Consider the following 115,343-nt stretch of genomic DNA (forward strand, 5'->3'; position numbering starts at 1 on the left):
TGGCGATTTTTAAACGATGAACCCACCCTCAACGTGAGCGTTTGGCCACCTATCGGATAATCTTGCCATTTATCGGTCAATGCCGGCTATCTGCTTGCGAGACAATATGTATTCATTGATAATTCAGCAAAAATTACTTCTGTAAAGTAACCAGATGGTAACGAGGTTTTGAGCAGCTAATATATAAAAAACCATGTGTTTGCTGGCAATACTGCTATTGCTGATTGATACGTTAAAAAAAGGTGCAAAACAGTTGTACGTCTGGCGATATTTTGGTGACCTAATCAGCGCTGCAGTTTACCAAAATAACTCAGCACGAAAAAGTTTGGCTGTATTGTTAAAAAGGAGTGAGCTTTGAGATTCTCTTGTGCACTAGAAACCGCCTCGGAACGCATCCGTTTGGTCAATGTGATTTCACCATTGATCAAAGCTGGCTATCAGCTTGTCTCACAAAGACAAGAGCCGTCAAGCAATGGCGGCAACATCATACAGGTGGTGGCCAAAAGCCAAGGCGCGAAGACGCAAGCGGATTTGATCGCTGACTTGTCTGCCATCGATGGGTGTACGCTGCTTAAGCTGGAAATTGAGGAAGACGAGGCGCCGCCGCCGGTTGCGGTTCCGATACCATCGGCACCTACTGCGCCCGCAATAGACGAAAAAAGCGTACTGGCCGCTATCGGTGCGCGGTATCCAGACATAGCCGAGGTGGTCACTCAGTACAAAGCCAGTCTGCCGGCCGAAAGACGCGTCAGTGCCATGCATGAGCTGGGCCGCAAGGTTGGCGGCGGTATCTATCAGCGTGACTATGCGCTTGGTAGTCCGCTCAAGATGTCTGCTGCCATCAGCCGCGAGTTGGTGCCTGCACTCAAAGTGTTTTCTAAAATCAAGGCCCGTGACCATGTCATTACTTTGGTGAAATGTCCGTTTTGTCAGTCATCCGAGCATTCGCATTCAGGTTGTCATTTTGTGGTGGGGTATATAGAAGGCTTTTTGGCAAGCAATCCCGCGGTGGGCAGAGTGGGCGCAGAAGAAACCAGCTGCGGTGCGGGCAGTACCCATGTTTGCGAGTTTACTATAGTCGATACACTCTAAAAATGTCATAGCGCTACTGGGATGAATTTTGCGCAGCCTCTGGGAACGCAGCACGCAAGTAAAATTTATACCAGTAGCGCGTTTAAATCTATAACAGTTTTACATTCAGCTAACTATATCTGGTAAAAATCACTCATGGGTCAAATAACACCTATGACAAAAAAGTAATGAGCGTCTCAAGTACGGCGACTCGTACAAATCTTAAATGGCTTAAATGGCTTAAATGGCTTGGGCTCACTGTTTATAAAAATGTAAAGGGCGAAAAAATGATAGAAGTTGAATATAACCTGATGTTGGTGCTTGTCTCGTATGCCATCGCTGTGTTTGGCTCGTATGTTGGTCTAAACTTGGCCATCCGAGTTCCGTCTGCTAAGGCTGGCAATGACTTGTACTTTTGGGTAGCGCTGTCTTCGCTCGCCATCGGTGGTGCGATTTGGTCGATGCACTATATCGGTATGATGGCCCTGGATATGAAGATGCCAGTGACCTATGACTTGGGCTTGACGATTGTGTCGATGCTGCTGGCGGTACTGTTTGTGGCGGTTGGTGTGGTCATCGTTGGCCGCGGTGTGCCAAGTGTGGCAAAACTGCTCGGCGGCGGAATATTGACAGGTCTTGGCGTGGCCGCCATGCACTATACGGGCATGGCATCCATGCAGATGGAAGCAACCATGTCCTATAACACCCCGCTTTTGCTCACCTCGATTGCGATTGCGATTGCCGCGTCGATCGCTGCGCTATGGTTGGCCTTTAATCTGCGCGGCAATTTACAACGTTTTGGCAGTGCTTTTATCATGGGTGTTGCGGTGTGCGGGATGCACTACACAGGTATGGCCGCGATGGAGATGCAAATGGCTCATACGGGTGAGATGATGTCTATGGCGCATAGCAGCTCAGATGCCTTTATGTCATCGATGCTTATCTTTATTGGCTCGGCCATCGTCCTAAGCTTGCTGTGGGTCATTGGCTCTAAAAATGCGCCGCAAAAGGCAGCATTGGTATTTGGTGAGTGATATCTCATATTGCAGCCTGATGAGATTAGGCTGTGTCGTCAGCTCAATCAATATCTGAATCAATTCAATTGAAGGCATGCTTTCAGCAAAAAGGTTTTTAGAGTACGCTCTAAAAACCTTTTTTGATGCCGCCGCTTTCTTGATGTTAACTATCGGATATGGCTTATTTTGCAAGCAGCGTTTTTAAATCAGCGTCTTTGTAGTAGGGCGTGTTGAACATTCGACCATGGCACTGACAGCGACTATTTTTTAGGCGATTCGATGTTAAAAATAATAAGTTTAGTCATTCTAAGCGCTTATTTTTAACGATGAAGCGGCAAAAAAGAGTCCTGTCCCTGCGGGCTGATGCTAAAATTGCCCCATACTGCGTTACAAATCTCGCTAAGGCATCTGCATTATCGTCGCTTTGTGCCTTGTCTGGAACAATTTTAGCGATCAGCAGTGCCTATTTGCGAATGTTCAACACGCCCTAATTGTCTTTAAAATAAGGGTCTGCATCAAGGGTAATAAACAGCAGTTCTATTTAATTTTGACACTGGTCATCAAAGAGCGCACCTGACAGGGAGTGATTTGCCCAATGACGTCAGCCAGTTTGGGCTTGTCGCTCAGGCCCAACCAATAACCAAAACCAATTTGAGTCAAGTCGACAGCGCTGTGCGCCGTATAGCCGATACCACCTGAGGGGCGGCTGTTAATCTCAAGGACACGGTGCTGGCCGTCGCTATCGGCCTTGGTCTGGACGCTAACGATACCATCGCAGCCAAAGGCGCTAATCAATGGAATCACCACTGCCATCACCTCCTGATCGTAGCCGACATGCTGGATTTTTCCTGTCTTATGGCGTGTAACGGCCGCCAGCACCTCACCGTATTCACACACCACGTCGATAGAGTATTCTTGGCCTGATAGATAGGGCATCAGTAGCATAGGGATAGGACGCTCATGCACCATCTGGCTATGGCTATATGCCTGCAAAAACTGCTCGGTGCTGATTTTTTTCTCTTCGGTAAAGTACAGATGCTCAAAGCTGTCATAAAGGTCAGCTGCTGCCTTTCCGGTATCAAGCCGCCAAAACCCTTGGGCAAAAATACCTGTGACCGGCTTGACACACAGTGGCTGATCGCCGTATTTATCCAGCAATGCTTCAAGCTCGGCTAGGGTATCAAACCGCCACGCCTCGGCTACAGGAATGTCATGCGCCTGACAGTGCTGCATAAAGGCAAACTTATCATCGATGGACGCTAGGGCGTCGATACTGGTGGCCCCTGTCAGTAGGCGGATGCCAGCCGCCGCAAACGCGTCGCGCTTTGCTTCGTAGTCTATGCTGTTGCGCCCTGTCAAAAGGACTTTGACCTGCTGCTGCTGGGCTTGTTCGAGCACAAACTGCCAGCGCGGCATATCAAGAGAGGGCATTTGCTTAGGAACATCACTTGTGGACGCTAAAGGCTCACGATAGACCGTATCGGCCAGCGAAAAGATTTCAGGTCTATCATGGCGATGTGAAGCAATGATATGCAGTGGCGCGCTCGTTTTGGTTTTTAGAGCTTGCAGGCTAGCGAGCATATCGCGCTGGCTGGATTGACCTTCAGCCAACCAGACGGCTAGGGGCGATGAGTGATGAGTAGCGTTTACAGGGTTGTTCATGGGTCTCTCAGATGCTAAGGGTTAGGGGGTAGTATCGTGATCCGATCGTCACTGTTTCTCAAGCACTTTATTATCAGAGCTCTATTTATCAGAGCTTTATGGCATAGGGATAGTGAGCGCACTTTAATATCAGTAGCACTGGGCTTATTTTCAACTGACTGCTACTATAGAGCAATGTGTAGGCCATGTCTTCGATTCACGCGATAGCTATCTGAATGGGCTAAAAATGGCCAAATCTTGGCAAGCATCGTTAAACGTCGTCAAATAGCAGGTCAATATCCCGATATTAACGGCGCTATTTTCCTTGTTTGATCGCAATTTATCTCATTTTTATCACTATTTTTGAAATGCAGACACAGCCTAGTATGATCTATTAAGCAATAAAAAATAAGCATTATTACTTATAAGAAGGACAAAATATGAGCCAAAACCAACCGCAACAATTGGTGGCGGGTGCCAACGCGCCATTACCCAATGACCATATCAGTATTCGTATCATAAGCCAAAACGCGGTAGATTGCGCCGCTTATCGCTTAACTAGCGATGGCAAGGTACGCGGTGATGGCGACATGATATTTTATGGTCAGACCCGCAGCGACGACGGTAATGTCAGCTTTCGCGGCCATGACAGCGATGGTTTTTTTGATATCAATTTGCCCGCGCAGCCTGCCAATATCGACAAGATTGCTTTGGCATTCTCTAGCGAGCAAACGCTGGCGCAAATCGGTGATGTGGATATTCAGGTATTGCAGGGCAGCCAAGTATTATTGACCTGCCAGCTAAATGGTACTGGCCGCTCCGAAAAAGCCATTATCTTGGCCGAATGCTACCGCCGGCAGGGCAGTTGGAAGTTTCGTTTTATCGCGCAAGGGTTTAATGGTGGTCTCAAGCCATTATCTGAGCATTTCGGGGTCGAGATTGCTGATGAAGCGCCAGCACCAAGCCAAGCAGCACCTCAAGCACAGACGATCAATACACAAAAAACTAATCGACCTGCTCAGGCCACCCCGCCGCCGATACCCGCCAGTCCTACGGTAAATTTAAACAAAATCACCTTAACCAAAAATCAGTCCAGCATCAATCTAAAAAAACGCGACAATTTTGGCAAAATCGCGGTCAATCTCAACTGGAACCAGCGGCCAAATGCCGATCAAAAAACGCCCAAAAAAGGGCTATTAGGCGATTTATTTAAGCAGCACAAATCTGGCGGCATCGATTTGGATGTCGGTGCGATGATTCATCTAAAAAATGGCGAAAAAACCCTGATTCAAGCACTGGGCAATCGCTTTGGTAGCTTGCAGTCGGCGCCTTATGTGTGCTTGCGCGCTGATGATAGAACCGGGCAGGTGAGTGGCGGTGAATGGCTCGATATCAATGGCCAACAGTGGTCGCAGATTGAGGAGGTGTTTATTTTTGCCTTTATTTATGAGGGTGTGCCAAACTGGGCCCAGACTGATGGGGTGGTGACCATTCACGTGCCAGAGCAGCCACCGATTGAGACTCGTCTGACAGAAGGCACCGGCAACCTGCCTATGTGTGCCATCGCGCGGCTGGTCAATCAGCAAGGCAGCATCAATGTCGAGCGTATCAATCAATACTTTAAAGGTCACCAAGAAATGGATAAGGCCTTTCATTGGGGCTTTAGCTGGAAGCGTGGACGTAAGTAAGACCTAATCCCAATCTTCAAGTATCAGTATTGAAGCATCAGTATTCAAATATCAATCAGCCCGTCTATGATAAATAGACGGGCTGATTTTTTGTAAACAAAAACAGTTATAGTAAATACAAGTAGCACCTATTAAGCATGCGGGGTAATCGCAGGCATCAAGTCATGAAAGGTACGACCAGAGGCAGTCTCTCCGATGGCGTGCATCTTCCACTCGCCGTTATGACGATAGACCTTGGCCATAATCATCGCAGTATGGCCGCCTTGTGCGGATAAATTATAGCGCGCCACCTCAGCGTTGTTGCTGGCGTTGACGATACGGCAAAACGCATTTTCGACGGTCTCAAACGTCTGACCGGTAAAGCTATTGACCGTAAATACCAGTGACGTCACATTGCTTGGGACGCGCGCGAGATCGACGTTGATGACTTCATCGTCGCCGTCACCATCGCCAGTACGATTGTCGCCTGTATGGACGATGCTGCCATCTTTTGATTTTAGCTGGCTAAACCAAATCGCATCGACGGCTTGTTTGCTGCTATCGAACATGATGCAAGAGGCATCAAGATCGATAGAGTCGCCGCCGCTACCACCGCCAAACAATTTACCCAAAAACCCGCCTTTTTGTGCTTGAGGCCCTTGAGCCACATCCCAGCCTAGGCCCAGTTTGACTTGTGTCAGCTCGCCGCCAGCTTCTTTGCTTAAAGAGATTTTTTGCCCTTTTTGTAGATTAACTGCCATGAGATTGTCCTTATAATAATTGTGAGTAAAAACGAACAGCGCCGCGCTATAAGATATTGTCTAAAAAGCCACCGCCGCCGCCGCGACCGCCTGAGCTGGTGCCTAGGATGCTTTGTAGCCAGCCTTGGTAGCTGTCACGGTTGCGTGAGCAGATGATGACTTTGCCGCTACCTGAGAAGTTTAGCACCATACCTTCGCCACTGGTGACAGAGTTGATGATATTGCTCATGATGCCTTTTTTCTTACTGGTCGACACCGACAGTTTATAGTCCAAGTTTGAGTCCCAGCAGACCACGTGACCATTATCAATGATGACGTCTTTGTCTGGTGTCACCTCAATCTCAAACAGCGAGCCAAAACCTGATACCACCACTTGACCTTGGCCTTGGGTCTGCATCACCATAAAGCCGCCGGTATCGCCAAATACTGCGCCGCCAAGGTTGCGCTGAATATTGGCTCTGATATCGACGCCTGTTTGCGCGGCGACAAAAGCTCCATCACTGAGTGTGTATTGCTGCTTGCCGACCTCGATGATTTGCATGTCGCCATCTAGCGTTGGTGCAAGCAGGCAGTCTCCTTCGCCGCCCGTCGCTTCTATCTGCTGCTGAAATAGGGATTCGTCATTGGCAAAGCGGCGCATCAACGACTGCATCAGCCCGCCTTGTAGCTTGCCTTTTAACTCAAGATTGGACTCCATCATGACCATGGCGTTGGCTTCACAATAAATAGAGTCACCCTTTTTTAGATTGCAGTGCAAAAAAGGCTCAATGGTACCGATTAAGCTAAATGTCGCGGCCATAGGGGGCAAATCCTTCTTTTAATCTTTTTGATAGAGACGATGTCACAGGGGCTGATTTATAAAGCTTTATGCTGCGTAATAAACATAAAGCCATCAAATGTGAAAAATGAGCACACTTGATGGCTTATTTGCTGCCGCAGTCCTATATAGATGGTGACTGCGACGATGGAGGGTTTAACCCTTGATAGATTTAAACCATGATAAGTCTAGATCTTGATAAGGTTAAACGATGGCGTTATACATTTACGCCATAAGAAGCCGCTAATGGGCCAAGACCGCCATTAAAGCCTTGTCCAACCGCGCGGAATTTCCAATCGCCGTTGTGACGATATAGCTCACCGAAGATCATAGCCGTCTCGGTGCTACCGTCTTCTGATAGGTCGTAGCGAGCGATTTCAGCTTGTCCATTATCATTGACTACGCGGATATAAGCGTCGCCCACTTGGCCGAAGTTTTGGTTACGAGCTTGGCCTTCATAGATGATGGCACAGATGGCGACTTTGCTGACATCCGCTGGGACATTGGCTAGGTTGATTTTGATTTTTTCATCATCGCCGTCGCCTTCGCCAGTACGGTTGTCACCGGTGTGCTCGACCGCGCCGTTGTCTGACTTTAGGTTGTTAAAGAAGATAAAGTCTTGATCGTTACGGACTTTACCCGCTTCATTCAACAAAAAGCCGATGGCGTCTAAGTCAAAATCTTGACCGTCGGTCGCCCGCGGATCCCAGCCAAGACCGACTGTGATGTTGGTCAAGCCTGGCGCTTCTTTTGATAAGTTTACGTTGCCGCCTTTTGTTAAGCTAATAGCCATATAAATATCCTATGAATTAATAATTAAAAGTTTTTGGTGTTATAAGTCAAAAATAGGGCAATCATGACTATCTGAGCACAAAAGCTCAATAAATCGACCTGTACGCCATATCCTGCCTATCGTTACGTCTAACTATACTAAGCGATTGCTGAGTAAGCAAGGCGTATTTTGTGTGACTATACAACATATATCTTTCTGTCTACAAAAAAGTAAGATTATGACCATATCCATCGTCGTTTCGCTATTTATCTGATTATCATTTATAATAGCGCGCTCAGGTTCCCTCTACCCTGCTGTAAAAAAAGGCCGCTTTATGAGTATTAGTACTGTTTTGACAACCCCGATCGAACCCATTCGCTATCGCCGCGCGCTATTTTGGCTGGTCAGCCTGCATATCTTTATCATCGCCAGTAGCAACTACTTAGTGCAGATACCTGTCGAGCTGTTTGGCTTTATCACCACATGGGGCGCTGTTACTTTTCCCTTTATATTCTTGATTACTGACTTGACCGTGCGTATCTTTGGTCAGCATTTAGCCAGACGTATTATCTTTTTTGCGATGATGCCTGCGCTGATGATTTCTTATTATTTTTCTGTGGTGTTTTCAAATGGTCAGTTTATTGGTCATGAGCATCTGCTGGATTTTAACTTATTTGTCTTTCGCATTGTACTGGCCAGTTTTAGCGCTTATGTGGTCGGACAGCTGCTGGATATCCAAGTATTCAATAAACTGCGCCGTTTGAGTATTTGGTGGGTTGCACCGCTCGCATCGACGTTTATTGGCAATTTGGTCGATAGCTTTTGCTTTTTTGCCATCGCTTTTTATAAAAGCCCAGATCCTTTTATGGCGTCGCACTGGATTGAGATTGGTACGATGGACTATTTGTTTAAGATAGTGATGGGCGTGTGTGTTTTTTTACCGCTCTATGGCGTGGTGTTGGCAAAACTTCAGAAGATGCTGGCAGGGAAGTAAACACCAGCAAAGATAGTGAGCACCTTAATGCCAGTAGGACGGTACTGATTTTAAAATAGATTAACGATATCACGCTAGATAATGAGCGAAGTCTGCAAGCGCACATAAAAAAACAGGTTATACCAATTGCTTGATATAACCTGTCATTTGATCACTTAATGAAATCGAATGCTGACACTAAACACAGCTGCGTTATTCAAGTGCTTGGCGTTTACGGTAGTTGAGTGATGCTACAAAGGCCCAACCAATAAAGGCGATACCGATAAGACCAGTGATCAGCTCTGGCACGTGGAATTTCACCGACAATAGCATGATGATGGCCAAAGCACCGATGGCATAATGCGCGCCGTGCTCTAGATAGACAAACTCATCGAGCGTGCCTTTATCGACTAAGAAAATAGTCATCGAACGGACAAACATCGCACCGATGGCAAGACCTAGCATGATGACAATTACGTCATTGGTAATGGCAAAGGCACCAATCACACCATCAAAACTAAACGACGCATCAAGGACTTCTAGGTATAAGAAACCGATGATACCGCCTTTCATGATGGCGCTGGTGGCCTCAGATCCTGAGGTGCCGCCTTCGTGCTCTAGCTCTTCTTCCAAATCGCCCTCGAGCATACCTGATACCACTTGGACACCAAGATAGACAAGAATACCCCAGACGCCTGCGATTAATACCGCCGCTGATTGCTCAGCGCTGGCCCACGATACCGCAACCATCAAAACGATCAGCGCCACAAACACGCTCATGGCATCGACTTTGCCCAGCTTTACCAAACGGCTCTCTAACCATTCAAACCAATGCACTTCTTTATCATCAAAGATAAAGTTTAAGAACACCAGCAATAAGAAAATACCACCAAAGGCAGAGATCTCTGCATGGTGTGCCATGAGTCTGGCAGAGTATTCTTCTGGGTTATACAACGCCAGATTGATCACTTCCATCATACCAAGGTCAGCAGTGACGGCAACGATGACGATTGGGAATACCAAACGCATACCAAATACGGCGATTAAAATACCAACCGTTAAAAAGATTTTTTTCCAAAACTCGTCCCAGCCTTTGAGGACGGAAGCGTTGACCACCGCATTATCAAATGATAATGAAATCTCCATGACGGCCAAAATAGCAGTAATAGATAGGGTGGTTATCATACCGCCCATACCGCCGTGTGAATATCCCCACCATGCCGCGATTGCAAGGGCAATAATGGTAAAGATAAAGTCTAAATAAAAATGTCTCATGACACATCCTGTCTGGTTGCGTAAAGCTAAGGTCGGCCTATTATAGGCACAAACTGCAAAAAAGTGGTTATCGCTAACCACTTTTTATGGATAATTTTAAACGAAACCTAAAGTATTGCTAGTCGTTTGCCGATGAAAAATTGTGACTGTTTTGCAACCAAAATTTGTGCGTATCATCGTGTCTGACAGTGCGCTATGACTGTCTGATCGCTAGGGTAGAGGGTTATACTCAAAATTAGATATCGACGCCATATTGATGACACATCGCCTGCAAGCCGCCTGAGTAGCCCTGACCGACAGCGCGGAATTTCCATTCGCCATTATGACGATATACCTCGCCAAATACCATGGCGGTCTCGACCGAGTAGTCTTCTGCTAAGTCAAAGCGAACGACTTCTGTACCTGTTTCTTCATTAACCACACGGATAAAGGCGTTGGCCACTTGACCAAAGTTTTGATTGCGCGCTGCCGCATCATGAATGGTGACTGTGACCACGACTTTGTCGATATCGGCTGGGACTTGTGTGAGGTTTACTTTGATGACTTCATCATCGCCATCGCCTTCGCCTGTACGGTTGTCGCCAGTATGCTCCACTGCGCCATTGTCAGATCTGAGCTGATTGTAGAAAATAAAATCATGGTCACCGCGTACTTTGCCCGCGGTATTTAATAAAAACACACTGGCGTCCAGATCAAACTCAGCACCAGAGGTAGCGCGCTCGTCCCAGCCAAGACCGATGAGCAGTTTGGTTAGGTTTGGGTCGGTTTTGGTAAGCGATAAGTTACCGCCTTTGTTCAGTGATAAAGCCATGGGATTGTCCTTATTATTAGGGGAGGGAGGCGCAGGATAAAAGCACGGGCCATGTCATGGTACATTTGAGTAGATTAAGCCGAGCAAAACCTATGATGGGATTGGTATTTGGACAGCCTGCGATTTTTAGCCGCGTAGTAGTGCTCTATCATAACAACAAAAAATGGCCCAATCAAAGCCGATTGGGCCATTGTGATATTTGTTACAAAACACGACGAAAGCTGGGCAAGCAAGGCGGGTATAGGCCTTTTTTATGCCTTAACGATGACGAATCTCAAAGCTTTGGTGGATGGGTTTTTTGATATTAAAATCGAAGCCGATGGTCTTTGGCGTGATATTGACAATATCGTAGCGCTCGCTTAGCTGCTCATCCAACTCAAAACGGGTGAAGTTATTAGAAAAATACAACACGCCATCAGAGGTTAAGCGGTTCATGGCGCGATTGATAAGGGCAGCATGGTCGCGCTGCACATCAAAGGTGCCTTGGAATTTTTTTGAGTTGGAAAAAGTCGGCGGATCGATAAAGATAATATCAAACTGCTCAGTATTGTCCTTGATCCACTCAAAAATATCGGCAGCGACGAACTGATACTTGCTCCCACTGACATCCAGACCATTTAAGGCAAAGTTTTGCTTGCCCCAGTCGAGATAGTTTTGTGACAGATCCACGCTAGTGACTTTTTTGGCGCCAGCGAGTGCTGCGTGTACACTGGCCGTACAGGTATAAGCAAATAAGTTAAGTACTGACTTGCCGCGACTGTTGGCTTTGATACGGGCGCGCATGTTGCGATGGTCGATAAACAGGCCGGTATCGAGATAGTCGGTAAAGTTGACATAAAAGTAAGCGCCATCTTCGCGTGCGATATAAAACTTACCGCGCTTTTCGCTACTGCCTTGTTTGCTGTATTGCTCATTACCTGATTGACGGGCGCGGGTTTTGATAAAGACCTGCTCGCGGTTGATATCAAACACCTCACGGATACCCATCAGGGCGAGGTTGAAGCGTTTTTTTGCGGTCTCAGGCGGGATGGTTTTGGGCGGTGCGTATTCTTGCACGTGCGCATAATCACCATATAGGTCGATGGCCACTTTAAAATCGGGCAAATCAGCGTCATAGACACGAATATTGCTGACATTGTCTTTTTTGGCGAGTTTTTTAAGCTTGGCGAGGTTTTTTTGTAGACGGTTGATAAAGTCTTGCCCGCCCTCTACCGTGATGTCACGCTTCTCAAAACGACTGACCAGATGGCCTATTTGCCCAGCGATAAGGGTTCCATAACGAAAATAAACCGTAATGGCACCGTTGTGACAGCGCAGGGTTTTTGGTTCTTTGATTGGTAAGATATCTACTTGTTCGACACGAGCGGCCAAGATGCCAAGCATTGGATTAATGCCACTACCTGCAAAGCTGTCTTGCAAAATAAGCCCGATTGACTGGTATAAAGGCTTGATAATGTCTTCATCGCCCAAACGCTCGCCATAAGGTGGGTTGGTAATGACAAGCGGATTGCTCAAGCGGCCGTCATCGACCAGCGGCTTTAGCACACCGCCTAGTTGATTGAGCGCGCGCGTCTCGATATCAAGCAGCGGCAACAGTTCTTGCAACCCTGCGGCGATCAGGTTTTTTTCTGTGGCGAGTATCGCACCGCTATCAGCATCAAAACCCAAAATCAGCGGCAAGGTGTCTGGCTGCTCTTGAGCAATGGCGAGCGCCTCACGAAAACGGTTTTGGGCATCCTCAATCATCTGCTGCCAGAGCGCATCATCATGATGTTGCCATTCATAAAATCCGAATTGATTGGCTGCTTTATCGATACCGACAGCATAATCACAATGCATCAAGAGCGCTTCGATAATAAACGTACCTGATCCGCACATAGGATCGATAAGAGCGTTATAAAAAGGTGCGTTGCTTGCGTCGTTTTTCTTATGCCAACCTGCGCTATAGAGTAGCGCTGCGGCTAGGTTTTCTTTTAAAGGCGCATCGGTCATGGCCACACGATAGCCGCGGCGATGCAAGCTGGTACCAGATAAGTCTAGATACAGCTCGGCTTGCTTGTCATTGACAGTAGCAAACACAGAAAAATCTGGGTTTTTGCTGTCGACGTTGGGGCGGCTGTCATATACTTCATTGAAGGTGTCGGCGATGGCGTCTTTGATACGCAGCATCGCAAACTGCTGACTGACCGCCACGCGCTTATCGACAGACAGACGGATGGCAAAGGTTTGCTCTAAGTCAAACTGCTCAGTCCAGTTGACAGACTTTGCCAAACCATAGAGCTGCTCGGCCACATCATATTCGGTATTGATGTTTTTGCGTTTGATTGGCAGCAGTACCCGTGAGGCCACGCGTGACCAAAGACAGATGGTATACAGATCACGCAAGCCGCCAGTGACGGCCAGACGACCGGTGCTTTTGATATCGCTTTGAATACCAAAGCTGGTCAGCTCAGTCTGTAGCGGCGCTTCGAGCCCATCGGCACAGGTAACGATAAGCTCAAGCGACAACGCTGGCGAAGATGCTGTGGAAGATGCTGGCGAAGTGGTTTCGGTCATACGGATACCTGTGGTCTAAAAGGGTAAATGAGGCACATCAGCAAGGGCGATGTTTAACCCGTGATTTTATCATATTTCCAGATAGGATGGTTTAAAGTGGTGGGTATTGAGCAAGATAGTCGCGTCTTTACTGCTCATTTTTTGTCAGGGGTAGCGGCTCTGATGACTGTGATACTACCTGCGTGGTGGTGGCAAAGGGCTTGGTGGCGATAGGATAATCGACGTCCTTTGGCATAAGTAAACGCATATGCGGATAAGGGGTAGAGATGTTGGCAGCATCGAACGCGCGTTTGATGTCCTCTTTGAGACCTTCTTTGATTTTTGGCATACGGGCAACGGCAGCAGGTTTTACCCAAAAACGCACGATAAAGAAAACCCCGTATTCACCAATTTCATCGACTGTGGCTGAGGGCTCTGGACGGCTGAGCACCACATCGGTGTCACTGAGGACTTGTAGGATCTCTTTGCGAGCGGTATCGATATCGTCTTCAAAGGCGATACGCACACGAATATCAAACCGTATGAAGTTTTTGGAGGTTAAATTGGTCACCTCAGAAGAGGCAACATTGGAGTTTGGAATAATGACGGTGATATTGTCCCGCGTCAAGATATGCGTGGTACGCAGGGCGATGAGTACCACTCGGCCCTCATTTTCATTGATATGAATCCAGTCACCTACTTGAAACGATTGCTCAAGCAAGATGGTGATGCCAGCGATAAAGTTGGCAAGGGTGGACTGAGCGGCAAAGCCTACCGCCAGACCGACGATACCGAGACCGGCGACCAGCGAGACGATATCAAAGCCAAACTGCGCCATGACACTGGCCAGACCCAGCACCAGTAGCAGCACAGACAAGATGTTTTTTAGCAGCTGCTCTATCGAGGCATTCAGACCATAATGCTGCAAGACTTTGTGAATGATCTGCCCAGATGAGGTCCAAAGCACATAATAAATACCTGCCCATGTGCTGGCCTTGGCAGTGGCTTTGATGGTTTCAGGCTCAAAGTATATCTGACTCATAATAGCAATCAAACTTGCCACAATCCAGATATAGCGCAGTACCGAGCGGACAATCTTGGTGCGCCGCTCATTCAAGTGTAGCTTTGTTTTGCTTTGCTTGAGAATATAAATCGCCAACCAATAAAAAAACCCAAGTACCGCAAGTAAGATCAGGATTTTGATGGCAGTACTGGCCAAATAGACCACCTGTGAGGACCAGTCGATTGACTCTTCATCAGCAGAGCCGCCAAGCGCCAGATAAAGGCTAGTATGCAGATCACGAATGATCTCTTGAAAAAAATCGGTAATACTAGCGATTGGCATTTTTTGGTCCATGCAGTGATGAGTACATGTAAAGGTATTAAGTTACCTGAAATTAGGGAGGCAAGCAAACACAAGATACGCCCTGATCGCCTGCAATGCTACCTTTTTTATCAGGGTTTTTTATAAGGGCGTGTCCTTCCTGTAAAACAGTCCAAATCCTTAAAAATTGTCTTCTTGCGTATCGTGGTACTGATAAGGGATTTTCATCTTGTGCTGTACATCGCGTAATGCTGTCCGTAGTCCTTCTAATATCGTGGGATGATAAAATGGCGTGTCGAGCATGTCTTTGATATTTAAGTCATTGGTAATGGCTGTCGCCAAGATATGACCGATATACTCAGCATCAGGGCCAATCATGCTGGCGCCCAGTATTCTGTCGGTTTTTTTGCAGCCGTAGATATGGAGCAAGCCACAGTTGACTCCCATCACTCGACTACGACCTTGATTGTCAAAACTGACACGGCCGACGACGTACTCTAACTCTGGGTCTTGTTGAATCTCAGGAAGCGACATGCCGACGTTGACGATCTGCGGTGAGCAAAACACGATAGAAAAAGGCAGGGCAGGCGGACGTATATAGGCGTCTTTTTCATTGCCGCAGATCATGTTTCCTGCGCTGTAGCCTTCATCACTAGCAACGTGTAACAAAGGTATGTGTGCATTGGCATCACCCACGATATAGACGTTTAAATCGCCAATTTGGCCGGTTTTTATACTGAGGTTTTTTGGTCGGTTTTTATCATCAAGCTCGACGCCCAAGTTTTCAATGCCCAGCTGCTTGATGGTATTGCGTCGACCGGTGGCGACCAGTACGTATTCGCCTTGCCACTGGCGCGCTTCGCCGGCACTGTCTTCATAATTGATAAATGCGGTTTGTTCTGGATGGTCTTGCGTATCGGTATGTCGTGTACCGACGTCTTTGATATCGCTACCTAGGTGCATGGTCAGCTCATGACTCAAGCAATCAATGGCTTTATTGTTGATGTCGTCGTCTTTGAGACCGGCCACGCGCTTGACACGATTAAATAGTGTGACCTCGACGCCCAACCGAGTAAAGGCTTGCGCAAGCTCAAGACCGATGGCACCTGCGCCGACGACGGCCAATGATTTGGGTAAATCATTGAGCTCAAAGACGGTATCAGAGGTAAGCAAGGTTGCACCTAGCTTATCTGCCCAGCCGTCTGGGATAAACGTCGAGCTGCCAGTGGCGACGATGATGTTTTTGGCGTCGATTAGCTCGTTATTGACTTTGATCAGGCCTTGCTGGTTGATATAAGCGCGACCATCGATTTTTTTGTCCTCAGGCCAGCTCTCGACTTGTTTTTTGATATAGCTGGCAAAGTGGCTACGCTCCTCACGGACGCGTTCCATGACCCGTTTGCCATCGATTTGAGCGGTGGCATGCACCCCAAAGTCTGCAGAGTGATTGGCCTCATGGGCGCGGTCTGCAGCAGCAATCAATAGCTTGCTTGGCATACAGCCGACTTGGATACAGGTGGTGGTCCAAAACCCTTCATTGATAATGACGATGTCATCACGGGTTTTGCTGGCTTGCCGAAAGGCATTTTGACCAGCTGTGCCCGCGCCAATCACAGCCACCGATACGGTACGAGTGATTTTTTGCTCGGCACTATCGGCATTAGACGGTTGATTCATAGTACTCTCAAGTGTTAAGAAATGATTATTTAACCTAGATATCACAGATGATGTCAGTGATTATTATCTTGTCAGCTGGTTAAGGCGTTAATGTTGCTAGCAGACGATCGGTATAGCCTTTGGCACGCAGGTTACGCTGTGCATGGGTCAGGGTGCCATTTTTGTCAAACACAAAGGCAGAGCGTACCAGCCCCAAGGTGATTTTGCCGTACATGTTTTTTTCTTTGATTACATCAAAATACTGGCAAAGCTTTTCGTCAGTATCGCTAATGAGCGGGATGTGTAAGTCATGCTTGGTGATGAATTTTTGATGAGAGTCGATACTATCGCGTGAGACGCCAACGATATCGTAGCCTAAGTCATCAAACTCGTGGAGGCGCGCGGTAAACTCGGTCGCTTGTGTGGTGCAGCCAGGCGTGTTGTCTTTTGGATAAAAGTATAAAATTAGGCCTTTGTCGGTATGGGCGACCATCTCTTTTAGGCTGATGTCATCATGGATGAAGTGGCCGTCTAGCGCTCTGACGATGGTAACAGGAAAATCAGGTAACTCGATGCTCTCTGTGGTGGGTTTTGCCATGCTAATGTCCTTATGGTGTTATGTTATATAGTTAGCTGAATGTAGGGTGTGTCCCTATTTTAAAAATGGTAATAAAAATGAGATAAATCGCAGGCAAACAAGGAAAATAGCGCAGGTAATATCAAGATATTGGCCAGCTATTTGACACCGTTTGCCAAAGATTTAGCCATTTTTAGCCCATTTAGTCATAAACGCTTGAATTAGGGACACGCCCTAAAACTGTTATGGATTTAAACGCGCTACTGGTATAAGTTTTACTTGCGTGCTGCGTTCCCAGAGGCTGCACAACCTACATTTAAAAACAGCATCCCAGTAGCGCTATGACATTTTTAGAGTGTATCGACTATAGATGGTTTGTATAGTATACATCGCAAGTATAGCGAGCTTTATCAGCGTTATCGTATCCTTATTATAAGCAGATTAGCAAAAATGAATAATCAGTTTTACACTTTGTCTATTTATCCTCAACAAAAAAGACTGGCAATGGCCAGTCTTTTGTACATCGTGCACCCGTTATCTTAAGCAGGTTTTTGTGGCTGCTTGAGGTCTAGACCGACTGTGCATTGCTGTAAGTCTTTTTGCATTTTTTTGACATATGGCAGATTGGAAGGGTCTTTTTTATTCTGTGCGTAGCTTTCAATTTCCCACATTTGACCGATGGTCATGTTGCTACGGACGTCGATGGTGCAATTGCACAGTTTGGTGGCAGTACTTTTGTCAGCGACTTTATATTTGACCGCGCCATTGACACAGGTATTGATATTGTCTTGCTTGATATCAGCCGCGTTTGCTTGGGGCAACGCAAAGATGGCAGCTAGGGCTAGGGGTAATACTGGTAACAACTTCATAAATATCCTCTTACAGATGGTGTCTGTTTTATAAATTTGGTGTGCGTCGCTGTTATCAAGGTACAGCGATACGCGGATGATATCGTCACTTAGGTTTTGTAATTAATGTCTTGCAATCAATGCAATCGCACATACCATAGCAAGGATAGGGCGCAAAATACAATGATGACATGCTGTGTTAATGCAAGCGAATGTTTCGCAAATGTTGATTGTTGGGCTGCGCGCCTACAAAAACTGCGCTATCTGCGCTTAGGGCTGATAGCGGGTAGGGTCGACGACGCCTGCTTGAGCAAACCCTTGACGACGCAGCGCGCAGCTATCACACGTACCGCAAGCCAAGCCATTGGCATCTGCGCGGTAGCAAGAAATCGTCTGAGCATAATCGACACCCAATGATAGACCAAGCTCGATGGTTTTGGCTTTAGACAGCTGCTGCAGCGGTGTCTGAATCGACAAATGATGACCGGTTACGCCCGCTTTGGTCGCGAGGTTGGCCATGTGTTCAAAGGCCGCGATATACTCAGGGCGACAATCTGGATACCCTGAGTAATCGACGGAGCTGACGCCAATGACGATATGATTGGCATCGGTCACCTCGGCCACGGCCAGCGCATAGGATAAAAAAATCGTATTGCGTGCGGGCACATAAGTATTGGGAATGGCGTCATTATCGACCTCATCGTGCTGCTGATTGGGAAATGTGTCGGTAGCGCCATCAGGAATCGTCATACTGTGGTCGGTCAAAGACGAGCCACCCAACTGCGCGATATCGATATCAATGATACGGTGGCTGACCTTGGCAGTTTTGGCGATGGCTTTTGCAGCGACAAGCTCACTGTTGTGGCGTTGTCCGTAGTTAAAGCTGACCGCTGTCACCGAGGTGTAGCGCGCCTTGGCCCAATACAAGCAGGTTACCGAATCAAGTCCGCCTGATAGTAGTACGACGGCGTTTTGCTGATGCAAATCTGTGACCGGCTCGTCAGTAGCTTGAGAAGAGAAGGCGAGCGGCAAGGTAGCGTAAGTCATAGAGGCGTCTGTTATTGGTTGAGAAATAGTGAGTAGCTTATCAATGGTGATGAGCAAAAGTAAAGACTAACACCATAGTGATGGAGGCTATCTGGCTATTTTAGCAAAAACACCTGCCTGACAGAACCTTCAAGCGTCTTGTTAATGATGCGTGCCTAAAGCTAGCCACCGCTCGCGCCTGTGACAAGTTGCGCGGATAAATTAACGTCATCTTTTCAATCTGTTAGCAAACTTTGATATAATCGCAGCCGTCAGGGCACCTAGGGCATCCAAAGTATCCAAAGTTTCCAAGATATCTATGTCAGCGCAGGCTTTAACGAATTGCCGATGAATAGATTGCCCTTCATGATAGCCATATAATTTTAGTAAAGATATTGAGTAACTTATGACTGCAGCGACCATATTCACGCCAAACGCCATGCCAGAGCTTGTTGATACAGCGGCCGATGCAGGCTTGGGCAATGATAATTTGTACCCTGAGCACGATAGCATAGAAGATGCTGCTGACAATAGCGCGGATGATGACGGTAGCACGTTGGAGCCTACGCAAACAGCGGCGTTTCGCAAACTACAAAAAAAGCTGCGCCGCCAAGTGTCGTGGGCGATTCGTGACTTTAATATGATCGAAGATGGCGATGTGGTGATGGTATGTGTCTCAGGCGGTAAAGACAGCTACACCCTGCTAGACATCTTGCTGCTACTCAAGCGTATCGCGCCGATTCACTTTGACATCGTGGCGGTCAATCTGGACCAAAAGCAGCCAGGCTATCCTGAGGATGTTTTGCCCGCTTATCTGAACGAGCAGGGCATCGCTCATTATATCTTAGAAAAGGATACCTATAGTATCGTCAAAAGCGTGGTACCAGAAGGCAAGACTTATTGTTCGGCTTGTTCGCGCTTACGTCGCGGCTCGCTATATGGTTTTGCCAAGCAAATAGGCGCGACCAAAATCGCATTAGGCCATCATCGCGACGATATGCTTGCGACGTTCTTTTTAAACCTGTTTCATGGCGGCGCGCTAAAATCAATGCCACCAAAACTGCTGAGTGATGACAAGCAAAACTTGCTCATTCGTCCACTGGCCTATGTCGAAGAAAAAGACATCATCGAGTATGCCAAACTCAAAGCGTTTCCGATCATTCCTTGTAACTTATGCGGCAGTCAAACCAATCTACAGCGTGCCATCATCAATGACATGCTACGTGAGTGGGACGATGCCCATCCGCAGCGTTTGGCATCTATTTTTAAGGCCATACAAAACGTCGCACCATCGCAGCTCGCCGACCGTGAGTTGTTTGACTTTGAGACCTTGAGCCTCGATCGTGATAATGAGGAGCGTCTGTTTGAGGGGAATAATGTCCAAGCAGGGCAGACTCAGAGCTTGGCCGATATTGGTCTGCCTACCGCACCTGAAACCCAAACGTTTAATCCTAAGTTTGCCAGCAAACCGCCAGCAGAGAAACCCACAGACAGCCGCTCTACCGCACAGAAGATTCCAACGATTAATCCTGTGATTTAAAGAGAGCCGATTCACTCACACCCGTGTCAGAAAAAAACCAGCGCATTATTGATTAATGGCTGGTTTTTTTGGTTTTGGCGCCAGTTAAGAGCCAACCCTGTGGTTAGCTTTCTGAAAAGACGGGTAGCGGCTCAAAGCTTACTTCGGAGCGCGGTAGCCGTGCCACATCCTGCATACGCCAGTCATCCTTACCATCATTACTCACTTGTAGATAGTATTTGGCTTTTACAGGATCGATATCGACATGAGCACGGTATTTATTGCCTTCTTCGTGCTGGAGCACCACATCGCGATCTTTTTTGATATCGGTGGCATGAGAGATAGACAGCGCCAGCGTCTCAGGATAGGTGAGAGGTGTGCCGTTTAGGAGCTTGCCCGTCTGTAAGCTTTGCTCAGGATAGTTTAAATAAAACACAATATCGCCATTATCGGCAAACTGCATTTCGCCATGCAAGTCCAAATCATGCGTGAGCTTATCACGAGAGATATCATGGTAGAGGGTCTTGCCATCCATATACCAGTCGTCACGTACCACACTGTCACGGATTTGGTAGGAGTAATACACAAACCAGAGGCATGCGATCACGACCAGCGCTGGCATGCCAATCACAAAGATGACGACCATGTAGTTTTTATACCATGGCTGCGTATCTTGATGCTTAAAGTTTGGTGCTGGAGTAGACATAAAATACCTATTAATCAGATAACGGTTTAGCAGATATCATATCACTAGATACCGTAAACGCTATCACTGGATAATCTAATGGCACACTGCTGCCAAGTGACAAATGACTCATCCGCCAATCGCTAACCAAACCAATTGTGAGCGACTAACGGATAAGCGTTATAAAAACAACCTCACCAAGCACGTCGTCTTGGTACTTTTGAGCACCGAGCCTTGACTCTCAGTGCTTTGCAGCATAAAAGCTTTTGAACCTAAACACTTTTAAATGTCAGTGCTTTGAAAAATCAAAGCCTTTAAAGCTCTTGCTTACTGACCTTGAGTGGTAAAGATGTTTTGTTTGCTTACCTGATATTTGCCATCTTCGCTGGTCACGGTCAGCGTCACTGGTGTTTGACCAAATTCGATCACATCTGGATCGCCATAGATGCTCAGTGGCATATCAAAGCTTTCGCCTGCTTCTAAAGGCACATCGTTAAATCGTAGCGCTAAGCTCAATCCTTCTTGTGGCACCAAGGCGATCTTATAAGTATGCGGCTCTTGGGTCTTATTGGTCAGTTTGATGATATAGCTGTTTTCGATCATACCTTGACTATTGATAGAGGACAGCTGGTTGCGGTCACGGCGAATATCAAGCTCTAATGGCACGCGGCCTGTGAGCGCATATACCACACCGCCGCACAGTATCGTCAGCAATGCCAGATAAGCAAATAGGCGCGGGCGCAGTACACGGCTCGGCTCTTTTTCGGCCAATTGACGCTCGGTCGTATAGCGAATCAAGCCACGTGGGTAGCCCACTTTGTCCATGATCTCATTACAGGCATCGATACAAGCGGCGCACTGAATACAAGCGACTTGTAAACCATCGCGAATATCGATACCGGTTGGGCACACCTGCACACACATTTGACACTCAATACAGTCGCCCAAGTCATCAGGGTGTGTGCCTTTTTTGCGAGGGCCACGCGGCTCACCGCGCTCATAATCGTAGGAAACAATGAGCGTGTCTTTATCAAACATCACACTCTGAAAGCGGCCATAAGGACAAATATGTACACACATCTGCTCACGCATATAACCGGCATTGGCATAAGTGGCAAAGGTAAAGATAAACATCGAAATCCATACCCACGTTGGCCAATCAGGCACAGGGACAATCCCTATCATCTGCCAGCTTTGATACAGATAGTCAGTGCCCGCGACATAACTGACAAAGGTCGCTGCTGTAATCACAGAAAACACAAACCAAATAAAATAGACCAACGCTCGCTTAAATGCTTTTTTTGCGCTCATCGGTTCTTTGTCAAACTTAATACGTTTATTACGATCGCCGATTACCCATTTTTCGACATACTGATAAAGATGTGTCCAAATCGTTTGCGGGCAGGCATAACCACACCAGACGCGGCCCGCATAGACGGTCACCATAAAGAGGGTAAAGGCGGCAATGATAGCGAATGCTGCCAAAAAATAAAAATCTTGGGTCAAAAACGTCATGCCAAAGATATAATAGTGCTGTGAGGGGACATCAAACCATATCGCCTGCCTACCGTTGTATCGCAGCCATGGCAATAACAAAAACGCCGCCAGTAGTGCATACATCGTGATGACACGAATATTTTGGTAAAAACCTGTGACAAACCTAGGGTGGACGCGATGCTTGGTGGCGTCGAGGTCTACTTGTTGTACAGGGATCTTATTGGGTTGTTGTGCTGACATAAACGTGCCTCTTTAAAAAAAGAATCAGTCTGCTGGCATGATGAACAAACACCTTGAATAATAAGATGCATGAGTGTGCGATGTTATCAATGTCAGTGGGTAGAGGGCAAGCCATCAATATATCTGCCTATCAAGTATATATTTTAGCATTCTCCCTACTATAAATGGGGTGATAATCCTAAAAAGCAATCTACTGATACCTTATATAGGTGCCTGTATATAAAATATATAAAAGGGAGAACTGCAATGACAGTTCTCCCTTTCTGGTAAATCCATTAAACGATATCAGCAATTGGCTGATTAATAACGATTATAATCAGTTAGCAGTAGCTTCTACTGGCGCTTCAGTCGTCGCAGCGGTCGCAGTTGCTGTAGCAGCTTTGGCTGATTTAACAGGCTTGTCTGATAAAGAGTAGACATACGCGGCAAGCAGCATGATACGCTCATTACCCAATTTTGTCTGCCACTCAGGCATCACACCAGCACGGCCATAACGTAAGGTCTCGCGGATGCTTTCGCGATCGCCGCCATAGAGCCAGATATCGTCTGTCAGGTTTGGCGCACCAGTAGAAATCATACCTTTAGCGTCGTCACCATGACAAAGCACACAGTTAGTCGGCTCGTTAAAGATGACCTCACCTTGTGCAACTTTAGTCTGATCCAGATCATAACCTGGTTGGTTACCAGAGATTGACAAGACATATTCAGCCGCTGCACGCACACCATCTTCACCAAGTTGGTCACGCCAAGCTGCCATACCACCAACACGACCATTATGTAGCGTCGTTAGAATATGTGAAGCTTCACCGCCATATAACCAGTCATTGTCGGTCAAGTTAGGATAGCCTAGCGCACCTTTCGCATTAGAGCCGTGACAGACAGCACAGTTCTGTAAAAACAAACGGCTACCCACTTTTAATGCATTTGGGTTTTCAGACAGCTTTTCGACATAGGGCGCCAGCTCTGCAACTTTTTGGTCGATCTGAGTTTGCAGGTCAGCTGGCGGGTTGTCGCTACGACGCATGGTCGCTTGCATATCAGCCAATGTTGCTAGCGTCGCTGTTGCACCGCTGGCATCTGCTTTTGCCAAGATGTTTTTTTCAAAGTTGTCTGTAAATACTTTGTTGTTGCTCTCAAGCTCACTATATAGCTCGTTTTTAGAGGTCCAAGGCACAGTTTCGCCATCGACTTCTACCGTGGCAAGACCATTCCATTTCGATGGGAAAATCGCTGGAAAAAATATCCAATAAGCAATTGCCCACACGATTGAACCAAAGAATATGACCAACCACCATTTAGGTAAGGGCTTGTCGTATTCTTTAATACCATCATATGCGTGGCCTGTCGTACCATCGTCTTCTAGTTCTGGCTTGTACTTCAATACCATTAGCAAGACACCGAGGATAGCAGCCCAACACATGATACTTAGTATGGTAATCCAAGAACTCCAAAAAAATGTCATCGTTTATCCTTATTGCGCTGCTCTTCAGACAGAGACTTTACATCCTCGTCATCAAGCGCAAGTTGTGCATCTTCTTCGAAGCGTTTTTTGTTTTTTGGCGAATACGCCCACCATGCAACACCTACGAAGGCAACAAAGGCAGAAACGGTCGCAATTGTTTGTAATTCACCAATACCCATTAGCGCTGTCCTTCCATCGCGGTGCCTAGTTGTTGTAAATAGGCAACCAAAGCATCAAGCTCAGTGGCACCAAGAACAGCATCTGGCGCGCCTTCGATGTCTTCTTCAGTGTAAGGCACACCAAAGCGATCGCGGAATAAACGCATTTTAGCTTGAACATTTGCACCGTTTACTTCATTGGTTGCAAGCCATGGGAAACCAGGCATGACTGACTCTGGTACCAATGAACGCGGTGCGATTAAGTGCTGTTTTTGCCAGTCTTCAGAGTAGCGTCCACCAACACGTGCCAAATCAGGTCCAGTACGTTTTGAACCCCATAAGAATGGGTGATCCCACGTTGACTCAGCAGCGCGTGAATACGGTCCATAACGCTCAACCTCGGCACGTAGTGGGCGCACCATTTGGGTATGACAGACGTGACAGCCTTCACGGATATAGATATCGCGACCTTCAAACTCTAGTGCCGTCCACGGCTCCATAGCAGGAAGGGGAGCGTTGACCCCACCTTCCTCAGGGCTTTTGTTATCATAAATCAGTGGTACGATTTCAACTAGCGTTGCAAAGCTAATAGCAATAACGATACCGATGACCAATAAGCCTGTATTTTTTTCGATAATTTCATGCGGTGTACCAGCCATGATCGCTCCTTATACGTTAGCTGTCGATGGTTTTTCGACACTAGGTTCATGATCCGTTGGATCCGCGACATCTACAGGCTTACCTTCTGGCATCTTGAGTGTTTTATAGCAGTTATATGCCATAACAAACATACCCGATACATATAAGAAGCCACCAAAAGCACGACCGATATACGGGAAGTGTGAGAACTCAACCGTATCAACGAAACTATATACCAAAGTACCGTCAGGGTTGGTCGCAAGCCACATCATGCCTTGGCCAATACCTGAGATCCACATAGATACGATGTAGAAAACTGTTCCAGCAGTCGCCAGCCAAAAGTGCGTGGTGATTAAGCTGATAGAGTACATTTTTGGTTTGTTATAGATACGTGGTAACAGTACATATAGCGAACCAATGGTAATCATACCAACCCAGCCAAGCGCGCCTGAGTGTACGTGGCCGACTGTCCAGTCAGTGTTGTGTGATAGTGCGTTCACCGTCTTGATAGACATCATTGGGCCTTCGAACGTCGACATCGCATAGAACGACAATGCCACAATCATAAAGCGAATGATCGGATCGGTACGCAGCTTATCCCAACTACCTGATAGCGTTAACACACCGTTAATCATACCACCCCAAGATGGTGCAAATAGGATGATAGAGAACACCATTGCTAACGACTGCGTCCAATCTGGAAGCGCTGAATAATGCAAATGGTGACCACCAGCCCACATGTATGATGCAATCAATGCCCAAAAGTGAACGATAGACAAACGGTAAGAGTAAATAGGACGACCAATCTGTACTGGAACGAAGTAATACATCATCCCAAGGAAAGCGGCCGTTAAATAGAAACCTACCGCATTATGTCCGTACCACCACTGCACCATCGCATCAGTTGCACCGCCAAATAACGAATAAGATTTAAACGCACTAACAGGGATAGCCATACTGTTTACGATATGCAGTAGAGCAATCGTAATAATAAAAGCGCCAAAGAACCAGTTAGCCACATAAATATGTGAGGTTTTGCGTTTGATTAGCGTACCGAAGAAAACGATGGCATAAGATATCCATACCAAGGCAATCAAAATATCGATTGGCCACTCAAGCTCAGCGTATTCTTTAGTCGACGTCAGACCTAAAGGAAGCGTAATAACTGCCGATACGATAACCGCTTGCCAACCCCAAAAGGTAAACCAAGCCAAGTAAGGTGCAAATAGTCTCGTCTTACAGGTACGCTGGACCACATAATAAGAGGTCGCGAACAGGGCAGATCCACCGAATGCAAAAATAACCGCGTTGGTGTGAAGCGGTCTTAAACGACTAAATGTCAACCATGGAATGTCAAAGTTTAGTGCTGGCCATGCTAACTGTGAAGCAATGAACACACCAATACTCATGCCGACGATGCCCCATATCACGGCCATTATCGTAAAGAATCTTACGATAGTAATTTCGTACTCACGGTCCACTGGGGCGACTGCTGTGTTTTGTAAACTCATTGGATGATTCCTTTACAGCCCGAATTATCAACAGAATTAACTAATTCTGCGCAGCTTCTATATTATAAAGTTATAAAAAATTATAAGCAGAAAATGGCTGCGCTACATGCTGTTTTTTGACTGAGCTTATCATTGATAACTTATCAATTATCAAGGTTACTTTATTAACTATCAAGCTAGGGCTATGCTAATTAACAGCTGTCGCTGATAAGTAGAGGACGGCGATACAAACGCACTGCGCTCACAGCTAGTCGATAGTAGGATTGTTAATAAAGGGTCAGATTTGATAAGACAAAGTGCCTTCTTTGAGCATCAAACATCTATTGAGGCTGAGTATGTATCTTAATTATTACTAAAAGCAGTATGAACGAAGATAGATACTGATATTCAACTGGTGACAAAAAGCTTATGCACCATAAATGTATGCTAGCGGCGGCTGACAAAAAACATATTTACGTAATGTTTAGTTAAAACTCCCGACTCTGTTTAAGGGTATTGTAACGCAAACCTAATCAAATATCATCAGAACTATGCGCCAAAATACAAACTCTTTGGTAAAAATAGTTATGAACGATATAATCTTTCAGCGTTATACACCTATTTTATACCCAATTTCCCTACTATTCTAGGGGTGAAAAAAGATAGTGCTTTTTGGCGCAAAAAATACAATTAAGCGGTGGTTTTGTAACAATAGCAGCATTTGCGCTATAAATAAGTTTTACTTATCATCGAATCGCACCTTATAATGACGCCTTGTAGTATCGCTAACCAAGTGCTTTATACTGATATTAACGAATATTTTGAACTTTTAAATAGTGGTTAGGCTTAGCCGTATGCTGGCACAAGCCTACCTTCATAAATAACCTCATAAATAATAGGTATTAAGGATAATAATATGGCAGTTTTTTTGACAGACGAATGGTTTGAGCAAGTAGAGCAAATGAGCAATGACGCGGGTGAGTTAAACCTGCCGCCTGCCTTGGCAAATATGGTGGTCAATCTAAAAGTGTCTGATGCTGAGCAAGATATCGAGGCCAATTTTGCCAATGGCCTACTGCACCGCGGTCTAAATGAATCGGCGACAACGACCTTGCTGTTGGATCGTGATATTTTACAATCTATCATCACCGATTTTAATACCAATGAAATCATGGGGGCGTTTATGGCAGGCAAGATTCGTGTCGAAGGCGATATGTCACAATTGATGGCAGTACAAACCGCGCGTCCAAGTGCTGAGCAAAAAGAGCTATATACTCGTATCAAGTCTATGACGACGATGGCGTAGATCTTATATTGAGTGGTTTGTACTCAAGCCATTGATATACAGTTCACTCAGATATACAAAAGCCCCTATTTATTTAGGGGCTTTTTATTTGCTCAAACATTCAACTGTCAAAACAGCGGGACAATCATCTGTTTATCGGACTACTGTCTTGTTTCATTAGATTGTATCAATTTAATTTTATCAGCTGGCTTTAGACTGCGCCGACGCTTGCTGGTTTTCTTTATAGATGGCGGCTTGGAGCCAAACGTTTGCTTGCACATAGTCGTGAACAGCAATCGCGGCAGTTTCAGGGGTATTGAGGGCAGCGATACGCACGACGAATGGGTCGGTATCTTGCTCACGCAGGATCACTACATCAAACAACAAAATGGATTTGTCATTAAAAGTCGTTTCTTGCTTACCGAGCACTTGACCTTGGCACCATGCCTCGTCCTCTTGGCCTAAGGTGTCGCCAAATAAATACGCGCACATATGACCAAGATTGATTTCGACAGGTGCCATCTGCTCTTTGGTCTCAGGTTGCCAGTTGCTGATTTGCTCTTGTAGGTCATCTGGGATTTGGCCGTCATTGGCAGCGACGATGTCATTAAAAGCACGGTGATAACGAATCGATTCTTGATCCTCTACCATCACCACTTCGTTTTGTTCGCTTAGCTGGATTTCGTGCGCCCATGCGCTAAAATTGACAAAATAACTGGTGTCTTGCTGATATAAATGGCGATTGGTGGTATAAAGTTGGTCAAAGGCATAAATGATACTACCATCAGCCGTGCGTAAGCGCAAAACGGCGTCGTGCGAGCGATCGTTGGCAATGATACGCTCGATTTTACAATGCAGCCCGTACGGGCTATCGACGCAGGGGTAGGCATTGATAAAGCATTCAGGCTTGCCATCTTTCATGGCCAGTACTTGATTGATGTGGCAAGGCTGGTCTTCTGAGAGCAGCAGACAGCTGTCTTTGGCACTGATGTTGTTGTTTAGACCTTTGGGCATCGCCGCATGTTCGATCATCTTCTGTAGCCACTCTGGGACGTCGTTACTCATATCGTCTGTCAGAATACGCCAATGATCAGCATGGCCGGCTGATTGCTCGTCGCTCAAGGCGACTTTGGTGGGGGACTGGATGTTTTTATATTGGTAGTTGATGGTCATGAGATACTCAAAATTAAGTCAGCGTGGGGTTTGGACCTAAAGTGACGGGCTTATATACCAATATATCATATCAAAATTGGGTGATGATAAGCTGCGACATTTTAGCGAGAGGTCAACAAACCGCAATGAATTAGGGGTTAATGACAATTGTCTTTGGCATATAATATATAGGTATTGCCGCAAGCAATAGCAAGCCCCTCATAAAAAATAATAACAAAAGTGAGTTTTTTCGCAAAAAAAAATGGGCAGTTTATGCGAATGACTGGCACATATAAGACAAATTGTGTCAAACTAGCTCCCTTTTGACGGCTGCGTTTGGCTCGTCTGAAACCCTATTTTTGTGTTTGATTTATATGTGGGTATGGTCAGTGTTCTTAGAAAATAGAGCGCGGTACCACCACTTGTTTTTATAACATATATAGAGTCGCACGTAGATAAGATAAAGAGTTTGAATATGTTTCGTCCTTTAGCGTTATTTATCGGCTTACGTTACACCCGCGCAGAGCGTAGTAATCGCTTCATCTCCTTTATATCGCTGATATCCATGATTGGTTTGACGCTTGGCGTTGCGGTATTGATCACAGTGCTTTCGGTGATGAATGGCTTTGATCGTGAGCTCAAGACCCGTATTTTGGGCATGGTGCCGCAAGCCACGGTGGTGTCATCAGAGATTATGAGTGACTGGCAGGATCTGGCTTCTCAGATCAAAGAAGATCCTGAGGTCGCAGCAGTTGCGCCATTTATCCAGCTACAGGGGATGCTGACTTCAAACGGCCAAGTCGCGGGTATCATGGTCACAGGTGTCGAGCCTGAATACGAAAAAAACGTCTCTATCATCAATGAGCATATGGTCGAAGGCAGTATTGACACCCTACAAAGCGGCGAGTTTAATATCGTGTTGGGTGAGGAGATGGTGCAATCGCTCGGGCTGCAGCTGGGTGATAAAGTCACGCTGGTCTTGCCAGAAGCCTCTCCGTCGCCTGCTGGCGTGATTCCGCGGTTTAAGCGCTTTACCTTGACGGGGATATTTACCATCAGTCCAGAGGTCGACAGCCTGATGGCGTTTATTCCCATGGGCGATGGCGCCAAACTGCTGCGTCTGCCAGAGGGCGCTCAGGGCGTGCGCATGAAGCTCGATGACATCTTTGCTGCCCCAATGGCAGCAGAAAAAGCGGCGGCCATCGCTCCTGAAAGGCTCTATCCCAGTGACTGGACACAGACGCATGGCAATTTGTTTGGTGCCATCCAGATGGAAAAAGCCATGGTCGGTTTGCTGCTGTTTTTGATCATCTTGGTCGCCGCGTTTAATATCGTCTCAAGCCTTGTGATGCTCGTCACTGACAAAAAAGCCGACATCGCGATTTTAAAGACTTTTGGCGCGTCACCACGTCTGATTACGCAGGTCTTTATGGTACAAGGTGTGGTGATCGGCTTTATCGGTACCATTGCTGGGACGGTATTGGGTATTATATTTGCCCTGACGGTCAGTGATATCTTGGGCTTTATCAATCAAAGCTTTGGGCTAAATCTATTTGATGCCTACTTTATCAATTATTTACCATCGCAGCTGCGTTTGACAGATGTGCTATTGATTACTACGGCCTCGTTTGTACTGAGCTTTTTGGCCACTATTTATCCAGCACGCCGTGCCGCTAAGATACAACCAGCGCAAACGCTGCGTTATGAGTGATAAACTTACCCAACTGTGCACGATATAAAATCAATAGCGATAGCAATAAAATAAAGGAAATACCATGTCTGCCATCTTAGAGGCAAAAAACATCAATAAAATATATGATGAAGGGGCGGTCAGTACGCAGGTATTGACCGGTCTGGATTTGACCGTCAATGCAGGCGAGCGTATCGCCATCGTTGGCACCAGTGGCTCAGGAAAAAGCACGTTGCTTCACTTACTGGGCGGTCTTGATACACCAACCAGTGGTGAGGTTTGGCTACATGGCAAGTTACTCAATAGCATGAATGAGACTGAGCGCGGGGCGATGCGTAATGAGTACTTGGGATTTATTTACCAGTTTCATCACTTGTTGGCAGAGTTTACCGCGGTCGAAAACGTCGCTATGCCGCTGCTGATGCGCCCAAAAGTATCGACGACTGATGCTCGAGATCAAGCCATTGCGATACTAAAGAGTGTCGGTTTGGAGCACCGTTTGACGCACAGACCAGGTGAGCTATCGGGCGGTGAGCGTCAGCGAGTGGCGATTGCGCGTGCGCTGGTCACCAAGCCCTCACTGATCTTAGCCGATGAGCCAACGGGTAACTTGGATTATGACAACGCCCAGAGTATATTTGGGTTGTTATCAGAGTTACAAAGCACCATGCAAACGGCGCTACTGATGGTGACTCATGATCGCAGCCTAGCGGCACTGGCAGATCGTCAACTGCTACTGCGTAACGGTCATTGGGAAGCCTACTAACGCCCAAGTAAAGGCACACCCAAGCCAATAATAGACTAGAAGAGCTGATATAAAATTCCAATCACAAGCTGATCACTGACAGCGTTGCTTATAGTTAAAAAGGTGACTATGATGAATAAAGATGACGACCCAATCGCTGCGTTTGGTAGTGCCGAAGAAGGCAATGAGCCGTTGCAGCCGTATATCGATCCGGCGCTGTTTGACACCTTAGATAGACAAGCGCAAATAGAGATACTCACACCAATCTTTGATGCGATCACCATCGCAGGCGTGGACTACGACCTAAAGGTACAAGACAGTGCGACAGGCAAGCGCTATGTACTGCTCAATGATGACAAAGTGATTGAGGTCTTTGTCATGGACAGTAATCTGACCGACAAGGTCAAAAACGCCATCGATGCGCACAAAGCGCGTAAAGGCGAGCTATAGCGCGAAGGGCTGGCATGGGACGGCGAATTAGCAGTATTAGCAATAATAGAAGGGCGGTATGACAGAGGCCGTATTAGGGTTTGTCATAAGGCGGTTGGTCTGAGGCGTCTTGTTGCCGCTTTTGCCAACTAACGACGGTTTTGTAGCGCCAAATAGCCTTGAACGCCAGACCGCAAATAAGACTACTAACCACAGCCAATATCGTCAGGCCAAGACAAAAAGCGGTCAGTGATACCGTGCCTTTATAAGTGATAAAGGGGTTGGCACCGTCTGATAATGCCCATAAACTAAAATCAGCAATCATCCGACCGATCAATCGCAGGCTGATCATGGGTACATCGATGATTTTGGCACCGATATAATAGCCTGCATAAAATATCGGTAGGCTGGTCACAGGGTTGGTAATCCAAGTCAGGCCAAGCGCCATAGGGACGTTGGCACGAAAAATAAGCGAGCCGAGTAAGGCCAGCAGCATTTGCCCTGGCAAAGGAAAAAATGCACTGAGTACACCGATATAGACCGCCTTGTTTAAGCTATGGCGGTTAAAATGCCATAGACGTGCGTCAGCCAGCTGCGGGGCAAACAGTTTTAAGGTACGGCTTTCTAGGATTTTTTCTGGTGTAGGGAGCAGGTCTTTGAGACGTTTTTGGGGCACAGGATCGCCTTTCATCGTTAACGACAGTCCGCTCAAGCGCATTGATGGACTGAGATAAAGTAGTATTAATAATAAAAATCAGGCTAAAAGTTTTATTAGAATATAAAGGCTAACAATGCGAGATCATCCTTAGCGCAATATAGGCAATTAGTATAGGGTAATAGTCGTGTAAATGCTATTGCATGACGTGTCAGTCGTGATGGGTTTATGATCAAATCCTCGAGCAAGGAGTGCTGGTGTATTGGTTGGTAGGTGGTTTGATTATCGTCGTGATGATGGGAGTGCTGGCCGTTGCAGATAGCATGCCAAGCGTCTCATCACTGGTTGATACCATTAATCCTTCAGTATTAGCCCTCATACTAGTGATGATGAGCTTTGTGCTTATTATGCTCTCTCGCCTTTATACACCTGCCACTCCAGCCGCGCAATCAACGCCATTTTCTTCTCAGACCTCCTCACAGTCACCTGTTATTGAGTTATCCATTAGCAAACGCCTTTTGCTCCTTGCCCGTCATATAGTGGTCGTGATACTGGCAGCGGGGCTAATAGGGGTTAGCGCGTTACAAGCACTGGTCAGTCACCAGCAAGCGGAGTCGAGCAAAATCACTGCGCCACTACGCGTGCAAGCATTGGTGACAATCGAAGGTATCAGCGATAGTGTTTTGGATGCAGCTGCAGACACTGGCTATCGGCAGGTGGCAGTCATCACCCACCTCTCGCCTTTGGTCTCTGAGCTGACACCGCAAGATTTGGATAATATCACCGCCAGCCACTTAGCAGATGTACAATCACATACCAATAAAAATAGCCTAAGTATTAAAAGCAATTCAATCAATCTTGATACGCTGCACACTGATAGGCATCGCATATTGCTCAGTGCTTATCCTCAATCTTCGCGTCGGCCAGAGACGGCCAAGCAGTTTGCCAGTCTCTCTCAGCTAAAACCAGGGGAGACGCGGTGGATGAGCTTGGCGCTGTCTCCATTGGCGATGGCCGAGCAGGCAACCAGTAGCCCCTCTGGCTTTGACAGCTATCGCTGGTTGCGCGGTCGCCATATCGATGGAGTGGCGCATGTATTGGTGACAGCGACGCAGCCTGTCAGTACTGCTGATACAGATCTGCTTGTAGCATCATCTTCTCTTTCTCATCTGTCGCGCGTGCGTACGTATATCGATCGCGGACGCTGGCAGCTGCGCCAGCATTTTTATCAAGGCTGGCATGTGCTTACTGGCGATGAGCAACAAGCAAAGGCGGTTACGCTCAGCTTGCTGACAGGAGATAGGAGCCTTATCAGTCACGAGACCAAAGAGCTATACCAGCTGGCGGGCATCTCGCATTTACTGGCGATATCAGGCACCCACGTTTTGTTTTTGGCCATTGTGTTGGCAGGTGCAGCGGTGATGATAGTCAATCAGTTATATCCCGCCTTGTATCGTTACGTACCGCGCTGGCAAGTGCGCTGGTGGGTGATGATTGGCGCGGCTTTTGTTTATGCGCTATTTACCGGATTTGATGTGCCTGCTGCTCGTACCGCCTGGATGCTATTTGCTATAGGACTGATGCGCTTGAGCTTACTGCCTGTTAGTACCATGCGGGTATTACTGGCGCTGGCTGTTCTTATGGCGTGGTGCGATCCTTATGTATTATGGCAGGCAGGCTATTGGTTGTCCTTTGTCGCAGTGGCACTATTACTTAAGTATGAAGACAGATCACATCACCCTCATACATTGGCCAGCACGCAGACAAACACATCATCGTCGCATCAGAATGAGGCTGGCGGCAGGCTATGGCTGCGGCAGGGATGGGGCGTAGCCAAACGTGTCTTCAAGTTACAGTTTTGGTTGTTTATTGCTTTATTGCCCATCACATTGCTACTCTTTGGCAAGGCCTCATTATGGGGTCTTATCATCAATATGTTTGCCATCGGTTTATTCGGCTGGGTCATTGTACCGCTGAATTTATTGGCAGGCTTGATTTATCTGCTATCGCCGACGCTGGCAGATGGTCTATGGTCGTTTGTCACCGCCATTATCCTGAGTTTGCATCAGCTAATCGATTGGTTGACGACATTGCCTGCATTGTCTGCCGCGTGGTTGTACACACCCATCAACATGGCTATCGTGCTAATGATGGTATTGGTGATATTGCCTTGGCTGTTGCCACGAGGGTTCATCAGTCGCGGGTTAGCACTGCCGCCTTTGGTGCTGCTCATGATGACGGTTTATGCCAATCAGCAATCATTGATGGCTGTACCGACGCTTTACTTATTGCCGACTGGCGATCAGTATATAAGCGCCAGTGTGCTGCAATACCCCGTGACGAATGACAGTGGGGAGAGTGGTGAAGATGAAGATGAAGTCAGTTGGTTGTTTTTGGCAGATCACAGACCAAGTGATGCACCGACCATGCCAAGTAGGCTTACCGCAGAGGCATTGTCTGCCACTGTGGCGCAGCAGCTGGGTAGCTTATCAATAAAGCGCTTGCACGGTGTCGTTGTACAAAGTAGCAGCGCCACTTTGAGTCAAAGACAAATCAATGATGATCCGCCAAATTCCTTGCAGGCTTCTACCTCTGAGTTGTTGCCTCTGACAGTGCTGCAGCTATCGCAGCATTTACCGACTTATCAGTACTGGCAAGCAGGGCGCATCGATCGATGGCCAGCCTTGCAAGCCGCTTATCAAGTCACTCATCCCGCCGCGGCAAAGTCTTCTATCAGTGCGCAGCGCTGTGAGGAGGGCAAAACATGGCAATCGGCCAATAACAAGTTGTCCATCACCGCGATGACAGGTTGGCGTCAGATAGAGGACGCTAGCGTGTGGGACTGTACGATAGCGATCGATCTTAGCGGTATAAAGGGTAGCCGTATGCCGATACAAGTGCTTAGGTATAACGCCGCTGCACCGCTCAAATCTTCTGCTGCTAGCGTCCAAGTACTTCTTGATCGCTTAGCGACTCAGCCGTCTGACTCATCATCGCCGCAGCGCCATACGCCGCCTGAACGCATCATCTTAAATGCCGATAGCCATGCACGAGTCTGGCAGTTATGGTCGCTGATGTGTACAGATGAGCGCGCAACGTCGGCACAGAGTAGGTGGCTCGGTCACAGCACGTCGTCTGTCACCGCTGATGTACTAGAGCGCCAGCGTGTCGGGGTAGTTATCACGCATGATGATAAAATATTGCCAGCCGCACTGCCCTTAGAGACAAGAGATACAAGTATGGCGTCACCCTAATAAAGATGCTGCCATAAAAACAAGGTTTGGCCGATCAGTGTTACAATATGGTGATATTTCACCGTTATACTATATTTTACCGTTATGCTATATTTCACCGTTATGCTATTGAACCATGCTAAAAATAGCACCATACTTAGCAGCACTATTCACAGTTGATATCAATGGATAAAGGCATCATGGGCAAGGTATCGCGGCCCATGTGTGCTTATATGCTGTTTTTTATCGTTTTAGATTGTTTCTGACTTAGGAAGTTATATGCCCAATTGGCCACCAGACCCTAACAAACGTCCTGATAATACCCCAAATCAGCCAACGCCAATACAGCAGCCAAGCCAACCAAGCGGGCAAGAATGGCGACTACTAGAAAATACCTTGTTGGCCAGTGTGGTTGAGCAGCGCCGCGCCCGTCGTTGGGGGATTTTCTTTAAGCTATTAACCTTTGGCTATATTTTACTGATATTTTTGACCTTGGGCCGTGGTTGCAGCAGCAAAGCGCCAACGGGGCTCGAAGGTGTCGATACCAGTAAGCCGCATCTGGCTGTGGTCGAGCTACAAGGGGTCATTAGCAGTGGCGATGTGGCCAACGCGTATGACGTCAATGAAGCCCTGACCCGCGCCTTTGAAAACAGCAATGCCAAAGCGGTCGCCTTAGACATCAACTCGCCTGGCGGCTCGCCCGTACAGTCTGATGAGATTTGGCAGACGATGATGGACTTGCGTCAAGAATATCCAGACAAAAAACTCTATGCCGTTATCGGTGATGTCGGTGCCTCAGGCGCTTACTATATCGCGTCTGCTGCTGATGAGATTTATGTCAATCCGTCAAGCCTCGTCGGCTCTATCGGGGTGATTATGCCAAGCTATAATATCGAAGGCTTGATGGATAAGTTTGGTGTCGAAGACCGTACCATCACCGCAGGCGAGTACAAAGATATTTTAAGCTTGTCACGCCCACTGACCGACTATGAAGAAAATCATGTCGAAAAAGTACTGGCCAACACTCATAAGCACTTTATCAACGCTGTAAAAGAAGGCCGCGGTGACCGTCTAAAAAACCCTGAACAAAACAAGCTATTTTCAGGCCTTTTTTGGACAGGTGAACAGTCCATAGAGCTGGGTTTGGCAGATAAAAAAGGCAGCATCGCCAGCTTAGAGAAGCAGCTAGAGCTAGACAATGTCGTCAACTATAGCCCAACCGATCCGTTCCAGCTCTTTATGGACCGCTTTGCTGTTAAGTTGGGCGCTGGCGTGGGTTCGAGCATCGGCCTTGATGTGTTGCCACAATCAGAGGGTAACGCGCAGATGCGCTAAGTACTGTATGTTTTCATACGATTGTGTATGATGGTTGAGGCTGGGCGTATGCTCAGCCTCATTGGTATGTCACCTTCATTATCTGCCATACCAATGACAAATAACGTAAACCATATAAATCATATAAACCACCATATAAACCACATTGTCACATTTGATCAGGATCTGATGAGAGCTTGTTATGAATGATGAAGTCGAATTGCAGGCCTTTAGCGCCGCACTGCCCATCTCAAAAATAACCCAGAAGCCTGTGCTGCATTTTGCCCATGCCAATGGTATGCCAAGTGCGGTCTATCAGCCGTTTTTTGAACATTTATCTGAGTTTTTTACCATTGAGTATATCGCCAGACTGGGCGATACTCCTGGCTATCCGGTGGATAATCATTGGCGCAGCATGACGCAGCAGGTTATTGATAGCGTAAAAAACGCGTGTGACAAGCATGGCGTGACTCAAGTGGTGGCAGTGGGTCACTCGCTTGGCGCGATGTGTACCTTGCAGGCACTGTACCGCGCGCCTGAGCACTTTGCCCAAGCGGTGCTGATGGATCCGCCATGGATTTATAGCAAAACCAGTCTACTTTGGCATATGGCCAAAATAATAGACAGACTGCCGCTTATGAATAACCGCCTAATGGACGCATTGTCGCCCTCTGGGATATCGAAACGTCGCCGTGATGTTTGGGACAGCCGAGAGGCAGCCTACGAAAAAATGCGTCATAAAGGTTTTTTTAAGAATTTTGATGAGCGTAGCTTTCAGGGCTATATCGAGCATGGCTTGCACGAGCGCGCCGATGGCAAGGTGACACTGGCCATCCCCAAAGCCAGTGAGGTGGCGGTGTTTCGTACCAATCCTTCTTGGTATTGGCTGACGCCCAATCGTGGCCCTAAGGTACCTGTGACGCTGATTATCGGCGAGGATAGCTTGTTTTTAAAGCGCCGCTTCCCGCAGCAGGTTCAATCGCGGCTAGGCATTGCGTACCAGACCCATGCAGGCGGTCATATGTTCCCACTTGAGTACCCAGAGTCAGTCGCGCAGCACGTACTATCATTGATTGAGCAGCAACTAAAGCCTAGCGGCGAAAACCAACCACCTACACCGCGACAGATACAGGCTATAGTCGATTCTCAATAAAACAGATACATTATAGGTCAACATGGCACTGGTATAAATTTTCCTTGCGAGCTGTGCCTGCGCTGCTCGATGCTGCATAAAATTTATCCCAGTCCCACTGTATCATTTTTATACTGAACTCACCATATAGGCTCTAAACAGCTAGGCAGTGTGCTACTTTAAGTGACGATTTATGCAAAAAAACACGATCATCGCCCATCAATCCTCTATCACAAAACAACCGCCGCTGTTTTCGCGTTTGGGCGCGTTTGTGCTGACGGTGGGGGTGGTGATGGCGTTTTTTATCAGTCAGCTATTAGGGGTTTATATCGCTGGCAAGTTGGTATTGCCCACTGGTAAAAGCGCCAGCATGGCTGATATTTTTTATTTTGGCAGTAATGATGGCACGGTCGTCAGCCTCTCTATCCTCATAGGCTGTGTTTTGTTAGCCGCTATGAGCGGTTTGCTGATTGGTATCAGGGGCGGCAACGTACGGCACTATCTGGCACTAACGCCGTTTTCACTCGCAGTCGGCATAGGTATGCTTGGAGTGTTATTGCTGTTTATGATTGGCAGTCAGGCCTTGACGTATGTGTTAGGTGAGACGCCGCTGGTGTTTGTCGATCCGCTGTATCAGTCTGTCAGCTCGGTGTGGCTATTGGTGTTTGCAATGGTGATCGTCGCGCCTGTTTATGAGGAGCTGATATTTCGCGGGCTCCTGTGGTCGGCAATCGCTGAGCAGTTTATAGATACAGATAATTTATCACATTTATCGCCGCGCGGGGCAGTTGTTGCAAGCGTCGTGACCAGTTTGATATTTGCGGTCATTCATGTGCAGTACGGCGTCTATGAAATCAGTACCATTGTGGTACTGGCATTGATATTTTGTTATGCGCGTTTTAAGTCAGGCTCGCTGCTGCTGCCGATACTACTACATATCATCAATAATGGCGCTGCTATGTGGCAGTATCTGGCGCAAGTGCCTTAAGTAGTAATTATTAATTGCTAATTAATGCGCGAAACAGCACATTACTTAAGTTCATGTGGTGTCAATCCATGTGGTCTTAATCAGTACGGTTATACATCAGGATTGAGCGCCAACACCTCATCAGCTGCCTGCTTGACATCGTCGAGCGTTAGCTGTGGTTTGCCGCTTAAGGCTTGTCGCCATTTACGCGCGCCCATCAGTCCTTGAAACAAACCCAGATAGTGCCGCGTCATCGTAGGCAGCGCTTCGCCTTTAGCGATTTGTGTTTCTAGATAGGGGAGGAGCTGCGCCAAAATCTCTGAGCGCTTGGGCGTAGGCGCACCCCACAGACCATTGGCCTCTGCCAGCAGGTAAGGGTTGTGATAAAACGCCCGCCCAATCATCACCCCATCGACGTGCTGCAAATGCGCCTCGATATCTTTGATGGTGTCGATACCACCATTGATCTCGATATCGAGCGTAGGGAAGTCTTGTTTGAGGCGGTACACATCGTCATAGCGCAGGGGCGGTATTTCACGGTTTTGTTTGGGGCTCAAGCCTTGTAGCCAAGCGGTACGCGCATGGACAATAAAGCGTGTACAACCAGCCGCTGCTACTGTCTCGACAAAGTCCACCATAAACTCATAACTGTCAAAATCATCAATGCCGATACGGTGCTTGACGGTCACAGGAATATCGACCGCAGCCTGCATATGCTTGACCAAGTCAGCAACCGTCTCAGGCTCCGCCATCAGACAAGCGCCTATTTTATTGTGCTGCACACGGTCAGATGGGCAGCCCACATTGATATTGACCTCATCATAGCCATACTGCTGGGCAAACTCAGCACACTGCGTCATCTCGCTATTGTCGGCGCCGCCCAGTTGCAACACCAATGGATGCTCAAGCGCATCAAAGCGCAGATGCCGATCGCGATTGCCATGGATGAGTGCACCCGTGCTGATCATCTCAGTATAAAGATAAACATGCGGATTAAACAACCGCGCAAAGTAACGATAATCTGTCGTTGTCCAATCAATCATAGGGGCAACAGAGAGTCGTTTATTGCTCATATCAACCATAGGGGTGGGGCCTTAATAAAGAGTCGTTAAATGTGTAGTAGTGGCTAAATGTATAAGCGTGGTTTGGTCTATGGGGTCTTAAGCGCATAAAAAAAGCGTCATGCAGCTACCATGACACCTTATGTATCATCCATGATCCATCATTCATCATCTATAAAGCTAAGACACGACCGAGGCTGCGACCCGTTAGGTCGCGATTAGATTACATGCTCAATCTTCTTAAACTCGGGTAAGTTGTAAAAATAAAGGCCCATGATGATACCGATAAAACCGATAAATGCAACGTAGAGAGCCGGAGAGAAACTCACTAGAGTCGTGGCATAGCCGAGTCCAAAAGGAATCAAGATACCGACGATGCCGTACGTGACATTATAACAAAGTGCCATGCCAGTTAGACGTACATTTGTCGGAAACAGCTGTACCAAGATAGCTGGCATCATGCCAATAATACCTGAGCAAAAGCCTAAGAGGGCGTACATGATCAAGATATAATCGCCACCAGCGTCTAAATGATAAAAGAAAGCAAAAATCATGGCGATAAGTAGCGCGGAGCCTGCGGCAAGAATTTTACCAAAGTTTTGGTAGTTCGATAAAATCCCATAAAAAACACAGCCAAAAATCATAAACACAATGCCCAGACTGTGTGAAAACCCAAACAAATCCGCATCTAGGTTAAAGCGCAGCTTGATCAAGTCGGGCAGCAAAATGACAACGACGGTGGTGATGCTGGAGATGATTAAGGTCAAAATCATCCCAATAAAGACAGAGTGCTTGCAGTGCTTAGACAGCAGCGTCAAGGGTTTGGCGACATAGTTTGGTGGTTTTGATGCTAGCATGGCCGTAAAAAAAGGCGTTTCACGGACCAAGCGCCAGGCCAATAGCGGCAAAAAGCTCAGTATGGCTGCCACAAAAAACGGCAGTCGCCAGCCATAGTCGACCAATTGCTCAGTGGTCATAACGTTCGACAACCACATAAAAAACGCATTTGAAAACAACACACCCACAAAAAAACTGGCCGTGACATAACTACAAGCAACCGACAAATACTGACGGGGCATGTGCTCGGCCACAAATACCCAAGCCAAGGGCACATACAGGCCAAATGCCATTCCTTGTATGAGCCGCAGCAGGATAAACAAAGCAGGCGATATCAGTCCCCACTGTGCATAGGTCGGCAAACAAGCCATGACTAGCAAACTGATGGCACTGACGAGCATACTGACGAGTAAAATAAACTTACGCCCTTTGATATCTCCATAGCGCCCCAGCAAAACACCGCCGAATGGACGAGCAAGATAACCGACGGCAAACAGTCCTAACCCTTGTAGCCGAGCAACATTGGGATTGCTATTGACGGGGAACAGCGCCGATGCCACGATATCTGAGATATATAAATAAATCAAAAAATCAAAAAACGCGACGGCGCTACTAAAGCAAATAAACAATACCATGTTTCTATCTTTCGTAGACATCAGGGCATATTGAGAACGATTAGGCATAGTAAATCACGCATCCACACCACAAGCTAATGTGGTCGTTAAGCCGATTATCCTCTAGATAATCCGCATGATAAAAACTGACACCTCCCGATAAAAAAGGGAAGCGTCAAGACAGTAATATTCAGAGTGTTTCGCTATTTTTAGCCCATTGAAATAGGGCGTGTTGAAAATTCGACCGTGGCACTGACAGCGACTATTTTTTAGGCGATTCGATGTTAAAAATAATAAGTTTAGTCATTCTAAGCGCTTATTTTTAACGATGAAGCGGCAAAAAAGAGTCCTGTCCCCTGCTTTTTATCGTTGGGGCTGATGCTAAAATTGCCCCATACTGCGTTACAAATCTCGCTAAGGCATCTGCATTATCGTCGCTTTGTGCCTTGTCTGGAACAATTTTAGCGATCAGCAGTGCCTATTTGCGAATGTTCAACACGCCCTAATTATCGAGTGAATAAAAGCCCCGCCTGAGTACTACAATAACCAATCAATCGGCAACCAAGACATGATGGTCAGCCAGACATGGTCACTCATGTCGACTCGCGGCTCTGAGTCGTATACTACCTTTTCGCCGTTTTCCATGGTGTGCCACTGCAGGCGACCGTTATCTAGCAGCTTTACCTCATAAGCTTGATTGAGCAAGTCATCACTGAGCGCGCCATGCAGCTGTCTTGCCAGCTCGTCGTCGTTGATGATCACGCCCATCTCGGTATTGATATTGGCAGAGCGTGGGTCGACGTTATATGAGCCGATAAACACTTGATAGTCATCAACGGCAAAGGTTTTGGCATGGAGACTGGTTGAGGATTGACTGCGGGCTTTCCATAGCTTGTTTTCACGCTTTTCTTCACCAGCGGTGGATTTGAGCTCATAGATTTTTACGCCTGAGCGCAGCAGCGCTGGCCGCCACTGGCTGTAGCCTGAGTGCACAGCGGTGACATCCGTTGCGTCAAAAGAGTTGGTCAAGATTTTGATATCGATACCAGCATTGGCCAGCTGTACTAAGGTGTTGACGCCGTCTTTGGTCGGGACAAAATAAGATGAGATGATGGTCAGTTTTTTGGTCGGGCTGCCAAGCAGGGTACGCAGTTGATGCACCAAGTTGGTATCGGCAGGGACGGCCTTGCTCAGCTTGCCGACATCATCGCTCAAAAACTGCATGTCTGTCCAACGAAACGGCACCCGCTTGCTCACTAAGTCCTCATCTATGGTCGACTCTTCAATCGCTGCTTTATAGACGGTCAAGCTGCTATTGGCATGGTGTTTTTCATCTTGACCAATCTTGTCTAGCGCTGCCAAAAAATCAGTGGTTGCGCCATCGCCAAGGGTCGCGAGCGTCTCGATGTCAAACGACAGCGGCGACGACCAATAGCTGGCAAAACTATTATCAATATCGGCCACGACTTTGCCGATGAGCAAGACGTCCAGATCAGCAAACTGGCTATTTTGATCGTTACTTAGGTATTCATTGCCGATATTACGTCCACCGATGATGGTAATCTGCTTGTCAAAGGTCATACTCTTATTGTGCATGCGCCGATTGATTCTAGGCAGGCCTGTGACGTAGTTTAGGGTTTGAAACTTACGGTGCATCAAGGGGTTGATGATGCGTACCGCGATATTTGGATGACTGGCAAAGCGCAATAAATGCTGATCAAGCTCAGCATTATTATTAAAATCATCGAGTAGCAAGCGCACGATTACCCCGCGCTCAGCCGCTTCCCACAAGTCTTTGAGCATTAGCTGGCCGGCCTGGTCATTGTGCCAGATATAATACTGGGCATCGATGTTGCGGGTGGCCATACCCGTCAAGATGCTGCGAGAGGCAAAGGCATTGGCTCCAGTGACAATCGGGTGATAGCCTGATAAGTCTGGGTGGATATCGTTTTGTTCGCTGATGGCGGCGACCAAATCTGTTTGCTCAGAGGGTTTGCTGTTTTTTGCTTGATACAGTGCATGGATGCGTGCAGACAGCGCTTGACTCTCGGGCAGGTGCGGCTGCTTGGGTAGGCTCTGACAGGCGCTCAGTCCCAATGTCAGTCCGAGGGTTAGGCTCAGTGAGAGGTTGGCTGGATCTATACTAAACATCGACATGACGGATTTACCTTAATGAGCCTGTATTTACGGATTAAGTCGTTTGCTGGGTGTGTCGGACAGCGACCTTATCGTTACGCTGTCTATGACCACAAAAAATAGAGGTTTTGAAATAATAGCATTGATTAGCAAATCGATAATAGTACTGCGTCAGGTAAAATCTGAGACTAACTCGAAATCGACGCTAAGCTTAGCAGTTGTTGCTATATCTGCCTATTATAAATACGTTATTTTTGTTAAATGGCTCAGCGTATTGCAGCGTCTCTCCCAAAGTAATAGGGGGTCTGGTACGCGCTCGTGTGCCGCTGGGCTGAGTATGCAAAAATACGATTTAGCTGGCCTTTGAAACCAGATGTTTGGAATAAGTTGACATGCTATGATAAGGCGGATGGGTAAGATCGACAAAGATATGCCGTCATTTTACCAATCACCCTCTATCAATTTAAGGCGTGCCCTCATCAGCCCGTGTAGATGATAATCGACTGAGTGGAGGGCACGCCCCAGTACTCCCCAAGGCAATGGAAGATATATGAGTCAGTCGCACACGCAGAATGATAAAAACTTAAATACACTGGATCCAAACTGGCGCAGCGATGCGCTCGATTTAGGCCTTGATTATGGTATGCAAACCATCGCGGTACGAGCTGGGCACCATCGCACCGATGAAGGCGAGCATTCAGAGGCTATTTTTACCACCAGCTCTTATGTTTATGCGTCGGCCGCCGATGCTGCTGCGCACTTTAACGGTAGCAAAACAGGTAACGTGTACTCACGTCATACCAATCCTAGCGTACGTACTTTTGAGCGGCGTTTGGCTGCGCTTGAGAATGGCGAGCGCGCGGTAGCCACCGCTTCAGGCATGGGCGCGATTTTGACCATGTGTTTGGCCTACCTAAAAGCAGGCGACCATCTGCTGGCGGCCAATCAGCTATTTGGCTCATCGATTGGGCTGTTTAATAATTACATGACAAAGTTTGGGGTCGAGGTCAGCTATGTCGATTGCTTCGATAATGACGCGTGGGCAAAAGCGGTGCAGCCAAACACCAAAGTGATATATTGCGAAAGCCCAAGTAATCCACTCGCGCAAATTTGTGATATTGGCTATCTAAGCGAGCTGTGCAAAGCCAATGGTATATTACTTGTCGTTGATAATTGCTTTGCGACGCCGGCGCTGCAGCGGCCATTAGATTTGGGCGCGGATGTGGTGATTCACTCGGCGACCAAATATCTAGACGGTCAGGGCCGCGTGTTGGGCGGCGCGCTGGTCGGTAGTGATAAGCTGATGCAAGATGCCTTTACCGTGGTGCGCTCAGGCGGTATCAGTATGAGCCCGTTTAACGCGTGGGTCTTTACCAAAGGGCTTGAGACACTAAAGCTGCGTATGCAGGCGCACTGCCAAAACGCCAATCAAGTGGCAGAGTTTTTGGCTCATCATCCCAATGTCAGTACCGTGCATTTTTCAGGCTTAAGCGATCATCCCGCCCACGCGCTTGCCACGCAGCAACATCATATGCAAGGTGGCTACGGCGCTATCATGGGGTTTGAGGTGAAGCCGCAAGCCCGCTCTGATGGTGGTATCAACGATGCAAAAGCAGCTGCTTGGCATGTGATAGACGCCACTCAAATGCTCTCTATCACCAATAATCTGGGCGATGCCAAAACCACCATCACTCATCCTGCTACCACCACCCATTTTCGCCTGAGCGCTGAGGCGCGCGCAGAAGCGGGTGTCAAAGACAGTCTCATTCGTTTGTCGGTTGGGTTGGAGGACGTGGCAGATATCATCAAAGATTTGGCGCGCGGCTTAGACAGTTTGTAAAGATAACGGTATAATCACCGTCAACGCATAAACGTGACGTGATGAAAACCGACGCATTACGTTACGTATTTCCATAAAATACCAAGAGGCGATTATGAATATTCAAGCATTGATGCAACAAGCACAAACGATGCAAAAGAAAGTCGAAGCAAACGTTGAAAACGCCAAAAAAGAGCTGGCTAACAAAGAAGTACAAGCAGAAGCGGGCAGTGGTCTGGTCAAAGTCACCATGACTGGTCGTCACGTGGTCAAGCGTTTGACCATCGATCCTAGCTTATTAGAAGACGAGCCAGATATGATCGAAGACCTCATCGCTGCTGCGATCAATGATGCAGTACGTCAAGCCGACGAGCTATATGAGCAAACCATGGCGAGCGCGACCTCAGGCATGGGTCTGCCACCAGGTATGCAAGGCTTGTTTTAAACAGATCAAGGGCAGTCTAAGCAAAGCAAGTATCTGGCATGGTTTTAAAAAAACATGTGGAATATAAAGCCTTTAGACGCCAAAAACAGCACGCTGAACACAAAAATGGGGTTGTTATCGACACGATACGACCCCATTTTTATAGCTACGATTTATACATGAAGTTAAAAAAGGAAGACACTTTGCTGACAGCCAAATTTGATCAGCTGGTCAAACAGCTGCGTATCTTGCCAGGCGTGGGACAAAAAAGCGCCCAGCGTATGGCGCTCCATTTGCTGACCAAAAAACGCCCGCAAGGCATGGCGCTCGCGCAAGCGCTGGATGAGGCAATGCGAGATATCGTTGAGTGCCAGCGCTGCCATAGCTTCAGTGATGAGGCGATTTGTCCATTATGCCAAGATCCGAGGCGTGATGATGGGCTGTTATGTGTGGTCGAAACCGCCGCTGATGTGATGGCGATAGAGCAAACGGCAGGTTACCGTGGTCGTTATTTCGTCTTAGGTGGTCATCTGTCACCACTAGATGGCATCAGTGCTGATGACTTAAACATCGATCAGCTGGTGTGGCGAGTCAAACAGGAGCCAGTGGCGGAGCTGATACTGGCGACAGGTACCACGGTCGAAGGCCAGACTACCGCCCACTTTATCAGTGAAGCGGTCAATCGTCATGTCAGTAAAATCACCCGTTTGGCGCAAGGCGTACCGATGGGCGGCGAGCTTGAGTACCTCGATAGTATGACCCTCGGGCAAGCCATGCAAAACCGCTCGTTTTTATAGTATTTTCTATATCAATTTCATAAATTCTCTATAAAAGCCAAGTCTTGTCCATTTTATTTTGTGATATTGTTATAATGGTTTTGATATTCACTTTTATTAAGGCGCGGTTTAGCGTTTTATTTTCTTCTATTTCTGCAGGTATCTGCCCGTGTCCAACCATATCTCAACCGCTGTTACTCCATCCAATCATTCAGAGCCTGCGGCCACCGCTGACGAGCCGGCGACGCCAGTCAATACCGGCGCAGAGTCAGTAGACCTGCCGCCTGAGCCTGACATTAATGCTTTATTAGATATCGCTGAAGACGCCGATGTGACATGGGTACGTGAGCAAGAGGGTTTGGCTGACGTGATAGAGGCGTTGGCGACGTGCGGGCGCGTGGCGTTAGATACCGAGTTTATCAAGCGTGATACCTACTATCCGCGTTTGGCTTTGGTGCAGCTCAACACAGGCGATCATATCTATCTATTAGACGCACCGCGACTACAATTGGACGATTTTTGGCAAGCCTTGACAGAGGTAGATGTAGCGATTTGGCATGCTTGCGGCGAAGATTTGGGTATTTTTTATCTGTTATCTGGCTGTCCGCCTCTCACCAATATCTTTGATACGCAAATTGCACTGTCTTATTTGACGGGTCAATTACAAATGGGTTATCAGCAAGCGCTTGATGACCAGTTAGACATGCATATCGATAAAGAACAAAGCCAGTCTGACTGGCTACAGCGTCCGCTATCAGATGAGCAAGAGCAGTATGCGATTGATGACGTGCGGTTTTTGCCTGCGCTTTATTTAAGTCTTGAATACGAGCTAAAAAAGCAAGGTCTCTTTGACTATGTGTGGGAGGATTGTCAGCTATATGCCCGTGATCTCTATGACACGCAGCACATGGCCGACGATGAGATGTATCTTACGATGGCGGATTATCGTTATACCTCTGAGCAGATGGCGATACTGCAAGCAGTGGCAACATGGCGTGAGGAGCTAGCACGGGCGACCAATCAGCCGCGCACCTTTGTCATAAAAAAACAAGCGGTACGTGAAATTGTCACCGAAAAACCCAGCAACATGCGCGAGCTTGCGCACAAAACCACCATGCACCGCAGCATGCTACGCCTCTATGGTGAGGAGTTGCTCAAAGTGATTAAGGAAGCCAAAAACCTGCATCCTGCTGAGCATCCTGCCTGCTTGCTACCACCATATCGTTCCAAAAATAAAGTCCTATCAAAAGCGGTGCAGCAAGCGATCGAGGCGCACGCAGAAAAAATCGGTGTGCCTGCCAATGTCTTGATGCGCAAAAAATGGCTGGCGCAGCTCTATGAAATCATTGCCTTTGATAAAGACCTCACCGAGCTGCCAGAAGGGCTGCAAGGCTGGCGTCATAAATGGGTGATACAAACCTTGATACCGGTGATTAAAGGGTATAAAACCGAGCTACAGCAGGGGATGGGTATAAAAGCTTAAGACAATCTCATCTATGAGGTTTGGTTGGGCTTAGTGTTTTTAATGTCGAGCATTTTTAGCGTTTAAACTGTCCATGTCGTAAAAAATATTGGGTCTGCTCGGCGACCGCTTTGTCGACCAGCATTCCTGTGTGCGAGACGGGAAGGATGATGTGATCCGCCGCCGCATCGATTTTGGTCTCTGAGACATATACCGTGCCATCGTGTAGTAGATGTTCTGCTGATGGCATGTTACCTGCCTGCCGCAGTTTGCGATTATGATACTGTAAAAACAACTGCCCTAAGCCATAAGGACGATTACCGGCAATCACGCCTAAGGTAATATGCTCCGGTAAGGGCGCGACCGTGCCATCTAGCGCATCGACGTACGAGCGCCCCACCACCGCTGGGGTCAAGCGCCAAATATAGTCAGCACAAACACTACCCACATGCGGCGTGCCAAGCGTTACGCAGCGTCCAATTTGCCACTTGGGATACTGAGTGACGAAATCACGAATAATCAAACCGCCTAGACTGTGACCGACCAGATCGATTGGCTGGTCAGGATGGTGGTTTTCTTCTAGCCAGCGATTGAGCCGTGCGCTATTGGTTTTGATGCCATCACGCAGACTACGATAGCCAAATTGATAAGTATCAAATCCTGCGGCTTGCAAGCGTTTGGCCAATGGCCGCATGATCCAAGCGGTTTGATGCAGACCATGGATGAGAATGACGCGGTTTTTTTGGTGCATGCTGACTTCCATTAAAAATAATATCCATTAAAAACGTACGGTTAACAACTTGATGATATGAATAGTATAGCGCTAAATGTCTCAAGCCAAATAAAAACCTCCAAATCAGCTACTGACTTGGAGGTTTGTTTTTATGTTAATTGTTTATACTTAGTTGAAAACTACATATAGTTTTCGATGCTTGGGCAAGAGCACATAAGGTTCTTATCGCCATAAGCGTCATCGACACGTGCCACACTTGGCCAGAACTTATGAGCGCGGATGTACGGCAGTGGGAATGCAGCGGTATCACGGCTATATGAATGCGACCATTCTTCACTGGTAATCATCGCCGCGGTGTGCGGCGCATTGACCAATGGATTGTCTTCTAATGTCCAACCATCTTCGCCAGCTTTGGCCTTCATAGCCTCAGCTTTGATAGATTTAAGTGCACTGATAAAACGATCTAACTCTTCTTTTGACTCAGACTCAGTTGGCTCAATCATCAACGTACCCGCAACTGGGAAACTCATGGTTGGTGAATGGAAACCATAATCCATCAAGCGCTTGGCGATATCGCTCTCAGTGATGCCAGTTTCTTCCTTCAATGGACGAATATCGATGATACACTCGTGCGCAACGCGGCCGTTTTTGCCCGTATAAAGAACAGGGTAGTGGTCTTGTAGTTGAGTGGCGACATAGTTGGCATTTAAGAGCGCAAGCTCCGTGGTTTTTAGCAGACCATCGCGGCCCATCATGGTGATATACATCCAAGAGATGGGTAAGATACTCGCTGAGCCATAAGGCGCTGCCGATACCGCTGAGCAGTCTTTTTGCGCGTTGTGTACAGGGCTTAGCGTATGGTTGGCCATAAAGGGGGCTAAGTGCGCCTTCATGCCGATAGGGCCCATGCCAGGACCGCCGCCGCCATGCGGGATACAGAAGGTTTTATGCAAGTTCATATGCAGTACGTCAGCACCGACATCAGCAGGCTGCATCATGCCGACCTGTGCGTTCATGTTGGCGCCATCCATATAGACCTGACCGCCATGCTTATGAATCAAGTCACAGATATGACGAATGCCTTCTTCAAACACCCCGTGCGTCGATGGATAAGTAATCATCAACGCACCTAGGCTTGAGCTATGCTCTTCACATTTTGCCGTCAAGTCCTCAATGTCTACGTTACCGTTTTCGTCAGTTTTGACGACGACGACTTTCATGCCCATCATCATGGCCGTTGCAGGGTTGGTGCCGTGCGCCGACTGCGGGATCAGACACACATCACGCTCTGTTTCGCCCAATGATTCATGATAGCGGCGAATGGCAAGTAGGCCTGCGTATTCACCAGAAGCGCCTGAGTTTGGTTGCATCGATACATCGTCAAAGCCGGTGATGGCTTTTAGCTGATCTTGTAAGCTATCGATCATGGCGATATAGCCGGTGACTTGGCTGCGCGGTGCAAAGGGGTGCACGTTGGCAAATTCAGGCCAAGTAATCGGTAGCATCTCACTGGTGGCATTTAGCTTCATGGTGCAGCTACCAAGTGAAATCATACTGCGGTTCATCGCCAAATCTTTGTCTTCTAGCGACTTTAGGTAGCGCAGCATTTCGTGCTCGGTGTGGTGTGAGTTAAACACCGGATGGGTCAGGATGTCATCGGTACGCAAGTGCGCGCTATCGAGTGATACGCGAGCTTCTGCTGGCAAGTCATGCGCTTTACTGACAAACAACTGCGTTAGCGCCTTAAAGTCTTGCGCGTCGCTGGTTTCACTAAAGGCCACGCTCAGCTTGGTCGTACCTAGACGCCATAAATTGTAGCCAATGTTTTCTGCGTTTTCAAAGATTTGGGTGGCCAGCTTTTCTGAGCCACAATCGATGACCACGGTGTCAAAAAACTGCTCATGTACCACGGTAAGATTGCTGTCAGCCGCGGATTTGATCACATCAGCAAAGGCAGTTGCAAATGCATGGATGCGAGTGGCGATACGTTTGACGCCGCCTGGACCATGATAAACCGCGTACATACCTGCAAGGTTGGCTAGCAATACTTGTGAGGTACAGATGTTTGAGTTGGCTTTTTCGCGGCGGATATGCTGCTCACGTGTCTGCAGTGCCATACGTAGCGCGGTATTGCCTTGCGAGTCTTTTGACACACCAATGATACGGCCAGGTGCTGAGCGCTTGGCTTTGTCAGAGAAAGCAAAATAGGCGGCGTGTGGACCACCAAAGCCCATTGGAATACCAAAGCGCTGGGTACTACCAAGTGCCACATCTGCGCCCATATCGGCTGGTGACTTTAACAACACCAAGCTCATGATGTCGCTGACGACGCTGACGTAGGTTTTGTTTTTCTTGACCGCAGCGATGACGTCGGTTAAGTCTTTTACATCGCCTTCAACACCGACGTATTGGAAAATCGCGCCAAAGTAGTCGCCTGATTTGGCGGTTTCAAAATCACCGACGACGACCTCCCAACCGAAGTACTTGGCACGAGTGTTGATGACATCTAGGGTCTGCGGATAGATGCGCTCATCCACAAAAAACTGGTTTGATTTGCTTTTGCTCACGCGCTTTGACATCGCCATCGCTTCTGCCGCAGCCGTTGCTTCATCAAGTAGTGACGCGCCTGCCATCTCCAACCCTGTCAAGTCGATACATACTTGTTGGAAGTTAAGCAGTGCTTCTAGCCGACCTTGAGCGATTTCTGCTTGATAAGGCGTGTAAGCGGTGTACCAGCCTGGGTTTTCTAGCACGTTACGCTGAATGACTGCAGGCATACGTACTGGCGAGTAGCCTTGACCGATGTAGCTTTTGTTTACCGTGATGTCGTCTGCCATGGTGCGCAGCTTGGCAAGTGCAGCATGCTCACTCATCGCGACTGGTAGATCAAGCGCTTTGTGCAAGCGCACAGGCTCAGGCACGGTATCGTTGATAAAGCTTGCCATATCTTGATAACCAACGGCGCTGAGCAAGTCAGCTTGTTTGGCATCGTTTGAGCCTAAATGACGATAGACAAATTCAGCTTCGTTAAATAATCCTTGGAAGGTATCAAACGTTGGGTTTTGAGAGATAGTCATGACATTCCTTGGTTAAGGGAGTGGTAAAGGAGATGGCTAAAATAACTAATATTAATAACTAATGACGGGTTTAGACGTAATGAACAAATTGAGCTTGATCAAAGCGAAACTGGGTGTTGTAAATACCATTGTCAGCGCGCTCGCCTGCGCCAATCATCATGACGACATGGTGGTCGTCGCTTAAACCTAATAGTCGCTTCATCGCAGGCTCATCAAAGCCGCCCATCGGACAGCTGTCAAAGCCATGTGCACGTAGTGCCAGCATCAGGTTTTGGGCGGCAAGCGCGGTATTGTTGGTGGCCCAGTTTTTGGTGTCTTCAAATGTATAGTAAGGCGACTTAATCGGTCCTTTGAGGCGTCTTGCGACCTGAGTTGCACCCCATTTGGCTGCAGAGACGATGTTGGCAGGGCCGCGCAAAAAGTCTAAAGTGACGATTTTGTTGTAGTAGTCTTTTACCTTTTTTGGGACAGGTTTATCAGGGTATTCACGCAATATCTGCTGGGCGTGGTCTTGCCACACGTCAGTACGCGCCACCACTGCAATGAGACGCGCTGAGGTTTTTGCCGCGTTTTGGTTCATGCAGTTTTTTATCGCACGTTTGCGTGTGTCTGCATCATCGATGACATAAAACTCCCACGGCTGCAGATTGCTTGAGTTGGGCGCCAGCATGGCCAGACGCAGACAGTCTGCCAGTACGGCATCTGGTATCGGTGTGTCAGTGAAACGGCGCACCGAACGACGAGACTCCACGACGTCACAAAACGCCTGTAGCGTCGCTGTGCGATCGAGTGTGGCAGTGCTAGTTTTTTTGTCATTGTCAGGGGTCATAAGAGAGTCCATGCTGAGGATTGAGTGACCCACTTGCGCATCATCAAAGTGGGGCTGGGGCTATAATCGCGAATCGCGTCCGCATCTAACAAGTAAGTCATCGTGATAAATCAGATTATTACCAATCAGAACCAATCAGGTTGTTTAGGGCGTTGTCCTCAATTCAATCGATAGCCATCTAAATGGGCTAAAAATGGCTAAATCTGGCCAAACGGTGTCAAATAGCTGATTAATATCTCGATATTATCTGCGTTATTTTCCTTGTTTGACGGTGATTTATCTCATTTTTATCGCCATTTTTAACATGAGGACACACCCTAGCAGTCGTGTTTTTGCCGCTGTGTTTTTCAAAGCGGCTAAAAACGGCCTAACAGTAGGATAAACAGATACCAGCTGCCGCCAGTATCCGCCGTGTTGCTTATATAAATTTAAACAAAGACTGAGTAGATTACAGCTCGTTTTCATACTCTTCAGCGGTCATCAATGCTTCGTAATCGGCGATGTTGTCTGGTTTGATTTTAAAGAACCAGCCTTCGCCGTACGGGTCAGAGTTGATGATTTCTGGATCATCTTCTAGTGCTTCGTTGATCGCAACCACTTCACCTGAGATAGGCGCATAGACGTCAGAGGCTGCTTTTACAGACTCGACCACAGAGATTTCGTCGTCGACGGCGAGGATATCGCCAACGTCTGGCAATTCGACAAATACCACGTCGCCGAGTAGGTCTTGAGCATGGTCAGTGATACCAACAGTGATCGTACCGTCTTCTTCTAGACGCAGCCACTCGTGACTGGCGATGTATTTTAGTTCTGCTGGGATGTTGCTCATGGGGGCTCTCCTAAGTGAGGATGGTGAATAAAATAATGGACGTTAATGATAAAATTTATCAGGGATATCAGTCAAACTGCTGTTTGCCGTTACGGACAAAAGGGAGTTTTACGACGCGCACATCGACGAACTTGCCTTTGCCGCGCAGGTCGACCTGTACGCTATCTTCATCTGATATGCTGGCAGGCACGCGTGCAATTGCGATCGAGTTTTTTAGGCTAGGGGAGAAGGTACCGCTGGTGATGATACCGGTTTGCTCATTGTCTGTGCCTTGGTTGATGGTCACGGTCATGCCCTCACGCAAGACACCGCGGGTGGTCAGTAGTAAGCCGACTTGTTTCATGGCGGTGTTGTCGTCTTTTGACTGCTTGCGCTTGCTGACTAAGGCATCACGACCGATAAAGTCGCGCTCGTCTTTTAGCGCTAGCGTCCAGCCCATGTTGCACTCATACGGGCTAATGGTCTCGTCCATGTCATGACCATAAAGGTTCATACCTGCTTCCATACGTAGTGTATCGCGAGCGCCGAGGCCAGCAGGCTTAATACCATTATCTTTTAATAAGTCAAAGAACGCTGGCGCATCATCGCCATGCATGATGACTTCGACGCCATCCTCGCCTGTATAACCGGTACGAGCGACAAACCAATCTGTGCCTTCGATATTGGTCAAATCAGCACCGACAAAAGGCTTAAGACCTGATAGTGTCTCTGACCAGCTTGGCTTGGCTTTGGCTAGTTTTTCAACCGCTTTTGGACCTTGTACCGCAATCATGGCAAGCTCTGGGCGCTCGGTGATGCTGATGTCAAAGCCTTCAGCGACTTTATTAAACTGTGCTAAGTCTTTGTCACGAGTGGCGGCGTTAGAGACGATGCGGTACTCAGTTTCGGCCTCATTCATTAGATAGACGATTAGGTCATCGATGATGCCGCCTTGCTCATTGAGCATGCCTGAATACAGCGCTTTACCCGCGGTTTTTAGTTTGGCGACATCATTGGCCAGTAGCTTTTGTAGCCATGCTTTGGCATCTGTGCCTTTGATGTCGACGACGACCATATGCGAGACGTCAAACATACCGGCATCGGTACGCACCGCTTCGTGTTCTTCGATTTGTGAGCCATAATGGATGGGCAGCTCCCAACCAGAAAAATCCACCAGCTTGCCATCGCTATCGACGTGAGACTGATAAAGGGGCGTGCGTTTGGGGGCTGCGGTGTTTGTGCTTGGAGTGCTGGTATTGTGAGTATCGGTCATAACAAATCCTTATGGAACATCAGCCGCATTTGATAATCAGTCATAACTGATCAAAGTAGCAGGGCAGAGGTGCATTATCATAGTGAGTAGCGATATTGCAGGGCGCAAGTATCGCAACCAAGGGTGGTACAAAAAATAGAGCAATCAGCCAAACAGACGCCAAACGTCGGTTTAAGCAAAAGCCCTATCTGTCCTGTCACCTGAGATTTTCAATACGGCACATCGTCGTGGTCTCTAAAGCCTTTGATTTACTCTTGCCATCACGATGCTGTCGCATTTTCTCCCCTTCGGTGGGTAAGGCGTCGTCCGTCCTTACCGCTCTCCAGATTTGTTATGCCTTATGTTTGTAGGCCACGCGTTAGGTGTCGCCGCAAAACAATCATGACATGTGTTTTTCAGTCCTTTTACCTGAGCGATTGGCAGGGTGGATGCGCCTTCGGTGGTCTGTGGATAATGCTCAATAGGACATTACCACGATGGGCTGATACGTATCGTTGCCGGTCTTTTATTTCAATGACCTGATAGCAGATAGGCACGCCTACAGACTCTCTCCTGAAAAACGTTTTTATTATGAAAGGTTCACCGCGCTTTTACAAGCCATCTGCGCCATTAAAGTCGATAATTTTGGTAAAAAGTCTTTTTTGTCCCAGCGATTGTCAGTAGTAAGGCATGGTGGCAGCGTTATATTGGTGTTTGTCCTCTTGAGTGCGTTGTTAGTTTCTAGTCGGTTTACCATAGCAGAACGTAAAGCGACTACTGATGTTTGCCCGAAATATGCTAACCTATGGCGATAGATTTTGATAGGTTGTTTTTATGCATTGCGATATTTATAAGTTTCCCAAACATGATGATATGTACATCTACATTGCGCGTCCTGATTATCCAGATGATACCGATGAGATTAAAGACTGGCTGGGGGTGTTGCCCAAAGAGTTTCGTGCGGGGCTAGGGCGTAGTCAGTTTGTTATGCATCTGGATTTGGCCGCCACTTCGAAGCTGGCTCGCGTCGATAAGGGAGAGGTGCTGGCAAAGCTCCAAGCACAAGGGTACTTTGTGCAATTGCCGCCGCAAGATGTCATGCGCCGCCAAGCAGAGCTACGCGCCCGCGAAGCACAAGATAGTATTTATGACTGATGGCATTCAAAGCTAATGGCACTTAAGGCTAAAGGCATGCAAGACTCAGACGCGTGTCTTTGCCTTTATCGTGTCGATTGAGGACACATCCTAGGAAGTCGTGATAAACTGATCTTCTGTTAAGTGCAGATGTCTATTATATATTTTGTCATATTGAGGACACGCCCTAGTACGGCAAAATTTACCCACTACCAATAGACGCTGCTGGCGCTACTGGTGATAAACGCAGGTAATAAAACACGCATGGACTGGTTAAAAAACATATTGCATCGCTTACCGCTTGAGAGTATCAGTGATATCTTAGGAGAGATTGCTATTTGGTGGGGACAACTGGTAAAAGATGTCCCACCCGCCGATCTGCCCATGTATGCCTATCTTGGGGGAACGGTGATCGTACTGATATTATGGCTGCTGGTGGCGCGCATGTTGCCGCGTCCACTCGGCGGTATGAGCTGGATGGTATTGTTTGCCGTATTGCTCGCGCCCGGTACCGCGCTCGATGACCCTAGCGAGATTGCCCCTGCCAGTATCAGTGTGGTGTATGCGGTTATGATGAAAGACTACACAAGTGCCATTGCCAATATGTTGCCCATTATGGTGGTGCTGGTGGTGGGCTTGTTTGTTGGGTTTGTCTGGCAGCTGATACGCGGTGCTTTTGAGTCGAGCCTAGACAAAGCGCGGAGCCGCACCGCCGCAGATACGCAGGCGACCATGCAGCTGACCACAGGCAATTATCTGGCCGAAAACACTGATATAACTGAGCATGCGAAGGTTCATGATCACGCACCAGTAGCTGAGACTGACGAAACGCTGGATCTCAAAAAGCGAGGTGCCAAAAATGAGGGCATACTGTCTAAACAGGCCAATCCCAACGATACGATAGACAAAGGGTGAGGAGCTGGGCGTCAATAGCGGCATGGTTTAATTTGCTCAATGACTATATAGTCGATACACTCTAAAAATATCATAGCGCTACTGGGATGAATTTTGCGCAGCCTCTGGGAACGCAGCATGCAAGTAAAATTTATACCAGTAGCGCGCTTAAATCCATAACAGTTTTATATTCAGCTAACTATAAAGTGACTATAAAAAAGACACCATGTGTGTCTTTTTTTATGGCTAATAATTATGCACCATATTTAGGGCGTAAGAAGCGCTGATCGGAAGGATGACGAACGCATGAGTATTTTGGCAATCCACCAGCCTATGCTACTCTAATTTGTGAGTGCTATTTTATAAAATACTTTATTGATAACGATAACTGAGACTTTACTATGACGACCAAGATGGACAAGACCAACCATACCTTTACCGGCACGCAAAGCTATATCGCCACCGATGATTTACAACTGGCAGTCAATGCAGCGATGACACTACAAAAACCGCTACTGATCAAAGGTGAGCCTGGCACTGGTAAAACACTGCTGGCCGAAGAGGTGGCGCAGAGTTTGGGGATGCCGCTGATTACTTGGCATATCAAGTCAACCACCAAAGCTGAGCAAGGGCTGTATGAGTATGATGCGGTCTCACGCTTGCGCGACTCGCAGCTCGGTGACGACAAGGTGTATGAGATTGGCAATTATATCAAACCCGGTAAGCTTTGGGAGGCTTTTACCAGTCAAGAGCGCAGTGTCCTATTGATTGATGAGATCGACAAAGCCGATATCGAGTTCCCCAATGACTTACTGCATGAGCTTGATAAAATGTCGTTTTACGTTTATGAGACAGGTGAGACCATCACCGCCGAGCAGCGCCCAGTGGTGATCATCACCTCAAACAACGAAAAAGAGCTGCCCGACGCATTTTTGCGCCGCTGCTTTTTTCACTACATCGATTTCCCTGATGAGCACACCATGCGTCAAATCATTGAGGTGCATTTCCCCAATATCCAAGAAAAACTGGTCAATGATGCGCTGGATATCTTTTATAAGCTGCGCGATATTCAAGGGCTTAAAAAACCACCATCAACGTCGGAATTGGTCGATTGGTTAACGTTATTGCTTGCCGATGATATGGCGCAACAAGAGCTAGAAGAAAACTTGCGCGGTGAAAAATCGATCCCGCCGCTATACGGCGCGCTACTCAAAAACGAAGCGGATGTGAGCTTGTTGCAGCGTTTTGCCAACATGATGCGTCGTTAGGCGTATCGACTGACAGCGTTGTCTGGTGTCATATCGCTGTCAGTATGATGGTGCCAATCAAACCTTATCAGCCAATAAGTGATGCGTATTTTATGTTTATCAAATTATTCTACACCCTGCGGACTTACGGCGTGCCAGTCAGCACGCGCGAGCTGCTCGATCTAAACGCTGCGCTCGAGCAGGGGCTGATGATGCAGCCACATCCTGAAAACCCAGCGCTGTCTACCTTTGCCAGTCGCGAGGATATGTACCGACTGATTCGCCTCTGTATGGTCAAAGATGAGCGTCATTTTGATAAATTTGACCGCGCCATGGCCGATTATTTTGAAGGTATCGACAGCTTAGATATCGATGAGCTGATGAACAAGCTGACAGATATCCCAAAAGAGTGGCTCGATCTCAAGCTAGATCCCAAAAATTTGACCGAAGCGCAGCGGCGTTTGCTCAAAAAATACGGCTCGCTTGAGGAGTTGATGAAGGCACTTGAAGAGCGTCTAAAGGAGCAAAAAGAGCGTCATCAGGGCGGAAGCAAATGGGTCGGTACTGGCGGCACCTCACCGTTTGGCGCTTATGGTGATCATCCTGAAGGGGTGCGCGTCGGCGGTGAGTCGCGTAAACGCAGTGCGGTCAAAGTCTGGGAGCAGCGCAAATATCGTAACCTCGATGATGACAATCAGCTGGGCACGCGCCAGATTCAGATGGCGCTACGCAACTTGCGCCAGTTTGCCCGTACTGGCAGCGCCGACGAGCTCGATATCCATGAGACCATCAAGCGCACGGCCAAAAAAGGCGTGCTCGATATTCATATGCAAGCTGAGCGCCGCAATCGCGTTAAAGTGTTGATGCTGTTCGATGTCGGCGGTAGTATGGATATCCACGTCGAGGCGCTAGAAAAACTGTTTTCGGCGGCAAAAAACGAATTTAAGACCTTAGAGTTTTTTTATTTTCATAACTGTCTGTATGACTACGTCTGGAAGGATAATAACCGTCGGCACAGTGCCCTGATGCCGACTTTTGAGCTGCTTAATACCTATGGCCGTGAGTATCGCGTCATCTTTGTCGGCGATGCGTCGATGTCGCCCTATGAGCTGTTTTCGGTGGGTGGTAGCGTCGAGTATATGAATAACGAAGCGGGTATAGTGTGGCTAAAACGTGTACTTGAACACTTTGATAAAGTGGCGTGGCTCAACCCAGAAAACCCCGCGTACTGGCAATATACTCAGACCATCGGTGAAATCAAAAAGCTATTTGATCATAAAATGTATCCGATGACGCTACATGGGATTGAAGAAATGACCCAGTACATGGCGCGGTAGTATTCATCTATATTTGGACGAGTAATATGAAAAAAGCACTTAAGACGATGTGATCGTTTTAAGTGCTTTTTTATTCGATATCGTGTCAATTTTTAGAAAGCATAGTAGCGATAAACGTCATGGTAAGGATGCATACTAGTCCTTGTTCTCAACCAGTCCAATCATCACGCCCATCTGTTTTTTATCGTGCCGATCGATGCTGGGCGCGTATAGGGCCGAGGCCACGCCGCCATCCAAAAACAAGGCATTCGGGCAGCCCAAGTATTCCTTAAACAAAGTCGCAAATTGATAAAAGGTCACAGGCTCGTCGCTATGGACAAACCGAATGCGACCATCACGACAAACGCCAGCCCCGTTTCTGATTTTAGCGGATTGGCTTTCGCGGTTAAACTTTGGGTGTATTTGATCTTGAATCACCAGCATCGGCCCTGATTGAGTGGCATACCATGGCTGCACTTGCCCGCCGTTTAGCTGCTCGCTGAATGCTTGAGATTCTGTGATCTGCACCTTGCCGTCACGCTCCCACCACAGTACACCATTGGGCAATAAATGAAAATTGCCACCGCCTGACCTTAGGTTTAAGGCGCGCTTTTCTACCCCTTTGATGACAGTATAGCCAATAGGGGCAAAGCGCTCATTATACATGCCAGCATTCATGGCAAAGCTGAGAGTCTGGCCGGCTGGTAGCGCCGCCAACAACTCATCAAAGCTGAGTAAAGGCTGCGTACTATCAGGCTGTTGCCAAAATAGCTGTAGCACATGCCGCTTATCACCCAGCGCTGATGCCTCAATCGCACAGGCGCTATAAGCAAATGGCGCCTGCTGTATCTGACAGGCCCACTGCGATGAGTCGCTAGCAGCGTCAGTGACAGCAGGGGAGCAGGCGCTGAGGCTCAGCGCGAGTAGAGCCACGCCTGCTAGCGTGGCGAGTGAGGTGGTGCTTGGCATCAGTCAGTGGCCTTTATTTGTGAGTACAGGACACCGCCGGTCAGCGGTGATACGCGGCTAGTCATGATCAGGCGGTAAGTCGCGAAAGGTATTGTTGACGTTACCGATGAGCATGCCACCGTCGATGATGTCCTCGACGATAGCCGTGGTTTTTTCAGTTGGCGCATTGGTCTCTTTGCCTTTATCACGCGAGTCTTTGTTATAAGCGATAAGGGCGTCGTTGTTGGCCAAGAAGCTATCAGGATTGGCCATCACCCACATCTGATTAAAGACATCGGCACGCGCATTTTGTTCTAGCAACGCGCCTTGGTCAGCAAAGTAAAAGAACTTTGAGAGAAGTTTGATTTGACCATCATCGAGGCGGCGCGCGATATGATACGGCTGCAATTGGCTTGGGTGCTGCAGACCGACTGCGCCGACGATACTTGCTAGGGACTTGAGGGTGTTTTTATGGAAGCTTGCCACACGCTCAGCTTTGCTCGGTACATCCAGCGCTTTTTGACGATAAGGGTCTTGCGTTGCCACGCCGACAGGGCAAGTGTTGGTATGGCATGAGCGTGACTGAATACAGCCAACTGCAAACATAAAGCCACGGGCAGAGTTACACCAGTCAGCACCAAGGGCAATCATACGGGCAATATCAAATCCTGAGACAATCTTACCACTGACACCGAGCTTGATTTTGTCACGGATGCCTGCACCGACCAAGGTATTATGGACCAACAAAAACCCTTCGACCATGGGCATACCGACGTTGTCCATAAACTCAACAGGTGCGGCGCCTGTCCCGCCTTCTGCGCCATCGATGACAATAAAATCAGGGTAGTTGTCGGTTTCGATCATGGCTTTGACAATCGCCATAAACTGCCAAGGCTGACCCACGCAGAGCTTAAAACCAACTGGCTTGCCGCCCGATAGCTCACGCAGCTGCTGCCAAAATGCGACCAGCTCACGCGGCGTGCTAAACGCGCTATGTGATGAAGGCGATACGCAGTCTTGACCCATGGGTACTTGGCGGGTTTGGGCAATCTCTGCGGTGATTTTTTCGCTTGGCAAGACGCCGCCTTTACCCGGCTTGGCACCTTGTGAGAGTTTAATTTCGATCATTTTTACTTGGGGATCGACGGCTTTTTCGGCAAAAGACTGTGGGTCAAAGTTGCCATGGTCATCACGGCAGCCAAAATACCCCGTGCCAATCTCCCAAATCAAGTCGCCGCCAAACTTACGGTGATAAGGGCTGATGGCACCTTCTCCCGTATCATGGGTAAACCCGCCCATCTTGGCACCTTGGTTAAGTGCCATGGTGGCGTTGGCAGACAAGCTACCAAAACTCATCGCCGAGATATTAAATACCGACATATCGTGTGGCTGCTGACAGCGCTCGCCGCCCACGATGATACGGAAGTCTTTGTTTTCTAAAGGTTGGCTGACCGCTGATTGCAAAAACCACTCTTTGCCTTGCGTATATAGATTGTCCAAAGTACCAAAAGCATTGGTATCGCTGACGTTTTTGGCGCGTTGATACACAAGGGCGCGCTGCTGACGCGAAAACGGCACTTGTTCTTTGTCGTTTTCTAACAAATACTGGCGAATCTCAGGACGAAAATCCTCTAGCACATAGCGAATGTGACCTGCCACAGGGTAGTTGCTCAAGATAGAGTGCTTGGACTGAATCAAATCATAAACGCCAAGTGCCACGCCAAAACCACCAAAAAATATGAGCCACCAGTTGACTAGTAATAGCCCCGCCAAAAAAATCAAAATGGCAGCGCCAAAGGTGCTATAGCGCAGCAGCAAGCCCATCAAATAAGGTGAGCTGGTCTTGGGTTCTGGGTTCAAATTGGTACGAGATTGGGGCATAACGACACTCAACAGTAATACATAGATATTAAAAAAAGCGATAACAATTCACAGAGATGGCCGACAAAAAACCACTCTGTTATTATCATCGCTATTAGATGTAGATAAAGCGCTCAAACTGTTCGCTTATATTATGCGCCTATGATATCACTGCTGGGTGTTAATTGGGTAACAGAGTGCTAATCACTGGCAGCTTAATGCGTATCTTTTTTTGGGTGCGCATGTGAACTAATCCTTTGCGTCTCACTCGCCGCGGCCGATCTTGAGTGCCAGTGCTTGTAGTTTTGGTACGATCATCTTTGCATACTCATCAGCATCCCAGTTGGCTCTGGGCACGCTAGCATTTAGCGAATAAGCGTATCGCCCAGTAGCGACGTCAAATACCCCAACCGCGACCGCCAATATATCGGTAGAAAACTCTCCGTCAGACAATGTATAGCCGTGCGCATCATAATGTGCCACAGCGGCATCCAACGCCGTTTGTGCGTGCTGATAGCCTGTGTCAGACAAATGCGCGTGTAGGTTGTCTTTGATGACAGCTTGCCGAGCTTTGGTGCTGACGGCATAAAACGCGCGTCCAATCGCCGTACGAGCCACAGGCACGGCAGAGCCGACTTGTAGATTGACAGACAGGCGGGCAGGGCTACGACAGCAAGCATGATAGCGCATCTCTCCTTCGACTTCGGTGGCCAGATTCACCGATACTTCATTGCTACTGGCAAACTGCCGTAGCAGCGGCTCGGCGGTCGCCACCATATCGTGACGACTCCATGCCGTTGCACTCAGGCGCACGGCACTACTGCCTAGCTCATACTGTCCGTGCTCTGTCGTGCGCAAAAACCCAAGGGTGAGAAGCGTATGAATCAGGCGAGTCACCGTGGCTTTTGGTAGATGAGTCATCTGACAAAGCTGCTGATGGCTCAGCTGCTCGTGCTGCTCAAATGCGGCCAGTAGTATCAGCCCGCGGCCAAGCGCGGTGACAAATTGACGGTCATTGTCGTCTTTGCTTTGGGTGAGAGCGTTACTCATACGCGTCAGTAAAGAGGGGGCGGCTGTTAAAGAAGTAGACATTTTTGCCTCATTTTTTTGATAAAGGTTTACAGTGTGACAAAATTTTGCTTAAATAGTTTATATTATGAAACTAAGTTTCGCACAGCGGAATTGAAAAGTCAATAATTGGTTGAGTCCGGTTATCAGCGTTATTACCATCCATTTATTATTACTCATCGATCAGGACGATCGATATCAAGGAGACCCATATGGCAACATCTACGCGTCCAAGTTTTGATTGGCAAGATCCGTTTTTATTGCGTGACCAGCTCACTGACGAAGAACGTATGGTGACAGACAGTGCGCGTCAGTTTTTTCAAAAAGAGCTGATGCCAAATATCATCGACGCCAACCGCAATGAGCATTTTGACCGCAACATCATGCGCCAGATGGGCGAGATGGGGCTGCTGGGTGTCACCATCGAAGGCTATGGCTGTGCAGGTCTGTCGAGCGTCGCTTATGGTTTGATTGCCAAGGAAGTAGAGGCGGTGGACTCAGGCTACCGCTCGGCGATGAGCGTACAGTCAAGCCTTGTCATGCATCCTATCCATGCCTATGGCACAGAGGAGCAAAGAGAGAAGTATCTACCAAAACTGGCAACGGGCGAGTATGTCGGCTGCTTTGGTTTGACCGAGCCGGATTCAGGCTCAGACCCTGCGTCTATGTCGACGCGAGCGCGTGCGGTTGAGGGCGGCTATGAGCTGACAGGCAATAAAATGTGGATCACCAGCAGTCCCATTGCCGATGTGTTTGTCGTTTGGGCAAAAGACGATGCAGGCGACATTCGTGGCTTTATCTTAGACAAAGGCATGAAAGGCTTATCAGCACCAAAGATCGAAGGCAAGTTCTCACTACGTGCTTCAGTGACAGGCGAGATTGTCATGGATAAGGTGTTTGTCCCTGAAGCCAATGCTTTCCCAGATATCCGCGGACTCAAAGGGCCTTTCGGCTGCTTAAACAAAGCCCGTTATGGTATCGCGTGGGGCTCGATGGGCGCAGCTAAGTTTTGCTGGCAAGCGGCGCGTCAGTATACGCTAGATCGTAAGCAGTTTGGCCGTCCACTGGCCGCAACGCAGTTGGTGCAGCTCAAACTTGCCAATATGCAAACAGAGATCGCCCTTGGTTTGCAAGCGGCACTGCGCGTTGGCCGTTTGATGGATGAAGACAACGCTGCCCCTGAGATGATTTCACTGATCAAGCGCAATAACTGCGGTAAAGCGCTAGACATCGCTCGTGTGGCACGTGACATGCATGGCGGCAATGGTATCTCTGATGAGTTCCATATCATTCGCCACGTCATGAACCTAGAGGCGGTCAACACCTACGAAGGCACGCACGATATCCATGCCTTAATCTTGGGGCGTGCGCAAACAGGCTTGCAAGCGTTTTATTAATCAGCACCGCTGATCTTATGTATGTTACTGCTTGGCCTAGTGCTTGCTGAGCAGTGACGTACATTTTTTAGTTGCGATGCGTCATTTTTTTATCTGGAGCGATAGGTCATGAGATGACGCATCACAATTGTATGTATATAAAAAATAGCGTATACGCGCACACCAAATGATAAGGGATGATTATGACTGAGATGGCAAAAGGGGCATTGCACGGTATCAAGGTGCTCGATTTATCAAGAGTATTGGCAGGTCCTTCTTGTACGCAGGTACTTGCGGATTTGGGTGCTGAGGTCATCAAGGTCGAGCGTCCCAATGTCGGTGATGAGACACGGCACTGGGCACCGCCTAAGTTCAGCGACGGCACATCAGCCTACTACGCCACCATCAATCGTAATAAAAAATCCCTAACCGTGGATATCACCACCGCTGCTGGTCAAACCATCATCAAGCAGTTGGCTGCTGACAGCGATATCGTCGTCGAAAACTTTAAGGTAGGCGGTCTAAAAAAGTACGGCTTAGATTATGACAGTCTCAAGCAGGGCAATCCGCGCTTGATTTATGCATCCTTGACAGGATTTGGGCAGACAGGGCCTGATGCCAAGCGTCCGGGTTATGACTATATCATTCAAGGGCTATCAGGGCTGATGAGCATCACAGGGCCAAGTGATGGCGAGCCGCACAAAGTCGGGGTAGCGGTGGTGGATCTGTTTGCAGGACTGCAGCTGACCATTGGTATCCAAGCGGCGCTACTGGCGCGTCAGCGTACTGGTCTTGGTCAGCATGTCGATGTGGCCCTGTTAGACAGTGCCTTAGCCATGCTGGCAAACGTCGGCATGAATCATTTGGCGTCGAACCAAATACCACCAAGGCTCGGCAACCAGCACCCCAATATCGTCCCCTATCAGGTGTTTGCGGGGGCAGGCGATGCGCACTTTATCTTGGCATGTGGTAACGACAGTCAGTTTGCCAAGCTCTGCGCGCTACTCGGTGTGGATTGGCATACAGATAGCCGCTATATGACCAACCCTGCCCGTGTGACGCACCGTGACGAGCTATGTGAGGCGCTGGCCGAGAAGTTTGCACAGCAGCCGCGCGCATATTGGTTGGCGGCTTTGGAGCAGGCAGGTATTCCTTGCGGGGCGATCCATAATATCAGCGAAGCCCTAGCCATGCCGCAAGCACTGGCTCGCGAGATGGTGGTCGATTTTAGTGAGAAAGGCAGTCCGGTGCGCGCGCTTGGTAGCCCGATCAAGCTGTCGGCGTCGCCGGTCAGTTATCGTACGCCGCCGCCGCGCCTGAGCGAACATACCGATAGTACGCTTGCAGAGTTGGGCTATGACAGCGAGATGATCGCCAAACTAAAAGCTGATGGCATTGTTTAAGCTAGTCCCTTCTCTTAATTAAGAATAGAAGCAAGTAATTATGGAAGCAACCAAGTAGCTACTATGCTGAATGCTTCGCTATAAAGCCCAAACGCTGCTCAATCTGTTCGGCCAGCTCAATCAACACGGTACTGACGTCAGCGCGCTTGGACTCGTACTCTGCTTGCAAAAAACTAACCGCCATGCCAGCGATAGCATGGCCTGAGGCGTTACGGATATAGGTGCCAAGACAATACATGCCCTCACGCAGTTGCCCATCATCAAGTGAGATACGGCTGTCTTTGATGGCGGACAGCTCGGTCGACAAATCAGTAAAGTTATCGACGCCATGCGGTGTGATAGGTTTAGGAAAGCCGCTAGCATAGATGGATTGAATGCTGTCCATCGACAAGGTTGAAAGCATGGCTTTGCCTGTGGCCGAAAACACTGCAGGCACGCGAACACCCGCGCGAAAAGTAAAACCAAGTGGGGCAGGCGCTTCATGACAAGCTAGAAATACCACTTCTCCCAAATCAAGCTTAGATAACGTCACGGTATGCTGGAGCAAGATAGGGTAATGTACGATAAGGTCTTTGAATAACTGAATAACGCCTTGCTGCTGCTCGTATTTACCCGCCCAGTACATTAGATATGAGCCTAAATGAAAGCGGTTGTCGCTGTCTTTATAGATGACGTGCTTGGCCAGCAAGCTTTGCAGGATATTGTGAGTGGAGCTGCGCGGTAGATCCAGCGCCTTAGCAATATGAGCGGCCGTCAGTGGTTGGCTGCTATCGGTGATCAAATCTAGTATTTGAAAGGTTTTGTCCAAGGCAGGGACGGCGGCTGTGCTCATAAGTAACCTATAAAAGTCAGTAAAATGAAGGTGGTAAAAAAATAACGCCATAAATTATCACGAAAATGATAATAGGGGTTGCAAATGGTTGGGCATCGTTCTTATAATGATGTCTCATATATAGAATGATTGTTCAGTATATTGAACAATAAAACAGTTATCAATCATTATTTATATAGACTCTTTTTATATAGATTATATAAACCCTGTTATCGACCGTTATTTATGTACCGCGATAGAGTCGTAGTGTTTTCTACACTCTATCACTGACAAGGAGCGTCACAATGTCACAACAGCCACATACGTTACCACTCTCCAATCCAGATTTGCTCAAACAGCAGTGCTTGATTAAAGACGGCTGGCATGTCGCAAGCAGCGAAGAGACGCTGGATGTGAGCAATCCGTTTAATGGCGAGCTTATCGGTACGGTACCAAGCTTGACCACTGAAGATGTCAACGATGCCGTGGCCGCCTCTCACGACGCCCAAATCGCTTGGGCTGCCAAAACTGCACAAGAGCGTGCCATCTTATTGCAAAAGTGGGCTGACCTGATCGATGCCAATAAAGAAGATTTGGCCATCATCATGACCGCAGAGCAAGGCAAGCCCTTGACTGAGTCACGCGGCGAGGTGGGTTATGCCAACAGCTTTATCCGCTGGTTTGCCGAAGAAGGCAAACGCGTCTACGGCGATGTCATTCCTGCCAACCAAGCAAAGTTGCGCCATGTTATTTTGAAGCAGCCCGTCGGCGTCTGCGCCGCCATCACCCCTTGGAACTTTCCAGCGGCGATGATTACCCGAAAAGCGGCACCGGCACTCGCAGCAGGCTGCACCATGATCATCAAGCCTGCAACCGAAACGCCATTTTCGGCGCTAGCCCTTGGCACATTGGCCGAGCAAGCAGGTATCCCAACAGGCGTTATCCAAGTGGTGACGGGCAAATCTTCCACCATCGGCGATATTCTCACCGGTGATGCACGCATTCATAAGCTGTCGTTTACTGGCTCTACGGAAGTGGGTCGTACCTTGATGGCACAGTGCGCGCCAACCATCAAAAAACTATCACTTGAGCTGGGTGGTAATGCCCCATTTATCGTTTTTGATGATGCTGATTTAGAAGCCGCCGCTGATGGCTTAATCGCCTCTAAATATCGCAACGCCGGTCAAACCTGTGTCTGTGCCAACCGCGTCTATGTACAAGAGAGCATCAAAGACAAGTTTCTTGACGTGTTTGTCAAAAAAGTCGCTGAGCTCAACGTCGGCAACGGTATGGACGAAGGCGTGGATATCGGCCCGTTGATCAACAAAAAAGCTTTGGAGAAAGTGCAAGCGCTGCTAAAAGACGCTTTAGACAAAGGCGCGACGCTTATCACTGGCGGCAGCACCAACGGTGCTTCAGAGCTGACTTACAACCCAACCGTCATCACTGATATCAGTGCTGAGATGGATATCGCCTCTGAAGAGATTTTTGGCCCCATCGCTACCATCTTTACCTTTGATGACGAAGCAGATGTCATCCGTCAAGCAAATGACACCATCTACGGCTTGGCCGCTTATTTTTATAGTGGCAGCTATGCGCGCTCATGGCGTGTCACAGAAGGGCTGGATTACGGCATCATCGGTCATAATACCGGCCTTATCTCCACGGAAGTTGCCCCATTTGGCGGTGTCAAACAATCAGGTTTTGGCCGCGAAGGCTCAAAATACGGCATCGAAGAGTATGTAGTGACCAAGTACTGGTGCTCTGATGTCAGTGCCTAATCGCACCTAGCATACGCTGCTTTTTATTTAACCATTTCATTTTAATGCGGCATCATCGCAGCTTAAGGGACTCAGGCGCTCGTCAGAGTGATGCGTCCCATCTATTGTTTGTACTGATCCCATAAACCGCCATGACGCAACTGGCACCTACGCAAAAAAGAAAGAAAAAGGACATTCTTATGACAATCACCAATCAATCATTACTCGAGCGCCGTAAAGCTATTCTACCAACTGGACTTGGTGTGGCCTTTCCTGTCTTTGCAGAAAAAGCCAAAAACTCAGAAGTTTGGGATGTAGAAGGCAATCGCTATATCGACTTTATCGGCGGTATCTCTGTACTTAACACCGGCCACAGCCACCCCAAAATCACCCAGCGTGTCCATGAGCAGCTAGACAAGTTTACCCATACCGCCGCGCAAATCATGAACTACGAGTGCTATGTCGATCTGGCCGAAAAGCTCTGCGAAAAAGCGCCCATCAGCGGTGACAAAAAAGCCTTGTTTTTGACCACTGGCGCAGAGGCGGTCGAAAACTGCGTCAAGATTGCTCGTGCCAAAACTGGGCGTCCAGGTATTATCTCTTTTGTCGGTGGCTGGCATGGCCGCACCTCCATGTGCATGAGCTTGACAGGTAAAGTATTGCCATACAAAAAGAACTTCGGTCCGATGCCAGGCCCTGTGTTTCATGCTTTATTTCCAGCAGAAGAGCTGAACGTCACCGAAGCCCAAGCCCTGCATAGCCTTGAGATGATTTTTCAAGCAGACATCGACCCTAGCGAAGTGGCCGCGATGATCATCGAGCCGGTACAAGGCGAGGGCGGTTTTCACCAAGTGACGCCGTCATTTGCCAAAGCGCTGCGCGAGATTTGTGATGAGCATGGCATCGTTCTTATCTTTGATGAAGTGCAGTGCGGTTTTGCTCGTACAGGCACCTTGTTTGCTGGTGAGCAATTGGGCGTTGAGCCAGATCTTATGACCAGTGCCAAGAGTTTGGCAGGTGGTTATCCTATCTCTGCGGTCATCGGCCGTGCTGATATCATGGATGCGCCGCAAGTTGGCGGTTTGGGCGGCACATACTCTGGCAACCCGCTTGCCTGTGTGGCCGCTTTGGCCGTGATGGAAGTTATCGAAGAAGAAAACCTACTGGCGCGTAGTGTGGAGATTGGCGATAAAATCGCAACTTTCTTAAAAGGCCTAAACTTAAGTACTATCGGTCATATCCGCTACAAAGGCGCGATGTTGGCATTTGAATTGATCGATAGTGATGGCAAGCCGGATGCCGCAGCAACTGCTGATCTAAAAGCCAAAGCCTTTGAGCAAGGCTTGCTGCTTGCCTCTTGCGGTATGTACGGCAATGCCATCCGTGTGATGGTGCCGCTGACAGTCGAAGATGAAGTACTCCAAGAAGGCCTAGATATCATCAAAAATATCTTAACCGCCTAGTTTATGTTTTTAACTCAATCGGTGGTCATCTACCTTGGCTTACGATTGAATCCTGTATGGTGTGATGTACCCTTGTCAATCAAGCGGTGTTCTTGGTTGGCAGGGTTAGGTTTATACAGCAAGATTGCCCATGATGGCACTCGCTTTGAGTACATTTTTTCTAACGGCGCCTTGCAAGTCAAGACGCCGTTGCTATTTTTGTCGTTTGCCTATTAAGCAAGATGCAAACGACGGCATGGACAAAAAGGGATATATGATAATTATGAAGGGAACTATCCCGCTAAACAAAAAATAGTGTAACCATCAAAGGTTCACACGGATGACATACAGACAAGGAGTAGGTTATGTCTGAATTGAAAAAATCGTTAGGGACGCTAGATATTATTGCCTTAGCATTCGGTGCTATGGTTGGCTGGGGCTGGGTAGTCTTGGCTGGCGGTTGGATTTTGTCTGCAGGAACGTGGGGCGCAATGCTGGCGTTTTTGATAGGCGGTTTGGCCGTGATACTAATCGGTGTGACGTATGCTGAGCTGGCCGCTTCTATGCCGATTACAGGCGGCGAGCATACTTATACGCATCGAGCACTGGGGGTAAATGTCTCCTTTATCTGCTCATGGAGCATTTTATTTGGGTATTTTTCGGTGGTGGCGTTTGAAGCGGTCGCCCTGCCAACGGTGGTCGAGTATTTTATTCCCAATTACAACCAAGGCTATCTTTGGACCATCGCCGGCTGGGATGTCTATGCCACCTGGGTAGGCGTTGGGATGCTGGGTTCTATTATTGTCACTTGGCTAAATATTCGTGGTATGGAAGTCAGTGCATGGTTCCAAAAAACAGCGGTACTGGGTATTTTATTTGTCGGTACGCTACTGTTTATCGGTGCGGTACTGTTTAATCCTGAAAATACAAACTCTGTACAAGCCCCCGCCTTTATCGCTGGTATCGGCGGTATTATGGCCGTCATCGTGATGGTGCCCTTTATGTTTGTCGGGTTTGATGTCATCCCGCAGGCAGCAGAAGAGATTGACCTGACGCGTCCCAATATTGGTAAGTTTTTGATTGTCTCTATCATTGTGGCGGTGTTGTGGTATGTGGGTATTGCGTGGAGTGTGGGCACCACTTTACCGCTGATACAAGCAGAGAATTCAACGCTTGCGACCGCAGATGCGATGACCAATGCTTGGCAGGGCAAGTGGGCTGGTATCTTATTGGTTATCGGCGGTGTACTGGGTATTTTATCCAGCTGGAATGCCTTTTTGATTGGTGGCAGCCGTCTACTTTATGCCATGTCAAAAGCACATATGTTGCCAGCGTTTTTGGGCAAGCTGCATCCTAAATATAACACACCCGCCAATGCGATCTTATTAATCGGAGGTCTTGCGACGCTTGCGCCATTATTTGGTCGCAAGATGCTGGTATGGATCGTCGATGCAGGCGGTTTTGGGATTGTCATCGCTTATAGCTGTGTGGCGATCTCCTTTTTGGTGCTGCGTTACCGCGAGCCTGATATGGTACGTCCATTTAAGATACCGGCAGGTAAGCTGGTCGGTATGGTGACGATTGCGCTGAGCATTGGTCTGTTGATGCTATATATGCCAGGCATGCCATCAGCACTGACCGCAGTTGAGTGGTGGATCTTCCTTGGCTGGACGGTGCTGGGCATTGTGTTATATAGCTATGCACGTATCAAATACCCTGGTATCAGTGAGTCGATCATGGCAGAAGAGTTGCGTCAATTAAAGATCGTCAACCAACTGTGGCTCAAGGACAATCCGCCTAAATGCTAAGATCGGTAAAGAGAGCCGCTCTGAAAATAGAAAGAAAGCTTAAAACCGCGGGCTTCTCATCGCCCAAAACAGCAGCCTGACAGTTCATGTTAGGCTGCTGTTTTGTCATTGGGCGTGGCCAAGGTGCATTAAGACTTGTCACGAATCAGCTTATGGTTTAAAAACTCAGTGATACCCAGCGTGCCAAGCTCGCGGCCAAACCCTGAGCGTTTGACCCCGCCAAATGGCGTATTTGCCTCGCTACCAGAAGGGGCGTTGATGGTCACCATACCGACGTCTAGCTTGTCGGCGATATCAGCAGCCAAGTCAGCATCTTGCGTCTGAATAGAAGCGCCAAGACCAAATGGCACGTCATTGGCGATCTGGATAGCATGCTCGATATCACGCGCCTTATAGACGACGGCCACAGGACCAAACAACTCCTCACGGTAGACATCCATCGACTCATCGACATCAGTCAGAACGGCAGGCGCAAACCACGCGCCGGGTTTGTCTTTGATCATCCCGCCCTCGACCAGTACCGTGGCACCGGCTTTGATGGCGCTGTCTAACTGTGCTTGTAAGTTGGTTGCGGCGGCTTTTGAGGACATTGGGCCGATAAAGGTGCGCTCATCAAGGGGGTCTGCCAGTGTCATGTCGCGGACGGCATTGGTAAAGCCCTCAACGAACTTGTCATAGACCGACTCGATGATGATCAGGCGCTTGGCTGCATTACAGGCTTGTCCGGTATTGCCAAACCGCCCTGAGATTGCCCCTTTGACGGCTTGCTCGATTTAAAGGCACACGTCACCCTGATTGGCGCGAGGTAGAAGGGTTTTATGAGCCGCACTTAGAAGACAGCAGTCAGCCGCTCGAAGTGCAGTATCAGCCCGTCCATGACGTCATCATCGAGCCTGCAGGTAGGCTGGCGGCGTTTGGCAAAAAATGGCATGTGAACTCCTTGCACAAACAAGCCATCAATAAAGTCGGTGAGCGCTTGTTGGTAGAGGCGCTGGCACCTGATGGCCTAGTCGAGGCGATAAGCTTATCTGAGCATCCATTTATGATTAGTGTGCAGTGGCATCCTGAGTTAAACTATGAAAAAGACAACTTGTCCAAGTTTCTATTCACGGAATTTATTCACTATGCCAGCAAACAACGCACTGAATAACGAAGAAGATCATAGAGATACCAACCCCCCCCTGATGCCAGCTGTGACGCCAGTACCGATACCGATAATGAGGCGAATAACGATGCCGATGCCATTAAAGGAATCGATAATGAAGGCGATGATAAGGGGGCCGATGACGACAGTGTTTGCAGCGATGATGACGCAGGAGACGATAGTCTGCCAAGCGCCGCGCCCGCCGAGACAGAGGCATCTGTTGAAGAAGATATCGGCAAAAAAATCAACCAATTACGCTTGGCCAAAGGCTACTCACAGCGCAAGCTGGCCAAGCTGGCAGGGCTGACCAATACCTCTATCAGCTCTATAGAGCGCAACAAAGTTAGCCCAGCGGTCAACACGCTAAAGGCGATTTTGACTGTGCTTGGCTCTGATCTGACCACGTTTTTTAGTGATGAGTGGAAAGAGCCAAAAGCCCGTGTGGTGGTCACACCAAAAGACTTGCTAGAGCTGAGTGAGGCGGGTAGTCGGGTGTCGCTAAAACAAGTGTATAACTGCAGCACCACAAAAAACTTGGGGTTTTTGATTGAGACTTATCAGCCTAATAGTTCGACAGAAGAAAAAATCGCCCACGAGGGCGAGGAGATCGGCACGGTTATTGAAGGCAAGATTTTGATCCGTGTCGAAGAGACCACCTATCTGCTCAATCAAGGCGACAGCTATGTGATTGATACAATGAAGCCGCATACTTTTATTAACCCAAGCGATAGTATCACCCGTATCGTCAGTGCGCACACGCCGACGACTTACTAAGTCACGCTGTTGTCATGGTGGGTTGTTGTTTGATACTGTGTCGTCTGCTGCCTTAGCGCTTGAAGCGTCTGAACGTAAAGTGTCTGAGTCTAAAGTGGTCGGCTCTGATTCTGGCTGTGACGGTGTTTCTGGTTTCGGCTTGGGTTTTTCTTTACTCAGCTTAATTTTTGTATGGCTATCGATTGGGTCGATTTTTACATAAGTAGACTCAGGAATGGATTTTGCTACTCGCTTAAGGCTTTTATTGATTCGTTTGACCGCTGCGGCGTCCTGTGCCGCTTGCTCCTCAGCCAGTGATGCGTCATACAGTGATTGATAAACCTCAAGAGTCGCCTCAATCATCTCACGCATGGTAAATTTGGAGGTCATCTCAGGGCGCGTGACACTCTCTAGCTGATTGCGAACCGCTTTACAAAGTGCCTTGGCGTTGTACTCTTTGACCAGCCCTTGCGGATATAACGGCTGTAATATCTCACTGAATGCCGCTTGATCCCAGCCAATGACGGGGGTGCCTAGGTGAATCGCTTGTAGGGCGTTGATACCAATAGACTCAGGCTCATTGGCGAGCGCCATGACGATATTGGCCGCTGATAGCCACTCGCGCATGTCATTGCGCTTGCTACCCACGTAGGTGATGCGCTCGGCCAGCCCAAGTGTATTGGTACGCTGCCGAAAGTCCTCGTGTACCACGTCACCATCTCTATAATCATCGTCCATGATGATGACATGAATATTGGGAAATTGCTCCTGCAAATTGCCCAAAATATCAATCAGCCACTCTTGACCATATTCATTACCAATGACGGTGGGAAATACCAGCCATTTTTTGTGCTCAAGCTCAGGATACTCGGCAAAGGTGTGCCGTAGCCAATAGACAGATGGATTGTGCCGATAAGGGTAACGGCGGGTATCGACGCCGCGGTAAATACGTTTGATGACCTTGGGTCCTGCGTCTTCTCGGCGCAGGCCTTTTTTTAGGTAGTTGGTGACACTATCGGAGACAGTAATCATGACGTCGACATCGAGCAGCGCTTGGGAGTATTTATTGATCGGATAAAAGCCGTACATGGTCGACACCAGCTTGGGCATGCGCTTTAGGCGCGCGCGGCGCAAGGCCAGATGTAGTATCCATGCAGGCGTACGCGAGTGCAAATGTATCACATCGGGGTCGTATTTTTCGATCAGATGGCGTAGGGCGTTGACGCGCAGCAACGACAGCCACGATTTTTTATTCATGTGCAGCTGATGATAATGGTTGCCATCACGCTTGAGACGTTTGACCAGATCGTTTTCTTCATCGGCGCTTGAGACGATGATAGAGGTGTGACCGTTTTTGACCAAGGCGCGGCCAAGATGAAAAATACCGCGCTCGGATTCATCATGCTTTAAAGACGATAATAAGCGCATCACTTTCATAGCAGCAAGGGTCACCAAATCAAATATGAAGTTGCTATTGTCAGTTAAAAGTGGCAAAAACTCAACCACGAAGATAAAGGATGGGAACGAAAAAACATTAGCGCCGCTTTTGGATATGCTCGGCATTGGGTAGTATTTGTTTTTCGCTCAAGTATTTCCAGTAGCGCTGCGGTAAGTATTGCCGATGCAGGCGTGGGTTTTTGCGCTCAGTTATATTGACGTTGGTAAAGTAGCCTTGCCAAAACTGCTGATAGCGCCGCTCATCTGCGCTATGAATGCTGGCAGGGCGGCGCAGGACGGCATCATCTAGATCAGTGATGGTCTGCAAGGCGGCAGGGCGCGTGGCTGTACTGTTACTTTTGTCATAATAAATGCCGTAGCCGCGCGTTATATCATAAATCGCCCAATGCTGGTCTTGATAGCGCTGCCGAAAATGCTCACCTATGAGTGGCAGCACATTAAAGTCCGGCTCCACGCGGGCGAAGTAAATATCATCGGTGGTGTGCTCAAAGCGCACAAAGGCTTCCATGCGGTGTTTTTCACGGCCGACAGATTTGACCGTTTGCACCAGCTCGAGCACATGCAAATTGCCGACATCCTGCATGATATGGCGATTGGGATAATCGATGGCGTATTTGACCACCCAAAATAACGTTGTGCCGATGTGCTCTTTTTCTGATAAAAACCCCCATAGCAAGTTGCGCATACCTGAGCGGCCGAGCAGCTGGTTTAGCTTGACTAGCACGCGCTCAGCATGTTCCTCATTAGCCACAACGCTGGTTGCTTGAGCAATCAATGAGGGTACATAACAGTCTTGGGCAATTAATTGTAGTGCTTCATCGTCATGTAATTTATTAGCATAAACATAGAAGACAGCACTTAACCACCCTTCAAAACTTGGCTCATAAAGCACAATACTGGGTGTCAATTGACCAACAGGGTACGCGGTGTGTGGGGCCATCTCTAGCATATATGCTCCTTTTTAAAACAGTGCTAATTGCCCACTACGCTGATCCTTATATTTGGTCTGTGTTTGCGCCAGCACATATTGGCGGAAGTTCTCACGGGTCAGATGGGCGAGATGCTCGTTTTTACCAGTGGTGGCGATGAAATATTTGGCACGATTGACCGCCGCGCCCATTTTTTTGAGATGATAAAGGGTCAACTGATTAAACTTACGCGCTGTCACAATCTTTTTGGCGGTTTTGGTACCGATACCTGGGATGCGTACAATCATCTCATAGCTTGCTGTTTGGATATTGACAGGGAAATGCTCGCGATGACGGATAGCCCAAGCGAGCTTTGGATCACAGTCTAAATCGAGAAATGGTGACTCAGGCTCTACGATTTCATGCGCGCCAAAACCATAAAAACGCATTAGCCAATCCGCTTGATAAAGGCGGTTTTCGCGCACCATGGGCACCGGCGTGCCTATCGCTGGCAAGCGATTGTCAGAGAGCATCGGCACGTACCCTGAGTAGTAGACGCGTTTGAGATCATAAGTTTGATAAAAATGACTCGATAGCTGAATCACTTGTAAGTCTGTCTCGTTACTAGCCCCAACTATCATTTGACTGGTTTGACCAGCTGGCGTGAACTTTGGCGCTTTTTTATGGGTTTTACGGCTTTCACGAATTGTGACGATTTCTTCTTTTACCGTCTGCATCGGCGCTTTTAGCTCGTCGTGAGATTTTTCTGGAGCGAGCAACGCCAGCCCTGATTTGGTAGGAATCTCGATATTGACGCTCAAGCGGTCTGCATAAAGCCCCGCTTCTAACAATAGCTCTTTTGACGCGCCGGGGATGGTTTTTAGATGAATGTAGCCGTTAAAGCGCTCACGAGTACGCAGTATCTTGGCGACCTCGACCAGTCGCTCCATGGTGTAGTCGCCATTTTTAAAAATACCTGAGCTGAGAAACAGCCCCTCGATATAGTTACGGCGATAAAACTGCATGGTCAAATCCACCACTTCTTCCACTGTAAAGGCGGCGCGCGGGGTGTCATTGCTTTTACGTGACGTACAATAAGCACAGTCGTATATACAGTGATTAGTTAAGAGGATTTTGAGCAAGCTGACGCAGCGACCGTCTTCGGTATAGCTGTGGCAAATGCCTGTCTTTGAAGCATCACCGAGGCCACCGCCTTGATTTTTGCGCGTGCCAGCGGAGGAGGAACAAGACAAATCGTATTTTGCCGCATCTGCCAAAATATTGAGCTTGCCTTGCAATCGTTCATAATTGATGGTTGCCATAAGCGTGATCTACCAAATCATTTATAGATATGTATTTTAGCAAAATCAGGCTTAAGTCGTTGTATTTATAGGATAATATACAAAACTACACGTCAGGTAGTGTCGCAAGATACGTCATAAAAAGGTCTTGCTGACTATAAAACGAACCGGCAAGACCTTTTGTTATTTTCAGAGTGATTAAATAACCAGACTCTAAAATATAGTCTTTACTGAACCTTTGCTCGTATGACAACGGTCTGAGCAGCATTTGGACTTAGGTCAGCCAAATTCCACTTAAGACCAGAATAGTTCTCTTTGATGACCACGGTATTGCCAACTTGCTGGATGGTCTGATAGCTGTCGCCGCCAGTGGTGGCCTGTGTGGGTAGCGGGCTATTTAAGGACAGCAATTGCACGCCATTTGGCAGCGACACCATGGCATTGATGTCAGTGACGGGTTGTGCGGTGGTATTGAGATAAGTGGTGCGATATTCAATCACGTCACCAGGGGCGATATGGTTGGCAGGTACGGCTATTTCGCGGCCGTCGCTGTTTTTTAATATCTTCATGACCTTGGTTTGTGCATTAACAATGCCAGGGGTGCTAAAAGTTGGCGTCAATTGCAAGGTATCTACAGAGGTGGATACGATTTGCGTCGTTGCTGGCGGGTTTGTCACGACGGTGGTCGTAGGAGCGGTAATGACATCGACGTGGCTGGTTTTTTGGGTCAGCTGCTCGGTGACAGGTACGCTAGTGACCGTGGTGCGGCCTTGGGTCACGACCGTATCGTTGCCACTTTGGTGCACCGTATAGCGTGGCACTGTGGTCACTTGCGTGACCGCATAGGGCATACCGTCTTTCATCGTAATACCGTTGGGCGTTGCTGTAATAGTGGCTGTTTTGCCATCAGCGTACTGCTCAACGACGGTCGTGCTACTGCCAGCAGATGCGTTGATGGTCACTTCAGGCGCAGCATGTACTAAGTTGGCCGCAAGCAATGCGCCGGTAAAAAAAAGAGAAACCGCCATCGCTACAGATGCTTTTTGGGGGATGGTTTTGTGATTAGTAACCACAGGTATCGATGTCAAGCTCATAAAAGACTCCTTAAAAAATAACAGTCAATATCACCAATCATAAAGCGGCAAAAGGTAACGGCCTAAACAAAACCCCCGCTAAATGACACGGTAATACATGCCAAATAACGGGGGTATCGAGTACTGATGACAGTCAATTATAATCACGCTTTAACTGCGCTATTTAACTATCAAGCCGTCATTATTTTGAATAATAGTGCATCAATGAGCCACTTTACTTGAGATTTGCACGCAAACTTGTCATGATTATGCGGCAAAACAAATTGAGTATAAAAGTGGCATTGTGTAACTGCTATAAAAAAGGTGTCTATAATACCTGCTACTTATTAGGGCCTGTTGAGCATTCACAAATAGTCTCTGTCAGTGCTATGGTTGAATTTTCAACACGCCCTAAGCAGATAAAAATGGGCGCTATTGGTCATAGATGACTTTCATGATTTCGTACTCCACCATACCTTTTGGCGTTTCGATACGTACTTCATCACCTTCAAACTTGCCAATCAGACCGCGAGCGATGGGTGAGTTGACAGAGATTTTGCCTGCTTTAAAATCCGCTTCATCGTCACCGACGATTTTGTATTGTTTTTCTTCTTCGGTATCCATGTTTTCGATGACTACGCTCACACCGAATACCACTCGACCATCGTTTGGCAAGGTCGTTGGGTCAATGACCTGTGCGGCGCCGAGCTTGGCTTCGATGTCGCGAATACGCGCTTCACAAAACCCTTGCTGCTCGCGTGCCGCATGGTATTCAGCGTTTTCTTTTAGATCACCGTGCTCGCGGGCTTCGGCGATGGCGGCGGTGATACGAGGGCGATCGACACTTTTTAGCTGTTTTAGTTCGGCTTCTAGCGCCGCGTGTCCTTGGGGAGTCATGGGGTAACGTTGCATGTTTTTTCCTTAAATCAATAACATCACACCACCTCAGATGAGATGGTGTCTGTGTTGTTGCAATGGGTTTGATATATAAAGAGTTATATTGTATCAAGCATAAAGATACGAGGAGCGGTGGCAAACGCAGCGCAGGCTACGACGGGTAGTCCTTGCTCATGTCTGACTGGCTCTGCTGATCTTTATACATGGTACGAAAAGGCTAAACAGATCATGGGTCGGCGCATTTACCAACGGGCAGATGCGCATGTGATCTTACATAATAAAAAGCATAGTCGCAGTTTAGCCACTATGCTTTTTGGGTCTATCTTGGTAAACGTCTTCTCAAGCATTATTGTCGTATCAAAACGCTTGACACGTTTTGTCGCTGCGTTTTATTTGCTTGACGATAATGCTTAATCTACTGAAATTATTGGGCCGCGTCAACCACCTTTGCTTGCTCGTGCAAATCTTGTAGCTTATAGACATCAAATGGCAAGTCGATGGCATAAGATTTACAGACAGCATCCGCTGCACCTAAGGTCGTGACATAAAACACTTTATTCTGTAGCGCGCTGCGGCGGATAGAGAATGAATCCTCTTGCGCCTGCTTGCCCTCGGTAGTATTTATAATAAGGTCGATTTTGCCGTTTTTCAAGGCATCAACGATATGCGGACGACCTTCGGTGACTTTGTTGATCTGAGTGCTGGCAATACCGGCTTCGCTGAGCACCTTTTGCGTACCCGTCGTTGAGACGATATTAAAGCCAAAATCAGCAAGCTGACGCGCGATAGGGGCGATTTGTGCCTTGTCGCTATCACGAACCGAGATAAAGGCCGTTTTGGTTTCGCCTTCAACAGGAAGGCCTGGCAGGCGCTCGTTACTACCGATAATGGCCTTATAAAACGCTTCGCCAAAGGTTTTACCAACGCCCATGACCTCACCAGTTGATTTCATCTCAGGGCTCAAGATAGGATCGACCCCCGGGAACTTGGCAAACGGGAAGACCGCTTCTTTTACTGCGTAAAACGAAGGAACGATCTCGGTAGTAAAGCCTTGATCTTTTAATGACGTGCCAGCCATACAGCGCGCTGCCACTTGCGCCAATGAGGTGCCAATGCACTTAGAGACAAACGGTACGGTACGAGCGGCACGTGGGTTCACTTCTAGAATGTAAACGGTGTTACCTTTTACCGCGAATTGGACGTTCATTAGGCCGACCACGCCAAGCTCTTTTGCCATCGCTACCGTCTGCGCACGCATGGTATCGCAAAGCTCATCCGATAATGAGTAAGGCGGTAATGAACATGCCGAGTCGCCAGAGTGGACGCCTGCTTGTTCGATATGCTGCATAATACCGCCGATTACCACATCAGTGCCGTCACAAACACAGTCGACATCGACCTCAATGGCATCATCTAAAAAGCGGTCTAATAAGACGGGCGCTTCGTTTGATGCTTGTACAGCGGTACGCAAGTAGTGTTTTAGCTCGTCTTCGTTATAGACAATTTCCATTGCTCGGCCACCCAAGACGTATGATGGGCGAACGACTAACGGATAGCCGACGTCTTTGGCTTTCACCAAGCCGTCTTCTAGGCTGGTCGCTAGCGCGTTTGATGGCTGCACGAGGTTTAGCTGCTGAATCATGTGCTGGAAGCGCTCACGGTCTTCAGCGCGGTCGATGGCATCAGGGCTGGTACCGATGATTTTTACGCCAGCAGATTCTAACGCGCGCGCCAGTTTCAATGGTGTCTGTCCGCCAAACTGCACGATGACGCCGTCTGGGTTTTCGATACGGACGATCTCTAGCACGTCTTCTAGCGTGATTGGCTCAAAGTAGAGGCGGTCTGAGGTGTCATAATCGGTCGAGACGGTTTCTGGGTTACAGTTGACCATGATGGTTTCATAGCCGTCTTCGCGCATGGCGAGGGCAGCATGGACACAGCAATAGTCAAACTCAATCCCTTGACCGATACGGTTAGGACCACCGCCGATCACCATGATTTTTTTCTTATCGGTTGGGTTGGCCTCGCATTCGCTGTCATAAGTTGAGTACATGTAGGCGGTGCTGGTGGCAAATTCTGCCGCACAGGTATCGACGCGCTTGTAGACTGGATAAATGGCTAAATCCCAGCGTTTTTTGCGTAATTGCTTTTGTGATATGCCGAGCAGCTTGGCCAAACGCAGGTCTGATAAGCCTTTACGCTTAAAGCTACGCATGTTTTCAGCGTTCAAGCCGCCAAAGCCTAAGGTTTTAACCTGTGCTTCAGTTTTGACGATGTCTTCGATCTGTACCAAAAACCATGGGTCAATTTTGGTGTAATTAAAGACGTCATCGACACTCATACCGACGCGGAAGGCATCAGCCAGATAATAAATGCGCTCAGGCGTTGGGATGGTTAGACGGTTGATAATCTCAGAACGCGCTTTGTCAGCCGGTACTTTTGTCAAATCGATTTGCTCATCAAAGCCGTCTGAGCCTGTTTCCATGCCGCGCAGGGCTTTTTGCATGGACTCTTGGAAGTTACGGCCGATTGCCATGACTTCACCGACTGACTTCATTTGCGTCGAGAGGATATTGTCCGATTGTGGGAATTTTTCAAAGTTAAAACGCGGGATTTTGGTGACGACATAGTCAAGCGCCGGCTCAAAGCTAGCTGGCGTTTTGCCGCCTGTGATGTCATTTTGCAATTCGTCTAGGGTATAACCAACGGCTAACTTTGCAGCGATTTTGGCAATCGGAAAACCCGTGGCTTTTGAGGCAAGGGCAGACGAGCGTGATACGCGAGGGTTCATCTCGATGACGACCATACGGCCCGTGTCTGGGTTAATACCGAACTGCACGTTTGAGCCGCCAGTTTCGACGCCAATCTCACGCAGTACCGCAAGCGAGGCATTACGCATGATTTGGTATTCTTTATCGGTCAAAGTCTGCGCAGGCGCGACAGTGATAGAGTCGCCCGTGTGTACGCCCATGGGGTCAAAGTTCTCAATCGCACAAATGATGATGCAGTTGTCGTTTTTGTCACGCACCACTTCCATCTCATACTCTTTCCAGCCGATGAGTGATTCATCGATAAGCAGCTGATGGGTCGGTGATAAGTCAAAGCCGCGCTCACAAATCTCGATGAACTCGTCACGGTTGTACGCGATACCGCCGCCTGAGCCGCCCATGGTGAATGACGGACGAATGATACATGGGTAGCCCATTTTTTCTTGGGTAGCAAAGGCTTCTTCCATGGTCTCAGCGACTTCAGCGCGTGGGCACTCAAGGCCGATACGCTTCATGGCTTGGTCAAACAGATCACGATCCTCTGCCATCTCAATCGCGTCTTTGGTCGCGCCAATCAGCTCGCAGTTATATTTGGTAAGGATGCCGTGCTTGTCCAAATCCAGCGCGCAGTTCAGCGCCGTTTGGCCGCCCATCGTCGGCAAAATAGCATCAGGGCGCTCTTTGGCGATGATTTGCTCGACTGTTTGCCAAGTAATTGGCTCGATATAGGTGGCATCGGCCATCACAGGGTCGGTCATGATGGTCGCAGGGTTTGAGTTGACCAAGATGACGCGGTAGCCTTCCTCGCGTAGCGCTTTACACGCCTGCGCGCCTGAGTAGTCAAACTCACATGCTTGGCCGATGACGATAGGGCCTGCGCCAATGATAAGAATGCTTTTTATGTCGGTACGTTTTGGCATAGTTAGGGCTACCTTCGTTTGGGTGATATTTTGAGTAATCTTTATTTTTAATAACGCTTATGGCGTTTTATACTTACAATGCGTTGTTACAGTACTGCTCAAACCGCTTTTAGCGATTCAAGCATTGACTTATTATCAAGCTATAATGAATCGTTAAGCTTGAGCAGTTTTAGCCGCTTCCATCATCTCAGCGAACTTATCAAACAGCGGCGCAGCATCATGCGGGCCAGGGCTGGCCTCTGGGTGACCTTGGAAGCTAAATACTGGCTTGTCGGTCAGCTCAATACCTTGGTTGGTACCATCAAACAGTGAACGGTGAGTCGATTTGACGTTGTCAGGTAGCGTGTCTTCATCGACAGCAAAACCATGGTTTTGACTGGTAATCATCACCGTCCCTGTGGCCAAATCTTGTACAGGATGGTTGGCGCCATGATGACCAGTTTTCATCTTGATGGTGCTAGCGCCGCTGGCTAGACCAATCAGCTGATGGCCTAGGCAGATACCAAAGGTCGGAATATCTGTCTCGGTGATGATGTGACGTACCGCGTCGATAGCATAGTCACAGGCGGCAGGGTCGCCGGGGCCATTGGATAAAAAGATACCGTCTGGGTTCATCGCCAGTACGTCTGCAATCGGCGTTTGCGCTGGTACCACCGTCACATGACAGCCGCGGTCGACCAGCATACGCAGGATGTTGGTTTTACTACCGAAGTCATAAGCGACGACGTTGTATTTAGAGTCGATGTGAGTGCCAAGCTGCTTAAAAAAGCCGCCTGTACCGCTATCATGGCTACCGGGTGCATCACGGTTTAGCAGTGTGTCAGACAAATCCCACGTCCCCGCTGTCCATTCGAAGTTTTCTTTAGTGCAGCACTCTTTTGCTAAGTCCATGCCTTTGATACCGGCAAACTCTTGTGCCAGTTTAATGGCTTGTTGCTCGTCATCAGGGGTGATGGTGTTGCCTTCGGCTGGAGTCATGATGCAGCCATGCTGCGCCCCCTGATCACGTAAGATGCGCGTCAGCTTACGGGTGTCGATATCGGCAATCGCGACCGTATCATTGCGCGTGAGGTAATCGGTTAATGATTCGGTATTACGAAAGCTTGAGGTTGCCATAGTGGCATCACGGATAATCAGACCTTCTGCCCATACTTTATGGGTGTTGCCAGATTCGCTGTCTTCACTGTTGGTGCCAGTATTACCGATATGCGGGTAGGTAAGAGTGACCAGCTGGCGCGCGTAGCTTGGGTCAGTTAGGATTTCTTGATACCCTGTCATGGCTGTATTAAACACCACCTCACCGACACGATGACCAAGGCTACCGATACTGACACCGCGAAAGATCGTACCGTCTGCTAGTGCCAAAATTGCTTGTATTTCTGCCGATGAATTCAAGGTTTGCCTCCGCTATTATTTGTGAGTTCTGTGACGATGCTTGTGGTTGGCTGTCGGTGTAAAGCCTTTGTTTTTAAGGTCTTGGGAATAATAAACCTCAAAAAAAATATAGGCTGCACACAAAAGTTGCCCACAAAAAAGCGAGAAGACATTATCGATGGAAACTACAAAACTCACTAGGTAGTGAATAGGTAACTTGCATCATGTCCGCTCGCTTAGGCACAGATTTTGCGCATTATATACAATGTAGACGCAGATAGCCAGCTGATTTTTAACACAGCACAAGCGCTGTGCCAAGTTGTCAGAATTAAGTTGGCCAGATGGGCGAGCGGCTACGATGAATAGCGCTGGATTTCTACAGTTGTCTTTGCCACAATGAGTCGTAACATCATGAACCGCAACATCGACCAATTAACCGAAGCGTTTTTTAGTAGGACAAGGAACCGTTATGATTTACCAGTATATAGACAAAACCCCTGAATTTGCTAGCCCCTTTCATGGCTGGGTGGCTGATAGCGCACAAGTGATTGGTGATGTGTATTTGGGCCATCAAGCCAGCGTCTGGTTTGGTGCGGTGATTCGCGGTGACAACGAGCGCATTCATATCGGTGACTATAGTAATATACAAGAAAACAGCGTCATCCATACCGATGCAGGTATCGAAGTCAAAATAGGTAATTATGTGACGATTGGGCATTTGGCAATGTTGCACGGCTGCGAGATTGGCGATAATAGTTTAATCGGAATCGGTGCGGTGGTGCTCAATCATGCCAAAATCGGTAAAAACTGCATCATCGGTGCCAAAGCCTTAGTCACAGAAGGTAAGGAAATCCCAGACAACTCACTGGTCATGGGCGCACCGGCCAAAGTGGTGAAAACCCTAACGGATGAGCAAGCAGCGATGTTAAAACTATCGGCCATGCACTATAGTGAGCGCTGTCAGAAGTTTAAAACTGGCCTCAAAGAAATAGCCATGCCTGAATGATAAGAAGTAATAAACGGCGGAGATGAGTGGCTCATTTTGTCGTTTCTCATTTTATCCGTTGTTCGTCTTATCGTCGCTGATATTGTGGTTGCGCGTATTTACGTCATGAGCATCATGACCAGCCAAATAACCGCAAAGATAGCAATCCCGATCATCAGACCTCGAAAGATATCATGACGTATAGAGTAGTCGTCGAGATAAGCGTTATTGCCAGCTTGCGGATTGTGTAAGGCATTGACACTCTCGGCACCGGCGTTTTTGCCGACAAAAAACCCAATAATGGCACCCAAAATCAGCAGGATGGGCGTAAACAACCAAAAAATATCGCCCGTGCCTAGATTGAATAAAGAACGAATCACGACGATAGCAAGATCGATAAACAACCCGCCAGCGCCATACAGCAAAGCTGTCAAGAGCGTGTATAAGATACGTGCCGTCGGAGACTGATAATCCTCTCCTCGTTGCCGCCGCCTAATCTCTTTGATAGAGCGGGCAGGGCGTCTCGGTCGACGAGAGGTGGTGGACTGGGGATTGGGCGTTTTCATAAGCTTCTCTGTTTTTATTATAAAGTTAGCATAATTTTGTTTGCTAAACAGTCGTATTCACGAAATATTACCGAGTCATGGAAGATGGGGTGCCACCAATTATCACCCAACTTTTAACCCTTCTTTACCAATCATCGTTTTATCACTCACCATAAGGCTTTATTATGCAGGCAGCACAACCGATAGCAAAAGAACTGGCGCTTTTTGATTTGGATCATACTTTGCTCGATGTCGATAGTGACTATCTTTGGGGCGAGTATATCGTCAAGCACAATCTGGTCGATGAGGCCGAATATCGTACGGCCAATCAAAAGTTTTATCAGGACTATATCGAAGGCACGCTCGATGCCACTGAGTACAATGAGTTTGTCGCGCAGTTTTTGAGCAGCTTACCGATGGAGAGGCTACACGCGTTACGCGAAGACTATATCAAGTCTGAGATCGAGCCGCACATCCGCCCAAAAGCGATGGAGGTGCTCTGTCAGCATGTGGAAAAAGGGCATGATGTGGTGATAATCTCCGCGACCAATGATTTTGTGGTGTCTGCCATCGCAAAGCGTTTTGGGGTTGAGGCTGGCAATGTATTATCGACGCCGCTTGAGATAAAAGACGCCCGCTATACCGGCAAGCTCACCGACAAGCCAAACTTTAAAGAAGGTAAGATTTATCATCTCGATAAGTGGCTAAATAAGCAGCAGCTCGCTGGCGTTCGCTTTGAAAAAACTTATGCGTATTCAGATTCTAAAAATGACATCCCGCTGCTAGAATGGGCGGACGTCGCAGTCTGCGTGTCTCCTGATGACGTGCTGCATGCTCATGCGCTGGCGCATCGCTGGGCGGTCGAAGATTGGTCGATTGAGGCTGGTCAATGAGCCGCTACCAGTCAGCGCACAATTAATCCATTATGTAACTGAAATCTCATTTAAAATAGCGCCCGAGTGCGACCTTTATTTTTTAGCAAAAAAACAGGACTATTTATGGAAATCAATCCGTATCAAGAAAAAATCAAAGACTTATCTGAGCGAGGACAGGACCTTCGGAGGTATCTTTGACTTCGATGGTAAGCAAGAGCGCCTAGAAGAAATCAATTTGGAATTAGAAAATCCCGAGCTATGGAACGATCCTGAGCGCGCGACCAAGATTAATAAAGAAAAAAGTCAGCTTGATGGTGTCATTGACGTGGTGATATCGCTTGAGACTACCTTGGCAGATGCCTCTGCCATGCTCGAGCTGGCGGTCGAGGCAGAGGACGAGTCACTGCTGGCTGACGTGCAAAGCGAGCTAGATAGTGCCGAGACGCGTGTGGCGGACTTGGAGTTTCGCCGTATGTTTAGCGGCGAGATGGACCCAAACAACTGCTACTTAGACATTCAGTCGGGTAGTGGCGGCACCGAAGCACAAGACTGGGCTGAGATGCTGCTGCGGATGTATACGCGCTGGGCGGAGTCACATGGCTTTAAGGTCGAGGTCATCGAAGTGTCGTCTGGTAGTGTCGCTGGGATTAAATCAGCGACGATCGAGATCAAAGGCGACTATGCGTTTGGCTGGCTGCGTACCGAGATTGGTGTGCATCGCCTAGTGCGTAAGTCACCATTTGATAGCAACAATGGCCGTCATACGTCATTTGCCGCTGTTTTTGTTTCGCCTGAGATTGACGACAACGTCGAGATTGATATTAATCCGGCCGATCTGCGTATCGATACCTACCGCTCATCGGGCGCGGGCGGTCAGCACGTCAACACCACTGATTCTGCGGTGCGTATTACCCACGAGCCAACTGGCGTGGTGGTCACGTGCCAAAACGAGCGTAGCCAGCATGGCAACAAAGCCACTGCCATGAAAATGCTGCGCGCCAAGCTTTATGAGCTTGAGATGCAAAAACGTATGGAAAAACAGCAAGCGGTCGAAGACAATAAGTCTGACGTCGGCTGGGGCAGTCAAATTCGCTCGTATGTGCTCGATGACTCACGTATCAAGGACTTGCGTACTGGCGTTGAGACGTTTAATACCAGCGCGGTACTCGATGGTGATCTCGATCAATTCATCGAAGCCAGCCTTAAAGCAGGACTGTAAGGTTTATCAACACATTTTAAACACCATTTCTTAAGGAAAAGTTATGCCAAGTGTAAATAGTTATTTTGACGATAAAGTCACGTCGATCGCCTTTCAGACAGCCACTCTGCCAGCGACTGTCGGCGTGATGGAAATTGGGGAGTATGAATTTGGCACCAGCGAATTTGAGACCATGAGTGTGGTGAGCGGCGCGTTGACCGTTAAACTGCCAGAAAGTAGCGAATGGCAGACCTTTGATGCTGGCGAGTCATTTACCGTTGAAGCCAATCAGAAGTTTGGCGTAAAAGTAGAGGTTGAGACCGCTTATTTATGCACTTATGGTAAATAAAGCTTTTTAGATTTGTCGTCGTCATATTGACACTAGCCATAAAAAACGCCAAGTATTAAATGCTTGGCGTTTTTTTATGCTAATTGAACGGCTATTTACACAGTATTACACTTTGCTTGTGGCAAGCAAATAGTAAAAACTGCCGCAATTCATTATGCTAAAGCGTCTATTTTATCAATCGAGTATTTTTTATGGCGAAGTTAGACCAGCAAACAACTCCGCAAGATATACGCCATGATTATGAACATTTAGCACGCTTGGCAAACCTGCGTTATGTCAGCGACGATGAACCTGGGTTTACCCGTCGGCGTTGGGGTCGTGGCTTTACCTATCGTGATGCGGCAGGCAAGACGGTAAAAGACAAAGCGCTGCGTCAGCGCTTTGATGCGCTGGTGATACCGCCGATGTGGTCAGAGGTGTGGATATGCCAAGACGAAAAAGGCCATCTGCAATCGACAGGCCGCGATGACAAAGCGCGCAAGCAGTACCTGTATCATCCGGAGTGGAACCGCGTGCGCGATCACGCCAAGTTTGCCGCGATGATAGGGTTTGCGACCGCCTTGCCCACGCTGCGGGCGCAAGTCGAAAAAGATCTAGAAGCTGCGCCGTTATCACGCGCCAATGTATTAGCCGCCGTGGTCAAGTTATTGGAAACTACCCTTATTCGTATCGGTAATAGTCGCTATGCAAAGATGAATAAAAGCTATGGCCTGAGTACGCTGCGCAGTAAGCACGTGAGCGAGACGGATAACGGTCTGGCGTTTGATTTTGTCGGTAAAAGTGCTAAAGAGCATCATATCGAGCTGCAAGACGAGCGCTTGATTGAAATTGTGCAAGCCTGTAGTGAGCTGCCAGGGTATCAGATTTTTAAATATTTAGATGAAAATGGTGACAAGCAAGTTGTGGATAGCAGCGATGTCAATGACTACTTGCGCCGTCATCTGTGTGCGGATACAGAGGCGCACAAACAGCCGAGCAGCGATGACTTGGAGGGTCTTACATCGGGCAAATTGTACAGTGCAAAGGACTTTCGTACTTGGATGGCCAGTGTACTGGCAGCGAGCTATCTGTATGATGAGCTGCAGACCTCGGCAGGCCGGAAAATCTTAGCCAGCCCACCGGCTAGCAAGGCGCGTCAGCAGCTGGTTACCGATATGGTGAAGAGCGTGGCCGAAGAGCTTGGCAATACGCCAGCGGTATGCCGTGCTTCTTATATTCATCCGATGCTTATCGAACGGTTTTTGGCAGGTCAGTTTTTTGAAACATACAAACACGCCCGACGCGGCCGTAGCAAAAAGCACCAAAGCTGTGAAGAAAAAGCGCTATTAAGCTGCCTGTGTACTTGGCAATAACCTGTGGGCTTAGCAATGAGACGTTATGTCGCATAAGCCTGCCATGGCGATGACAGGATAAGTCATATGCAATTGCGCTGAACGGTCATAACTATATAGAAACTAAATAGATAAAAACTACGTAGAAATAATAATACCAGCAGAAAAAAAATAATATAAAAATGATACTTTATGTATTGAAATAATAAGTAAAATGCGTTACTAATAGCGTATAGACAATAAAAACCGCCCATAGGATAGGGCGGTTTTACAAGTGAGACAGTGGTGTTTTGATTCATGAGCATTTTGATCCATGATGTCATGCGCCGCTGTTGTCACTTGTCATCAATGACCTGCAAGTGCTAAAGGATTGGCTTATGACTACCTCATCGACCCCCACGACAACTCACACCGATACGCGCCCACACTACCGCGATTATTATCAAAACTTTAATATCAATAACTTATTGACCGAAATATATGGCGAGCATCTGGACGACCAGCGAAATGCTTACATGGCCTGCTGTGGGCGCCATGTGCGTGATGGGCAGGGTGAGCATCTCGCACTCGTACACGAAGATACAGCAGGCAACGTCACGCGCCTAAGCTTCGCTGAGCTTGATAAGGCCAGTGGTCACGTTGCCAACTTGCTCCAGTCATATGGTGTGCAAGCTGGCGATCAAGTGGCGACCATGCTGCCGCGCACACCTGAACTGCTGACTATTGTATTGGCGACATGGCGTATTGGTGCCGTGTATCAGCCGTTATTTACCGCTTTTGGCTATGATTCGATTAAATACCGTATGGATAAGGCCAATACCAAAGTGGTATTTACCAACCTTGAGAACCGCGGCAAGTTTGAGGATTTGGCTGAGCAAACCAAAATGGTTTTGGTGGGCGGCGATGATAGCCAGCAGGACCATGGCTGGGGTGACGATCGTTATGAGGAGGTGGTAGCAGCGCAGTCATCTACGGCGGCGCCTGTGCTCTTGGATACAGATGCGCCATTTTTGCAGATGTTTACCTCTGGGACCGTCGGTAAATCTAAGGGCGTCAGCGTTCCTCTCAGCGCGCTCTCGGCTTTTTATCTATATATGCGTTATGCCATCGATTTGCGCGCCGATGATAATTACTGGAATATGGCCGATCCTGGCTGGGCCTATGGGTTGTATTATGCCATTACAGGGCCGTTGCTGATGGGCATCACCACCCATTTTAATGAGTCAGGATTTGATGCAGAAAACACGCGCGACTTTATGGCGCGTCATAAGATTACCAATTTGGCCTCCTCGCCCACTGCCTTTCGTATGATGAAATCCAGCGGCGTGTTTGAGCAGGCGCATGATGATAGCGATGCCGCGTTATCCCTACGCTGCGCCAACTCGGCAGGCGAGACCCTAAATACCGAGGTCGTCAACTGGGTGGAGACTTATCTAAACTGCAAAGTCTGTGACCAATATGGACAAACTGAGACGGGAATGACGTGCTGCGAGCACCATGCTTTGACCCATGAGTGTCCTGTCGGCTCAATGGGTATGGCGCTTCCAGGGCATACCCTCGTCGTGTTGGATGATGACATGAATGTCTTGCCTGATGGTGAGCAAGGCCAGCTGGCGGTGGTGGTCAGTCAGTCGCCCGCGTTTTATTTCCGTGGTTATAGCTGGAATGAAAAAGACGCCTTTGTCGGTGATTACTACCTAACAGGCGATGTGGTCGAACGTCATAGTGACGGTAGCTATTGGTTCTCAGGGCGTGATGATGACATCATCATCACCGCAGGCTACCGTGTGGGGCCGACTGATGTCGAAAACACCGTACTGGAGCATGATGCGGTGGCAGAGTCGGCGGCCGTCGGCGTACCTGATGAAGTGCGCGGTCATACCATCAAGTCGTATGTGGTGCTAAAGGACGGCATCGAAGGCTCAGATGAGCTGGCCAAAGAAATACAAGCCCTGGTACGCAAGCGTCTATCGACACACGCCTATCCGCGTGACATTGAGTTTGTGGCAGCATTGCCCAAGACCCCAAGTGGCAAGATTCAGCGCTTTTTGCTGCGCAGTTTGTCTGCGGCATAAGCCAAGAAAAACGCGACGATATCAAGACGCGGCCATATTAAGGGCGACTATACGTCAGTCGCCGCCTTATTGGCCATATTAGCTTAAGATGAGCAATGCATCATGCACTGTCTTAAATATTTTTCCGTACACTATAAAGACTACATGCAAAGAATACTAGACAAATAAAAGGAAGGATTATGCAAATTGAACAACACAGCTTTTTGGTAACGGGCGGTGCATCAGGCCTTGGCGAAGCCGTGGTACGGGCGATCGTCGCTCAAGGCGGCAAGGTGGTCATCGCCGATTTAAATGAATCGGCAGGACAAGCACTGACTGATGAGCTGGGCGCAAATAGCCGTTTTGTACGCTGTGATATTACCAGCGGCGAGGATGTGCAAGCAGCAGTAGACATCGCCGAACAAGCCTTTGGCGGTCTGCAAGGCTCTATTAACTGTGCGGGCATTGCGGTGGTACAAAAGCTGCTCGATCGTGAAAACCAACCTGCCGATCTAGAGGCGTTTAGCCGCGGGGTTCATATCAATCTCATGGGGTCTTTTAACGTCGCACGTTTGGTAGCGGCTAGCATTGCTAAGCGTGTGGCAGCTGGCGCTTACGCATCAAACGCAGACAACGGTATTATCATCAATACCGCCTCTATCGCCGCCTTTGATGGACAAGTTGGGCAAGCTAGCTATTCATCATCAAAAGCTGGGGTGGTCGGGCTGACCTTGCCGCTTGCACGCGAGCTGTCGCGCCACGGCATCAGAGTCATGACCATCGCGCCTGGTGTGTTTGCCACACCGATGATGGACACCATTCCCGAAAAGGCGCGCGAACAGTTAGAAGCAAGTGTGCCGTATCCTAAGCGTTTGGGTGCTCCAAACGAGTTTGCCAAATTGGTTACTCATATCATTGATAACGCCTACCTAAACGGCGAAGTGATTCGCCTTGATGGCGCGATTCGTATGGTGTAATCGCGCTTTTAGCGTATTCATAATTTTTGCACATATTTGACACAAATTTTTGTTATTTTATAAAAGCTCATTACTGGCGGATTATAAAAGGCAAAGACTGTGTCATTTTTTCGTTTATACCCCAAAAAAATCATCCTGCTGTCCTTGGCGATGCTTATTTTGCTCGGCGTTGGCCTGACAGTCTACAAAACGCTCGCTGCAGCAAATCACTTTGACAAAGGCCATCAAACTGACCTTGCAAATATCAAGATTGACAAAGTCTATGTCGATAAGTCCGAGCGGGTATTAAAGCTATTAAGTGGCGATCGAGTAATCAAAACTTATCACATTGCTTTAGGGGATAGCCCAGTGGGACATAAGCGCCAAGAAGGCGATGAGCGCACACCGACAGGGAGTTATGTTCTTGATTATAAAAATGAAAACTCTAGCTACTATCGCTCCATCCACGTCAGTTATCCTAACGCCGCTGATAAAGCCCAAGCCAAAAAACGCGGGGTCAGTGCGGGCGGTGATATTATGATTCATGGACAAAAAAATGGCCTTGGTCATCTGGCGGCTATTACGCAGCAGCGTGATTGGACGGACGGCTGTATTGCGGTGACTAATGATGAGATGGATGAGATTATGGCATTGGTTGCCATTGATACACCGATCGAAATCGTGGAATAAACTCCTACTTGGCGACCATGCGGCAATGCGTATAACGGCTTTGTTTTTAAGAATGGGTGTCTTGAAACGCACGGTATAAAACCTTATGAATAAGAATAAGTTTATATCATTGCTATTAGTAAGGTTTTATTGTTTTTCGCTTGAAATACAAGGTACTATACCCTATATAAATATCAACTAAAGGCAAACGGGCTAACCTAATACTTATAAAAGCCTGTTGCCATGATAAATTATCAAAGGATAACAATATGAGATTTGAGAAATTTACCCAAAAGCTGCAAACGGCTATCTCCGAGGCGCAAAGTCTGGCGCTGGGACGTGATCACACAGGCATAGACCCTGTGCATCTGCTTGCCGTACTGCTACAAGATGAGTCTAACTTATCTATCTGTCAGCAAGCAGGCGCATCCATTCCGGCGCTAAAAAACGGCGTAGCAAAAGCGCTCGATAATCAAGCGACAATTAGCGAGCCGACAGGTGATGTCAACCTAAACCCAAACTCAGTGAAGATTTTAAACCTAGCCGATCGCCAAGCGCAGAAGGCAGGTGATGAATTTATTGCCACTGAATGGGTGCTATTGGCACTTGCTGAACAAGGCGAGACCAAAAAAATCTTTGAAAACGCAGGCGTGACAGCCAGTCAGCTAAAGGCTGTGATCGAAAAATTACGTGGAGACGAAACGGTGGACAATCAAAATGCCGAAGATCAGCGTGATGCGCTAAACAAATACACCATCAACCTAACTGAGCAAGCTGAGCTGGGTAAGCTAGACCCTGTCATTGGCCGTGACGAAGAGATTCGCCGTACCATTCAAGTGCTCTCGCGCCGCACCAAAAACAACCCCGTGCTCATCGGTGAACCGGGTGTCGGTAAGACAGCCATCGTCGAAGGCCTAGCACAAAAAATCATCAATGGCGATGTGCCAGAAGGGCTTCGTAATAAAGAAGTATTGTCGTTAGACTTAGGCGCGCTTATTGCAGGAGCAAAATTCCGTGGTGAGTTTGAAGAGCGTCTCAAAGGGGTGCTGAGTGACTTGGCCAAGCAAGAGGGCAATGTCATTTTGTTTATCGATGAGCTGCATACCATGGTCGGTGCGGGTAAGTCAGAGGGCGCGATGGATGCAGGCAATATGCTAAAGCCTGCGCTTGCACGCGGTGAGCTGCACTGTGTGGGCGCAACGACGCTAGATGAGTACCGCCAATATATCGAAAAAGATGCTGCGCTTGAGCGCCGTTTCCAAAAAGTGCTTGTCGATGAGCCAACGGTCGAAGACACCATTGCGATTTTGCGTGGTCTAAAAGAGCGTTATGAGCTGCATCACGGTGTCGATATTCAAGACAGCGCGATTATTGCCGCAGCGCGCATGAGCCATCGTTATATTACCGATCGCAAATTGCCAGATAAGGCGATTGATTTAATCGATGAAGCGGCAAGTCGCCTGCGCATGGAGATGGACAGCAAGCCTGAAGCGCTTGGTAAGCTCGATAGCCGTTTGATTCAGCTAAAAATGCAGCGCGAAGTACTCAAAAACGAAGAAGATGCCGGCGCACAAGCAGAGCTTAAAGTGCTTGATAGCCAAATCGAAGAGCTAGAAAAAGAGTACGCCGATCTCAATGAGATTTGGCAAGCGGAAAAAGCGCTGGTCAAAGGCTCTCAGCAGCTAAAAGACGAGCTGGACAAAGCGCGTATCGCTTATGACAAAGCCAGCCGCGAAGGCGACTACGAGACCATGAGTAAGCTGCAGTACGAGACGATTCCAGAGCTTGAGCGCCGTATCACAGAGTCTGATTTGGCCGAGCAAAAAGAACTGGCAGGTGATAATGGCGGTGCCAAACTGCTGCGTAATAAAGTCACGGACAACGAGATCGCAGAGGTGGTGGCAGCCGCGACGGGAATTCCTGTCAGCAAAATGCTGCAAGGCGAGCGTGACAAGATGTTGGCGATGGAAGAGAAGCTGCATGAGCGCGTCATCGGTCAAGATGAAGCGGTCAAAGCAGTCGCCAACGCTGTGCGTCGTAGCCGAGCTGGGTTATCTGATCCCAACCGCCCATTGGGTTCGTTCTTATTTTTAGGGCCTACGGGGGTTGGTAAAACTGAGCTGACCAAATCACTGGCCAACTTCTTGTTTGATAGTGAGGATGCCATCATCCGTATCGACATGAGTGAGTATATGGAGAAACATAGCGTCAGCCGCTTAGTGGGCGCGCCTCCAGGCTATGTCGGTTATGAAGAAGGCGGCACCTTGACCGAAGCGGTACGCCGTAAGCCTTATAGCGTGATACTGTTTGATGAGGTCGAAAAAGCGCATCCTGATGTGTTTAATATCCTCTTGCAAGTGTTAGACGATGGACGTTTGACCGACTCACAAGGCCGCGTGGTTGACTTCAAAAACACGGTGATTGTGATGACCAGTAACTTAGGCTCTCACAAAATCCAAGAGATGGTCGGCGAGAGCTATGAAGACATCAAATCTGAGGTGATGGATTCGGTCGGACAGCATTTCCGCCCAGAGTTTGTCAACCGTATCGATGAGATTGTGGTATTCCATCCGCTTGGCATGTCGCAGATGGCTGGTATTGCTGACATTCAGTTGCAGCGTCTACGTCAGCGTCTCCAAGAGCGTGAGATGGATATCGAGCTGTCAGCCGATGCGATGAACAAACTAGTCGCTATTGGTTACGATCCTGTGTATGGCGCGCGTCCACTAAAACGTGCGATCCAGCAAGAGATCGAAAACCCATTGTCATTAAAGCTATTGGCTGGTGACTTTGTCGCAGGTGATATCATCAAAGTCGATGTCGACGCAGATGATCAGCTGACATTTGATAAGCTCAGAATGAGCTAAATCAAGCGCTTGTTTTTCATTGAGTTAGTTTAGCGGTCTCTGCTAGCTAATGAAAAATCCAAACCCCTTATCTGCCTATTTTTATATGGTCAGGTAAGGGGTTTTTTTTGTGTCAACATTATTTACCGTTTACACACCTTGATTGTGGTATAAATAATGATAAAGCACATAAAAAGACGGCAAGATTAGGGAGGTAAATCAGGATGACTATTATTAAAAAAAGAATAAAAATGCCGTTGCTACTATCGCTCGTGGTAGCGTCACTGCTATTTAGTGCCTCTGCATGTTCCAATCCTGCAGCCGTCAATACCGACGCCGATCTGACAGAATACAAAGAAGGCCAAGCCGCAGCGCGCGATTTGGCGGCCAATACCGAAAGACCTATCTTTGATACAAAAGCGCTCGCCATCTTTGATGAGCCTTGGGCAATGACGGCGCTACCAACGGCGGATAATGAGTCCCCCAAGCTCTTGGTGACTCAAAAGACCGGCGAGCTGTTTGTCGTTGATACTGCCACGGGTCGCAAGACAGCCGTAGCGGGTATACCGGCAGTGGCTTATGGCGGACAGGGCGGTCTGGGTGACGTCATCCTAGCGCCTAATTTTTCTACCTCTAAGCAGATATATCTCAGCTATGCTGAGGCAGGTACAGGCGGCGATAGCGGCAAGTTTGGGGCAAAAGTCATTAAAGCGGCACTAACGGGGCTGGATACTGAGACGCCAAGCTTACAAGCGCTGATGCCTATCTGGGAGCAAGCCCCAAAGGTACGCGGTCAAGGTCACTATAGCCATCGTTTGCTCTTCTCCCCTGATGGTCAGTATCTATATATCAGCTCGGGCGATCGCCAACAAAAAGCCCCCGCGCAGGACATGAGTGGCAACTTGGGAAAAATCATACGGTTACATCCAGATGGCTCTGTGCCAAAGGACAACCCATTTACCGAAGATAAGCATGAGATTGCCAAGCAGTTTTGGTCGATAGGTCATCGCAATGTCCTTGGTATGGTATTTGACGATGCAGGCAGACTTTGGGCGCATGAGATGGGGCCGCGCGGCGGTGATGAGTTTAATTTGATCAAAAAAGGCCGTAACTACGGCTGGCCGGTCGTCTCAAACGGCCGCAATTATAATGGGACTGATATTCCTGATCATGATACGCGGTCTGATTTTGCTGCGCCTCATATCACTTGGACGCCTGTTATCTCACCGTCCTCAATGAGCATTTACGCATCCGGCCGTCATAACGACTTTCCTGCATGGCAAGGGTGTGCGCTTATCAGTGGCCTGTCCTCACAAGCGCTGATGGTGGTGCGCCTTGACAGCAACAATGGCAGTAAGAAAGCAGGTGAGCGTTATCGGTACGATATGGGGGAGCGGATGCGTAGTGTGTTGGCCGTCGATGGGCGAGTGTGGCTGCTCGAAGACGGCAAGGATGCCAAACTGTTACAGTTGGTCAGTCGGTAACCTCTTTAATAAAACCAAAATAGAAATATAGTATCAGCTGTGTTTTAGCGGTATTTTTATTGAGTGAAATTGTGTAATTAATTGATAAATAAAGGTTGGTTTGTTAAGGTAAACTTCTTTAGGAGGTGAGATATTAACGGATGAATGACGTAAAAGTTGAAAGAATGGGTCCTTTCCCAAGGGTCAATAAGCCAGTCTTTATCACATCAAGTATTTTGATTGTTGGCTTTATTATATTTGGGGTGCTCTTTACAGAAGCAGCAGGCGCACTATTTGGGTTTTTACAAAGCTTTATCACCACCAACTTTGGTTGGTTCTTTATTCTATTGATGAACGTGGCGCTGGTATTTTGCCTATATCTGATCGCAAGTCGTTATGGTGATATACGTTTGGGTAAACAGACGGAGCGTCCGCAATATAGCTTGGTCTCTTGGATAGGTATGCTGTTTTCAGCAGGTATCGGTATTGGGCTGGTTTATTGGGGCACCGCCGAGCCGTTATATCATTTTATGGCACCACCGCTGGGTGAGGCTGAGACCGTAGAGGCTGCCAAGCAAGCGATGAACTTCTCGTTTTTGCATTGGGGGCTGCATGCATGGGCGATTTATACCATCGTGGCGCTATCTTTAGCGTACTTCCACTTTAGGCGGGGGTTGCCGCTGTCTATACGCTCGACTCTGTATCCAATATTGGGGCAAAAAATCTATGGACGCTGGGGCCATACTGTCGACGTTTTAGCGGTATTTGGCACGATGTTTGGGGTAGTCACTTCGTTGGGGTTGGGGGTGATGCAGATCAACTCAGGCCTCGAAAACCTATTTGGTTTTCCTAACAGTGTCGGTGTGCAGTTTGCCATTATTGCTTTTATCACGCTGCTGGCTTGTGGTTCGCTGATGTTGGGCCTTGATAAAGGTATCAAGCGCTTAAGTGATATCAATATGGGTCTGACAGGCTTGCTACTGGCGTTTATGGTGGTTTTGGGCCCGACACTATTTATCTTTGATAGCTTTTTTGAAAACGTCGGGAACTATTTGGCCGCTATGGTACCACTGAGCTTTTGGGGCGAGGCGTATAGCAATACCGATTGGCAAAGTAGCTGGACGATTTTTTATTGGGCATGGTGGGTTAGCTGGTCGCCGTTCGTTGGGGTGTTTATCGCACGTATTAGCCGTGGTCGTACCATTCGTGAGTTTACCCTTGGCGTGCTGCTCATTCCTATGACGATTTTGTTTTTTTGGTTTACCACCTTTGGCGGGGTGGCCATCCATATGGAGCTGCTCGCCGCCCTTGACCCCGCTTTGGTGAGTCCAGGATTGGTCGACGCGGTAAATGAAGACTTCGGCAGTGCGATTTTTAGACTGATTGAGTACTATCCACTGGCTAAGCCAATTACGTTGTTGATTGTCATCATGATTGTCCTGTGGTTTGTGACTTCCTCTGACTCGGCCAGTTTTGTCATCGATATGCTGACAGCTGGTGGTGATACCAATCCACCCAAGATTCAGCGTTTGTTTTGGGCGACGATGGAAGGTTTAATCGCGGCGATTTTGTTGGCTGCAGGTGGATTGGACGCATTACAAGCCGCTGCCATCGTTGCAGGTCTGCCATTTGCATTGGTCATCTTTGTGATGATGTATTCGTTATGGCGCGGTTTGAGCCGTGATCGCTTGATTTTGTACCGCGCGCAGCAGCAGTATATTACGGATGAGTCTATCGATCGCAATACCGCTGATGAGTTTGTCGATGAAGAGTTACTAAAGGGGCCGCCAAAGATTGTCAAAGGTGACTAGTGTTTATGTGCAGGCTAGCGCCGCAAAAAACAGTGCTAATTCACTGTGTTAAGTCACCTATTAAACAGTCATGCCACGATAGCTCTGAGAATTCAGGGCTATTTTTTTGTATCAAAACTTAACAATTGAGGGTGAGGTTTGATAAATGGGTAACATATTGTTAAGGTAACTCACCCTAACATATTGGATAACTAAGATGAGTGAACTCAAAATAGGTCGCTTAGGGCCTTTTCCGCGAGTAAATAAACCGGTGTTTATTGCGTCTGCAATATTGATTGTGGGGTTTATTATATTCGGCGCTTTGTTTCAAGAGCTAGCAGATACGATATTTACTAGTGCACAAAGCTTTATCACCAACCGCTTTGGTTGGATGTTTATTATTTTAATGAACGTGGCCGTGGGGCTGTGTCTGTATTTAATCTTTAGCAAATACGGTGATATCCGCTTAGGTCATCAAACCGAAACCCCGCAATATAGCCTGCCATCTTGGATAGGTATGCTGTTTTCAGCGGGTATCGGTATCGGCATCATGTACTGGGGCACCGCAGAGCCCGTCTATCACTTTATGGCGCCGCCACTGGGTGAGGCCGAGACAGTAGAGGCTGCCAAACAAGCGATGAATATCTCATTTTTGCATTATGGGATACACGCTTGGGCTATTTATGCCATCGTGGCGTTGTCATTGGCTTATTTTCATTTTCGCCGTGGCTTGCCTTTATCGATTCGCTCTAGTCTCTACCCGATATTGGGCCAAAAGATCTATGGCAAGTGGGGACATACGGTCGATACACTAGCGGTCTTTGGTACCATGTTTGGCGTGGTTACTACCTTGGGTTTTGGCGTATTGCAGATTAACTCTGGACTTGAGGGGTTATTTGGTTTACCTAATTCTGTCACCATGCAGGTGATGTTAATTGCTTTTATCACCATACTTGCCTGTGGCTCATTGCTAATGGGCTTGGATAAGGGTATCAAACGCCTAAGTGATACCAATATTGTTTTGACCTTTGTGTTGTTAGGGTTTGCTTTTATCATGGGACCCACACAGTACATCATGGACAGCTTGGTCGAAAACACCGGCAACTATATACAAAACATCGTCCAGCTCAGTTTTTGGAGTGAGGCCTATAGTAAAGGTGATTGGCAGTCTTCATGGACGATATTTTACTGGGCATGGTGGATCAGCTGGTCACCATTTGTCGGGGTGTTTATCGCGCGTATCTCTCGTGGCCGCACCATTCGTGAGTTTTTGCTCGGCGTGTTATTTATTCCGATGATTATTTTATTTTTCTGGTTCACGACCTTTGGCGGTGTCGCAGTAGACATGGAGCTGATCGGTAACCCTGGGTTTATCGAGGTGGTACAAAACGATTATGGTAGCGCCATCTTTAAGCTGATGGAGTTTTATCCATTTACCAAAGCCACGACGATGTTGATCGTTCTGATGATTGTATTGTGGTTTGTGACCTCATCAGATTCGGCCAGCTTTGTCATTGACATGCTGACTGCTGGCGGCGATACCAATCCGCCTAAGATTCAGCGTTTGTTTTGGGCCATTATGCAAGGTCTGGTAGCGGCTATTTTGTTGGCAGCGGGCGGGCTTGGCGCCTTGCAAGCGGCGGCTATCGTCGCAGGGTTTCCCTTTGCTATCGTGGTATTTGTCATGTTGTATGCCATGATACGTGGGTTCAACCGTGATGAGCTGATACTGTATCGTGCCGAACAGCGCTTTATCACTGATGAGTCGATTGAGCACAATACCGCCAATGAGTTTGCGGATGAAGAGCTACTAGAAGGTCCGCCAGAAATCGTTAAGGGTGACTAGGCCTGTCCGCAATTTGGCCGCTAGTTATCTATAGGGCGTGTTGAACATTCGCAAATAGGCACTGCTGATCGCTAAAATTGTTCCAGACAAGGCACAAAGCGACGATAATGCAGATGCCTTAGCGAGATTTGTAACGCAGTATGGGGCAATTTTAGCATCAGCCCGCAGGGACAGGACTCTTTTTTGCCGCTTCATCGTTAAAAACAAGCGCTTAGAATGACTAAACTTATTATTTTTAACATCGAATCGCCTAAAAAATAGTCGCTGTCAGTGTCATGGTCGAATGTTCAACACGCCCTAATCAGTTCGAAATAAAATCGATACGTTCATATGAACGTATCGGTTTTAAAGTAAATCAACTATACATGGACGAAACATATTTTGATACGCGTTAAGACCCCAGTCTCTTTGGAAGCTGGGGTTTTGTTTTTAGTTTGGTTAGCAAAATAGGGGCAAAAACCCCCTAGCACGGCATCATATTTTATTTATATACAAGGGCATCATAGCAGCGTTAGATTTGATAATTCATCAATGTCTTGATATGGTGGCGCTCTTTTAATTTTGGAAAGATCTATGGATCATGTGAAAGTTGGCCGAGTCGGCCCTTTTCCGCGAGTAAGCAAACCTGTTTTTTTGACCTCAGTCATTTTAATTACACTATTTATTATTTTTGGCACACTGTTTAATCAGCAAGCAGAAATGGTATTTAATCAAGCAAAAGCTTTTGTGTCTTTGCGTTTTGGTTGGTTTTTTATTGTCGTGATTAATACCACCTTGTTGATGAGTGTCTATATGATACTCAGTCGATATGGTGATATTCGTTTGGGGCATCAAAATGAGGAGCCTGAATACAAACTGCTCTCGTGGATAGGTATGCTGTTTTCAGCAGGTATCGGTATCGGGCTGCTGTACTGGGGCACCGCTGAGCCGCTATATCATTATATGGCGCCGCCGCTGGGCGAAGGGGAGACAGTCGCTTCAGCTAAGCTTGCGATGAATATCTCGTTTTTACACTACGGTATTCATGTTTGGGCGCTTTATGGCATGGTGGCTCTGGCTTTGGCTTACTTTCACTATCGCCGCGGTTTGCCGCTGGCTATCCGCTCGACTCTATATCCTATATTGGGCAAAAGAATCTATGGCGGCTGGGGTCACACAGTCGATACCTTAGCGGTATTTGGTACGATGTTTGGGGTAGTGACGACCTTAGGGCTTGGGGTGCTGCAGATTAACTCTGGTCTTGAGAGCTTGTTTGGTATTCCGAATAACACCAGTGTCCAGATTGTTTTGATTGCCATCATCACTGTTTTGGCAGGGATGTCGCTTTTTTTAGGCTTGGATAAAGGTATCAAGCGTCTAAGCGATATCAATATCTTTTTGACCATTATCTTACTGAGCTTTGTGATTATCTTAGGGCCCACGCAGTTTATTTTTAATAGCTTTGTAGAAAACATCGGTAACTATGTACATCAAGTGATTCCATTGGGGTTTTGGACAGAGTCCTATGAAGGACAAGAAAACTGGCAGGCTTCTTGGACGATTTTTTATTGGGCATGGTGGATAAGCTGGTCGCCATTTGTGGGTGTGTTTGTCGCGCGTATCTCTCGTGGCCGTACCATTCGTGAGTTCACCTTAGGGGTGTTATTGATTCCAGTGGCCATATTATTGTTGTGGTTTACCGCTTTTGGGGGTTCTGCTGTTCATATGGAGCTACTAGCGGCGGCCAGTCCTGATTTGGTCAGTCCAGGTCTTGTGGAGGCGGTCAGGGCCGATACTGGTAGTGCGATATTTAAGTTGATGGAGTCTTATCCACTGACGTCGATGTTTAATTTACTGATTGTCGTGATGATTGTATTGTGGTTTGTTACTTCTTCTGATTCGGCCAGTTTTGTGATAGATATGCTGACCTCAGGCGGTGATACTGATCCCCCAAAAGTTCAGCGTTTGTTTTGGGCAGGTACAGAAGGGGTGATCGCTGCGGTACTGCTCGCGGCAGGGGGGTTGGTCGCGTTACAAGCCGTGTCTATCGTGTCAGGCTTACCTTTTGCTATGGTGATTTTGGTCATGATGTATTCGCTATTACGTGGATTAAGCCGAGACCATCTGATTCTCTATCGTCAGCAGCAGTGGTTTCTTACCGAAGAGTCAGCCGAGCACAACTCAGCAAATGAGCTGCCTGATGAGGATTTTTTAAAAGGTCCGATTGAGCTAAAGCGAGAAGACTGATCTTCGTGCGCGACTATTTGCCTTTTAAGTATATCTTATCGCTTTACAAAATACCCAGCTTAGCCCAAGCTGGGTATTTTTATGGCTGCCGTTATTAACAGCCAACAGTGAAGTGCCAGTAGTGAAGTGAGTGGCACGGTGCCTATCGGTATTTTGACACCATCGTCATAACGTCATCATAAAACCGTCGTTTATAAACATTCGCCTTTGACATAGCCTATCGCCTCAGGGGTGCTACAGGCAGAGCAGGCGTTGCCAGCGGTACGGTAGCTTATCAAGCTGCCAGTTTTACTCTTCACACAAACAGGATCGTACTGCGCGGTGCACATGGTTTGTTCAGGGTCAAAGGGTGGGCACTGCGAAAACACACCATCAGGTAGTTGGTGAGAGCGGGTAGGCTGGGCTGGCGTGCTCTCAGGCATTGTTATATCAGGCAAAGAGCTACAGCTTGCTAGGGCCAGTAGTAATGGCAGGCCGAGCACATGTTTTATAAATGGTCGCTTTGTTATAAAAGTCCAAGCGTTGCTCATGAAGGGGGGCATCATTATATCTCCTTATATAAATGCAATAACGTCCGATTGTCTACCGTTTATAGTAGCGTATTTACCATCAACCATCTAGCCGATAGACCCATAAAAATATCTAGGCAATAAAAAACCCAAATTGATGATTCAGTTTGGGTCTGGTACTTATGATTATGATAAAACCAACTGATGATTATTCCGCTGGTTGGTCATCTTTATTTAGCTGCACATATTTATCGAAGTTTTGGGCATAGTCAGTGAGGTTGTCGCTGAGCATTTGACGATACTGCTTGACATAAAACTCGACGATATCGTCTTTTTCTTTGGCAAAATCCTCACCCTTCACAAAGCCAATAGAAGCAACTGACGCGCTATAGCGGGCGGCGGCATATAGTAAAGAAGCACCGACTTGGCCGGAATGAGCATTGGGGCCTAGCTGGCTGTTGGCAACCCCGATGATGGCATCAGCACGCTGATAAAACGCCTGCATTTCAGGGGTAATCTCAAGGCTTGCATCAACAGTGTTGTCTTGAGCGTTGTCTGGATTGGTATCTTGAGACATAAGCGACTCCTAATAAGTATCGGTGGTTTTAAATGGATAATATCAATATATCAGTGCGACTCAGTCGGGCGATTATAAGCCTGCGTCTGCTTTTAATATCTCAGCTTTATCGGTTTTTTCCCACGTAAAGGCAGTTTCTGAGCCTGGACGGCCAAAGTGACCAAAGGTGGCGGTTTGCTGATACATCGGCTGCAACAAGTTGAGCATACGAGTAATGCCATAGGGACGTAAGTCAAAGTGTGTGCGAATCAGACGAATGATCTCTTCGTTGCTGATCTTACTGGTGCCAAAAGTGTTGACGGAGATAGAGGTAGGTTCGGCGACACCGATGGCATAGCTGACTTGTACTTCACAGCGATCGGCCAACCCTGCGGCCACGATGTTTTTGGCGACATAACGTACCGCGTAGGCCGCGCTGCGGTCGACTTTTGATGGATCTTTGCCACTAAAGGCACCACCGCCATGACGTGCCATACCACCGTAAGTATCCACGATGATTTTACGCCCTGTCAGCCCTGCATCACCGACAGGCCCACCAATCACAAACTTACCTGTGGGGTTGATATGATAGCGTGTGCCCGCGTGTAGTAGGTCGGCTGGTAGCACTTGCTTGATGATAGATTCCATAACGGCTTCTTGCAGATCTGCTTGCGAGATGCTTGGGTCGTGCTGCGTGGACAATACCACCGCGTCGATCGCCACCGGAAGATTGCCGTCGTATTTTAGCGTGACTTGTGCTTTGGCGTCTGGACGCAACCAAGGCAGCTCGCCTGCGCGGCGTAGCTCGGACTGACGCTCCATCAGGCGATGAGCAAACTCAATCGGTGCTGGCATCAAGACGTCGGTCTCGTTACTGGCATAACCAAACATCAATCCTTGGTCGCCGGCACCTTGCTCTTCAGGGCTGCTGCGATCGACACCTTGCGCGATCTCAGGCGACTGTTTACCCAGCATATTGATGATAGCGCAGGTCTCGCCATCAAACCCTAGATCTGAATGATGATAGCCAATACCATTGACCGTATCACGAACGATGCGCTCCAAATCAATGTTTGCGGTGGTGGTGACCTCGCCGGCCAATATCACCGCCCCTGTCTTGACCAAGGTCTCACAGGCCACACGGGCGTCTAGGTCTTGCTGTAAAATGGCATCAAGAATGGCATCTGAGATTTGATCAGCCATTTTATCTGGGTGGCCTTCGCTCACAGATTCTGAGGTAAATAAGTTGTATTCGCGCATAATTAGATCGCTTAATTGCAGGGACTGTAATATATAAAACCAGTCATTATTAAATGTTAACGGAAAATAGAAGGTAAAAGTGAATCAAAAAATTATGATATTTTACCGTGAATCGAGGTAAAACTCTAGTGTCAGCCATGGCGGCTAACAATTGTAGAAATCATCGAGGCGGCTGTCTTGTTGCCAGCGGTACTCTGTATAGTTAGCGACTTCTTTTGCGCTATCGCGACCTTGTCTATCAGCAATAAAACCAAGCGCCATATCCATGCCAGCCGTGACACCTGAAGAAGTATAAAACTTGCCATCTACGATCCAGCGCGCCTGCTTTATCCAATCAACCTGATCTGATTGTTCGGTTACCCATTGCCAAGCACGCTTGTTTGACGTGGCTCGTTTATGGTCTAAAATACCTGCCTTCGCCAATAAAGCACTACCCGTACAGACGCTAAGCACCCAGTCGGCGTTATCAGCGAGCGTAGTTAGGGTCTGCAAAAACTTACTATCTTTAATAAGTGGACGTGTACCTTTACCGCCGACGACCAATAATATATTCGTTTGATGGGCTAATTCTGCTACTGCGACAGTTTGTAAGGCAACACCATGATGGTTATGAATGATACCACCTTTCATTGACGCAAACTGAATGCGAAACTCGTTAGGTAAGCTACCAAATAGCTCAATAGGCCCAAATAAGTCTAAAGTTTCGAAGTCGTCAAATACGAGTGCGGTCAAGGTCTGCATTCTGCTTCCTTAAATTAAAGTATTAAGGCGAAGTATTTAGAAAGGAGATGTTTGAAAATCTTTAAGGTGCTCAAAGCCTTTAAAGCTCTACAAATTTGGCTTTGTCTTTAAACATGCACTCATCATAAACCGGGCAAGCACCGCATTTTGGTGTGCGTGCTTGGCAAGTATAGCGCCCGTGCAAGATCAGATAATGATGAGCATCGACGATAAAATCTTCTGGAATGCGCTCAATGAGCTTTTTTTCGACAATTAATACGGTTTTGCCCGTGGCCAGCCCTGTGCGGTTACCCACTCGAAAGATGTGAGTATCGACCGCCATCGTCGGCTGACCAAAGGCAGTGTTGAGCACCACATTGGCGGTTTTACGGCCGACCCCTGCCAGAGACTCTAAGTCTTTGCGGTTATCAGGGACAGTGCTATCAAACTTTTCAATCAGGTCTTGGCAGGTCTTAATGACGTTTTTGGCTTTTGAGTTATACAAGCCGATGTTTTTGATATAAGACTTTAGCCCTTCTTCGCCAAGCGCGAGTATGGCCTCAGGCGTATTGGCCACAGGATATAGTTGCTGGGTGGCGATATTGACACTCACATCCGTTGCTTGTGCGGACAAAATCACGGCAATGAGTAGCTCAAAATTACTGTCGTAATTGAGCTCGGTGACGGGCTCCTTAATCGTCTCGGCCAGCTTTTCAAAAAAAGGCCGCACGTCGCGGTTTGGCATGCGTCTGGAGGGCGGGGTCTCAGCCGTTTTGTGTTTGACCGTTTTACTCATGGTGTTTGACTTTATTTGATATGTTGTTGGGCGTGAATCATCGAATCACTCATTAGCATAATTGTGCCAGCTCGGCTTGTAGTGTCTCAAGCTCGGCTTGTTTTTTGTCATTGGCGCGTACCGTAAGCTGCTTTTCTAATTTTTTGATTTTGGTGCGTAATTTGGCCGCAGCTATGGTGTTTTTTGCTTGAGCTTCGCTGATATCAACAGCTTGGCTGGTGGCGTTATTGAGTTTGGCTTCGACCATACTGACTACCGGCTTGGTGTTGCTGCTATCGCTTAGCTGCTCCGTGACGCGGCCTAAATGCGTATGATAACGCTGGCGCAAATCTTCTTGCTCAGCTTGCCGCTCAGCGGAACTAAGCGTACGCTCGATAGTGACCAGATCGATACAGTCAACAGGGCAGGGTGCTAGGCAAAGCTCACAGCCCGTGCACAAGTCGGTAAAGATGGTATGCATGTGTTTACCAGTACCGACGATGGCATCGACGGGGCAGGCAGGGATACATTTAGTGCAGCCTATACAGTCCTCTTCGCGGATGACAGCCCGCACTTCAGTTGGGCGCTCGGAGCTGGCATCTATCGGCCACTGTGAAGGAGCAGCGGTGGGGGTTTGGCCTTGCTGATAACGCTCTGTATCGACAATTTTTGCGATCGCATCCGTCACGGGCTGGCCGCCAGGCACGCATTTATTGTATGGCTCGCCATCTACAACGATGGCGGCCGCGTATGGCAAGCAGCCGTCGGGATGCTCGCACAGGCCGCACTGCGTCTGTGGCAGGCAGGCATCCACCGCTGCAATCTGCGACGAGACATCAGCAGGCAGCGTGTCAATCTGTAGGTCATCAAACAATATGGGCAGATTGATCAGACGGATAGGGGCGTTACTTTGCATGTTATTAAAAACCTTAACACCAGTACAAAAAGGGTGTTGGTATATAGTTGATCTCTCATAACACTGCTGGCTGGTTTACGAGCGTTTCGCTTGCCTGTCTTCATGAGCGTGATGAAAGTATGGCTATTGATGGGTGATAAACGACCATCGCTGCGTTCAGGCGGTCATTTTAAATGGATGATAACAAAATCACAATATTGGCGCATCCTCATCAGCGCATCATCTTTGCCAAAAAGTTTTGCTGAGATGGGCGGGCAAGGTTATAGCGCACTGGTCATGGTCAAATCATGGTCAAAGACGCTGGTAGTCATGCGTCATTAGCAAATTGATACATTGGGCTAAATAATGGACTCAATCACCTATGATGGCTAAGCCATGCCTTGCTCACGGAGGATCTGCTCAATCAGCTCATAAGCAATACTGCCTTTCGCAGGTATCTTGGGCAGGTTTGAGAGATCAAAGAAGTCTGCATGTGACAGCTCATCTTCTTGAATCATCAGCTCGCCACCTGCATACGTAGCACGAAATCCGAGCATCAAGTTTGACGGATATGGCCACGGCTGACTACTGACATAGCGGATATCTGTCAGATGAATATTGACTTCTTCATACACCTCGCGCACCACGGCGTGCTCAAGGCTTTCTCCCACCTCAACAAACCCTGCGATCAGGCCATACTGCAGCGGCTGTTTTTGTTGACCGTAGCGATGATGATGCGCCAGTAAAATTTGCATTGCACCCGTTTGCGGATTAGGGCGGGTAATGGCAGTGATGATGCACGGCTGGACACGCGGGTATTGGCGCAGCTTGCAAGTCGGGCAGACCATCGCTCGCTCACCCAGTCGCGCATGAACGACTGGCGAGGCGCAGCGGCTACAAAACTGCGTGTCAGCTTGCCAGCGCAGCAGCTGTATGGCTTGGCTGAGTTGGTCGCTCAAGGCCATGGGAAGCTGGGTGAGCAGCTGGCGATACGGGATAAAGGCATTACCACTACTTTCAGCGATGAGAGGTAAGGCGATATGGTGCGCCGTGGCATACTCATAGGTCATGGCACAGGTTGCGCGCGCAGTAAACGCATGAGTTGGCTTATCAAGCGTAGTATTATTGGCGTTGGCGTTATGACGGTTGTCATCAGCCTGCCAATGACTGGGCGCTAGGCTCTCAAGCAGTGTGACACATCCGAGCTGATAGGCGGGCACTGCGGCATCATCGGTGGCCGCAGCACCAGACGCCAGATAGTCAACGTGCCACGGCCACCACCCCTCAGGCGTTTGACGGCACAATACCGTATCATCACTAAAAATAAAAGCGCAGGTCATATCAGGGTTCCAAACGATAGCGAAAGCAAATAAAAACAAGTCTGTACCTGATGAGATACAGACTTATAAGACAGAAACAACGGTCTATTTTACCTAACCATAAAGCGGAAAAGCACAGCATATGGGTAGAGTAGGTAATGAGTAGCAGCCAGCTTGTCTTGACTAGGCTAGGCTGCTAGCAGCTGACTTAGGCTTTGCTGTCCGACATCAAGCGCTTGTTTACTCACAGGACGGTTATGTTCAAACCCATCTAAATGGTGATCGACTGCCATGATGACATCTGCAATACATGCCAGTGTACCGTCTTCGATGCGTCTGCCACTCTCGATACGCTGCTCGATATAGTTGGCCAATTGACTGAGCATGCTAGCAGGGGTCGGCAGCTGTAAGAAGCGCACAGCACCGGCCACTTGGCGCATCATCTCAGGGATGTTTTGGATATTTAGCATATCGTGCTCAGGCTCGGCCAGATAATCATTGATAGCTTGCTCTGCATTGGCGATGGCCGTACGGCTTTCTTGTATCAAGGTATCATTGGCTGTATTTAGCTGATGCAAAGAGATGTGAGGGTTGTTTAGCGGTAAGTAAATCGCCCCTGGTGTGTGCATTTCAGCCATGGCGATGGTGGCATTTTCAGCATGCATGAGCGCCAGCAATAGACGATCGAAGTCCTCAGGCGAGGGCGCTTGCCAACGGCCGACCTCCTCGGCTGCGGCGCGCAAACTGTCGGCAGCACTTGACAATCCAAGCAGACGAAGTGCTGAGCCCAAGGTCGCTAATTCTTCTATGATTTTGGCTGTTTGCATCTCAGCGCTATTGACAGAGTCGCCGCGCGCGTAGCTATCGACCTCTTCTTTAATGGTATTGATCTGCGTCTGAATCATAGTGTTTAGCGTATCAGTAAGGGCGCGGTTGGGACCAAATAAAAACCGTCTCATTTGCTCAAGTTGCGGCTCTTCTAGCCGGTTTTGCGCATATTGCTCGCGTAGATGCTGTGCCGCTTTGTTATCGCGCTGACAAGCAAAGCTGACCAAATCAGCAAAACGTGTATCCATCACAGGCAGATAGCTTTGGAATTGCTGCTCTAGATAAATCAGTGTGTGCTTTTGGCTTAACGTGAGCGGTAGGATGGCCGCGATGTCGGCAGTAGCCGCAGCGGCCGCTTGCCAAAACAAACTGCTGGTCTTGGAGGCAATCAACGCGCAGGCTGCGCTCATGGCATTGAGCTTTTGCTGCGCATCTGCGCTGACAGTGCCATCTTGGTTTAATAAGGCAACGCCAAGACCGCTACGATAAGCATCTGTCAATAGCTCGTTGTTTAAGCCAAGCTCATGCAGTGGTTGGAAGTTTTTTTCTGGACTGGCAATGATGACGCTACTGCTACCAAAGGCTGAAAAGTAGTCAGCGGTGATAGGAGCGTGCTGGCCATGCGCGTTTAGCTTATTGATCACAGGTAACAATAGCGTCGGCTCTACCGACTCTGTCAATAAGACAAACTCGACATAGCGATCTAGTGTCATGATGGCCTCTGACAAGTCCATGATCAAATTGACATCGTTATTGTCGCCGTTGTCGTATAGGCGCTGTAAACCATTGACGATGGCGGTGTTTAGCGCCTCAGCACCAACCAAAGAGATGAGTTTGAAAATACGAGACAGCTGCTTTAGGACGATGATGGAGTCTAGCAATAAAGGCGCTTGAGTATTGTCATCATTAAACTCGCTAAGATGGGTCTCGGTATCTTTAAGCGTCACGACAATCTCATCATGCAACAAATGCAGTGAAGGTAAGTTAAAGTCAGTAACACTAAGCGTTGGGGCGGTTAACTTCATTTGCGCAGACTGGTCCATAAGTGTGTTTCCATAACGTACTGATAAGAGTAACGATTGTTCAAATACGAAGTAACAAAGCGTTTGAATGAAAAAGCGTTTATTAGTAATGTTTTAACGCTTAATATAATAATCAAGACTATATTATACAAATGTCGGATTAGAAAGTGATTTTAGTGACCGCTACATATTGTTTTTGAGGGCAGGGAAGTCTTCTGCCAGTGACGCATACCAGTGTTGGCTTGCGCTCTCATCCATAGGCGACTGTAGTAATAGATCTGCCAGCTCCGAAAAATGGGCATGACCGGTCTGTCCGCCGTCGGTTTGTGTGTCTTCTTCGATGGCGAGAGCGACCTGTCCACCGGTCATTGCCAGATAGACCTCGGCCAAGATCTCCGAATCTAGTAATGCCCCGTGAAAAGTACGATCTTGCTTACCGACGTCTAAGCGGCGCACCAACGCATCTAGCGTGTTTTTTTGTCCTGGGTATTGCTGCTTGGCCATCGCCAAAGAGTCAGTGACCTGTATGCGCTCGGCGAAGTCGTGCAAGCCAACTTTGGCAAACTCCATGCTCAAGAAGTTGATATCAAAGGTGGCGTTATGCGCGATGACCTCAGCGCCATCCATAAAATCATACAGTGCTTGTGCGACTTGGTCAAAGGTCGGCTTGTCTGCCAAAAACGCCTCAGAGATACCGTGAATACGAATCACTTCTTCGTCCATCCCGCGCTGTGGATTGATATAGACGTGGAGCTTTTCGCCCGTAAACTTACGGCCGACCAGCTCGACGATACCCACTTCGATGATGCGGTCGCCCTTTAGAGGGTCAAGGCCCGTGGTCTCAGTATCCATGATAAGCTGACGATCAGAATCATGGCGATGGATGGGCTTTGGCAATAGTGGCCTAAAGTGAGGGTTAGCACGACTGGTATCGCCATCAAACTTGGGCATTTCCTCTGCGCTAGCCATTTGTGTGTCAGCTTGGCTGACTGAGGAGGTGTCAGTATTTGGCATGTGCGTGTTTGGGTTGGCGTCAGTCATGGTTGCTTGCTCTGTTGGTCGCTGAGTGTGGCTAGAGATGATTGGATGGTCAGCAAGGCTACGGGTATCTTGGCTTTGCGAGCTGTCCGCTGGCGTCTCATCTGTATCGTCATCGATCATATCCAACCCTAAGGGGTCAAAGGTTAGCCAATCGTCATGGCGGCGCTGGCTAGCCTCAACCGTTAAGGGGTCTTTTTTTTTAGGCAATTCAGTTGTCGCTTGTACCTCGCTGCTGGAGGTCACCCCCAGATTGGCCAGCTCGTCGGCTTTTTCGTTGCCAGCATGTCCAGCATGTCCTTTGACCCAGTGCCAATCGACATCGCGCTGTTGACAGAGCGCATCTAGCTGCTGCCAGAGATCTTGGTTAGCGACTGGTTTTTTGCTCGCCGTCTTCCAGCCTCTTTTTTTCCAGCCAGCGATCCAATCAGTGATGCCGTTTTTGACATAGCTTGAGTCTGTCCAAATCTCAAGGGTATGCGCTGGCGGGCTGTGCGTTAAGGCTTGTATCGCGCCCATCAGCTCCATGCGATTGTTGGTGGTTTGTGCTTCGCCGCCATATAGGTCTTGGGTGCGGCCATCACTAAATATCAGGTGCGCGCCCCAACCGCCAGCACCCGGATTGCCTTTACAAGCGCCATCGGTATAGGCAACCGTCGTGTTTGCTTTGGCCGCGAGCGGATCTGCCGCGTGGTCGGTGTGGGTATGAAGCATCGAATGCGGACTGTCTGACATAAAAGCTGAGCAACCTGATAAATGATAACGGCAAGAATAAAAAAAGCGAACGTAGCGCGCGTTTTGGTCGTTTTAGTACAAAACTGCGCTGCGTATTTTGGGTCTGAGTATAGCAAATATCAGCTTACTATGGGTAATTATGGGCGGCGCTGGGGCACAAAATCTTTGCTGAAAATTAGGGCGTGTCCTCAATTCAATTGATAGCCATCTAAATGGGCTAAAAATGGCTAAATCTGGCCAAACGGTGTCAAATAGCTGACTAGGGCGTGTTGAACATTCACAAATAGGCACTGCTGATCGCTAAAATTGTTCCAGACAAGGCGCAAAGCGACGATAATGCAGATGCCTTAGCTAGATTTGCAACGCAGTATGGCGCAATTTTAGCATCAGCCGTAGGGACAGGACTCTTTTTTGCCGCTTCATTGGTAAAAATAGACGCTTAGAGCAACTAAGCTTACTATTTTTACCTTCGAATCGTCTAAAAAATAGTCTCTGTCAGTGCCATGGTTGAATGTTCAACACGCCCTAATATCTCGATATTATCTGCGCTATTTTCCTTGTTTGATGGCGATTTATCTCATTTTTATCACCATTTTTAAAATGAGGACACGCCCTAGATGGTCAGGTTATCTTTCTGGTTTTCTGTTAAAATAAGCCGCGTCACCGCCGGATAACGGTATAAGACGTATTGTCGCCCTTTATTTAATCCGTGCCTCTCACGCATAAATGCAGGATAACGCCCTCATGTTATTACGCTCAGCTAGTTTTTGTAAAAAACTCACCCCGCTGCTGGTTGCCACCGTCGTAAGCAGCGCTATGTTTTTGACCGCGTGTAATGACAACGACACGCTAGATGAGACGGCGGCGGTAGTGCCAGCAGATTTGTCGGTGTTTGAGGGGTGTTATACCGTCAGTCATGATGAGCCTGCTCAAATAAAAATCAGTCAACAAGCGGGCGCGTGGGTCATGCAAATGAAAGAGCCGGCAAGCAGTGGCCGCGTTTGGGACACGCCTGAGCCATTAGAAGCCATCGAAAACAGTGAAGTCCCGCAGTTCTTTTCGATCGATCCTGATAATGTCGATGCGGTCATCGGTCGCCCTGATAGAGTACTGGTCTTGGCACACGCCAAACCCGCTTATGCCAACATCGATCCGCTGCTAGATAGTGAGTATCTGTCCTATATTTACCGCGGCGCCAATACCATCTATCAGGTGGCATGTGATGAGGTCAATACCGATATTTTGGCCAATCCGCATGCCAATATTATCATCGATAATGTCAATGAGAGCCGATAAGCCGATCTTTGAAGAGTCTTTAACGAGGTCTTTTGGGCAGATAAAAGCGCGCGACGACGGTAGTAGAGGCGCTTACAAACCTCTCAATAATGTGCTCGTCATGTCGCTGTATTATCATGTGTTTTTATTATGAATAGTCAGTTGAGTCAGGTCGTATGAATTTTTTTAGTTATGTGGTGTTGGGCGGGTTTTCTTATGCCGCTGGTTGGGCGGTCAGAACCTATATACTTGATAAAAAGCCCAAATCTGAGCAGCCTTATAACCTCAAGCATCCAACCATTTTAGCCTATCTTGGCAGTTTTTTTATCGTGATGTTGGTGGTTTCTTGGCTGATTGGTCGCTACTTGCTCGGTCATCTCGCCATTGATTTGCCTTTTATCATCGTCAATAGCTTGGTGGCGACCTTCGTGTATTCATTTGGCCTAAATCCAGAAAACGCCAATTATGGGGTGCCTGATTGATAGGAACGGTGTCAAACTCAAATAGTTGACCTCAATATTATCTGCGCTATTTTGCTTGTTTGGCGGCGATTTATCATATTTTTATCAGCATGTTTCAAATGAAGATACGTCTTAATAAAACAGGGTCAATGACGCTTACATGGACCCTGTTTTGTTCAGCTAGCTATCAGCCATGATGACTGGTAGTTGTGATTTACTTATCTTTGCTGGATTGTTCTTTGTCTGACTTTTTAAAGGTTGGTT

At 48.0% G+C, this 115,343-nt stretch carries 94 protein-coding genes, 1 pseudogene and 2 riboswitches (1 of these 97 cut by a window edge); of the genes and pseudogenes, 44 read left to right on the forward strand and 51 right to left on the reverse strand.

The genetic code is table 11. From position 1 onward, the window contains the following. Window positions 1-354 precede the first annotated feature (354 nt). Together ACNFVB_RS05155 and ACNFVB_RS05160 are read left to right on the forward strand one after the other, a co-directional pair. Window positions 355-1,092, forward strand: a complete 738-nt coding sequence (locus ACNFVB_RS05155) for a hypothetical protein (RefSeq protein WP_430738309.1) — start codon at window positions 355-357, stop codon at window positions 1,090-1,092. A gap of 266 nt (window positions 1,093-1,358) precedes the next feature. After that, window positions 1,359-2,105 (forward strand): MHYT domain-containing protein, encoded by a 747-nt coding sequence (locus ACNFVB_RS05160; protein WP_288995288.1) that lies wholly within the window; start codon window positions 1,359-1,361, stop codon window positions 2,103-2,105. A gap of 519 nt (window positions 2,106-2,624) precedes the next feature. On the opposite strand, the gene ACNFVB_RS05165 is transcribed toward ACNFVB_RS05160, so the two are convergent. After that, window positions 2,625-3,749: an ATP-grasp domain-containing protein gene (locus ACNFVB_RS05165; protein WP_430738310.1), complete on the reverse strand. Its 1,125-nt coding sequence runs from the start codon at window positions 3,747-3,749 to the stop codon at window positions 2,625-2,627. Between the two features lie 419 nt (window positions 3,750-4,168). Between ACNFVB_RS05165 and ACNFVB_RS05170 the strand changes: the two genes are divergently transcribed. Beyond that, window positions 4,169-5,416, forward strand: a complete 1,248-nt coding sequence (locus ACNFVB_RS05170; RefSeq protein ID WP_430738311.1) for a TerD family protein — start codon at window positions 4,169-4,171, stop codon at window positions 5,414-5,416. Between the two features lie 131 nt (window positions 5,417-5,547). Here ACNFVB_RS05170 and ACNFVB_RS05175 read toward each other — a convergent pair whose 3' ends face one another. From ACNFVB_RS05175 to ACNFVB_RS05185, 3 genes are all read right to left on the reverse strand, one after another. Further along, window positions 5,548-6,156 carry a TerD family protein gene (locus tag ACNFVB_RS05175; RefSeq protein WP_075101067.1) on the reverse strand — a complete coding sequence of 203 codons (609 nt, stop codon included), beginning with the start codon at window positions 6,154-6,156 and terminating at the stop codon, window positions 5,548-5,550. 46 nt (window positions 6,157-6,202) lie between these two features. Continuing rightward, window positions 6,203-6,955, reverse strand: a complete 753-nt coding sequence (locus tag ACNFVB_RS05180) for a TIGR00266 family protein (RefSeq protein WP_075101068.1) — start codon at window positions 6,953-6,955, stop codon at window positions 6,203-6,205. A gap of 235 nt (window positions 6,956-7,190) precedes the next feature. Then, complete coding sequence (locus ACNFVB_RS05185; RefSeq protein ID WP_105245096.1) at window positions 7,191-7,766, reverse strand: TerD family protein; 576 nt, start codon at window positions 7,764-7,766, stop codon at window positions 7,191-7,193. Window positions 7,767-8,079: 313 nt separating this feature from the next. Between ACNFVB_RS05185 and ACNFVB_RS05190 the strand changes: the two genes are divergently transcribed. Next, window positions 8,080-8,739: a 7-cyano-7-deazaguanine/7-aminomethyl-7-deazaguanine transporter gene (locus tag ACNFVB_RS05190; RefSeq protein WP_198335508.1), complete on the forward strand. Its 660-nt coding sequence runs from the start codon at window positions 8,080-8,082 to the stop codon at window positions 8,737-8,739. A gap of 192 nt (window positions 8,740-8,931) precedes the next feature. On the opposite strand, the gene ACNFVB_RS05195 is transcribed toward ACNFVB_RS05190, so the two are convergent. The 8 genes from ACNFVB_RS05195 to queC all read right to left on the reverse strand — a co-directional run bounded on the left by ACNFVB_RS05195 (window position 8,932) and on the right by queC (window position 18,791). Continuing rightward, complete coding sequence (locus ACNFVB_RS05195; RefSeq protein WP_105245098.1) at window positions 8,932-9,993, reverse strand: DUF475 domain-containing protein; 1,062 nt, start codon at window positions 9,991-9,993, stop codon at window positions 8,932-8,934. 235 nt (window positions 9,994-10,228) lie between these two features. After that, on the reverse strand, window positions 10,229-10,804 hold the full coding sequence (locus ACNFVB_RS05200; RefSeq protein WP_105245099.1) for a TerD family protein: 576 nt from the start codon (window positions 10,802-10,804) through the stop codon (window positions 10,229-10,231). 258 nt (window positions 10,805-11,062) lie between these two features. Further along, the gene (rlmKL, locus tag ACNFVB_RS05205; RefSeq protein WP_430738312.1) at window positions 11,063-13,360 is read right to left on the reverse strand and encodes a bifunctional 23S rRNA (guanine(2069)-N(7))-methyltransferase RlmK/23S rRNA (guanine(2445)-N(2))-methyltransferase RlmL; all 2,298 of its coding nucleotides are present in this window, start codon (window positions 13,358-13,360) and stop codon (window positions 11,063-11,065) included. 127 nt (window positions 13,361-13,487) lie between these two features. After that, the gene (locus ACNFVB_RS05210) at window positions 13,488-14,684 is read right to left on the reverse strand and encodes a mechanosensitive ion channel family protein (RefSeq protein WP_226941276.1); all 1,197 of its coding nucleotides are present in this window, start codon (window positions 14,682-14,684) and stop codon (window positions 13,488-13,490) included. A gap of 159 nt (window positions 14,685-14,843) precedes the next feature. Then, window positions 14,844-16,340 carry a dihydrolipoyl dehydrogenase gene (locus ACNFVB_RS05215; RefSeq protein ID WP_430738313.1) on the reverse strand — a complete coding sequence of 499 codons (1,497 nt, stop codon included), beginning with the start codon at window positions 16,338-16,340 and terminating at the stop codon, window positions 14,844-14,846. Window positions 16,341-16,419: 79 nt separating this feature from the next. Beyond that, window positions 16,420-16,917: a peroxiredoxin gene (locus tag ACNFVB_RS05220; protein ID WP_274633197.1), complete on the reverse strand. Its 498-nt coding sequence runs from the start codon at window positions 16,915-16,917 to the stop codon at window positions 16,420-16,422. Window positions 16,918-17,435: 518 nt separating this feature from the next. Further along, the gene (locus tag ACNFVB_RS05225; protein ID WP_105245104.1) at window positions 17,436-17,765 is read right to left on the reverse strand and encodes a hypothetical protein; all 330 of its coding nucleotides are present in this window, start codon (window positions 17,763-17,765) and stop codon (window positions 17,436-17,438) included. 249 nt (window positions 17,766-18,014) lie between these two features. After that, window positions 18,015-18,791, reverse strand: coding sequence for a 7-cyano-7-deazaguanine synthase QueC (queC, locus tag ACNFVB_RS05230; protein ID WP_430738314.1), 777 nt, complete (start codon window positions 18,789-18,791; stop codon window positions 18,015-18,017). A gap of 418 nt (window positions 18,792-19,209) precedes the next feature. Between queC and ttcA the strand changes: the two genes are divergently transcribed. Then, entirely contained in the window at window positions 19,210-20,310 is a 1,101-nt protein-coding gene (gene ttcA, locus ACNFVB_RS05235) for a tRNA 2-thiocytidine(32) synthetase TtcA (RefSeq protein WP_430738473.1), read from the forward strand. Window positions 20,311-20,413: 103 nt separating this feature from the next. Here ttcA and ACNFVB_RS05240 read toward each other — a convergent pair whose 3' ends face one another. The 6 genes from ACNFVB_RS05240 to ccoN all read right to left on the reverse strand — a co-directional run bounded on the left by ACNFVB_RS05240 (window position 20,414) and on the right by ccoN (window position 26,481). Next, complete coding sequence (locus ACNFVB_RS05240) at window positions 20,414-20,995, reverse strand: FixH family protein (protein ID WP_201586033.1); 582 nt, start codon at window positions 20,993-20,995, stop codon at window positions 20,414-20,416. Between the two features lie 306 nt (window positions 20,996-21,301). Next, the gene (gene ccoG, locus ACNFVB_RS05245) at window positions 21,302-22,711 is read right to left on the reverse strand and encodes a cytochrome c oxidase accessory protein CcoG (protein WP_430738315.1); all 1,410 of its coding nucleotides are present in this window, start codon (window positions 22,709-22,711) and stop codon (window positions 21,302-21,304) included. A 316-nt stretch (window positions 22,712-23,027) separates the two neighbouring features. Beyond that, the gene (gene ccoP / locus ACNFVB_RS05250; RefSeq protein ID WP_430738316.1) at window positions 23,028-24,173 is read right to left on the reverse strand and encodes a cytochrome-c oxidase, cbb3-type subunit III; all 1,146 of its coding nucleotides are present in this window, start codon (window positions 24,171-24,173) and stop codon (window positions 23,028-23,030) included. After that, the gene (locus ACNFVB_RS05255) at window positions 24,170-24,352 is read right to left on the reverse strand and encodes a CcoQ/FixQ family Cbb3-type cytochrome c oxidase assembly chaperone (RefSeq protein WP_075101084.1); all 183 of its coding nucleotides are present in this window, start codon (window positions 24,350-24,352) and stop codon (window positions 24,170-24,172) included. The genes ccoP and ACNFVB_RS05255 overlap by 4 nt, the downstream gene beginning before the upstream one ends. Then, a complete protein-coding gene (gene ccoO / locus ACNFVB_RS05260) occupies window positions 24,352-24,990 on the reverse strand; it encodes a cytochrome-c oxidase, cbb3-type subunit II (RefSeq protein ID WP_192993416.1) in 639 nt (212 codons plus the stop codon). Before ccoO ends, ACNFVB_RS05255 begins: the two co-directional genes overlap by 1 nt. A gap of 9 nt (window positions 24,991-24,999) precedes the next feature. Continuing rightward, window positions 25,000-26,481 carry a cytochrome-c oxidase, cbb3-type subunit I gene (ccoN, locus tag ACNFVB_RS05265; RefSeq protein ID WP_430738317.1) on the reverse strand — a complete coding sequence of 494 codons (1,482 nt, stop codon included), beginning with the start codon at window positions 26,479-26,481 and terminating at the stop codon, window positions 25,000-25,002. 895 nt (window positions 26,482-27,376) lie between these two features. Between ccoN and ACNFVB_RS05270 the strand changes: the two genes are divergently transcribed. Then, window positions 27,377-27,766, forward strand: a complete 390-nt coding sequence (locus tag ACNFVB_RS05270; protein WP_105245112.1) for an SCP2 sterol-binding domain-containing protein — start codon at window positions 27,377-27,379, stop codon at window positions 27,764-27,766. A 180-nt stretch (window positions 27,767-27,946) separates the two neighbouring features. On the opposite strand, the gene ACNFVB_RS05275 is transcribed toward ACNFVB_RS05270, so the two are convergent. Beyond that, window positions 27,947-28,918, reverse strand: a complete 972-nt coding sequence (locus ACNFVB_RS05275) for a hypothetical protein (RefSeq protein WP_430738318.1) — start codon at window positions 28,916-28,918, stop codon at window positions 27,947-27,949. 454 nt (window positions 28,919-29,372) lie between these two features. Between ACNFVB_RS05275 and ACNFVB_RS05280 the strand changes: the two genes are divergently transcribed. The 3 genes from ACNFVB_RS05280 to ACNFVB_RS05290 all read left to right on the forward strand — a co-directional run bounded on the left by ACNFVB_RS05280 (window position 29,373) and on the right by ACNFVB_RS05290 (window position 31,782). Continuing rightward, entirely contained in the window at window positions 29,373-30,608 is a 1,236-nt protein-coding gene (locus tag ACNFVB_RS05280) for a lipoprotein-releasing ABC transporter permease subunit (RefSeq protein WP_198335518.1), read from the forward strand. 64 nt (window positions 30,609-30,672) lie between these two features. Next, complete coding sequence (lolD, locus tag ACNFVB_RS05285; RefSeq protein ID WP_105245115.1) at window positions 30,673-31,353, forward strand: lipoprotein-releasing ABC transporter ATP-binding protein LolD; 681 nt, start codon at window positions 30,673-30,675, stop codon at window positions 31,351-31,353. A 108-nt stretch (window positions 31,354-31,461) separates the two neighbouring features. Beyond that, complete coding sequence (locus ACNFVB_RS05290; protein WP_227680104.1) at window positions 31,462-31,782, forward strand: hypothetical protein; 321 nt, start codon at window positions 31,462-31,464, stop codon at window positions 31,780-31,782. A gap of 73 nt (window positions 31,783-31,855) precedes the next feature. On the opposite strand, the gene ACNFVB_RS05295 is transcribed toward ACNFVB_RS05290, so the two are convergent. Next, window positions 31,856-32,437, reverse strand: a complete 582-nt coding sequence (locus tag ACNFVB_RS05295) for a DUF2062 domain-containing protein (RefSeq protein WP_288997185.1) — start codon at window positions 32,435-32,437, stop codon at window positions 31,856-31,858. Window positions 32,438-32,673: 236 nt separating this feature from the next. On the opposite strand from ACNFVB_RS05295, the gene ACNFVB_RS05300 reads away from it, so the two are divergent. From ACNFVB_RS05300 to ACNFVB_RS05315, 4 genes are all read left to right on the forward strand, one after another. Further along, on the forward strand, window positions 32,674-35,670 hold the full coding sequence (locus ACNFVB_RS05300; RefSeq protein ID WP_430738319.1) for a ComEC/Rec2 family competence protein: 2,997 nt from the start codon (window positions 32,674-32,676) through the stop codon (window positions 35,668-35,670). A 258-nt stretch (window positions 35,671-35,928) separates the two neighbouring features. Further along, window positions 35,929-36,984: a signal peptide peptidase SppA gene (gene sppA, locus ACNFVB_RS05305; RefSeq protein WP_105245118.1), complete on the forward strand. Its 1,056-nt coding sequence runs from the start codon at window positions 35,929-35,931 to the stop codon at window positions 36,982-36,984. Between the two features lie 181 nt (window positions 36,985-37,165). Then, a complete protein-coding gene (locus tag ACNFVB_RS05310; protein ID WP_430738320.1) occupies window positions 37,166-38,116 on the forward strand; it encodes an alpha/beta fold hydrolase in 951 nt (316 codons plus the stop codon). Between the two features lie 172 nt (window positions 38,117-38,288). Next, entirely contained in the window at window positions 38,289-39,083 is a 795-nt protein-coding gene (locus ACNFVB_RS05315; RefSeq protein WP_430738321.1) for a CPBP family intramembrane glutamic endopeptidase, read from the forward strand. A gap of 89 nt (window positions 39,084-39,172) precedes the next feature. Here ACNFVB_RS05315 and dusA read toward each other — a convergent pair whose 3' ends face one another. From dusA to ACNFVB_RS05330, 3 genes are all read right to left on the reverse strand, one after another. Continuing rightward, the gene (gene dusA, locus ACNFVB_RS05320; protein WP_430738322.1) at window positions 39,173-40,144 is read right to left on the reverse strand and encodes a tRNA dihydrouridine(20/20a) synthase DusA; all 972 of its coding nucleotides are present in this window, start codon (window positions 40,142-40,144) and stop codon (window positions 39,173-39,175) included. A 197-nt stretch (window positions 40,145-40,341) separates the two neighbouring features. Continuing rightward, on the reverse strand, window positions 40,342-41,595 hold the full coding sequence (locus ACNFVB_RS05325) for an MFS transporter (RefSeq protein WP_430738323.1): 1,254 nt from the start codon (window positions 41,593-41,595) through the stop codon (window positions 40,342-40,344). A 516-nt stretch (window positions 41,596-42,111) separates the two neighbouring features. Continuing rightward, on the reverse strand, window positions 42,112-43,731 hold the full coding sequence (locus ACNFVB_RS05330) for a phospholipase D family protein (protein WP_430738324.1): 1,620 nt from the start codon (window positions 43,729-43,731) through the stop codon (window positions 42,112-42,114). Between the two features lie 529 nt (window positions 43,732-44,260). Here ACNFVB_RS05330 and ACNFVB_RS05335 point away from each other — a divergent pair. From ACNFVB_RS05335 to ACNFVB_RS05350, 4 genes are all read left to right on the forward strand, one after another. Then, window positions 44,261-45,550: an O-succinylhomoserine sulfhydrylase gene (locus tag ACNFVB_RS05335; RefSeq protein ID WP_430738325.1), complete on the forward strand. Its 1,290-nt coding sequence runs from the start codon at window positions 44,261-44,263 to the stop codon at window positions 45,548-45,550. A gap of 94 nt (window positions 45,551-45,644) precedes the next feature. Then, a complete protein-coding gene (locus ACNFVB_RS05340; protein WP_075101100.1) occupies window positions 45,645-45,974 on the forward strand; it encodes a YbaB/EbfC family nucleoid-associated protein in 330 nt (109 codons plus the stop codon). Window positions 45,975-46,156: 182 nt separating this feature from the next. Continuing rightward, window positions 46,157-46,750, forward strand: coding sequence for a recombination mediator RecR (recR, locus tag ACNFVB_RS05345; RefSeq protein ID WP_075101236.1), 594 nt, complete (start codon window positions 46,157-46,159; stop codon window positions 46,748-46,750). A gap of 148 nt (window positions 46,751-46,898) precedes the next feature. Further along, window positions 46,899-48,212 (forward strand): ribonuclease D, encoded by a 1,314-nt coding sequence (locus ACNFVB_RS05350; protein WP_430738326.1) that lies wholly within the window; start codon window positions 46,899-46,901, stop codon window positions 48,210-48,212. A 55-nt stretch (window positions 48,213-48,267) separates the two neighbouring features. Here ACNFVB_RS05350 and ACNFVB_RS05355 read toward each other — a convergent pair whose 3' ends face one another. The 5 genes from ACNFVB_RS05355 to gcvT all read right to left on the reverse strand — a co-directional run bounded on the left by ACNFVB_RS05355 (window position 48,268) and on the right by gcvT (window position 54,911). Continuing rightward, window positions 48,268-48,942 carry an esterase/lipase family protein gene (locus ACNFVB_RS05355; RefSeq protein ID WP_430738327.1) on the reverse strand — a complete coding sequence of 225 codons (675 nt, stop codon included), beginning with the start codon at window positions 48,940-48,942 and terminating at the stop codon, window positions 48,268-48,270. A gap of 161 nt (window positions 48,943-49,103) precedes the next feature. Then, window positions 49,104-52,001, reverse strand: a complete 2,898-nt coding sequence (gcvP, locus tag ACNFVB_RS05360) for an aminomethyl-transferring glycine dehydrogenase (RefSeq protein WP_430738328.1) — start codon at window positions 51,999-52,001, stop codon at window positions 49,104-49,106. Between the two features lie 70 nt (window positions 52,002-52,071). Then, a complete protein-coding gene (locus tag ACNFVB_RS05365) occupies window positions 52,072-52,830 on the reverse strand; it encodes a nitroreductase family protein (protein WP_430738329.1) in 759 nt (252 codons plus the stop codon). Between the two features lie 448 nt (window positions 52,831-53,278). Further along, entirely contained in the window at window positions 53,279-53,659 is a 381-nt protein-coding gene (gcvH, locus tag ACNFVB_RS05370; protein WP_075101105.1) for a glycine cleavage system protein GcvH, read from the reverse strand. Between the two features lie 67 nt (window positions 53,660-53,726). Further along, the gene (gene gcvT / locus ACNFVB_RS05375) at window positions 53,727-54,911 is read right to left on the reverse strand and encodes a glycine cleavage system aminomethyltransferase GcvT (protein ID WP_430738330.1); all 1,185 of its coding nucleotides are present in this window, start codon (window positions 54,909-54,911) and stop codon (window positions 53,727-53,729) included. A 178-nt stretch (window positions 54,912-55,089) separates the two neighbouring features. Continuing rightward, a riboswitch (glycine riboswitch) is annotated at window positions 55,090-55,247 on the reverse strand. 50 nt (window positions 55,248-55,297) lie between these two features. After that, window positions 55,298-55,476: riboswitch (glycine riboswitch) on the reverse strand. Window positions 55,477-55,724: 248 nt separating this feature from the next. Between gcvT and ACNFVB_RS05380 the strand changes: the two genes are divergently transcribed. The 4 genes from ACNFVB_RS05380 (at window position 55,725) to ACNFVB_RS05395 (ending at window position 59,502) form a co-directional block, all read left to right on the forward strand. Then, on the forward strand, window positions 55,725-56,045 hold the full coding sequence (locus ACNFVB_RS05380; RefSeq protein WP_100749238.1) for a YcgL domain-containing protein: 321 nt from the start codon (window positions 55,725-55,727) through the stop codon (window positions 56,043-56,045). A gap of 243 nt (window positions 56,046-56,288) precedes the next feature. Next, window positions 56,289-56,939: a hypothetical protein gene (locus ACNFVB_RS05385; RefSeq protein WP_288997168.1), complete on the forward strand. Its 651-nt coding sequence runs from the start codon at window positions 56,289-56,291 to the stop codon at window positions 56,937-56,939. A 392-nt stretch (window positions 56,940-57,331) separates the two neighbouring features. After that, the gene (locus ACNFVB_RS05390) at window positions 57,332-58,186 is read left to right on the forward strand and encodes an AAA family ATPase (protein ID WP_288997213.1); all 855 of its coding nucleotides are present in this window, start codon (window positions 57,332-57,334) and stop codon (window positions 58,184-58,186) included. 92 nt (window positions 58,187-58,278) lie between these two features. Continuing rightward, window positions 58,279-59,502 (forward strand): vWA domain-containing protein, encoded by a 1,224-nt coding sequence (locus ACNFVB_RS05395; protein WP_430738331.1) that lies wholly within the window; start codon window positions 58,279-58,281, stop codon window positions 59,500-59,502. Window positions 59,503-59,637: 135 nt separating this feature from the next. Here the strand turns inward: ACNFVB_RS05395 and ACNFVB_RS05400 are convergent, their stop codons facing one another. From ACNFVB_RS05400 to ACNFVB_RS05410, 3 genes are all read right to left on the reverse strand, one after another. Continuing rightward, window positions 59,638-60,450, reverse strand: coding sequence for a phosphodiester glycosidase family protein (locus ACNFVB_RS05400; protein ID WP_430738332.1), 813 nt, complete (start codon window positions 60,448-60,450; stop codon window positions 59,638-59,640). Between the two features lie 57 nt (window positions 60,451-60,507). Next, the gene (locus ACNFVB_RS05405) at window positions 60,508-62,310 is read right to left on the reverse strand and encodes an FMN-binding glutamate synthase family protein (RefSeq protein ID WP_430738333.1); all 1,803 of its coding nucleotides are present in this window, start codon (window positions 62,308-62,310) and stop codon (window positions 60,508-60,510) included. A 243-nt stretch (window positions 62,311-62,553) separates the two neighbouring features. Beyond that, window positions 62,554-63,381: an IclR family transcriptional regulator gene (locus ACNFVB_RS05410; RefSeq protein WP_430738334.1), complete on the reverse strand. Its 828-nt coding sequence runs from the start codon at window positions 63,379-63,381 to the stop codon at window positions 62,554-62,556. A 188-nt stretch (window positions 63,382-63,569) separates the two neighbouring features. Here ACNFVB_RS05410 and ACNFVB_RS05415 point away from each other — a divergent pair, with 188 nt between their 5' ends. Together ACNFVB_RS05415 and ACNFVB_RS05420 are read left to right on the forward strand one after the other, a co-directional pair. After that, on the forward strand, window positions 63,570-64,754 hold the full coding sequence (locus ACNFVB_RS05415) for an acyl-CoA dehydrogenase (RefSeq protein ID WP_430738335.1): 1,185 nt from the start codon (window positions 63,570-63,572) through the stop codon (window positions 64,752-64,754). 182 nt (window positions 64,755-64,936) lie between these two features. Then, window positions 64,937-66,136 (forward strand): CaiB/BaiF CoA transferase family protein, encoded by a 1,200-nt coding sequence (locus ACNFVB_RS05420; RefSeq protein ID WP_430738336.1) that lies wholly within the window; start codon window positions 64,937-64,939, stop codon window positions 66,134-66,136. Window positions 66,137-66,197: 61 nt separating this feature from the next. Here ACNFVB_RS05420 and ACNFVB_RS05425 read toward each other — a convergent pair whose 3' ends face one another. Then, complete coding sequence (locus tag ACNFVB_RS05425; RefSeq protein ID WP_430738337.1) at window positions 66,198-66,968, reverse strand: IclR family transcriptional regulator; 771 nt, start codon at window positions 66,966-66,968, stop codon at window positions 66,198-66,200. Window positions 66,969-67,252: 284 nt separating this feature from the next. Between ACNFVB_RS05425 and ACNFVB_RS05430 the strand changes: the two genes are divergently transcribed. The 3 genes from ACNFVB_RS05430 to ACNFVB_RS05440 all read left to right on the forward strand — a co-directional run bounded on the left by ACNFVB_RS05430 (window position 67,253) and on the right by ACNFVB_RS05440 (window position 71,957). Continuing rightward, window positions 67,253-68,728 carry an NAD-dependent succinate-semialdehyde dehydrogenase gene (locus ACNFVB_RS05430; RefSeq protein WP_430738338.1) on the forward strand — a complete coding sequence of 492 codons (1,476 nt, stop codon included), beginning with the start codon at window positions 67,253-67,255 and terminating at the stop codon, window positions 68,726-68,728. 179 nt (window positions 68,729-68,907) lie between these two features. Next, window positions 68,908-70,170: a 4-aminobutyrate--2-oxoglutarate transaminase gene (gene gabT, locus ACNFVB_RS05435; RefSeq protein ID WP_192992973.1), complete on the forward strand. Its 1,263-nt coding sequence runs from the start codon at window positions 68,908-68,910 to the stop codon at window positions 70,168-70,170. A gap of 344 nt (window positions 70,171-70,514) precedes the next feature. Further along, entirely contained in the window at window positions 70,515-71,957 is a 1,443-nt protein-coding gene (locus ACNFVB_RS05440; protein ID WP_430738339.1) for an APC family permease, read from the forward strand. Between the two features lie 128 nt (window positions 71,958-72,085). Here the strand turns inward: ACNFVB_RS05440 and ACNFVB_RS05445 are convergent, their stop codons facing one another. After that, a complete protein-coding gene (locus ACNFVB_RS05445; RefSeq protein WP_430738474.1) occupies window positions 72,086-72,730 on the reverse strand; it encodes an aldehyde dehydrogenase family protein in 645 nt (214 codons plus the stop codon). Between the two features lie 17 nt (window positions 72,731-72,747). On the opposite strand from ACNFVB_RS05445, the pseudogene ACNFVB_RS05450 reads away from it, so the two are divergent. Continuing rightward, window positions 72,748-73,107, forward strand: a pseudogene (locus ACNFVB_RS05450) (gamma-glutamyl-gamma-aminobutyrate hydrolase family protein); the annotation flags it as partial. Between the two features lie 237 nt (window positions 73,108-73,344). Further along, window positions 73,345-73,875, forward strand: a complete 531-nt coding sequence (locus ACNFVB_RS05455; protein ID WP_430738475.1) for a cupin domain-containing protein — start codon at window positions 73,345-73,347, stop codon at window positions 73,873-73,875. A 12-nt stretch (window positions 73,876-73,887) separates the two neighbouring features. Here the strand turns inward: ACNFVB_RS05455 and ACNFVB_RS05460 are convergent, their stop codons facing one another. The 7 genes from ACNFVB_RS05460 to carA form a co-directional block, all read right to left on the reverse strand. After that, on the reverse strand, window positions 73,888-75,348 hold the full coding sequence (locus ACNFVB_RS05460; RefSeq protein WP_430738340.1) for a glycosyltransferase: 1,461 nt from the start codon (window positions 75,346-75,348) through the stop codon (window positions 73,888-73,890). Between the two features lie 40 nt (window positions 75,349-75,388). Beyond that, window positions 75,389-76,261 carry a TIGR03915 family putative DNA repair protein gene (locus tag ACNFVB_RS05465; protein WP_430738341.1) on the reverse strand — a complete coding sequence of 291 codons (873 nt, stop codon included), beginning with the start codon at window positions 76,259-76,261 and terminating at the stop codon, window positions 75,389-75,391. A 12-nt stretch (window positions 76,262-76,273) separates the two neighbouring features. After that, window positions 76,274-77,542 carry a putative DNA modification/repair radical SAM protein gene (locus ACNFVB_RS05470; RefSeq protein WP_430738342.1) on the reverse strand — a complete coding sequence of 423 codons (1,269 nt, stop codon included), beginning with the start codon at window positions 77,540-77,542 and terminating at the stop codon, window positions 76,274-76,276. 206 nt (window positions 77,543-77,748) lie between these two features. Beyond that, window positions 77,749-78,615 carry a hypothetical protein gene (locus ACNFVB_RS05475; RefSeq protein WP_430738343.1) on the reverse strand — a complete coding sequence of 289 codons (867 nt, stop codon included), beginning with the start codon at window positions 78,613-78,615 and terminating at the stop codon, window positions 77,749-77,751. 411 nt (window positions 78,616-79,026) lie between these two features. Next, window positions 79,027-79,506 carry a transcription elongation factor GreA gene (gene greA, locus ACNFVB_RS05480; protein ID WP_105245143.1) on the reverse strand — a complete coding sequence of 160 codons (480 nt, stop codon included), beginning with the start codon at window positions 79,504-79,506 and terminating at the stop codon, window positions 79,027-79,029. Between the two features lie 409 nt (window positions 79,507-79,915). After that, window positions 79,916-83,179: a carbamoyl-phosphate synthase large subunit gene (carB, locus tag ACNFVB_RS05485; RefSeq protein ID WP_289056892.1), complete on the reverse strand. Its 3,264-nt coding sequence runs from the start codon at window positions 83,177-83,179 to the stop codon at window positions 79,916-79,918. Between the two features lie 153 nt (window positions 83,180-83,332). Further along, window positions 83,333-84,574 (reverse strand): glutamine-hydrolyzing carbamoyl-phosphate synthase small subunit, encoded by a 1,242-nt coding sequence (carA, locus tag ACNFVB_RS05490; RefSeq protein ID WP_430738344.1) that lies wholly within the window; start codon window positions 84,572-84,574, stop codon window positions 83,333-83,335. Between the two features lie 448 nt (window positions 84,575-85,022). On the opposite strand from carA, the gene ACNFVB_RS05495 reads away from it, so the two are divergent. Beyond that, window positions 85,023-85,559, forward strand: a complete 537-nt coding sequence (locus tag ACNFVB_RS05495) for a gamma carbonic anhydrase family protein (RefSeq protein ID WP_430738345.1) — start codon at window positions 85,023-85,025, stop codon at window positions 85,557-85,559. Between the two features lie 98 nt (window positions 85,560-85,657). On the opposite strand, the gene ACNFVB_RS05500 is transcribed toward ACNFVB_RS05495, so the two are convergent. Continuing rightward, a complete protein-coding gene (locus tag ACNFVB_RS05500; RefSeq protein ID WP_430738346.1) occupies window positions 85,658-86,104 on the reverse strand; it encodes a hypothetical protein in 447 nt (148 codons plus the stop codon). Between the two features lie 164 nt (window positions 86,105-86,268). Between ACNFVB_RS05500 and ACNFVB_RS05505 the strand changes: the two genes are divergently transcribed. From ACNFVB_RS05505 to ACNFVB_RS05560, 12 genes are all read left to right on the forward strand, one after another. Then, window positions 86,269-86,976, forward strand: coding sequence for an HAD family hydrolase (locus tag ACNFVB_RS05505; protein ID WP_430738347.1), 708 nt, complete (start codon window positions 86,269-86,271; stop codon window positions 86,974-86,976). A gap of 105 nt (window positions 86,977-87,081) precedes the next feature. Next, window positions 87,082-88,177 (forward strand): peptide chain release factor 2 gene (gene prfB, locus ACNFVB_RS05510; protein ID WP_201586389.1). Its coding sequence is split into 2 segments (ribosomal slippage): window positions 87,082-87,153 and window positions 87,155-88,177, totalling 1,095 coding nucleotides; the frame shifts between segments, so codons are not numbered across the junction. A 43-nt stretch (window positions 88,178-88,220) separates the two neighbouring features. After that, window positions 88,221-88,505 carry a pyrimidine/purine nucleoside phosphorylase gene (locus ACNFVB_RS05515; RefSeq protein WP_192993871.1) on the forward strand — a complete coding sequence of 95 codons (285 nt, stop codon included), beginning with the start codon at window positions 88,221-88,223 and terminating at the stop codon, window positions 88,503-88,505. Window positions 88,506-88,696: 191 nt separating this feature from the next. Next, window positions 88,697-89,857, forward strand: coding sequence for a DNA topoisomerase IB (locus ACNFVB_RS05520; protein WP_430738348.1), 1,161 nt, complete (start codon window positions 88,697-88,699; stop codon window positions 89,855-89,857). Window positions 89,858-90,213: 356 nt separating this feature from the next. After that, window positions 90,214-91,911, forward strand: coding sequence for an AMP-binding protein (locus tag ACNFVB_RS05525; protein WP_430738349.1), 1,698 nt, complete (start codon window positions 90,214-90,216; stop codon window positions 91,909-91,911). A gap of 179 nt (window positions 91,912-92,090) precedes the next feature. Beyond that, entirely contained in the window at window positions 92,091-92,867 is a 777-nt protein-coding gene (locus ACNFVB_RS05530; protein ID WP_430738350.1) for an SDR family NAD(P)-dependent oxidoreductase, read from the forward strand. Window positions 92,868-92,966: 99 nt separating this feature from the next. After that, window positions 92,967-93,536, forward strand: coding sequence for a L,D-transpeptidase family protein (locus ACNFVB_RS05535; protein ID WP_430738351.1), 570 nt, complete (start codon window positions 92,967-92,969; stop codon window positions 93,534-93,536). A 248-nt stretch (window positions 93,537-93,784) separates the two neighbouring features. Continuing rightward, window positions 93,785-96,382, forward strand: coding sequence for an ATP-dependent chaperone ClpB (clpB, locus tag ACNFVB_RS05540; RefSeq protein ID WP_430738352.1), 2,598 nt, complete (start codon window positions 93,785-93,787; stop codon window positions 96,380-96,382). 203 nt (window positions 96,383-96,585) lie between these two features. Beyond that, window positions 96,586-97,845 carry a PQQ-dependent sugar dehydrogenase gene (locus tag ACNFVB_RS05545; RefSeq protein ID WP_430738353.1) on the forward strand — a complete coding sequence of 420 codons (1,260 nt, stop codon included), beginning with the start codon at window positions 96,586-96,588 and terminating at the stop codon, window positions 97,843-97,845. Window positions 97,846-97,985: 140 nt separating this feature from the next. Further along, a complete protein-coding gene (locus tag ACNFVB_RS05550; protein ID WP_430738354.1) occupies window positions 97,986-99,635 on the forward strand; it encodes a BCCT family transporter in 1,650 nt (549 codons plus the stop codon). Window positions 99,636-99,831: 196 nt separating this feature from the next. Beyond that, complete coding sequence (locus tag ACNFVB_RS05555) at window positions 99,832-101,460, forward strand: BCCT family transporter (RefSeq protein WP_430738355.1); 1,629 nt, start codon at window positions 99,832-99,834, stop codon at window positions 101,458-101,460. Window positions 101,461-102,033: 573 nt separating this feature from the next. Then, complete coding sequence (locus tag ACNFVB_RS05560) at window positions 102,034-103,686, forward strand: BCCT family transporter (RefSeq protein WP_430738356.1); 1,653 nt, start codon at window positions 102,034-102,036, stop codon at window positions 103,684-103,686. Between the two features lie 191 nt (window positions 103,687-103,877). On the opposite strand, the gene ACNFVB_RS05565 is transcribed toward ACNFVB_RS05560, so the two are convergent. The 6 genes from ACNFVB_RS05565 to ACNFVB_RS05590 all read right to left on the reverse strand — a co-directional run bounded on the left by ACNFVB_RS05565 (window position 103,878) and on the right by ACNFVB_RS05590 (window position 108,422). Continuing rightward, window positions 103,878-104,123 carry a hypothetical protein gene (locus ACNFVB_RS05565; RefSeq protein WP_430738357.1) on the reverse strand — a complete coding sequence of 82 codons (246 nt, stop codon included), beginning with the start codon at window positions 104,121-104,123 and terminating at the stop codon, window positions 103,878-103,880. A gap of 280 nt (window positions 104,124-104,403) precedes the next feature. Beyond that, entirely contained in the window at window positions 104,404-104,700 is a 297-nt protein-coding gene (locus tag ACNFVB_RS05570) for a DUF3144 domain-containing protein (protein WP_075101243.1), read from the reverse strand. A 144-nt stretch (window positions 104,701-104,844) separates the two neighbouring features. Further along, complete coding sequence (gene metK, locus ACNFVB_RS05575) at window positions 104,845-106,011, reverse strand: methionine adenosyltransferase (protein ID WP_430738358.1); 1,167 nt, start codon at window positions 106,009-106,011, stop codon at window positions 104,845-104,847. A gap of 144 nt (window positions 106,012-106,155) precedes the next feature. Then, on the reverse strand, window positions 106,156-106,752 hold the full coding sequence (locus ACNFVB_RS05580) for a DJ-1/PfpI family protein (protein WP_430738359.1): 597 nt from the start codon (window positions 106,750-106,752) through the stop codon (window positions 106,156-106,158). Between the two features lie 79 nt (window positions 106,753-106,831). Then, on the reverse strand, window positions 106,832-107,527 hold the full coding sequence (gene nth / locus ACNFVB_RS05585) for an endonuclease III (protein ID WP_192993885.1): 696 nt from the start codon (window positions 107,525-107,527) through the stop codon (window positions 106,832-106,834). 52 nt (window positions 107,528-107,579) lie between these two features. After that, window positions 107,580-108,422: an RnfABCDGE type electron transport complex subunit B gene (locus ACNFVB_RS05590; RefSeq protein WP_430738360.1), complete on the reverse strand. Its 843-nt coding sequence runs from the start codon at window positions 108,420-108,422 to the stop codon at window positions 107,580-107,582. 111 nt (window positions 108,423-108,533) lie between these two features. Here ACNFVB_RS05590 and ACNFVB_RS05595 point away from each other — a divergent pair, with 111 nt between their 5' ends. After that, window positions 108,534-108,743, forward strand: coding sequence for a hypothetical protein (locus tag ACNFVB_RS05595; protein ID WP_430738361.1), 210 nt, complete (start codon window positions 108,534-108,536; stop codon window positions 108,741-108,743). 47 nt (window positions 108,744-108,790) lie between these two features. On the opposite strand, the gene nudC is transcribed toward ACNFVB_RS05595, so the two are convergent. The 3 genes from nudC to dnaQ all read right to left on the reverse strand — a co-directional run bounded on the left by nudC (window position 108,791) and on the right by dnaQ (window position 113,343). Further along, complete coding sequence (gene nudC / locus ACNFVB_RS05600; RefSeq protein WP_274632492.1) at window positions 108,791-109,741, reverse strand: NAD(+) diphosphatase; 951 nt, start codon at window positions 109,739-109,741, stop codon at window positions 108,791-108,793. A 167-nt stretch (window positions 109,742-109,908) separates the two neighbouring features. Further along, window positions 109,909-111,591, reverse strand: a complete 1,683-nt coding sequence (locus ACNFVB_RS05605; protein WP_430738362.1) for a hypothetical protein — start codon at window positions 111,589-111,591, stop codon at window positions 109,909-109,911. A 162-nt stretch (window positions 111,592-111,753) separates the two neighbouring features. Further along, window positions 111,754-113,343 (reverse strand): DNA polymerase III subunit epsilon, encoded by a 1,590-nt coding sequence (gene dnaQ / locus ACNFVB_RS05610; protein WP_430738363.1) that lies wholly within the window; start codon window positions 113,341-113,343, stop codon window positions 111,754-111,756. 744 nt (window positions 113,344-114,087) lie between these two features. Between dnaQ and ACNFVB_RS05615 the strand changes: the two genes are divergently transcribed. Together ACNFVB_RS05615 and ACNFVB_RS05620 are read left to right on the forward strand one after the other, a co-directional pair. After that, entirely contained in the window at window positions 114,088-114,639 is a 552-nt protein-coding gene (locus ACNFVB_RS05615; protein ID WP_289056867.1) for a hypothetical protein, read from the forward strand. A 155-nt stretch (window positions 114,640-114,794) separates the two neighbouring features. After that, a complete protein-coding gene (locus ACNFVB_RS05620) occupies window positions 114,795-115,100 on the forward strand; it encodes a hypothetical protein (protein ID WP_430738364.1) in 306 nt (101 codons plus the stop codon). Between the two features lie 193 nt (window positions 115,101-115,293). Here ACNFVB_RS05620 and ACNFVB_RS05625 read toward each other — a convergent pair whose 3' ends face one another. Next, a protein-coding gene (locus ACNFVB_RS05625; RefSeq protein WP_201586423.1) for a YkvA family protein crosses the window boundary here: on the reverse strand, window positions 115,294-115,343 show its end. Its footprint extends 400 nt past the window's final position; only the last 50 of its 450 coding nucleotides appear in the window; the start codon falls outside the window, past its right edge; its stop codon occupies window positions 115,294-115,296.

The sequence above is a fragment of the Psychrobacter sp. VH5 genome (assembly GCF_050572635.1).
In the GTDB taxonomy this organism is placed as follows: domain Bacteria; phylum Pseudomonadota; class Gammaproteobacteria; order Pseudomonadales; family Moraxellaceae; genus Psychrobacter; species Psychrobacter celer.

Bases quoted from the DNA above. Each gene is read 5' to 3' on its own strand.
- ACNFVB_RS05385 (WP_288997168.1), top strand. From the start codon at position 56,289: ATGGACTGGTTAAAAAACATATTGCATCGCTTACCGCTTGAGAGTATC.
- ACNFVB_RS05240 (WP_201586033.1), bottom strand. From the start codon at position 20,995: ATGTCTACTCCAGCACCAAACTTTAAGCATCAAGATACGCAGCCATGG.
- ACNFVB_RS05185 (WP_105245096.1), bottom strand. From the start codon at position 7,766: ATGGCTATTAGCTTAACAAAAGGCGGCAACGTAAACTTATCAAAAGAA.
- rlmKL (WP_430738312.1), bottom strand. From the start codon at position 13,360: ATGACCGAAACCACTTCGCCAGCATCTTCCACAGCATCTTCGCCAGCG.
- ACNFVB_RS05160 (WP_288995288.1), top strand. From the start codon at position 1,359: ATGATAGAAGTTGAATATAACCTGATGTTGGTGCTTGTCTCGTATGCC.
- ACNFVB_RS05420 (WP_430738336.1), top strand. From the start codon at position 64,937: ATGACTGAGATGGCAAAAGGGGCATTGCACGGTATCAAGGTGCTCGAT.
- ACNFVB_RS05180 (WP_075101068.1), bottom strand. From the start codon at position 6,955: ATGGCCGCGACATTTAGCTTAATCGGTACCATTGAGCCTTTTTTGCAC.
- ACNFVB_RS05165 (WP_430738310.1), bottom strand. From the start codon at position 3,749: ATGAACAACCCTGTAAACGCTACTCATCACTCATCGCCCCTAGCCGTC.
- ACNFVB_RS05410 (WP_430738334.1), bottom strand. From the start codon at position 63,381: ATGTCTACTTCTTTAACAGCCGCCCCCTCTTTACTGACGCGTATGAGT.
- ACNFVB_RS05280 (WP_198335518.1), top strand. From the start codon at position 29,373: ATGTTTCGTCCTTTAGCGTTATTTATCGGCTTACGTTACACCCGCGCA.
- gcvT (WP_430738330.1), bottom strand. From the start codon at position 54,911: ATGACCGATACTCACAATACCAGCACTCCAAGCACAAACACCGCAGCC.
- ACNFVB_RS05430 (WP_430738338.1), top strand. From the start codon at position 67,253: ATGTCACAACAGCCACATACGTTACCACTCTCCAATCCAGATTTGCTC.
- ACNFVB_RS05225 (WP_105245104.1), bottom strand. From the start codon at position 17,765: ATGAAGTTGTTACCAGTATTACCCCTAGCCCTAGCTGCCATCTTTGCG.
- ACNFVB_RS05595 (WP_430738361.1), top strand. From the start codon at position 108,534: ATGAAAGTATGGCTATTGATGGGTGATAAACGACCATCGCTGCGTTCA.
- ACNFVB_RS05400 (WP_430738332.1), bottom strand. From the start codon at position 60,450: ATGCCAAGCACCACCTCACTCGCCACGCTAGCAGGCGTGGCTCTACTC.
- ACNFVB_RS05330 (WP_430738324.1), bottom strand. From the start codon at position 43,731: ATGTCGATGTTTAGTATAGATCCAGCCAACCTCTCACTGAGCCTAACC.
- ACNFVB_RS05530 (WP_430738350.1), top strand. From the start codon at position 92,091: ATGCAAATTGAACAACACAGCTTTTTGGTAACGGGCGGTGCATCAGGC.
- sppA (WP_105245118.1), top strand. From the start codon at position 35,929: ATGCCCAATTGGCCACCAGACCCTAACAAACGTCCTGATAATACCCCA.
- ACNFVB_RS05425 (WP_430738337.1), bottom strand. From the start codon at position 66,968: ATGAGCACAGCCGCCGTCCCTGCCTTGGACAAAACCTTTCAAATACTA.
- clpB (WP_430738352.1), top strand. From the start codon at position 93,785: ATGAGATTTGAGAAATTTACCCAAAAGCTGCAAACGGCTATCTCCGAG.
- ACNFVB_RS05440 (WP_430738339.1), top strand. From the start codon at position 70,515: ATGTCTGAATTGAAAAAATCGTTAGGGACGCTAGATATTATTGCCTTA.
- ACNFVB_RS05355 (WP_430738327.1), bottom strand. From the start codon at position 48,942: ATGCACCAAAAAAACCGCGTCATTCTCATCCATGGTCTGCATCAAACC.
- gcvP (WP_430738328.1), bottom strand. From the start codon at position 52,001: ATGACTATCTCTCAAAACCCAACGTTTGATACCTTCCAAGGATTATTT.
- ACNFVB_RS05495 (WP_430738345.1), top strand. From the start codon at position 85,023: ATGATTTACCAGTATATAGACAAAACCCCTGAATTTGCTAGCCCCTTT.
- ACNFVB_RS05175 (WP_075101067.1), bottom strand. From the start codon at position 6,156: ATGGCAGTTAATCTACAAAAAGGGCAAAAAATCTCTTTAAGCAAAGAA.
- dusA (WP_430738322.1), bottom strand. From the start codon at position 40,144: ATGGTTGATATGAGCAATAAACGACTCTCTGTTGCCCCTATGATTGAT.
- ACNFVB_RS05270 (WP_105245112.1), top strand. From the start codon at position 27,377: ATGGCAGTTTTTTTGACAGACGAATGGTTTGAGCAAGTAGAGCAAATG.
- nth (WP_192993885.1), bottom strand. From the start codon at position 107,527: ATGAGTAAAACGGTCAAACACAAAACGGCTGAGACCCCGCCCTCCAGA.
- carB (WP_289056892.1), bottom strand. From the start codon at position 83,179: ATGCCAAAACGTACCGACATAAAAAGCATTCTTATCATTGGCGCAGGC.
- ACNFVB_RS05220 (WP_274633197.1), bottom strand. From the start codon at position 16,917: ATGGCAAAACCCACCACAGAGAGCATCGAGTTACCTGATTTTCCTGTT.
- ACNFVB_RS05465 (WP_430738341.1), bottom strand. From the start codon at position 76,261: ATGCTAGAGATGGCCCCACACACCGCGTACCCTGTTGGTCAATTGACA.
- ACNFVB_RS05390 (WP_288997213.1), top strand. From the start codon at position 57,332: ATGGACAAGACCAACCATACCTTTACCGGCACGCAAAGCTATATCGCC.
- ttcA (WP_430738473.1), top strand. From the start codon at position 19,210: ATGCCAGAGCTTGTTGATACAGCGGCCGATGCAGGCTTGGGCAATGAT.
- ccoP (WP_430738316.1), bottom strand. From the start codon at position 24,173: ATGACATTTTTTTGGAGTTCTTGGATTACCATACTAAGTATCATGTGT.
- gcvH (WP_075101105.1), bottom strand. From the start codon at position 53,659: ATGAGCAACATCCCAGCAGAACTAAAATACATCGCCAGTCACGAGTGG.
- ACNFVB_RS05605 (WP_430738362.1), bottom strand. From the start codon at position 111,591: ATGGACCAGTCTGCGCAAATGAAGTTAACCGCCCCAACGCTTAGTGTT.
- ACNFVB_RS05415 (WP_430738335.1), top strand. From the start codon at position 63,570: ATGGCAACATCTACGCGTCCAAGTTTTGATTGGCAAGATCCGTTTTTA.
- ACNFVB_RS05190 (WP_198335508.1), top strand. From the start codon at position 8,080: ATGAGTATTAGTACTGTTTTGACAACCCCGATCGAACCCATTCGCTAT.
- ccoN (WP_430738317.1), bottom strand. From the start codon at position 26,481: ATGAGTTTACAAAACACAGCAGTCGCCCCAGTGGACCGTGAGTACGAA.
- ACNFVB_RS05550 (WP_430738354.1), top strand. From the start codon at position 97,986: ATGAATGACGTAAAAGTTGAAAGAATGGGTCCTTTCCCAAGGGTCAAT.
- lolD (WP_105245115.1), top strand. From the start codon at position 30,673: ATGTCTGCCATCTTAGAGGCAAAAAACATCAATAAAATATATGATGAA.
- ACNFVB_RS05215 (WP_430738313.1), bottom strand. From the start codon at position 16,340: ATGAATCAACCGTCTAATGCCGATAGTGCCGAGCAAAAAATCACTCGT.
- ACNFVB_RS05315 (WP_430738321.1), top strand. From the start codon at position 38,289: ATGCAAAAAAACACGATCATCGCCCATCAATCCTCTATCACAAAACAA.
- ACNFVB_RS05520 (WP_430738348.1), top strand. From the start codon at position 88,697: ATGGCGAAGTTAGACCAGCAAACAACTCCGCAAGATATACGCCATGAT.
- ACNFVB_RS05275 (WP_430738318.1), bottom strand. From the start codon at position 28,918: ATGACCATCAACTACCAATATAAAAACATCCAGTCCCCCACCAAAGTC.
- ACNFVB_RS05560 (WP_430738356.1), top strand. From the start codon at position 102,034: ATGGATCATGTGAAAGTTGGCCGAGTCGGCCCTTTTCCGCGAGTAAGC.
- ACNFVB_RS05525 (WP_430738349.1), top strand. From the start codon at position 90,214: ATGACTACCTCATCGACCCCCACGACAACTCACACCGATACGCGCCCA.
- ACNFVB_RS05310 (WP_430738320.1), top strand. From the start codon at position 37,166: ATGAATGATGAAGTCGAATTGCAGGCCTTTAGCGCCGCACTGCCCATC.
- ACNFVB_RS05210 (WP_226941276.1), bottom strand. From the start codon at position 14,684: ATGCCAATCGCTAGTATTACCGATTTTTTTCAAGAGATCATTCGTGAT.
- ACNFVB_RS05290 (WP_227680104.1), top strand. From the start codon at position 31,462: ATGATGAATAAAGATGACGACCCAATCGCTGCGTTTGGTAGTGCCGAA.
- ACNFVB_RS05570 (WP_075101243.1), bottom strand. From the start codon at position 104,700: ATGCAGGCGTTTTATCAGCGTGCTGATGCCATCATCGGGGTTGCCAAC.
- metK (WP_430738358.1), bottom strand. From the start codon at position 106,011: ATGCGCGAATACAACTTATTTACCTCAGAATCTGTGAGCGAAGGCCAC.
- queC (WP_430738314.1), bottom strand. From the start codon at position 18,791: ATGACTTACGCTACCTTGCCGCTCGCCTTCTCTTCTCAAGCTACTGAC.
- ACNFVB_RS05405 (WP_430738333.1), bottom strand. From the start codon at position 62,310: ATGCCCCAATCTCGTACCAATTTGAACCCAGAACCCAAGACCAGCTCA.
- ACNFVB_RS05555 (WP_430738355.1), top strand. From the start codon at position 99,832: ATGAGTGAACTCAAAATAGGTCGCTTAGGGCCTTTTCCGCGAGTAAAT.
- dnaQ (WP_430738363.1), bottom strand. From the start codon at position 113,343: ATGTCAGACAGTCCGCATTCGATGCTTCATACCCACACCGACCACGCG.
- ACNFVB_RS05545 (WP_430738353.1), top strand. From the start codon at position 96,586: ATGACTATTATTAAAAAAAGAATAAAAATGCCGTTGCTACTATCGCTC.
- ccoO (WP_192993416.1), bottom strand. From the start codon at position 24,990: ATGGCTGGTACACCGCATGAAATTATCGAAAAAAATACAGGCTTATTG.
- ACNFVB_RS05580 (WP_430738359.1), bottom strand. From the start codon at position 106,752: ATGCAGACCTTGACCGCACTCGTATTTGACGACTTCGAAACTTTAGAC.
- ACNFVB_RS05620 (WP_430738364.1), top strand. From the start codon at position 114,795: ATGAATTTTTTTAGTTATGTGGTGTTGGGCGGGTTTTCTTATGCCGCT.
- ccoG (WP_430738315.1), bottom strand. From the start codon at position 22,711: ATGTCAGCACAACAACCCAATAAGATCCCTGTACAACAAGTAGACCTC.
- ACNFVB_RS05255 (WP_075101084.1), bottom strand. From the start codon at position 24,352: ATGGGTATTGGTGAATTACAAACAATTGCGACCGTTTCTGCCTTTGTT.
- ACNFVB_RS05395 (WP_430738331.1), top strand. From the start codon at position 58,279: ATGTTTATCAAATTATTCTACACCCTGCGGACTTACGGCGTGCCAGTC.
- ACNFVB_RS05505 (WP_430738347.1), top strand. From the start codon at position 86,269: ATGCAGGCAGCACAACCGATAGCAAAAGAACTGGCGCTTTTTGATTTG.
- nudC (WP_274632492.1), bottom strand. From the start codon at position 109,741: ATGACCTGCGCTTTTATTTTTAGTGATGATACGGTATTGTGCCGTCAA.
- ACNFVB_RS05470 (WP_430738342.1), bottom strand. From the start codon at position 77,542: ATGGCAACCATCAATTATGAACGATTGCAAGGCAAGCTCAATATTTTG.
- ACNFVB_RS05380 (WP_100749238.1), top strand. From the start codon at position 55,725: ATGCATTGCGATATTTATAAGTTTCCCAAACATGATGATATGTACATC.
- ACNFVB_RS05590 (WP_430738360.1), bottom strand. From the start codon at position 108,422: ATGCAAAGTAACGCCCCTATCCGTCTGATCAATCTGCCCATATTGTTT.
- ACNFVB_RS05325 (WP_430738323.1), bottom strand. From the start codon at position 41,595: ATGGTATTGTTTATTTGCTTTAGTAGCGCCGTCGCGTTTTTTGATTTT.
- ACNFVB_RS05615 (WP_289056867.1), top strand. From the start codon at position 114,088: ATGTTATTACGCTCAGCTAGTTTTTGTAAAAAACTCACCCCGCTGCTG.
- ACNFVB_RS05340 (WP_075101100.1), top strand. From the start codon at position 45,645: ATGAATATTCAAGCATTGATGCAACAAGCACAAACGATGCAAAAGAAA.
- ACNFVB_RS05200 (WP_105245099.1), bottom strand. From the start codon at position 10,804: ATGGCTTTATCACTGAACAAAGGCGGTAACTTATCGCTTACCAAAACC.
- gabT (WP_192992973.1), top strand. From the start codon at position 68,908: ATGACAATCACCAATCAATCATTACTCGAGCGCCGTAAAGCTATTCTA.
- ACNFVB_RS05500 (WP_430738346.1), bottom strand. From the start codon at position 86,104: ATGAAAACGCCCAATCCCCAGTCCACCACCTCTCGTCGACCGAGACGC.
- greA (WP_105245143.1), bottom strand. From the start codon at position 79,506: ATGCAACGTTACCCCATGACTCCCCAAGGACACGCGGCGCTAGAAGCC.
- ACNFVB_RS05475 (WP_430738343.1), bottom strand. From the start codon at position 78,615: ATGAGCTTGACATCGATACCTGTGGTTACTAATCACAAAACCATCCCC.
- ACNFVB_RS05515 (WP_192993871.1), top strand. From the start codon at position 88,221: ATGCCAAGTGTAAATAGTTATTTTGACGATAAAGTCACGTCGATCGCC.
- ACNFVB_RS05335 (WP_430738325.1), top strand. From the start codon at position 44,261: ATGAGTCAGTCGCACACGCAGAATGATAAAAACTTAAATACACTGGAT.
- ACNFVB_RS05365 (WP_430738329.1), bottom strand. From the start codon at position 52,830: ATGACCCCTGACAATGACAAAAAAACTAGCACTGCCACACTCGATCGC.
- ACNFVB_RS05170 (WP_430738311.1), top strand. From the start codon at position 4,169: ATGAGCCAAAACCAACCGCAACAATTGGTGGCGGGTGCCAACGCGCCA.
- ACNFVB_RS05195 (WP_105245098.1), bottom strand. From the start codon at position 9,993: ATGAGACATTTTTATTTAGACTTTATCTTTACCATTATTGCCCTTGCA.